General features: G+C 58.0%; 115 protein-coding genes, 1 tRNA gene and 1 other RNA gene (2 of these 117 cut by a window edge). 59 read left to right on the top strand and 58 right to left on the bottom strand.

The genetic code is table 11. The features are described from left to right. The 3 genes from GOV88_RS04565 to GOV88_RS04555 all read left to right on the top strand — a co-directional run. Positions 1-110: the 3' portion of a glutamine amidotransferase gene (locus tag GOV88_RS04565; protein ID WP_171120481.1), read on the top strand. The gene continues 625 nt to the left of window position 1, outside the view; only the last 110 of its 735 coding nucleotides appear in the window; its start codon lies off the left edge, out of view; it ends in the stop codon at positions 108-110. A gap of 72 nt (positions 111-182) precedes the next feature. Further along, positions 183-1040, top strand: a complete 858-nt coding sequence (locus tag GOV88_RS04560) for a bile acid:sodium symporter family protein (protein WP_171239666.1) — start codon at positions 183-185, stop codon at positions 1038-1040. Between the two features lie 11 nt (positions 1041-1051). Then, a complete protein-coding gene (locus GOV88_RS04555; protein WP_171239665.1) occupies positions 1052-2713 on the top strand; it encodes an FAD-binding dehydrogenase in 1662 nt (553 codons plus the stop codon). A 12-nt stretch (positions 2714-2725) separates the two neighbouring features. Here GOV88_RS04555 and GOV88_RS04550 read toward each other — a convergent pair whose 3' ends face one another. From GOV88_RS04550 to GOV88_RS04540, 3 genes are all read right to left on the bottom strand, one after another. Beyond that, positions 2726-3466 (bottom strand): YbaY family lipoprotein, encoded by a 741-nt coding sequence (locus GOV88_RS04550; protein ID WP_171239664.1) that lies wholly within the window; start codon positions 3464-3466, stop codon positions 2726-2728. Positions 3467-3563: 97 nt separating this feature from the next. Next, positions 3564-5342, bottom strand: coding sequence for an SLC13 family permease (locus GOV88_RS04545; RefSeq protein WP_171239663.1), 1779 nt, complete (start codon positions 5340-5342; stop codon positions 3564-3566). 80 nt (positions 5343-5422) lie between these two features. Further along, entirely contained in the window at positions 5423-6238 is an 816-nt protein-coding gene (locus GOV88_RS04540) for a TIGR00282 family metallophosphoesterase (RefSeq protein ID WP_171239662.1), read from the bottom strand. Between the two features lie 88 nt (positions 6239-6326). On the opposite strand from GOV88_RS04540, the gene GOV88_RS04535 reads away from it, so the two are divergent. Continuing rightward, positions 6327-6554: a DUF333 domain-containing protein gene (locus GOV88_RS04535; RefSeq protein WP_171120467.1), complete on the top strand. Its 228-nt coding sequence runs from the start codon at positions 6327-6329 to the stop codon at positions 6552-6554. A gap of 8 nt (positions 6555-6562) precedes the next feature. Here GOV88_RS04535 and GOV88_RS04530 read toward each other — a convergent pair whose 3' ends face one another. Then, the gene (locus GOV88_RS04530; RefSeq protein WP_171239661.1) at positions 6563-7126 is read right to left on the bottom strand and encodes a 5-formyltetrahydrofolate cyclo-ligase; all 564 of its coding nucleotides are present in this window, start codon (positions 7124-7126) and stop codon (positions 6563-6565) included. Next, entirely contained in the window at positions 7123-8517 is a 1395-nt protein-coding gene (gene mgtE, locus GOV88_RS04525) for a magnesium transporter (protein WP_171120463.1), read from the bottom strand. Before mgtE ends, GOV88_RS04530 begins: the two co-directional genes overlap by 4 nt. Positions 8518-8657: 140 nt before the next feature. Between mgtE and guaD the strand changes: the two genes are divergently transcribed. Beyond that, positions 8658-9947 carry a guanine deaminase gene (gene guaD / locus GOV88_RS04520; protein ID WP_171239789.1) on the top strand — a complete coding sequence of 430 codons (1290 nt, stop codon included), beginning with the start codon at positions 8658-8660 and terminating at the stop codon, positions 9945-9947. A 68-nt stretch (positions 9948-10015) separates the two neighbouring features. On the opposite strand, the gene GOV88_RS04515 is transcribed toward guaD, so the two are convergent. From GOV88_RS04515 to GOV88_RS04505, 3 genes are all read right to left on the bottom strand, one after another. Further along, the gene (locus GOV88_RS04515) at positions 10016-11350 is read right to left on the bottom strand and encodes an 8-oxoguanine deaminase (protein ID WP_171239660.1); all 1335 of its coding nucleotides are present in this window, start codon (positions 11348-11350) and stop codon (positions 10016-10018) included. 115 nt (positions 11351-11465) lie between these two features. Then, complete coding sequence (hisN, locus tag GOV88_RS04510) at positions 11466-12257, bottom strand: histidinol-phosphatase (RefSeq protein ID WP_171239659.1); 792 nt, start codon at positions 12255-12257, stop codon at positions 11466-11468. A gap of 44 nt (positions 12258-12301) precedes the next feature. Beyond that, entirely contained in the window at positions 12302-12673 is a 372-nt protein-coding gene (locus GOV88_RS04505) for a helix-turn-helix domain-containing protein (protein WP_171120458.1), read from the bottom strand. A gap of 336 nt (positions 12674-13009) precedes the next feature. Here GOV88_RS04505 and GOV88_RS04500 point away from each other — a divergent pair, with 336 nt between their 5' ends. Then, positions 13010-13966, top strand: a complete 957-nt coding sequence (locus GOV88_RS04500; protein WP_171239658.1) for an NADPH:quinone oxidoreductase family protein — start codon at positions 13010-13012, stop codon at positions 13964-13966. On the opposite strand, the gene GOV88_RS04495 is transcribed toward GOV88_RS04500, so the two are convergent. Beyond that, positions 13963-14844, bottom strand: coding sequence for a LysR family transcriptional regulator (locus tag GOV88_RS04495; RefSeq protein ID WP_171239657.1), 882 nt, complete (start codon positions 14842-14844; stop codon positions 13963-13965). The two genes, GOV88_RS04500 and GOV88_RS04495, sit on opposite strands and share 4 nt — an antisense overlap. 127 nt (positions 14845-14971) lie before the next feature. Between GOV88_RS04495 and GOV88_RS04490 the strand changes: the two genes are divergently transcribed. Both GOV88_RS04490 and GOV88_RS04485 read left to right on the top strand, forming a co-directional pair. Then, the gene (locus tag GOV88_RS04490) at positions 14972-15181 is read left to right on the top strand and encodes a DUF1127 domain-containing protein (protein ID WP_171239656.1); all 210 of its coding nucleotides are present in this window, start codon (positions 14972-14974) and stop codon (positions 15179-15181) included. 181 nt (positions 15182-15362) lie between these two features. Continuing rightward, positions 15363-16139 carry a Bax inhibitor-1/YccA family protein gene (locus tag GOV88_RS04485; RefSeq protein ID WP_171120451.1) on the top strand — a complete coding sequence of 259 codons (777 nt, stop codon included), beginning with the start codon at positions 15363-15365 and terminating at the stop codon, positions 16137-16139. A gap of 167 nt (positions 16140-16306) precedes the next feature. On the opposite strand, the gene GOV88_RS04480 is transcribed toward GOV88_RS04485, so the two are convergent. Both GOV88_RS04480 and rpmG read right to left on the bottom strand, forming a co-directional pair. Further along, on the bottom strand, positions 16307-16813 hold the full coding sequence (locus GOV88_RS04480; RefSeq protein WP_171120450.1) for a hypothetical protein: 507 nt from the start codon (positions 16811-16813) through the stop codon (positions 16307-16309). Between the two features lie 216 nt (positions 16814-17029). Continuing rightward, a complete protein-coding gene (gene rpmG, locus GOV88_RS04475) occupies positions 17030-17197 on the bottom strand; it encodes a 50S ribosomal protein L33 (protein ID WP_005630270.1) in 168 nt (55 codons plus the stop codon). A gap of 495 nt (positions 17198-17692) precedes the next feature. Here rpmG and GOV88_RS04470 point away from each other — a divergent pair, with 495 nt between their 5' ends. Continuing rightward, positions 17693-18328 (top strand): DUF1326 domain-containing protein, encoded by a 636-nt coding sequence (locus tag GOV88_RS04470; protein WP_171212273.1) that lies wholly within the window; start codon positions 17693-17695, stop codon positions 18326-18328. 12 nt (positions 18329-18340) lie between these two features. Further along, on the top strand, positions 18341-19183 hold the full coding sequence (locus GOV88_RS04465) for a DUF2182 domain-containing protein (protein WP_171239655.1): 843 nt from the start codon (positions 18341-18343) through the stop codon (positions 19181-19183). Positions 19184-19192: 9 nt separating this feature from the next. On the opposite strand, the gene rnpB is transcribed toward GOV88_RS04465, so the two are convergent. From rnpB to gatC, 5 genes are all read right to left on the bottom strand, one after another. Beyond that, an RNA gene (gene rnpB / locus GOV88_RS04460) (RNase P RNA component class A) lies at positions 19193-19590 on the bottom strand. Positions 19591-19712: 122 nt separating this feature from the next. Then, on the bottom strand, positions 19713-20396 hold the full coding sequence (locus GOV88_RS04455; RefSeq protein ID WP_371808215.1) for an N-acetylmuramoyl-L-alanine amidase: 684 nt from the start codon (positions 20394-20396) through the stop codon (positions 19713-19715). After that, a complete protein-coding gene (locus tag GOV88_RS04450; RefSeq protein ID WP_171239654.1) occupies positions 20380-21069 on the bottom strand; it encodes a hypothetical protein in 690 nt (229 codons plus the stop codon). Before GOV88_RS04450 ends, GOV88_RS04455 begins: the two co-directional genes overlap by 17 nt. Positions 21070-21109: 40 nt before the next feature. Then, entirely contained in the window at positions 21110-22597 is a 1488-nt protein-coding gene (gene gatA, locus GOV88_RS04445) for an Asp-tRNA(Asn)/Glu-tRNA(Gln) amidotransferase subunit GatA (RefSeq protein WP_171120443.1), read from the bottom strand. A 3-nt stretch (positions 22598-22600) separates the two neighbouring features. Then, complete coding sequence (gene gatC / locus GOV88_RS04440; protein WP_170325838.1) at positions 22601-22888, bottom strand: Asp-tRNA(Asn)/Glu-tRNA(Gln) amidotransferase subunit GatC; 288 nt, start codon at positions 22886-22888, stop codon at positions 22601-22603. Positions 22889-23115: 227 nt separating this feature from the next. Between gatC and GOV88_RS04435 the strand changes: the two genes are divergently transcribed. Together GOV88_RS04435 and GOV88_RS04430 are read left to right on the top strand one after the other, a co-directional pair. After that, complete coding sequence (locus GOV88_RS04435) at positions 23116-23274, top strand: hypothetical protein (RefSeq protein ID WP_171120441.1); 159 nt, start codon at positions 23116-23118, stop codon at positions 23272-23274. A 145-nt stretch (positions 23275-23419) separates the two neighbouring features. Further along, positions 23420-23983, top strand: a complete 564-nt coding sequence (locus tag GOV88_RS04430) for a DUF4202 domain-containing protein (protein ID WP_171239653.1) — start codon at positions 23420-23422, stop codon at positions 23981-23983. Here the strand turns inward: GOV88_RS04430 and GOV88_RS04425 are convergent. Then, positions 23974-24630: a ceramidase domain-containing protein gene (locus GOV88_RS04425; protein WP_171120438.1), complete on the bottom strand. Its 657-nt coding sequence runs from the start codon at positions 24628-24630 to the stop codon at positions 23974-23976. The two genes, GOV88_RS04430 and GOV88_RS04425, sit on opposite strands and share 10 nt — an antisense overlap. A gap of 59 nt (positions 24631-24689) precedes the next feature. Here GOV88_RS04425 and GOV88_RS04420 point away from each other — a divergent pair, with 59 nt between their 5' ends. After that, positions 24690-25382 (top strand): metal-dependent hydrolase, encoded by a 693-nt coding sequence (locus GOV88_RS04420; protein ID WP_171239652.1) that lies wholly within the window; start codon positions 24690-24692, stop codon positions 25380-25382. Between the two features lie 20 nt (positions 25383-25402). Here the strand turns inward: GOV88_RS04420 and GOV88_RS04415 are convergent, their stop codons facing one another. Further along, positions 25403-25864, bottom strand: a complete 462-nt coding sequence (locus tag GOV88_RS04415) for a nucleoside deaminase (protein ID WP_171120433.1) — start codon at positions 25862-25864, stop codon at positions 25403-25405. Here GOV88_RS04415 and GOV88_RS04410 point away from each other — a divergent pair. From GOV88_RS04410 to GOV88_RS04340, 15 genes are all read left to right on the top strand, one after another. Next, positions 25845-26735 carry a pseudouridine synthase gene (locus GOV88_RS04410; RefSeq protein WP_254449163.1) on the top strand — a complete coding sequence of 297 codons (891 nt, stop codon included), beginning with the start codon at positions 25845-25847 and terminating at the stop codon, positions 26733-26735. The genes GOV88_RS04415 and GOV88_RS04410 overlap by 20 nt on opposite strands. A gap of 175 nt (positions 26736-26910) precedes the next feature. After that, a complete protein-coding gene (locus GOV88_RS04405; RefSeq protein WP_171120431.1) occupies positions 26911-27825 on the top strand; it encodes a 5-bromo-4-chloroindolyl phosphate hydrolysis family protein in 915 nt (304 codons plus the stop codon). Between the two features lie 28 nt (positions 27826-27853). Beyond that, a complete protein-coding gene (locus GOV88_RS04400) occupies positions 27854-29044 on the top strand; it encodes a toxic anion resistance protein (protein WP_171120429.1) in 1191 nt (396 codons plus the stop codon). Positions 29045-29048: 4 nt separating this feature from the next. Beyond that, the gene (locus GOV88_RS04395) at positions 29049-30005 is read left to right on the top strand and encodes a DUF2927 domain-containing protein (protein WP_171120428.1); all 957 of its coding nucleotides are present in this window, start codon (positions 29049-29051) and stop codon (positions 30003-30005) included. A 22-nt stretch (positions 30006-30027) separates the two neighbouring features. Beyond that, positions 30028-31176, top strand: a complete 1149-nt coding sequence (locus GOV88_RS04390) for an SPFH domain-containing protein (protein ID WP_171120426.1) — start codon at positions 30028-30030, stop codon at positions 31174-31176. Between the two features lie 38 nt (positions 31177-31214). Then, on the top strand, positions 31215-32303 hold the full coding sequence (locus tag GOV88_RS04385; protein ID WP_171239651.1) for a TFIIB-type zinc finger domain-containing protein: 1089 nt from the start codon (positions 31215-31217) through the stop codon (positions 32301-32303). A 100-nt stretch (positions 32304-32403) separates the two neighbouring features. Beyond that, positions 32404-33072, top strand: coding sequence for a nitroreductase (locus tag GOV88_RS04380; protein WP_171120422.1), 669 nt, complete (start codon positions 32404-32406; stop codon positions 33070-33072). Positions 33073-33092: 20 nt separating this feature from the next. Further along, entirely contained in the window at positions 33093-33530 is a 438-nt protein-coding gene (dtd, locus tag GOV88_RS04375) for a D-aminoacyl-tRNA deacylase (RefSeq protein WP_171239650.1), read from the top strand. Next, complete coding sequence (locus tag GOV88_RS04370; RefSeq protein WP_171239649.1) at positions 33530-34633, top strand: DUF4147 domain-containing protein; 1104 nt, start codon at positions 33530-33532, stop codon at positions 34631-34633. Before dtd ends, GOV88_RS04370 begins: the two co-directional genes overlap by 1 nt. Before the next feature lie 51 nt (positions 34634-34684). Further along, positions 34685-36676 carry a CocE/NonD family hydrolase gene (locus tag GOV88_RS04365; RefSeq protein ID WP_171239648.1) on the top strand — a complete coding sequence of 664 codons (1992 nt, stop codon included), beginning with the start codon at positions 34685-34687 and terminating at the stop codon, positions 36674-36676. Between the two features lie 126 nt (positions 36677-36802). Then, positions 36803-38389 (top strand): ABC transporter substrate-binding protein, encoded by a 1587-nt coding sequence (locus tag GOV88_RS04360; RefSeq protein WP_171122342.1) that lies wholly within the window; start codon positions 36803-36805, stop codon positions 38387-38389. A gap of 16 nt (positions 38390-38405) precedes the next feature. Beyond that, on the top strand, positions 38406-39362 hold the full coding sequence (locus tag GOV88_RS04355) for an ABC transporter permease (RefSeq protein ID WP_171120413.1): 957 nt from the start codon (positions 38406-38408) through the stop codon (positions 39360-39362). Then, positions 39359-40174, top strand: coding sequence for an ABC transporter permease (locus tag GOV88_RS04350; protein WP_171120411.1), 816 nt, complete (start codon positions 39359-39361; stop codon positions 40172-40174). Before GOV88_RS04355 ends, GOV88_RS04350 begins: the two co-directional genes overlap by 4 nt. Next, a complete protein-coding gene (locus GOV88_RS04345; RefSeq protein WP_171120409.1) occupies positions 40171-41808 on the top strand; it encodes an ABC transporter ATP-binding protein in 1638 nt (545 codons plus the stop codon). Before GOV88_RS04350 ends, GOV88_RS04345 begins: the two co-directional genes overlap by 4 nt. 138 nt (positions 41809-41946) lie before the next feature. Continuing rightward, positions 41947-42783, top strand: a complete 837-nt coding sequence (locus GOV88_RS04340) for an alkaline phosphatase family protein (RefSeq protein WP_171120407.1) — start codon at positions 41947-41949, stop codon at positions 42781-42783. Here the strand turns inward: GOV88_RS04340 and GOV88_RS04335 are convergent, their stop codons facing one another. The 8 genes from GOV88_RS04335 to GOV88_RS04300 form a co-directional block, all read right to left on the bottom strand. Further along, positions 42784-43707: an alpha/beta hydrolase gene (locus GOV88_RS04335; protein WP_171120405.1), complete on the bottom strand. Its 924-nt coding sequence runs from the start codon at positions 43705-43707 to the stop codon at positions 42784-42786. It abuts the gene before it with no gap. Positions 43708-43720: 13 nt separating this feature from the next. Beyond that, positions 43721-45610, bottom strand: a complete 1890-nt coding sequence (locus tag GOV88_RS04330; RefSeq protein ID WP_171239647.1) for an acyl-CoA synthetase — start codon at positions 45608-45610, stop codon at positions 43721-43723. 157 nt (positions 45611-45767) lie between these two features. Further along, positions 45768-47588 (bottom strand): ABC transporter transmembrane domain-containing protein, encoded by a 1821-nt coding sequence (locus tag GOV88_RS04325; protein WP_171239646.1) that lies wholly within the window; start codon positions 47586-47588, stop codon positions 45768-45770. Between the two features lie 126 nt (positions 47589-47714). Further along, positions 47715-47789 (bottom strand) — tRNA-Gly (locus tag GOV88_RS04320). 142 nt (positions 47790-47931) lie between these two features. Next, positions 47932-49065: an N-acetylglucosamine-6-phosphate deacetylase gene (nagA, locus tag GOV88_RS04315; RefSeq protein WP_171120399.1), complete on the bottom strand. Its 1134-nt coding sequence runs from the start codon at positions 49063-49065 to the stop codon at positions 47932-47934. Continuing rightward, positions 49062-50090: an SIS domain-containing protein gene (locus tag GOV88_RS04310; protein WP_171239645.1), complete on the bottom strand. Its 1029-nt coding sequence runs from the start codon at positions 50088-50090 to the stop codon at positions 49062-49064. Before GOV88_RS04310 ends, nagA begins: the two co-directional genes overlap by 4 nt. Positions 50091-50109: 19 nt before the next feature. Beyond that, positions 50110-50859 (bottom strand): GntR family transcriptional regulator, encoded by a 750-nt coding sequence (locus GOV88_RS04305; protein WP_171239644.1) that lies wholly within the window; start codon positions 50857-50859, stop codon positions 50110-50112. Next, complete coding sequence (locus GOV88_RS04300) at positions 50846-51721, bottom strand: BadF/BadG/BcrA/BcrD ATPase family protein (protein WP_171239643.1); 876 nt, start codon at positions 51719-51721, stop codon at positions 50846-50848. The genes GOV88_RS04305 and GOV88_RS04300 overlap by 14 nt, the downstream gene beginning before the upstream one ends. 168 nt (positions 51722-51889) lie before the next feature. On the opposite strand from GOV88_RS04300, the gene GOV88_RS04295 reads away from it, so the two are divergent. The 7 genes from GOV88_RS04295 to GOV88_RS04265 all read left to right on the top strand — a co-directional run bounded on the left by GOV88_RS04295 (position 51890) and on the right by GOV88_RS04265 (position 60015). Then, positions 51890-52783, top strand: coding sequence for an N-acetylmuramic acid 6-phosphate etherase (locus tag GOV88_RS04295; protein WP_171239642.1), 894 nt, complete (start codon positions 51890-51892; stop codon positions 52781-52783). Between the two features lie 17 nt (positions 52784-52800). After that, a complete protein-coding gene (locus GOV88_RS04290; RefSeq protein ID WP_171120389.1) occupies positions 52801-54054 on the top strand; it encodes an ABC transporter substrate-binding protein in 1254 nt (417 codons plus the stop codon). A 65-nt stretch (positions 54055-54119) separates the two neighbouring features. Beyond that, a complete protein-coding gene (locus GOV88_RS04285; RefSeq protein ID WP_171120388.1) occupies positions 54120-55034 on the top strand; it encodes a carbohydrate ABC transporter permease in 915 nt (304 codons plus the stop codon). A gap of 10 nt (positions 55035-55044) precedes the next feature. Further along, complete coding sequence (locus GOV88_RS04280) at positions 55045-55884, top strand: carbohydrate ABC transporter permease (protein WP_170384640.1); 840 nt, start codon at positions 55045-55047, stop codon at positions 55882-55884. Next, positions 55881-56915, top strand: a complete 1035-nt coding sequence (locus GOV88_RS04275) for a Gfo/Idh/MocA family protein (protein WP_171239641.1) — start codon at positions 55881-55883, stop codon at positions 56913-56915. Before GOV88_RS04280 ends, GOV88_RS04275 begins: the two co-directional genes overlap by 4 nt. Next, on the top strand, positions 56912-57904 hold the full coding sequence (locus GOV88_RS04270) for an ABC transporter ATP-binding protein (protein WP_171239640.1): 993 nt from the start codon (positions 56912-56914) through the stop codon (positions 57902-57904). The genes GOV88_RS04275 and GOV88_RS04270 overlap by 4 nt, the downstream gene beginning before the upstream one ends. 221 nt (positions 57905-58125) lie before the next feature. Beyond that, positions 58126-60015: a PhoX family phosphatase gene (locus GOV88_RS04265; RefSeq protein WP_171239639.1), complete on the top strand. Its 1890-nt coding sequence runs from the start codon at positions 58126-58128 to the stop codon at positions 60013-60015. A gap of 46 nt (positions 60016-60061) precedes the next feature. On the opposite strand, the gene GOV88_RS04260 is transcribed toward GOV88_RS04265, so the two are convergent. Both GOV88_RS04260 and GOV88_RS04255 read right to left on the bottom strand, forming a co-directional pair. Next, the gene (locus GOV88_RS04260; RefSeq protein ID WP_171120376.1) at positions 60062-60628 is read right to left on the bottom strand and encodes a tetratricopeptide repeat protein; all 567 of its coding nucleotides are present in this window, start codon (positions 60626-60628) and stop codon (positions 60062-60064) included. Positions 60629-60670: 42 nt separating this feature from the next. After that, positions 60671-61147 carry an Lrp/AsnC ligand binding domain-containing protein gene (locus GOV88_RS04255; protein ID WP_170411303.1) on the bottom strand — a complete coding sequence of 159 codons (477 nt, stop codon included), beginning with the start codon at positions 61145-61147 and terminating at the stop codon, positions 60671-60673. 103 nt (positions 61148-61250) lie between these two features. On the opposite strand from GOV88_RS04255, the gene putA reads away from it, so the two are divergent. Next, the gene (gene putA / locus GOV88_RS04250) at positions 61251-64652 is read left to right on the top strand and encodes a bifunctional proline dehydrogenase/L-glutamate gamma-semialdehyde dehydrogenase PutA (RefSeq protein WP_171239638.1); all 3402 of its coding nucleotides are present in this window, start codon (positions 61251-61253) and stop codon (positions 64650-64652) included. 42 nt (positions 64653-64694) lie between these two features. Further along, a complete protein-coding gene (locus GOV88_RS04245) occupies positions 64695-65438 on the top strand; it encodes a rhomboid family intramembrane serine protease (protein WP_171239637.1) in 744 nt (247 codons plus the stop codon). On the opposite strand, the gene GOV88_RS04240 is transcribed toward GOV88_RS04245, so the two are convergent. Beyond that, positions 65409-66206, bottom strand: a complete 798-nt coding sequence (locus tag GOV88_RS04240; protein WP_171239636.1) for an IclR family transcriptional regulator — start codon at positions 66204-66206, stop codon at positions 65409-65411. The genes GOV88_RS04245 and GOV88_RS04240 overlap by 30 nt on opposite strands. Positions 66207-66435: 229 nt before the next feature. On the opposite strand from GOV88_RS04240, the gene bhcA reads away from it, so the two are divergent. The 4 genes from bhcA to bhcD are packed head-to-tail and all read left to right on the top strand — an operon-like array spanning position 66436 to position 70783. Beyond that, entirely contained in the window at positions 66436-67626 is a 1191-nt protein-coding gene (gene bhcA, locus GOV88_RS04235) for an L-aspartate--glyoxylate aminotransferase BhcA (protein WP_171239635.1), read from the top strand. Between the two features lie 11 nt (positions 67627-67637). Continuing rightward, on the top strand, positions 67638-68609 hold the full coding sequence (gene bhcB / locus GOV88_RS04230; protein ID WP_171122306.1) for a beta-hydroxyaspartate dehydratase BhcB: 972 nt from the start codon (positions 67638-67640) through the stop codon (positions 68607-68609). Positions 68610-68620: 11 nt separating this feature from the next. Next, positions 68621-69784 carry a 3-hydroxy-D-aspartate aldolase BhcC gene (gene bhcC / locus GOV88_RS04225; protein WP_171239634.1) on the top strand — a complete coding sequence of 388 codons (1164 nt, stop codon included), beginning with the start codon at positions 68621-68623 and terminating at the stop codon, positions 69782-69784. Positions 69785-69799: 15 nt separating this feature from the next. Next, entirely contained in the window at positions 69800-70783 is a 984-nt protein-coding gene (gene bhcD / locus GOV88_RS04220) for an iminosuccinate reductase BhcD (protein WP_217358910.1), read from the top strand. 55 nt (positions 70784-70838) lie between these two features. Here the strand turns inward: bhcD and GOV88_RS04215 are convergent, their stop codons facing one another. Both GOV88_RS04215 and GOV88_RS04210 read right to left on the bottom strand, forming a co-directional pair. Continuing rightward, positions 70839-71624: an inositol monophosphatase family protein gene (locus GOV88_RS04215; RefSeq protein WP_171120360.1), complete on the bottom strand. Its 786-nt coding sequence runs from the start codon at positions 71622-71624 to the stop codon at positions 70839-70841. A 96-nt stretch (positions 71625-71720) separates the two neighbouring features. Further along, positions 71721-72626 (bottom strand): LysR family transcriptional regulator, encoded by a 906-nt coding sequence (locus GOV88_RS04210; protein ID WP_171121671.1) that lies wholly within the window; start codon positions 72624-72626, stop codon positions 71721-71723. A 94-nt stretch (positions 72627-72720) separates the two neighbouring features. Here GOV88_RS04210 and metF point away from each other — a divergent pair, with 94 nt between their 5' ends. Further along, on the top strand, positions 72721-73587 hold the full coding sequence (gene metF, locus GOV88_RS04205; protein WP_171120358.1) for a methylenetetrahydrofolate reductase [NAD(P)H]: 867 nt from the start codon (positions 72721-72723) through the stop codon (positions 73585-73587). 162 nt (positions 73588-73749) lie between these two features. Next, positions 73750-74412: a J domain-containing protein gene (locus tag GOV88_RS04200; protein ID WP_171239632.1), complete on the top strand. Its 663-nt coding sequence runs from the start codon at positions 73750-73752 to the stop codon at positions 74410-74412. 57 nt (positions 74413-74469) lie between these two features. On the opposite strand, the gene GOV88_RS04195 is transcribed toward GOV88_RS04200, so the two are convergent. Continuing rightward, on the bottom strand, positions 74470-74988 hold the full coding sequence (locus GOV88_RS04195) for a YHS domain-containing (seleno)protein (protein WP_171120355.1): 519 nt from the start codon (positions 74986-74988) through the stop codon (positions 74470-74472). Between the two features lie 247 nt (positions 74989-75235). Here GOV88_RS04195 and yghU point away from each other — a divergent pair, with 247 nt between their 5' ends. Then, positions 75236-76114, top strand: a complete 879-nt coding sequence (gene yghU / locus GOV88_RS04190) for a glutathione-dependent disulfide-bond oxidoreductase (protein ID WP_171239631.1) — start codon at positions 75236-75238, stop codon at positions 76112-76114. A 41-nt stretch (positions 76115-76155) separates the two neighbouring features. Here yghU and GOV88_RS04185 read toward each other — a convergent pair whose 3' ends face one another. Both GOV88_RS04185 and GOV88_RS04180 read right to left on the bottom strand, forming a co-directional pair. Then, on the bottom strand, positions 76156-76944 hold the full coding sequence (locus GOV88_RS04185) for an SseB family protein (protein ID WP_171239630.1): 789 nt from the start codon (positions 76942-76944) through the stop codon (positions 76156-76158). After that, the gene (locus GOV88_RS04180) at positions 76937-77524 is read right to left on the bottom strand and encodes a uracil-DNA glycosylase family protein (protein ID WP_171239629.1); all 588 of its coding nucleotides are present in this window, start codon (positions 77522-77524) and stop codon (positions 76937-76939) included. The genes GOV88_RS04185 and GOV88_RS04180 overlap by 8 nt, the downstream gene beginning before the upstream one ends. Positions 77525-77753: 229 nt before the next feature. Between GOV88_RS04180 and GOV88_RS04175 the strand changes: the two genes are divergently transcribed. From GOV88_RS04175 to GOV88_RS04160, 4 genes are read left to right on the top strand one after another with little or no spacing between them, the layout of a single operon-like run. Beyond that, a complete protein-coding gene (locus tag GOV88_RS04175) occupies positions 77754-78413 on the top strand; it encodes an ABC transporter ATP-binding protein (protein WP_171212237.1) in 660 nt (219 codons plus the stop codon). Next, positions 78391-79965 (top strand): capsule biosynthesis protein, encoded by a 1575-nt coding sequence (locus GOV88_RS04170; RefSeq protein ID WP_171239628.1) that lies wholly within the window; start codon positions 78391-78393, stop codon positions 79963-79965. The genes GOV88_RS04175 and GOV88_RS04170 overlap by 23 nt, the downstream gene beginning before the upstream one ends. 5 nt (positions 79966-79970) lie before the next feature. Then, positions 79971-80804: a 3-deoxy-8-phosphooctulonate synthase gene (gene kdsA, locus GOV88_RS04165; RefSeq protein WP_171239627.1), complete on the top strand. Its 834-nt coding sequence runs from the start codon at positions 79971-79973 to the stop codon at positions 80802-80804. Between the two features lie 14 nt (positions 80805-80818). Further along, entirely contained in the window at positions 80819-82315 is a 1497-nt protein-coding gene (locus GOV88_RS04160; RefSeq protein WP_171239626.1) for a phosphomannomutase/phosphoglucomutase, read from the top strand. 40 nt (positions 82316-82355) lie between these two features. On the opposite strand, the gene GOV88_RS04155 is transcribed toward GOV88_RS04160, so the two are convergent. Next, entirely contained in the window at positions 82356-84311 is a 1956-nt protein-coding gene (locus GOV88_RS04155; RefSeq protein ID WP_171239625.1) for an AsmA family protein, read from the bottom strand. Positions 84312-84407: 96 nt separating this feature from the next. Between GOV88_RS04155 and rimO the strand changes: the two genes are divergently transcribed. Next, positions 84408-85796 carry a 30S ribosomal protein S12 methylthiotransferase RimO gene (rimO, locus tag GOV88_RS04150; RefSeq protein WP_171239624.1) on the top strand — a complete coding sequence of 463 codons (1389 nt, stop codon included), beginning with the start codon at positions 84408-84410 and terminating at the stop codon, positions 85794-85796. Positions 85797-85900: 104 nt separating this feature from the next. Beyond that, on the top strand, positions 85901-86317 hold the full coding sequence (locus GOV88_RS04145; protein WP_171120335.1) for a hypothetical protein: 417 nt from the start codon (positions 85901-85903) through the stop codon (positions 86315-86317). Between the two features lie 19 nt (positions 86318-86336). Here GOV88_RS04145 and GOV88_RS04140 read toward each other — a convergent pair whose 3' ends face one another. Both GOV88_RS04140 and GOV88_RS04135 read right to left on the bottom strand, forming a co-directional pair. Beyond that, entirely contained in the window at positions 86337-86693 is a 357-nt protein-coding gene (locus GOV88_RS04140) for a diacylglycerol kinase (RefSeq protein ID WP_171120333.1), read from the bottom strand. 127 nt (positions 86694-86820) lie between these two features. After that, positions 86821-87009, bottom strand: a complete 189-nt coding sequence (locus tag GOV88_RS04135) for a hypothetical protein (protein ID WP_171120330.1) — start codon at positions 87007-87009, stop codon at positions 86821-86823. A 215-nt stretch (positions 87010-87224) separates the two neighbouring features. On the opposite strand from GOV88_RS04135, the gene GOV88_RS04130 reads away from it, so the two are divergent. Continuing rightward, entirely contained in the window at positions 87225-87467 is a 243-nt protein-coding gene (locus tag GOV88_RS04130; RefSeq protein WP_171239623.1) for a CDGSH iron-sulfur domain-containing protein, read from the top strand. Here the strand turns inward: GOV88_RS04130 and GOV88_RS04125 are convergent, their stop codons facing one another. From GOV88_RS04125 to GOV88_RS04110, 5 genes are all read right to left on the bottom strand, one after another. Beyond that, positions 87468-87725, bottom strand: a complete 258-nt coding sequence (locus tag GOV88_RS04125) for a DUF6455 family protein (protein WP_171239622.1) — start codon at positions 87723-87725, stop codon at positions 87468-87470. A 2-nt stretch (positions 87726-87727) separates the two neighbouring features. After that, positions 87728-87997: a DUF6455 family protein gene (locus GOV88_RS20715; RefSeq protein WP_371808217.1), complete on the bottom strand. Its 270-nt coding sequence runs from the start codon at positions 87995-87997 to the stop codon at positions 87728-87730. Beyond that, positions 87997-88260: a DUF6455 family protein gene (locus GOV88_RS04120; protein ID WP_171239621.1), complete on the bottom strand. Its 264-nt coding sequence runs from the start codon at positions 88258-88260 to the stop codon at positions 87997-87999. Before GOV88_RS04120 ends, GOV88_RS20715 begins: the two co-directional genes overlap by 1 nt. A gap of 68 nt (positions 88261-88328) precedes the next feature. Further along, entirely contained in the window at positions 88329-88697 is a 369-nt protein-coding gene (locus GOV88_RS04115) for a YigZ family protein (RefSeq protein WP_171120320.1), read from the bottom strand. Then, entirely contained in the window at positions 88694-89401 is a 708-nt protein-coding gene (locus GOV88_RS04110) for a M48 family metallopeptidase (protein WP_171120319.1), read from the bottom strand. The genes GOV88_RS04115 and GOV88_RS04110 overlap by 4 nt, the downstream gene beginning before the upstream one ends. 122 nt (positions 89402-89523) lie before the next feature. On the opposite strand from GOV88_RS04110, the gene GOV88_RS04105 reads away from it, so the two are divergent. Beyond that, a complete protein-coding gene (locus tag GOV88_RS04105) occupies positions 89524-89772 on the top strand; it encodes a hypothetical protein (RefSeq protein WP_171121670.1) in 249 nt (82 codons plus the stop codon). On the opposite strand, the gene GOV88_RS04100 is transcribed toward GOV88_RS04105, so the two are convergent. After that, on the bottom strand, positions 89760-90035 hold the full coding sequence (locus GOV88_RS04100) for a DUF167 domain-containing protein (RefSeq protein ID WP_171239620.1): 276 nt from the start codon (positions 90033-90035) through the stop codon (positions 89760-89762). The two genes, GOV88_RS04105 and GOV88_RS04100, sit on opposite strands and share 13 nt — an antisense overlap. 136 nt (positions 90036-90171) lie before the next feature. On the opposite strand from GOV88_RS04100, the gene GOV88_RS04095 reads away from it, so the two are divergent. Beyond that, positions 90172-90750 (top strand): nitroreductase, encoded by a 579-nt coding sequence (locus GOV88_RS04095; RefSeq protein ID WP_171120315.1) that lies wholly within the window; start codon positions 90172-90174, stop codon positions 90748-90750. Beyond that, positions 90735-91436 (top strand): EI24 domain-containing protein, encoded by a 702-nt coding sequence (locus GOV88_RS04090; RefSeq protein ID WP_254449162.1) that lies wholly within the window; start codon positions 90735-90737, stop codon positions 91434-91436. The genes GOV88_RS04095 and GOV88_RS04090 overlap by 16 nt, the downstream gene beginning before the upstream one ends. Before the next feature lie 3 nt (positions 91437-91439). Here the strand turns inward: GOV88_RS04090 and GOV88_RS04085 are convergent, their stop codons facing one another. Next, positions 91440-91715 carry a DUF1467 family protein gene (locus GOV88_RS04085; RefSeq protein WP_171120311.1) on the bottom strand — a complete coding sequence of 92 codons (276 nt, stop codon included), beginning with the start codon at positions 91713-91715 and terminating at the stop codon, positions 91440-91442. A 16-nt stretch (positions 91716-91731) separates the two neighbouring features. Next, a complete protein-coding gene (gene mce / locus GOV88_RS04080; protein ID WP_171122272.1) occupies positions 91732-92136 on the bottom strand; it encodes a methylmalonyl-CoA epimerase in 405 nt (134 codons plus the stop codon). A gap of 135 nt (positions 92137-92271) precedes the next feature. Between mce and GOV88_RS04075 the strand changes: the two genes are divergently transcribed. Continuing rightward, positions 92272-92988, top strand: coding sequence for a response regulator (locus GOV88_RS04075; RefSeq protein ID WP_171239619.1), 717 nt, complete (start codon positions 92272-92274; stop codon positions 92986-92988). After that, complete coding sequence (locus tag GOV88_RS20595; protein WP_256368353.1) at positions 92989-93123, top strand: hypothetical protein; 135 nt, start codon at positions 92989-92991, stop codon at positions 93121-93123. It abuts the gene before it with no gap. A gap of 60 nt (positions 93124-93183) precedes the next feature. Here the strand turns inward: GOV88_RS20595 and aspS are convergent, their stop codons facing one another. The 4 genes from aspS to GOV88_RS04055 form a co-directional block, all read right to left on the bottom strand. Next, positions 93184-94959 carry an aspartate--tRNA ligase gene (aspS, locus tag GOV88_RS04070; protein ID WP_171120305.1) on the bottom strand — a complete coding sequence of 592 codons (1776 nt, stop codon included), beginning with the start codon at positions 94957-94959 and terminating at the stop codon, positions 93184-93186. Positions 94960-95038: 79 nt separating this feature from the next. Then, positions 95039-95710 (bottom strand): CPBP family intramembrane glutamic endopeptidase, encoded by a 672-nt coding sequence (locus tag GOV88_RS04065; protein WP_171239618.1) that lies wholly within the window; start codon positions 95708-95710, stop codon positions 95039-95041. A 2-nt stretch (positions 95711-95712) separates the two neighbouring features. Beyond that, positions 95713-96354, bottom strand: a complete 642-nt coding sequence (locus GOV88_RS04060) for an aminotransferase class IV family protein (RefSeq protein WP_171120288.1) — start codon at positions 96352-96354, stop codon at positions 95713-95715. Further along, positions 96309-97436: an aminodeoxychorismate synthase component I gene (locus GOV88_RS04055; protein WP_171239617.1), complete on the bottom strand. Its 1128-nt coding sequence runs from the start codon at positions 97434-97436 to the stop codon at positions 96309-96311. Before GOV88_RS04055 ends, GOV88_RS04060 begins: the two co-directional genes overlap by 46 nt. Positions 97437-97613: 177 nt before the next feature. Between GOV88_RS04055 and carB the strand changes: the two genes are divergently transcribed. Beyond that, a complete protein-coding gene (gene carB / locus GOV88_RS04050; RefSeq protein WP_171239616.1) occupies positions 97614-100958 on the top strand; it encodes a carbamoyl-phosphate synthase large subunit in 3345 nt (1114 codons plus the stop codon). Positions 100959-101018: 60 nt separating this feature from the next. On the opposite strand, the gene GOV88_RS04045 is transcribed toward carB, so the two are convergent. From GOV88_RS04045 to GOV88_RS04035, 3 genes are read right to left on the bottom strand one after another with little or no spacing between them, the layout of a single operon-like run. Next, a complete protein-coding gene (locus GOV88_RS04045) occupies positions 101019-104069 on the bottom strand; it encodes an efflux RND transporter permease subunit (protein WP_171239615.1) in 3051 nt (1016 codons plus the stop codon). A 10-nt stretch (positions 104070-104079) separates the two neighbouring features. Continuing rightward, entirely contained in the window at positions 104080-105117 is a 1038-nt protein-coding gene (locus tag GOV88_RS04040; RefSeq protein WP_171239614.1) for an efflux RND transporter periplasmic adaptor subunit, read from the bottom strand. Further along, positions 105114-105581, bottom strand: a complete 468-nt coding sequence (locus GOV88_RS04035) for a MarR family winged helix-turn-helix transcriptional regulator (RefSeq protein WP_171239613.1) — start codon at positions 105579-105581, stop codon at positions 105114-105116. Before GOV88_RS04035 ends, GOV88_RS04040 begins: the two co-directional genes overlap by 4 nt. 170 nt (positions 105582-105751) lie before the next feature. On the opposite strand from GOV88_RS04035, the gene GOV88_RS04030 reads away from it, so the two are divergent. Further along, positions 105752-106876 carry a beta-ketoacyl-ACP synthase III gene (locus tag GOV88_RS04030; protein ID WP_171239612.1) on the top strand — a complete coding sequence of 375 codons (1125 nt, stop codon included), beginning with the start codon at positions 105752-105754 and terminating at the stop codon, positions 106874-106876. A gap of 78 nt (positions 106877-106954) precedes the next feature. Here the strand turns inward: GOV88_RS04030 and GOV88_RS04025 are convergent, their stop codons facing one another. Then, entirely contained in the window at positions 106955-107416 is a 462-nt protein-coding gene (locus GOV88_RS04025) for a hypothetical protein (protein ID WP_171120274.1), read from the bottom strand. Positions 107417-107774: 358 nt separating this feature from the next. Between GOV88_RS04025 and GOV88_RS04020 the strand changes: the two genes are divergently transcribed. Then, the gene (locus GOV88_RS04020; protein WP_171239785.1) at positions 107775-108353 is read left to right on the top strand and encodes a thymidine kinase; all 579 of its coding nucleotides are present in this window, start codon (positions 107775-107777) and stop codon (positions 108351-108353) included. Here GOV88_RS04020 and GOV88_RS04015 read toward each other — a convergent pair. From GOV88_RS04015 to GOV88_RS03995, 5 genes are all read right to left on the bottom strand, one after another. Then, on the bottom strand, positions 108350-109300 hold the full coding sequence (locus tag GOV88_RS04015) for a D-glycerate dehydrogenase (protein WP_171239611.1): 951 nt from the start codon (positions 109298-109300) through the stop codon (positions 108350-108352). The two genes, GOV88_RS04020 and GOV88_RS04015, sit on opposite strands and share 4 nt — an antisense overlap. Continuing rightward, entirely contained in the window at positions 109300-109638 is a 339-nt protein-coding gene (locus GOV88_RS04010; RefSeq protein ID WP_171239610.1) for a tRNA-binding protein, read from the bottom strand. The genes GOV88_RS04015 and GOV88_RS04010 overlap by 1 nt, the downstream gene beginning before the upstream one ends. After that, positions 109631-110446: a pyrroline-5-carboxylate reductase gene (proC, locus tag GOV88_RS04005; protein ID WP_171120269.1), complete on the bottom strand. Its 816-nt coding sequence runs from the start codon at positions 110444-110446 to the stop codon at positions 109631-109633. Before proC ends, GOV88_RS04010 begins: the two co-directional genes overlap by 8 nt. Positions 110447-110486: 40 nt before the next feature. Then, positions 110487-110987, bottom strand: coding sequence for a YbjN domain-containing protein (locus GOV88_RS04000; protein ID WP_170753355.1), 501 nt, complete (start codon positions 110985-110987; stop codon positions 110487-110489). Between the two features lie 310 nt (positions 110988-111297). Then, a protein-coding gene (locus tag GOV88_RS03995; RefSeq protein WP_170384762.1) for an accessory factor UbiK family protein crosses the window boundary here: on the bottom strand, positions 111298-111438 show its 3' portion. It continues 108 nt past the right edge of the window; 141 of the gene's 249 nt are visible here — the last part of the coding sequence; its start codon lies beyond the right edge, outside the window — the gene reads right to left on this strand; its stop codon occupies positions 111298-111300.

The raw sequence follows: 111438 nt of genomic DNA, 5'->3' as shown, positions 1-111438 counted from the left end.
ACGGCTATTTCCCGCCCGAAGATGCCCAGCGCCTGATCGACATCTGCCATGCGGCGGACGTCACCCAGCCGCGCAAAATCCTTCGGCGGTTTGCACAACGGTATGGATGACCCTACGGCGCTGTTGCCTGATCGCGCGCCCCTCGCATAGGCTGCCCGGAACGGCTTTGGGAGGAGTTGTTCTTGGATCTCATAATAAATGTCGGCCTGCCCTTGTCGCTGGCCATCATCATGCTGTCATTGGGCATCGGGCTGGAAGTCGCCGATTTTCGCCGTGTCCTAAGCAGGGGCTACCCGTTCGCGATCGGCGCCATATCGCAGATTATCCTGCTGCCCGTTGCAGCCTTTGCGACCGTAAAGCTGTTTGCCTTGCCGCCGGAAATCGCGGTCGGCTTCATGCTTCTCAGCTTTTGCCCCGGCGGGGTCACAAGCAATATCCTGTCCAAACTGGCCAAGGGTGATGTCGCGCTTTCCGTCAGCCTGACGGCGGTCATCAGCCTGCTGTCCATGCTGACCGTTCCCATTCTGGCCGCTTGGTCCATTGCTCATTTCATGGGAGAGGACGCGCCCGAAGTCTCGATCACAGGGTTGGCCATCGCCCTATTCCTGATCACCACATTGCCTGTCGCCATCGGCGTCAGCATCCGACATTTCGCAACCGGGTTCGCCAATCGGGTCGACGCGCCGTTATCAAAGCTTGCCACGATCCTGTTTGTCCTGATCGTTATTGCTGCGCTTGCAGGTAACTGGCAGTTGTTCGTGGACAATCTCAGCATTATGGGCGCAGGCTTGATCACGCTTAATATCGCCTTGCTGCTGATTGGCCTTGGTTTAGCGCGCGCCGCAAATCTGTCGTGGGATGAGAGTAAGACGGTCTCAATCGAAACCGGCATTCAGAACTCGACCTTGGGAATAACACTGGCCGCCTTGATTACAGGCACGGAAAGCGGGTTCAGTCCGCTTGCACTTCCGTCCGCCGTTTACGGGATCACGATGTACGCGGTCGCACTTCCCCTGATCCTTTGGTTCCGCCGCCGCTGAGAGGAGTTTTCATGTCCAACAATACTGCTGACGCCATTGTCGTCGGGGCTGGTCTGGCTGGTCTGGTCGCCGCAGCCGAACTAGGGGATCGCGGCAAGAAAGTGATCATACTGGATCAGGAACCGCAGCACTTTCTTGGCGGGCAAGCGTTCTGGAGCCTTGGCGGACTGTTCATGGTCGACACGCCCGAACAGCGCCGGATGGGAATTCGCGACAGTCACGAACTGGCCATGAGAGATTGGCTGGGCAGCGCCCAATTCGACCGGGACGACGACGCCTGGCCGCGTAAATGGGCGGAAGCCTATGTCGAGTTCGCCGCCGGGGAAATGCGCCCCTGGCTGCATGATATGGGTCTGCGGTGGTTCCCAATCGTCGGCTGGGCAGAACGCGGCGGGTCCTATGCGGACGGTCACGGAAACTCGGTTCCCCGGTTTCACATCACATGGGGTACCGGTCCGGGGGTTCTGGAACACTTCATCCGCCGTGTGCAAGAGCATGTCGCCACCGGACTGGTCGAAATCAAGTTCCGCCATCAGGTCAGCCACATCATCATGCAAAACGGCTGCGCCAAAGGAGTCTCTGGCGAGGTGTTGGCCGATGACCCCGCCCAGCATGGGGCCAAAACCAACCGCGACGAAGTCGGAGAATTCGAGATTTACGCACCATCTGTCATCGTTAGTTCCGGCGGGATCGGTGGTAATTTCGAGATGGTCCGCAAGAACTGGCCCCGCGACCGGCTTGGGGAACCCCCAAAGGATATGGTTGCGGGCGTGCCCTTTCACGTTGATGGCCGAATGATCGCGATCAGTGAAAAGGCTGGTGGGCACGTGATCAATGGCGACCGGATGTGGCATTATACGGAAGGTGTGCGAAACTGGAATCCGATCTGGCCCTCGCACGGAATTCGTATCTTGCCCGGCCCAAGTTCGATGTGGTTTGATGCGCGTGGAAATCGGATGAAACCACCCTGCCTGCCGGGGTTTGACACGCTGGGCACACTGAAGGAAATCTTGAAAACCGGGTATGAATACAGCTGGTTCGTCCTGACCCAGAAGGTGATCAAAAAAGAATTCGCGCTTTCGGGGTCCGAGCAGAACCCAGACATGACCGATGGTGGTTGGCGCGAAGTTCTGTTGCAGCGCATTTTAACCGGCTCGAAGGCAACAGCCCCGGTTGAGGCGTTCAAGGAACACGGTGAGGATTTCATAGTCGCCAAGACGTTGACCGAGCTGGTGAGCGGCATGAATCAGATGGGCAGTGGTCTGATCGACGAAGCCCACCTTCGCGCCCAGATCGAAGCGCGGGACTCACAGATCGACAATCCGTTCACCAAAGATGCGCAGATGGCGGCGATTCTGGCGGCGCGCAATTATCGCGGGGATCGTTTGATCCGAACCGCCAAACCGCACAAGTTTCTTGATCCGGCCAATGGGCCACTGATCGCGGTTAAGCTGCACGTTCTGACCCGTAAAACTCTGGGCGGTCTGCAAACAAATCTCGACAGTCAGATGGTCGGAGCCGACGGTCAGGTCGTCCCCGGCCTGTTTGCCGCCGGAGAGGTCGCCGGGTTCGGTGGTGGCGGCTACCACGGGTACAACGCGCTCGAGGGCACGTTCCTTGGGGGCTGCATTTTCTCTGGCCGCAATGCCGGGCGGTCTCGGGCCGTCGCGTGACGGCCCCAGCTATCAACTCGCCCGTGCGAACTGGATGACGGCCTGCCCTGCGCTGTCTAGCAGCACAAGCGTGTCGCCTTTGAACGCATAAGCCGCCACGCCGGACAGGGCTTTGAAGAACTCGCGCTCGATCTCATCCAGCGGCGGCGGGCAAGCCATCAGGGTCGCGGCCATGTTGTCCGGAAAGTCAATCTGACTTCCGGTAATCTCGGCCTCGCCTGCGAACCGGTTGCAGCCGCCGCTGCCTGAAAACGCCCCACCTTCGGCAAAGGCAAGTTCTGGGCGCTTTTCTGTCTCAAGCGGTTTTCCGTTCAGCCCGGTCGCCATCCACTTTGTGTTTTCCAACGTGGCGACCCCCTGTGGTTGGGTTTGGACCAGAACCAGATCGACAGTGTTTCCTTCCCCGTTCGTCAGAACCGGATACGCCGTGTCCGTCGTGAACAGCAGCTTGTCACCTTGAAAGATCGACCCACGCACCACATACCGCATCCTGTCTCGGATCAGCGCATCGTCGTAGCTAAGCTCGAATTGGGCGGGCACTCCGGTCAATGCATAGCGCTTGGAAGACAGCGTCACCGACGGCGCATCGGCGCGCGAAACATCCTGCAACTGCACCAACAGGGTTGCATCAGGCGGCACTGCGATACGTTCGCGATAGGTGGCCGTGCCTTCAATCGTTCCGGCACTCGCAGCGCCCCCCAGAACGGCGGTCAGCGCGACAGCAGCCAGGGCAGAAGATCCGGATTTGAGCATATGTTTGCTCCTTCCTGCAAAATTATTTCCAGAAACATTGTAATAGAGGTCGATTTTACAAGGACTTCGCCGGAAAACCAGCGGTAATACGCCGATCTTACAAAGGCCAGATCAGAGGGATTAGAAGCGACGCCAGCAAGCCCACGGTCAGGTTCAGTGGGATACCCACCTTCATGAAGTCGACGAACCTGTACCCGCCCGGACCATAAACCATCATGTTGGTTTGATACCCAATCGGAGTAGCGAATGACGCCGAGGCCGCAACCATTACCGCAACGACAAGTGGGCGCGGGTCAATACCAACGGCCTGCGCCAACCCAATGGCGATGGGCGTCACAACGACAGCGACCGCATTGTTGGACACCAGTTCGGTCAGCACTGAGGTCAGCAGGTACACGGCCCAAATGATCAGGAAAGGCGGCAGCGCGCTAAGTCCCGGCGCGACAGCTTCGACGATCAGCGAGACTGCGCCCGATTTGTCCAGCGCGGCACCAATGGCGAGCATGGAAAAGATCAGCGCCAACAGGCGGCCTTCGACAAAGGAAAAAGCCTCGTCCGCGTCGATACACCGTGTCAGCAGAACCACGGCAACGGCCAGAACCGACAACAGCAGAATTGGCGCAATGCCCAGTGCGGCCAGCACGACGATGCCTGCAAGTGCGCCGATCGCAATGGGCGCTTGGCTACGGCGGAACGCGCGGGCCGAGGGCTGCGTGACATCAACCATCTCCATATCTGCCGCAAGACGCTGAATATCCTCGGGCGAACCTTCCAGCAGCAGAGTATCACCTACACGCACCACAAGTTCATCCAGTTGCCGCCCGATATTCTGGTTCCGGCGGTGTACCGCCAGCACATAGACGCCATAGCGCCGCCGCAAGCGCATTGCGCCCAGCGTACGCCCAACCATGCGGCAACCCGGAGTGATCAGTACCTCGACCGTTTTGGTCTCAACCGCTGAAACCTGATCCACACGCTTCAGTTCCTTGTTGCGCTGCAGGCTTAACAACTCGGTCATCTGGGTACGCAAAACCACGCGATCACCAAGCTGTAGCTGAACGCCTTTAAGGTTCCGACGTAGCGATTCGTCACCCCGGATGACGTCGATCAGGCGCACGCCGGGGCGTTTGAAAAGCTGAACACCGGTGACTTCGCGGCCGATCAGGTTGCTTTCCGGGGGGATAACCGCCTCGGTAAAGAACTTCATCTTGGACCTGTCGCTTAACAGCGACGCCATGCTGTCGCGCTCAGGCAGTAAACGTGGCGCGATGAATCGGAGATACACCATACCATAGATCACCAGCGCGATCCCCAGCGGCGTAACCTCGAAAATCGTGAACGGAGTCATGCCCTGCGACCGGGCGACACCGTCCACCAAAAGGTTGGTCGACGTGCCGATAAGGGTCAGCGTTCCGCCCAGAATGGCCGCATAGCTGAGTGGGATCAGCAGTTTTGAGGCCGGGACGTTAAGCGTCCGCGCAATCTGCACAAATACCGGGATCATCACGACAACGACCGGTGTGTTCGACACAACCGCCGACGCCAGAACCACGAAGGCCATCAGTAATCCGATAGCGATACGCGGGTTCACCTGCGCCTGTTTCTGGGCAGTCGAGGTGAACGCATCCAACGCTCCGGTCCGTACCAGCGCGCCCATGATGATGAACATCGCGGCAATGGTCCAAGGCGCGGGGTTTGACAGGACAGCCAAGGCACTTTGGTATGGAAGAATGCCTGTCACCAGCATCACGGCCACGCCGCCAATGGCGACGACCTCGGTCGGATAGACCTCTCGCAGGAACATGACGAACATGCCTGCGACGACCAACAGCGCCAGTATCGCGCTTCCTGTTTCTGTCAGTTGGAGGAATTGCATTCTTGGTATTCTGTCCGAACCCTGGCTTGGCATACGCGCCCGGCACGCAGTTTCCCGCATTGCGCGGGCCAGAGCAAGCCTTACTGCGGCCCCGCCTGCTGTAACCGCCCGCCAACGCGTACCATTTGAACAGATTTTGCCTGCCCGTTCTGATCGTCGGTCTCGACGAACACCCCGCTGAGGGTTGCCTCACCATTGGCCGGAGTAAATCTGGCCTTAGGCATTCCGGTGATAAAACGGCGCATGGGTTCTACCTTGTCCATGCCGATCACCGAGTCATAATCCCCGCACATACCCGCATCGGTCAAATAGGCTGTGCCGCCCGGAAGGATCTGCGCGTCCGCCGTTGGCACATGCGTATGCGTGCCCACCACAAGGCTGGCACGTTTGTCGCAATAATGGCCCATCGCCATTTTTTCCGAGGTCGCCTCACAATGCATGTCGACGATGATCGCCTGAGCTTGCCCACCACGTGGATGTGACTTCAGGATTGGTTCAACAGCCGAAAACGGGTCATCAAAGGGCCGCTTCATGAACACCTGCCCCAGCACCTGCACCACAAGCACCTTGCGTCCCCCCGGCGCGGTATACAGACGATGCCCTCGCCCCGGCGCGCCTTTGGCAAAGTTCACGGGGCGCACAATGCGCGGCTCATTTTCGATGAACTGCAGCATGTCTTTCTGGTCGAACGCGTGATCGCCCAACGTCAGGCAATCCGCGCCCGCATCCAGCAGCAGTTTGGCGTGATCCCCGCTCAGCCCCATCCCGTTCGAGGCGTTCTCACCATTGACCACAACAAAATCGAGCCGCCATTCGTCGCGCAAACGCGGCAAGTGCTGCTGAACGGCCGAGCGTCCCGCCCGGCCCATGACGTCACCCAAAAACAGAATCCTCATTTAAACCGTCCTAAGTGTGGCATCCATCAAGCACAAGTGGTTAAACTGACACCATAAACCGCAAATTCCTATTCCAAAGGAGCTCTTGATGAACCGATTCCTTTTGTTGGCTGCAATTCTGACTCCGCTTGCCGCCTGTGACCCAGTGCCTGAGCAATCAGCAGAACTGGCGAATCCCGCAGCGACATTCTGCGTTGAAAGCGGTGGAACATACGAAATCCGTGACGGTGCCGACGGGCAGACCGGAATCTGCAAACTGGCAGACGGTCAGGAAGTCGATGCCTGGGATTATTTCCGCGAGAACCACTCGGGATAATATTCCATTCACGACGGAAAGGTCAGTACACGACTTTCTGTAACGACCATGTCCAACGGTTGATCGGTTGACTCAAGAGGCAGCCGATCGGCCTGTTGCGCATCGAACGCAAAACCAATGGCAAGTGTTGGCCGCTTTGCCCGCAGCCCTTCCAGCGTGCGGTCATAAAAGCCGCCGCCATACCCCAGTCGTCCCCCTTGGGCGTCAAACGCGACCAGTGGGACGATCAGGATTTCCGGCTCGAAATAGTCATCGACCTCGGGAACTTTGGCCCCGAATGGCCCGTCCTTCAACGTGCCCTCAGGTATCCAGCGAGAGAACTTCAAGGGCTGTCCTGCGGCCTGTATGACAGGCACACCAACCGGGCCATAAGCCGATGCCTCGGCCATTGCCGGAAGTGGGTCAATTTCGGTTCGGATCGGCATATAGCCAGACAGAGGAACACCCCGGTGCCCCGCCAGAACTTCGGACAGGCGCCCGGCCGCACCGGGTAAGCGCGCATCAAACGCGGCCTTTCGACGGGCGAACGCCTCTTTCCGTGCTGCGGCCTTAATTTCGGTCAGATCGGTCACAATAGCACCACGCTGGCAAGTCCAAGGAACAGGAAGAACCCCATGACATCCGTCGTGGTTGTCACAAAGGTGCCGGACGCAAGCGCCGGGTCAGCGCCCAGACGGTCCAGCACCACCGGTACTACCGTACCAACGAAACCAGCGATGATCATGTTCACGACCAAGGCGGCCCCGATCACGACACCCAATAGCGGCGAATCGAACCACAACATCCCGACCGTTCCCAGCACGATGGCGAAGCACAGGCCGTTCAACATACCCACCAGCAACTCACGACGGATCACCCGCAGCACGTTCGACGGCGTCAGGTCGCGCGTTGCCAGTGCGCGCACGGCAACCGTCAACGACTGTGTCCCGGCATTGCCGCCCATCGACGCCACAATCGGCATCAGGATCGCCAGCGCCACCAATTGATCAATCGCCGCCTCGAATTGCGAGATAACCAGCGAAGCACAGATCGCTGTGCACAGGTTCACGGCCAGCCACGGCAGACGCCGCTTACTGGTTGCCGCCACCGAGTCGGACAGCGAGCTTTCGTCGCTCACCCCCGCCAGACGCAGGATGTCTTCCTCATGCTCTTCGTCCAGAACCACCATGGCGTCGTCGATTGTGATGACCCCGACCAGCCGACCGTCAGCATCGACAACCGGGGCCGAGATCAGGTGGTACTGGTTGAAGGCATAGGCCACGTCTTCCTCATCCTGGTCGACGGGAATTGTGTGAAATTCCTCTTCGGTGATGTCCTGCAACGGCACGTCGCGCCGCGCCGCCATAAGCTTACCCAACATGACCTGAGCCGAGGGCTTCAGGCGGGGATCAACCAGCACGACGTGATAGAACTGCTCGGGCAGACCATCATTGGCTCGCATGAAATCGATGGCTTGTCCCACTGTCCAATGCTCAGGCGCCATGACGACTTCGCGCTGCATAAGACGACCGGCTGAATTTTCGGGGTAGGACAGGGCCTGTTCCGCCGCGATCCGCTCGGAATCCTCCAGCGCGTCCAGAATGGCTTCTTGCTGCGGTTCTTCAAGGTCCTCGAGCAGGTCAACGACATCGTCGCTTTCCATGTCGCGGACGGCATCGGCCAGAACGTCCGGCTTGAGGATGCCGATGATCTCCTCACGAACGGCCTCATCGAGTTCCGACAAGATATCGCCGTCGAATTCCTTGTCATAAAGCCGGATCAGCCGGGCGCGATCATATGGGTTGATCTGCTCAAGAAGGTCCGCAATATCAGCCGGGTGCAACGGCTCCATCAACTCGATCAACTTGTCGCGGTCATCCACATCCACCGCGTAAAGGATCGAAGCCACGGTTTTGCGATCCAGCGCATAGACGTCTTCGTCGCTGTGCGTATCTATTACGGGTTCATCAAAGCCTGTGGTCATATCTGCCCCCGTTCCGTTCGGTCATTGCCCCCTAATTAGAAGAAGCAGCTACCAGAAAACAATGACAATGCGCCGATTTACCGGCAAGTTTCCCGCCCTTATGCTGTTTCGCAGTCCCATACAGGCGGAGATGAATGAAAATGGCGCAAAAAACGCTGCTGAAAGGGCGTGTTCTGAGCTTTACAGGTTCCCCCTTCGAAGGAGAGCCGACCGAGGCCGTCAAGATCAGCGAGGCCGTTCTGATCGAAGACGGCCGGATTTCGGCGGTGGCGGATGCTGACAGCCTGCGTTCCGCACATCCCGAGGCCGCCGTGGTTGACCACGGCAATCATGTCATCATGGCTGGGTTCGTGGATGCGCATGTGCACTATCCCCAGACCGCGATGATCGCCAGTTGGGGCAAACGCCTGATCGACTGGCTGAACACCTATACTTTCCCCGAGGAGATGAAGTTCGGCGATCCGGCTTATGCCTCGGAGATTGCGAACCGCTATCTCGATCTGACGGCGGCCCATGGAACGACGACGATGTGCAGCTTTTGCACCATCCACCCCGAAAGCGTCGACGCCTTTTTCACAACCGCACAGCAGCGCAATCAGCGCGTGGTCGCGGGCAAAACCTGCATGGATCGCAATGCACCCGAGGGGCTGCGGGACACGGCCCAGACGGCCTATGATCAGTCCCAAGCGTTGCTGGAGAACTGGCATGGAGTCGACCGCCTGTCTTATGCGATCACGCCCCGCTTCTCTCCTACATCCACGCCCGAACAACTTGAGGCGATGGGTGCGCTGTGGGCCGAGCACCCGCATTGCCTGATGCAAACCCATCTTAGCGAGCAGACTGACGAAATCGCATGGGTTCGCGAGCTGTTCCCCGAGGCGCGGGATTATCTGGATACATATGAGAAATTCGGCCTGCTGGGATCGTACAGCGTCTACGGCCACGTCATCCATCTGGAGGCGCGCGAACGCGATCGCCTGCGCGAAGTGGATGCGGCCCTGATCCACTGCCCGACGTCCAACACGTTCATCGGCTCAGGCTTGTTCGACATGACCGGCCTGATGCAGGACGGCCACCGCGTCGGCTTGGCAACGGATACAGGCGGCGGGTCAAGCTTTTCGATGCTGCACACCATGGCTTCGGCCTACGAGATTGGCCAACTGCGCGGCGCGCCTTTGCACGCGGCGCAACTGCTGTGGCTGGGCACCGTCGGTTCCGCCCGCTCGCTGCGGCTGGATGACAGCATCGGCAACGTCGCACCGGGGATGGAGGCGGACTTGGTCGTACTTGACCTTGCCTCAACCCCCGCGATTGCCCAGCGTGAAGCCTGCGCCGAGGATCTATGGGAAGCCATTTTCCCAACCATCATGATGGGCGACGACCGTGCCATTGCCGAGGTTTGGATCGGCGGGCGGGCCGTATCGCGCTGAAGGGAATAGGCCTACGGCCCATGCCTCCGGCGGGGATATTTTGAGCCAGATGAAGAGCGGACCCTGACCTAGCCTGCCAAAGCGCGGGCGAGGCGGTTTTGGGTTTCGATAGTTCTGGGCAGGTCGAGCGTTGTGATCTGCCCGTCACGCACGATCTGGCGGCCTTCTACAAACAGGTGCTTGACCTTCATCGGCCCCGCCAGCAGCAAGGCTGCCGGGTCCCAACTGCCGGCGCTTTCGATGCCGCGCGTATCCCAGATGGCAATATCGGCGCGTTTGCCGGGCGCTAACCGTCCGCAATCGGGGCGGTTCAGCACATCTGCGCCGCCTCGGGTGGCGATTTCCAGCGCCTCGCGCGAAGACATAGCATCGGCCCCGTTTGCGACCCGCTGCAGCAGCATGACCTGCCGTGCCTCAAGGACCAAACTTCCATTATCATTGCTGGCGGACCCATCCGCGCCGAGCCCGACGGGTACACCGCGATCTCGCATGGCGCGCACTGGTGCGATGCCGGACCCAAGGCGGCAATTCGAACAGGGGCAATGAGCCACCCCGGTTTGTGTACGTGCGAATAGGTCGATCTCAGCCCCGTCCAGCTTAACGCAGTGGGCGTGCCAGACATCTGATCCGGTCCAGCCCAGTTCTTCGGCATATTGCCCCGGTCGGCAGCCAAACTGCGCCTGCGAATAAGCGATATCCTCGTCGTTCTCAGCCAAATGTGTATGAAGCATTACACCCTTGTCGCGGGCCAGAACCGCGGAGTCCCGCATAAGGTCGCGGCTGACCGAGAAAGGTGAACAGGGTGCTAGCCCCACCCGGCACATGGCTCCGTCAGAAGGGTCGTGGAATGTATCAACCACGCGGATCATGTCCTCGAGAATGGCGGGTTCGGCCTCGACCAGAGAATCCGGCGGAAGGCCACCTTCGCTTTCACCTATGCTCATCGCGCCGCGTGTGGGATGAAACCGCATACCGACCTCAGCCGCCGCAGCAATGGTGTCGTCCAGCTTGGCGCCGTTCGGATACAGGTACAGGTGATCTGAGCTCAGGGTGCATCCCGACAGGGCAAGCTCTGCCAGTCCAATCTGTGCTGAGACAAACATCTCTTCCGGTCCGAACTGGGACCAGATTGGATAGAGCGTTTTCAACCAGCCGAACAACAGCGCATCCTGCCCCCCCTGAACAGCGCGCGTCAGGGTTTGATACAGGTGGTGATGCGTGTTCACCAGTCCGGGGGTCACAACGCAACCCGAAGCATCGTGGATATCGCCGCCCGTCTGCAACGCATGCCCGACCTGGGCAATCTGGCCGTCACGGATCAGGATATCCGCGCCCGAAAGCTCTTGGCGCGTGTCATCCATTGTCAGGATTGTGTCGGCATTTTTGATAAGGATTTCGGTCATTTCGCCCTCCTTGCACAAGCCCGTTTCATGCATGGAGTGCGAAGGCTGGCGGAAAACGGGCATAAGAACCAGCCGGGCAGAACCTACCCGACCGGCTCCGCCACGGCAACAGGTTTCAATAATTGCGCAGGATTTCCAAAGCTGCGGCATGGACATCCGCATTTGCCGCAGCCAGTGCGCGCCCACCATTATGGGCAGCGCCGCCTTGCCAGTCGGTGACAATACCGCCTGCGGCCTGGATCACCGCAATTGGGGCTTGGATGTCATAGGAGTTCAGACCCGACTCGATCACCAGGTCAACCTGACCAGCGGCCAGCAAGGCATAAGCGTAGCAATCCATGCCGTACCGGGTCAGGCGCACGTGTTGTGCGACGGCCTCGAACCCTGCACGATCCTGCAAAGATCCGACTTCGGGGAACGTCGTGAACAGAATCGCTTCATCTAAAGTGCGCGTCGACCGCGTGCTGAGCTGCATCGTCCCAGTCGGCCCGACCGCCTGAGCGATATCTGCGGAACCCAAAAACCTTTCACCGATATAGGGCTGGTCAATGACGCCCATTATCGGGCCGTCCTGACCGCTCAACGCGATCAGAACACCCCAGGTCGGCGTGCCACTGATGAACCCCCGCGTACCGTCGATCGGGTCAAGAACCCACGTGCGACCTGTGCTGCCTTGGACCTGTCCGAATTCCTCGCCGAAAATGCCGTCATCGGGCCGGTGACGGGCAAGAACTTCGCGCATGGCTTTTTCAGCCTCTCGGTCGGCAATGGTGACGGGATCGAACCCACCAGACAGTTTATTGGATGTTTCCAGGTTGGATTGCCTGAAATAAGGAAGAATGGCCTCGCGTGCTGCATCGGCCATTTCTTCAGCGACTTCCAAGTCATTCAGCGAAGTTTTTTGCATGCGCTACCCGTGCGGCCCGCACGCACCGAAGTCAACCCGGCAAATTACGCGACATCGCTTAGGACACGCGCCAGTTCGAACAAACGGCGGCGCTGATTTTCGGGGATCGCGTAATAGGACCGGACCAGGTCCAGCGCTTCTTTGTCGCCCATCAGATCGGCAGGTACAGACTTCTTGCCGGCTGTGTCTTTCTCGGTCTCTTCCAGACCTTCAAAGAAAAAACTGACGGGAACATCCAATGCTTCGGCAATATCCCACAGACGAGAGGCGCTGATCCGATTGGCGCCGGTCTCGTATTTTTGGATCTGTTGAAACTTAATACCAACCTGCTGCGCCAGCTGCTGCTGGGTCATGCCTATCAGCCAGCGGCGATGCCGGACGCGTTTGCCCACATGGACATCGACGTGATGAGTCATTGGTATTCTCCTCTCCTACACACAACCACAGGGGGCGCGCGACCGCTTTCACTGCCGCATCACTAGTGAGCTGTGCTTAACCACTCCCTAATTTGGATCATGCCCCCAAATCAGCACCATAGCGCAATATTGCTTCTTTTGGTTATTTTTTCAAGAAGGTTGAATCTTCGTCCGGTAACAAAGGTTTATGGTTGTACGGGTCCACCAAAGCCTGCACGTGCACTTATTACATATAATGTTCAATATTGAGATTTCCGCCCCAATTGTCTCGTGGGGTAAACGATTGACATTCGCAGGCCAAAACGAATCTATGCACATAAAATACGGAGCGTGATCATGCTGGCCTATAGAATTCAATCCAAAGGGGCTGAGGCCCAACTTTGCAACTTGCCCCAGCCCGAACCCGGCCCCGGCGAAATACGCATCCGGATCAAGGCCTGTGGTTTGAATTTTGCCGACCTTCTGATGCAGAAAGGCACGTATCAGGACACACCTGATGCGCCGTTCACTCAGGGCATGGAAATCGCAGGTGTCGTAGATTCACTGGGCGCAGACGTCACGCATCTGTGCCCCGGAGATCGCGTGGCGGTGTATTCTGGCCAAGGCGGACTGGCTGAGTTCGGTGTTTTCGACGCCGCTCGCGCGATTTCATTGCCCGACTCGATGAGCTTTGAAGACGCAGCAGCGATCCAGATTGCCTACGGCACAAGCCATATCGCGCTGGACCATCGCGCGCGCCTTCAGCCCGGTGAAACGCTGTTGGTCACCGGTGCGGCTGGGGGCGTGGGCCTGACGGCTGTCGAGATCGGTAAACTGATGGGGGCGACGGTCATCGCGCAGGCGCGCGGCGCCGACAAGCTTGAAGTGGCCCGGGCCGCTGGCGCTGACCATCTGATCGACGCATCGGAAGACCTGCGTGAGCGGGTTCGGGAATTGGGCGGGGCAGATGTTGTTTACGACGCGATTGGCGGAGAGGTTTTCAAAGCGGCGTTTCGCGCGACAAACCCCGAGGGCCGCCTGCTTCCGATCGGTTTCGCCGGTGGGGATGTTCCCCAAATCCCCGCAAATCACATGTTGGTCAAAAACCTGACCGTGATCGGCTTCTACATTGGCGGATACTTAAAATTCCGCCCCCAGATCGTTCAGAACAGCTTTGACACCTTGTTTCGGTGGCATACTGAAGGCCGGATCAAGCCCCACATCAGCCACACCCTGCCTTTGGCCGAGGTCGAAAAAGGGTTGCAGCTTTTGCGGGACCGCACCGCGACAGGCAAAGTCGTGATAACCCCCTAGCCCACTACTGCCTTCAACTGCGTCCCACCAACCAGACGGAAATTCTGCCGAACCAAAGAGGCCAATGCCTCAACAACCGCGCCGCGACCGGCTTCACCGCCATAGAGGTTGATCATGTGCGCCGGCAGTTCCGGCAAAACGCCCCCGTCGTCAATTTGCGCAAGATGCGCCGCTTCGGTTCCGTCCAGCATCGCATGAACGGCCAGATCCGCGCTGACCGTCGCTTCGATCGTGCGGTCGTTTTCGGTTTCGACCGACAGCTCCCACGGGATTTCTGCTTCGTCCAAGGCCGCGATCACTTGCGGGCGGAACAAACACCGACGACCAAGCGCCAAGGGTAAAGGGCGTTTGCGCCAGGCAGAGCCGCCGGGGGCCCCTATCCAACGCAGCGGAAGCTCGGCAATTGTTTCGGCCCCATCGCCGACAGACGCTTCTGTTGTCAGGATCAGGTCGCACTCTCCCTTTTTGTACATATCCTTCAGTTGCAGCGAATAGGACGACACCAACTGAACACGCACGCGCGGGAAATCGGCATTGAAGCGTTGCAGTACCCGAGGGATGGCCGGGTAGACGATGTCATGGGGCACACCCAAAACAACTTCTCCTTCAAATGCCTGATCCGTGAGCTTCGAAATCACCTCATCATTCAGGGAGATCATGCGACGGGCATAGGCCAGCAACTGTTCGCCAGACGCGGTCAACGCAATCGTTCTGCCGCTGCGGTCCAGCAATTCAAGCCCCAGCAGTTCCTCCAGACGTTTCAATTGCATGGAAACGGCGGATTGCGTCAGGTGCAAAAACCCTGCCGCCCGCGTCACACCGCCCTGATCGGCAACCGCCACGAAAGAGCGCAACGTGGTGATGTCCAGATTTCGCATGTTCACGATTCCTTATGCATCAGTTCATAAATATTCATTTTTAAAATGTGTCATATCGAGCCATATAAATCAAGGAAGTTGATAAGACCGACGCAAACCATCGAAATTCACGGAAAGGACATAATCTATGACCCAATTAACACTCGCTTCGAATTGCAATCCACGCAGCCGTTTTGCAGTAACTTCTCTTTGGGACGCGCTGTCGCTCATGCGTCAACGCCGCGCCCTTGGCCAACTGGACGACCGGGCGTTAGAGGATATTGGAATCACAAGAGAACAAGCCCAATCAGAGGCAACCCGTCATATTTGGGACGCACCGGAGTTCTGGCAAAAGTGACCATAGAATGCATCTTTTTTCGCTGAATGGCGGCCCGTGTCAGCAGGCCGCCATTTTTGTAGCGTGTTTTAGCCAGTTTCCGGTGTTAAACCCTTGAAACGTAGCTCGCACTTGCCGATATTTGCGTGGAACGCGCACTGATTTCAGGGCGCAACAAGAATAAGTAAAGGGAGACCCTTTAATGGCACAATTTGACACGATCCGGACAGCGGCCGGTGCTCGCGCTGCCGAGATTGATGAGGGCCTGCGCGCCCATATGAACAAAGTCTACGGCACAATGTCCGTTGGCATGCTGATCACCTTTGCTGCGGCTTGGGCGATTGCTGGTCTTGCAACAACAACCGATCCGTCGGCCGCCGCCGCTCAGCTAAGCGCCAACAAATACCTGACCTCGTTCGGCGCAACGCTTTTCGCGTCGCCCCTGAAGTGGGTCATCATGTTTGCACCGCTGGCCTTTGTTTTTGGCTTCAGCGCCGGAATCAATCGCCTGTCCGCATCGGGCGCTCAGTCGGTCTTTTACTTGTTCGCCGCCGTCATGGGTGTGTCTATCAGCTGGATTTTCTTGGTCTTTACCGGTCAGTCGATCATTCAGGTCTTTCTGATCACGTCGATCGCCTTTGCCGGTCTGTCGCTGTACGGATACACCACCAAGAAAGACCTGTCCGCAATGGGCACGTTCCTGATCATGGGCGTTATCGGCCTGATCGTCGCGTCCATCGTGAACATCTTCATCGCCTCTTCCGCGGTGGCCTTCGCAATTTCGGTGATTGGCGTTCTGATCTTTGCTGGTCTGACGGCCTATGACACGCAGAACATCAAAACCACCTACCTGCAGATGGCGCACTCGGGCGATCAGGAATGGTTGGGCAAAGCCGCGATCATGGGCGCGCTGAGCCTGTATCTGGACTTTATCAACATGTTCATGTTCCTGCTGCAACTCTTCGGCAACCGGGAATAACAGACGAACAAGCTTCGGCTTTTTGGGGCGGGCCGTTGGGTCCGCCCTTTTCTTTTGGCCAGTGATGCAAGATTTTCCTGTGGCGCACTGCCCCCATTACGTCAAGCAGGGCAAGAAAAAGCCCCCACCGATTGGTGGAGGCTCTGTCAGCTATATGTGATTTGCTCTTAGCTACAGTTCAAAGGAACCGCAAAGCCCGAGCTGCGCTGCGACGAACCTTTGCGGAACACGTCACCTGCTGCAAGGCATCCGGTAAACTGTTCGGCATTCTGGCCGAACGCTGCGCCAATTTGATTGTCGACCCGGGTACTGTTGTTTTCCGTGCGCAGGACGCCATAGAGCGTGCCGTTTACGCTTACAGTGCTCAGGAACATGTTCGTGGACAATCCGGTCAGAACAACCGAGTTGGTGTCGCTGCGTCCGCCATTATCAATGGCAACCCGAGCAAGTTTCTGCGGATCGGTCTCACCGGAAGTCACCCGGATCGGCGGCAACACGGCCAATTCTGCGGGTACGTTGGTTGCCCGAGGCAGGAAAGCCACGGCTCCGGGGACATCAGACAAGGTTCGTGGTTCACCATCGATACCCGTGAACCCGACCCCCTGACGGTTGTAAGGGTCTTCACAAGCCGCAAGGGCCAACACAGTGATTGTGGATAACAAGATTTTTTTCATGACGGCCAACATTTTGGAACGAGTTGTTGAAGCGTAGTGGCAAGCCATTCAAAAAAGCAACCCATGCCCCATTCGATTGATCTGACCGCTGATGCTTCGTTGCAACGCGTGCTTTTCGATCGAGGGTCCGTTTTTTGTCTACCACCCCATCATATTGCAAAGAAAAAGGGGCCTGCAGCAGCAGACCCCTGAACTTTGTCCAAGCTGGACGGCAGATTACTTAATCTTGCCTTCCTTGTACTCGACATGCTTCCGAGCGACCGGATCGTATTTACGAACGGTCATCTTCTCGGTCATGGTGCGCGCGTTCTTCTTGGTCACGTAGAAGTGGCCCGTGCCCGCGGTCGAGTTCAGGCGGATCTTGATTGTCGTCGGCTTCGCCATGGTTATCTCCTGCGTCCGAAAAGGCAGGGCCTTTCGGTTGAATTCCTATGAGCGTGCGCTTTTACGCCCTGCACCGCCCATGTCAAGCGCAATCGCACCTGATAACCAGCCTAAGCGGGATTGGCATCAGACGGACGGGTTGGCGAGCTGAAACAAGACTGAATCTGACCCGAATTAACTGCACGGAGCGCACTCCGCAGCACTTTCTGCATCAAATCCGATGATCCATGATCGGTATCCGCCCGAATCGCGCCCTGCCCTCAGGATGTCAGATTTGGCGATCCGTTTAGTCTTAGAGGTCGCGGAAAAAGCGGCATCTCAATAAAATGATTTATGGCGAAAACCCCCAAAGTTTGTGGCAATCACTTAACCGTGATAACTTCCCCTCAGTTCCAAAATCGAAGAAGCCCCCGAACGGCTCGGTTTCGAGGCACCAAAAACAGGCAAGCACCAATGACAGCGGTGTTTGTAGCTATATTTTATTGGGGGGACATCATGACGGAATGGGCGATTCAGGGCGAAGAACTGGCCAATTGCAACTGCAACTTCGGGTGCCCGTGCCAGTTCAGTGTGTTGCCGACGCACGGCAATTGCGAGGCGGTCGTCGCGTATGACATTCAATCCGGGCATTACGGGGACACCGATCTGGCTGGGCTGCGCGCGGCAGGCGTCTACTACTGGCCGGGCCCCATCCACGAAGGCAATGGCCAGATGCAATTGATCATCGACGAAAGCGCCTCGGCGGATCAAAGGGCTGCTTTGGAAGCCATCATGAAAGGCGAAGACACCGACGAGATGGCGACCTTCTGGTACGTCTACAGCGCGATGGCACCGAAAAAACACGAAACACTTTACCTTCCGATTGAGTTGGATTGGTCCCGCGAAGACCGCAAGGGTTATGCAAAGGTAAAAGGTATCTTCGATCTTGAGGTGAACCCGATCCCTCATATCGTTTCCGGGCTGCCGCATCGAGCGTCCATCCAACTGCCCAACGGTTTTGAGTATCGGCACGCTGAGTCCGCATCCGGGACAACAAAAACCACGGGTGGGGAAATCAGCCTGACCTTTGATGCGACGCACGCGCATCTGGCCCACCTCAATATCTCTGGCCACGGCGTAATCGGCGCGTGATACCCAGCCGATATGACCTCTGAGACAAATCAATCGCACGCAGGAGCAGTAGATTACGTTCTGCGGCGGGACAGCGGCGTCGTATTGCTTTGCGTCACCCTGATCGTGTTGGCGGCCGCGTGGTACACCATTGTCGGCATCGGGATGAACATGACCGCCGTCGAGATGACCCGCATGGCCGGGCCAATTGGCGAACCTATGCAGATGGGCGGACGAGTCGTCTGGTCCCTGCCCTACACCATCCTGATATTCCTCATGTGGTGGGTCATGATGATCGCGATGATGACGCCCAGCGCCGCCCCAACCGTGCTATTGTACGCCGCCATCAAGCGTATGGGGCCGGATAAGAAGCGCACGACATGGCTCAGCCTGGTTTTTCTAAGCGGCTACCTCGTCGCTTGGGCTGTGTTCAGCGCGCTTGCGACTGGTGGGCAATGGGGGCTGGAGCAGATTGGTTTGTCGGACGGTCCTATGATGACGATCCGGTCCAAGGTGTTTTCCGGGTGTGTTTTGCTGGCAGCGGGTCTGTATCAATTGTCCAGTCTGAAGTCCGCATGTCTTCGACACTGCCGCAGCCCGGCCCAGTTTCTGGCCGAGCACAACCGACCCGGCGCAACGGGTGCCTTTCGCGTGGGCGCAGTGCACGGGGCATATTGTCTGGGCTGCTGCTGGGCGTTGATGCTGCTGCTGTTCGTCGGAGGCGTGATGAACCTCTACTGGATTGTCGGTATTGCTATTTATGTGGGGCTGGAAAAGCTCCTGCCGCGTGCGCGATGGCTAGGCCCCGCAACCGGGATTGCCCTGATCGTTGCGGGTCTGTGGCTGATTGGAAGCGCAATTGCTGTGGGGACTTAAAGTAAAAATACGCGCGGAGGGCCTGTAAGCCGGATCTTGTTCCAGGGTTGCCCCCTTCGATGACCATTCCTCTAGGCCGTGCATTGCTGCGCGGCTCAAGCTGCCAACCCGGTCCCTCTCGGCCAAGACGCGCTTAGCGGCGGTATCGGCTTGCGCCGACCGGCCCGCGCGGGGACCCTATTTGGCATTGCTCCCGGTGGGGCTTGCCGTGCCGCCCCTGTTACCAGGGGCGCGGTGGGCTCTTACCCCACCGTTTCACCCTTACCTTTGACCGAAGCCGCAGGCGGTCTGATTTCTGTGGCGCTTTCCGTCGGGTTGCCCCGCCCGGGCGTTACCCGGCACCGTTGTCTTGTGGAGTCCGGACTTTCCTCTCGGGCCTAGGCCCCAGCGGCCATCCGGCCCTCCGCGCAGTGCGGTGGGTATGCTTTGGGTTGGGTGGCGTCAAGGGGTTAGGACGTGAAGGGGCCAGCCCCTTCTTGGCCTGCGGCCAATTCAACCCCGGGATATTTTTGGCCAGATGAAGAGCGGATCAGCTTGATCCGGTCTTCTCTATTAGCGGAGTGAGGTCGTCGGGTGTCAGAGGTCCCCTAGCCCAAGGTCGATATCGAAGGCGAACTGTATTTAGAAGTGTCTCATCGTCGACGTTTGCGGTGAAACCAGCCGCGCGCGCCGAGCTTATGAACTCTTGCATTTCAGCGATCTGTGGGGGCTGACCTTTACCGCGCGGCTTTGCTAGCCCCTGATGCTCGAGCCGTTGCCAGTCAAATCGGGAACCCGGGTCCAGCTTGCGGCCGGGCGCCATATCAGAATGGCCGATGACGCCCTTGGGGGGGATCTTCCATCTGTGTAAAAGAGCGGTCAGAAGACGCTCAAGAACCATCATCTGCGGCTCAGCGAACGGGTGGTCGCCGCGATTATCGAGTTCGATGCCGATTGACCGGGAGTTGATGTCGGCCTGACCATGCCATTCTCCTGCTCCGGCGTGCCAGGCGCGATCCTTTTCTCGCACCATCTGCCAAAGTTTACCGTCTGAACCGATCAGGAAATGGGCGGAAACTTCGTGTTGCGGATCGCATAGGCGCTTTAAGGCGCCCTGCGCGCTGTCCATTGCGGTGTAGTGGATAACCACCATCGACGGCTTCAAACCGCCCCGGCGTTCCCCGAAATTGGGTGACGGGTGCCAGATTGGGTTAAGGTCAGTTGTTGACGGCACTGCGGAACGCGCTTGGGTCCCAACCACATGCGTAGCCGTCCCCGTCCGGGTCCAGCCCTTTGCGATCGCGCTGGGGGCCGCCACTTGCGAGGAATTCGATCTGTGCCTGATCTGACGACGGATACCGGGCGCAATTACGTTGCGCCTTGGCCTGCAGGTTAAACCCCGCGCGGCTGTAAAGCTGTGTGCCAACCGGGTTCGATGTATTCAGAGCGTATTGCACGATATTGGGCTGACCATCCGTGCCCCGTTGCGGCACGGCGGTCGGTGCCACAACTTCGTAGGTTTGGCGATTTTGCTCGATCCGGGCCGCGTCGGATTCAATGGTACGGCGCCCGGACACGGCCTCAAAATCCTGCTCGTCCGAAATCGCGTTATTGCTTGCGAATGGCGTCGTCGCAGGAACCGAGGTGTTGGCCAGGGCCACAGCAGTTGCCGACGCGATATCCGCGTTCTCTCCGGTTGGTGGAAGCGGATCGCCGGGGGCGCCAAGCTGTTGTTCGGTCACATCAACTGGTCCCAGCAAGGGGTTACCAGTCAGCCCTTGCCCAGCCAATTCAGCCTCGCGCTGCGCCTGATATTGCGGCGTATTGAAGCTTGTGCTCTGTATCGGGGCCACCGTATTGCAGGCGGCCACCAAGCCAATGGCGGGAATCAGAAGCGTAAGGCGCATTCGGCTGCTCCGTTTTAAGTCGTCTTGCCTGAACCGAGATTTACCACCATTTGCCCGGCTTGGCTACAAAACCCGCCGCGTTTTCCAGCGCGTAAGCCGTGTTCAGCAGATCGCCTTCGTCCCATGGACGACCGATCAGTTGAAGGCCAAGCGGCAAGCCCTGCGCATCCAGACCCGCAGGTACCGAAATGCCCGGAAGACCAGCCAAGTTTACGGTCACGGTAAAGACGTCGTTAAGATACATCTGCACCGGATCGGCCTCGGTCATCTCACCAAGACCAAACGAGGCCGACGGGGTGGCCGGGGTCAGTATCGCGTCGACACCTGCGGCAAAGACGTCTTCGAAGTCTTTCTTGATCAGGGTGCGAACACGGCGGGCGCGGTTGTAATATGCGTCGTAGAAACCTGCCGACAGTACGTAGGTGCCAACCATCACGCGGCGCTGGACCTCGTGACCGAAACCTTCAGCGCGGGTTTTCTCGTACATCTCGGTGATGCCGTCGCCCTGCGCCAGCGTCGCGCGGCGGCCATAGCGGACACCGTCATAGCGCGCGAGGTTCGAGGACGCCTCGGCCGGGGCAATCACGTAGTAGGCTGGCAGCGCGTATTTGGTGTGCGGCAGCGAGATATCGACGATCTCGGCCCCCGCGTCCTTGAGCATTGCCGCGCCGTCGGACCAGAGCTTTTCGATCTCGGCAGGCATACCGTCCATGCGGTATTCTTTCGGGATACCGATTTTCTTGCCCTTGATATCGCCGGTCAGCATCGCCTCAAAGTTGGGCACGGCCAGCTCGGCGCTGGTGGAATCCTTTGGGTCGTGGCCGCACATGGTTTCCAGCATGATTGCCGCGTCGCGCACGTTCTTTGTCATCGGACCAGCCTGATCCAGCGAGGACGCAAAGGCCACGATGCCCCAGCGTGAGCAGCGCCCGTAGGTGGGCTTGATGCCGGTGATCCCGGTGAAGGCCGCAGGCTGACGGATCGAACCGCCGGTATCTGTACCGGTCGCGGCCAGACACAGATCAGCGGCCACAGCCGAGGCCGACCCACCGGACGAGCCGCCCGGTGTCAATTGCGCATCGTCATTGCCGCGTCGCCACGGGCTGACGGCATTGCCGTAGACCGAGGTTTCATTGGACGAACCCATGGCGAATTCATCCATATTCAGCTTGCCCAGCATCACAGCGCCCGCATCGGCCAATTGCTGTGAAACAGTTGATTCATACTCGGGCTTAAAGCCTTCCAGAATCTTCGACGCCGCCTGCGAAGGAACACCCTTGGTGCAGAACAGATCCTTGATGCCGATCGGCAGACCGCACATGGCAGGCGCGTCGCCTTCTTTGATTCGGGCATCCGCAGCCTTGGCGCGCTCCAGAGCAATCTCAGGTGTTTTGTGGACGAAGGCGTTCAGCGCGTCTGCGTCATCAATGGCCTTCAGGCAGGATTCGGTCAGCTCGACCGAGGTCACATCACCCTTGCGCAGCGCGTCGCGGGCCTCGGACAGACCCAGTTTATTCAGATCGCTCATGTCTTACTCCACCACTTTGGGGACTGCGAAAAAGCCCTCGCGCGCGTCGGGGGCGTTGGCCAGAACTTTGTCCTGCTGATTTCCGTCGGTGACCACATCCTCACGACGTTTCAGGCGCATCGGCTCGACCGAGACCATCGGTTCGACGCCTTCGACATCCACTTCGTTAAGCTGTTCGATAAACCCAAGGATGGTGTTGAATTCGGATGCCAGCGCAGGCAGCGCATCATCCTCGACCTTGATCCGGGCCAGTTTAGCCACCTTTGCGGCAGTGCTTTGGTCAATCGACATCGGAAAACCTCATATGCGTTAGGGGGCGTTTACCTGTCTGATGCTTCGGTCGCAAGGGCACCGCTTAGCTGATCTGAGACTACGGCGCAGAGTTTTCCAGGGTGATCATTCATTTTTGCATTTCGGGTATGTGAAGAAGTGAACCGATTAGTTCACTTTTGATCTTGAAAAAATAAACTGAACTGTTCATTTCAATAGCACAACACAGCCATCACCGGAGTAAGACGATGAAAACCCTCATGACTGCCTTTGTATTGGCAACCACGGTTCTTGCCGCGCAAGCCCATGCGTTTGGGCCAACAATGGACAGCATGTTTCCAGATCTGAGCTTCCCCGATCAGGTCTCGGAACCGGTATCACAAGATAAGGCGAAGCCTGCCAGCTAGTTTGCCCGCTTCGTCCGGGCCGGGTACTCCTCTCCCCGGCCCGAAAATTCATTTGGCTGCTGCACGCAACGCGGCAACTCGATAGGGTAGCTTTGGATATACGGCCAGACATGACCGCTGAACCGGCACAACAACGGAGCACCCAATGAGCCCCCGCAAGCAAGCAGTACTGGACGCAATAGATGCGGCCAACGCCAAGGACCCCAATCTGGAAGACGGCCAGCCCGCCGCCCTGCTCTATGGTCAGCGCATGAGTGCCGAGCTGGACAGGTTATTTCCGGACGCCTCGGATGCGCTGACAATTGCCGCGCGCGGTCAGCACGTTGAACGCTGGAAACTGGCGCGTACCGAATTCCCGGAAGGGCGTGCAGGATATTTGGCCTGGCGAAAAGCGCAGGGCGTGCATCATGCCGAGATTGTCATGGGCCTGATGGAGCTGAGCGAATATGGCGCCGAAAATACCGAAGCGGCCGGTCGGATGCTGCGCAAACAGGGACTCAAGCGCGATGACGAGGTTCAGGCACTTGAGGACGTGATCTGCTTCGTTTTCCTAAAATGGTATTTTGCCCCTTTCGCTGCCAAACACTCGGCTGAAAAAATTCAAAGCATTGTCGAAAAGACAGCCCGCAAGATGTCAGCCGAAGGCCGCTCACGTGTGCTGGAAGAATTTGACCTGCCCGCAAACCTTGCCACTGCTTTTCAAGCCTGAGACGTTCGTTTCAGGTGCCTGCGATATACTTCGATCATCCAGCCCAACATGGTCGCGTTCAAGATGTGCCACATGAAATGCGTTCCAGTTTCGAATTGAACGCAGATCGGTTCATCCAGTGCGCGGAACGTAATTGAGGCAATCAGGATCACAGCACCAAACGCCAGCCCTGCTGCCGTCTCGGGAAACCTACGGCGCAGGAAGACTGCGTAGATCAGGATCAGCAGCGGAACCGGCGCGTAAGCCGCCGACCCGCCCAGACCGGGCACCAGTTGAAAGACCGGGATTGTCGCAGTGGAATAGGGTACAAACAGCGCGGTGGCGACACCGGCATAAAGCGGACGCATTTGCCAGACGTCGCGATTGATCGCGTATATATAGACCAGAATATACAGCAGGATTGGCGCCACGTCCGCCAGTGCTGCCCAAACCTGCGCATGGGTGTGAAACAGGTAGCTGCCCAATCCGATCGCGGCCAGAATCACCACCAATGCCACTGCCAGCGGCATCCCCTGCCCGCGCACCCGCCTCCACATGATGAAAGCGGCGACGATAAATGCGGCGTTTGTCACCGCATTGATCGGCTCTGCCCAATAGTCGGGCGACAATCTCTCGCAATATCCGTCAATTTCCCGAAACCAATCCATGAAATTTTACATAGCCGATGCTAGGTTAATGCCAACAGTCTGTTTCGGAGGATTTTTTCATGAATATCATTTGGCTGGGCCACGGCAGTTTCCGCATCGAGACCGGAGGGCAAGTGCTGCTGATCGACCCTTGGCTGACCGGTAACCCCGTTCTGCCCGAGGATCAGCACGACGCGGCCCTTGACGGCGCGACGCATATCCTTCTGACACATACGCATTTCGACCACGTGGCCGATGTAGTCTCGCTGGCCAAACACCTCAAGGTTCCGGTTGTGGGTCAGTACGACCTGATGGGGTACTGGAGCGAGTCCGAGGGGATTGAGACCGTAGGCTTCAACAAAGGCGGCACTGTGAACTTGAACGGGGTGATGGTGTCGATGGTTCCGGCCTCGCATAGCTCGACCTTTTCCACACCCGACGGACTGCGTACCGGCGGCAGCGAGGTCGGGTTCATGATCGCGGGGGATGGTCACATGCTATATGTGTCAGGTGACACAGGTATCATGGCCGACATGGACTGGATGGGGGATTATTACAAACCCGACATCGGCATTCTGTCGGCAGGCGGACACTTTACCATGGACATGAAGGGCGCAGCTTACGCCGCCAAGCGCTATTTCAACTTCAAGACCGTGATCCCCTGCCACTACAAGACTTTCCCGATTCTGGAACAATCGGCGCGGCCTTTGGTCGAGGGCTTGCCCGGCGTCGATGTAATCGAGCCCGAAGTGATGCAGCCCATCAAGTTATAAAAAAACCTATAGGCCGGGCTTCAGCCCGGCACATCCCCCCGACGCGCCGCGAAGAATGCCTTTAGCAGTTCGGCAGCTTCCTGCGCTGCGATACCATCATAGACTTCGGGCACATGGTGCGCCTGCGAATGGGTGAAAACCCGCGCGCCATGGGCCACGCCACCCGATTTCGGGTCAGCCGCGCCGTAGTAGATCCGCCGGATACGCGCCGCAGCTAAAGCCGCCGCACACATCGCACAAGGCTCCAGCGTGACGTACAGGTCATGATCCGGCAAACGCTCGGACCCAACAGCGGCACAGGCTGCGCGCAAGGCAAGGATTTCGGCGTGTGCAGTCGGGTCGTTCATCTCGCGCGTGCGGTTGCCTGCTGCGGCCACGACGCGATCGCCTGCGACAATCACGGCCCCCACTGGAACCTCACCCCGGTCTGCCGCGGCGCGTGCCTCTTGCAGTGCGATATTCATGAATGATCTGAACTCCATGCCTTTGACTGCATCAGAAACGCGTCTTTCGCAAGGCAACGGGATGCGCTATGGGCTGCGGATGAGCAAAACCCCTCCTCCCGGCGACCGGATCGCCAAAGTGATTGCCCGCGCGGGCGTTGCCTCGCGCCGTGAAGCCGAACGCATGATCGAAGCCGGTCGTGTGAGCGTGAATGGCAAGACCATCACCAGCCCCGCCCTGAACGTCACCGGCAAAGACAAGATCACCGTGGACGGCAAGCCGGTGTCCGAACCCGAGCCGTCGCGCCTGTGGCTTTATCATAAACCACCGGGTCTGGTGACGACGACACGGGACGAAAAGGGCCGCGCGACGATCTTCGACAACCTGCCTGAGGACATGCCCCGCGTCATGAGTGTCGGACGGCTGGACCTGAATTCAGAAGGGTTGCTGCTGCTGACGAATGACGGCGGCATCAAGCGTAAGCTGGAGCTGCCCTCGACCGGCTGGCTGCGCAATTACCGCGTGCGGGTGAATGGTCGCCCCAAGGACGAAGACTTCGCCCCCCTGCGCAAGGGTCTGGTGATCGACGGCGAACGGTTTCTGCCGATGGATGTCTCGCTGGACCGTCAACAGGGCGCAAACGCATGGCTGACAATCGGTCTTCGTGAAGGCAAGAACCGCGAAATTCGCCGCGCGATGGAGGATATCGGCTATGCCGTGAACCGGCTGTTGCGTGTATCATATGGCCCATTCCAACTGGGCAATCTAAAGCCCGGCGAAGTCGAAGAAATCCGACGCCGCGTGATGCGCGATCAACTTGGTTTAGACGCTGATCCCGCAACTCCGGCCAAACGCCCCGCGCGGCCGCAAAGAAAACGTGCGCCCATCGGCAAGAAACCTCGCAAGTGACGCCAGTTAAACAACCTTCCCCCTAGCTTCGCAGGGTCCCTTGCCCTAGATTTTCCAGTAGGAAAGTCTTTGGGGGGCGTCATGTCCGGTACCGGAGTACAAAAACTGGCCTATGTGGTCCTACTTGTACTGCTCTTCGGTGTTTGCACCGGCGTACTTGGGGGCTTGTGAGCAGATGGCCAAACGCTATGGCGGAAAATTTAGTCCTCAGGGCGACGCTTCTCAGCCAGACCAACCCGCGCGCGGTCAATTCGACGGCGCGCGCGTAGAACCTGCGGGCGCGCGCGCAAACCTGCTTTTCCTGCCTGCCGTGCCGCTGGTGTTCCTATCGCTCAACGATGGCGCGGTTGGAATGACGATCGGATTGATCGCGGCGGGCGTTCTGACTGCGGCAGCGTTCCTTTTGCGTGAAGGCTTGCGCGCCGAAGCCGCGTATAACGCGCGCCGCGTTGCGCGAAAGCCCGCATTTCCACGAAAAATTTTCGCAAGTATTCTCACCGGCCTCGGCGCAGCGCTGGCCTCCTATCGTTCCGAATTTTTGGACGCGGCCTCTGCGTCTGAGGTCAGCTTGATCGCGCCAATCCTGTTTGGCTGTGTGGCGACGGTATTGCATTCGGTTTCCTTCGGGTTTGATCCGCTTTCAGACAAAGGGATGGAAGGCGTCGACACATTCCAGCAAGACCGCGTTGCGCGGGTTGTAGAAGATGCCGAACAGCACCTGACTGAGATGACAGACGCCATTAAGCGCGCTGGCGACCGAAGGATCGAGGCCCGCGTGGAACAGTTTCAGGACACCGCCAGAGATTTGTTTCGAACCGTCGAAGAAGACCCCCGCGATCTGGCCGGGGCGCGCAAATACATGACTGTATATTTACAGGGCGCGCGGGATGCGACGATTAAGTTTGCTGATGTGTATGCACGTACCCGCGACGCGCAGGCATTGGCTGACTATTCGGCCCTTTTGGATGATCTTGAACAGAATTTCGCGGCGCGAACCCGTAAATTGCTTTTGGATGACCGCAGCGACCTGACTGTTGAAATTGACGTGCTGCGCGAAAGGTTGCAGCGCGAAGGGGTTCGGTTGGATTGACCGGCCATTTTTTGAGAAAGGATTTCAAATGTCCAATGAGATCAAGAACAAGGCGGTAGAAGCAGAAACGCTTGTGCAGGAAGTAACGGCCGTCGCGCTGCCCGAACCTGCAGCCGAAGTGGTTTCGCTGGAAGAAGCAGATGAACCCGTCAGCGCGGAAATTCGCAAACGCATGGACGAGATTGACATGGACAACACGAATTCGATTGTCGCGTTCGGTTCATCCGCCCAGGCCGAGTTGCAGGAAATCAGCCAGGCGATGCTGGCAGACGTACGAAACAAGGACGTCGGCCCAGCCGGAGACAGCCTGCGCAATATCGTCACCACGATCCGGGGATTCTCGGTTAGTGAACTGGATGTGCGCCGTGAAAGAAGCTGGTGGGAAAAGCTGATCGGAAAAGCGGCCCCATTTGCAAAGTTCACCGCGCAATACGAAGAGGTCCAGGGCCAAATCGACAAGATCACCGACGACTTGCTGGGGCATGAACACACGTTGCTCAAGGACATCAAGTCGCTGGATTTACTGTATGAAAAGACGCTTAGTTTCTATGACGAACTTGCGCTTTACATCGCCGCTGGCGAAGAAAAGCTGACCGAGCTGGACAGCCATGACATTCCTGAAAAGGAAGCGGAAGTTAACGCCGCGCCCGAAGAAGAACAGGTGATGAAGGCGCAGGAATTGCGCGACATGCGCGCTGCCCGTGACGATCTGGAGCGCCGGGTCCACGACCTGAAGCTGACGCGGCAGGTGACGATGCAATCTCTGCCCTCGATCCGGTTGGTGCAGGAAAACGACAAGTCGCTTGTAACCAAGATCAACTCGACATTGGTAAACACCGTCCCGCTGTGGGAGACTCAACTTGCGCAGGCCGTCACCATCCAGCGCAGCGCGGAAGCAGCCTCGGCTGTGCGGGATGCGAATGATCTGACCAACGAGTTGCTGACATCCAACGCGGCCAACCTGCGGCAATCGAACAAGATGATCCGCGAGGAAATGGAACGTGGCGTATTTGATATCGAAGCGGTCAAACAGGCCAATGCCGACCTGATCGGGACGATTAACGAAAGCCTGGCAATTGCAGACGAAGGCAAAGCGCGACGCGCAGCCGCGGAACAAGAATTGCAAAAGATGGAGGCCGAGTTGCGCGATACTTTGGCCTCGGCCAAAGCACGCAAGGACGGCACTGGCGACAACGCCGGCAACGCTGTGCCGGGATAACCGAATGCGGAGACCGGGATTTCCAAAAGCTGTTCTGGGCATTGTTTCGCTGTTGGCGCTGGCCAATTGTGATGAGACACTGACGTCTTCCGTCGTCCCTGAAACGCGGCCTGCGCCCCCAGCACCTGCGGCGAATGCCTATGTCGCTCCGTCTGCCGCAAGCCAGGACCTTGCGCGATTTTATGAACGGGTTGAGCGTGATCTGCTGACACGCGGTTTGCTACGCACCGATGGCGGCGGACCGGACACCCCGTTCGATGCAGACGACTTGGCGCGGAACTTTGAAGCTATCGCTTTCTACAGCGAATATCCCGATCACGCGGTCGCAGCATCGTCCCGGCAGACAGACGGGCAACTCAGTCGCTGGTCGGGGCCTGTGAGGGTACAGACAGAGTTCGGTCCCTCGGTCTTGCCTGCCACACGCACGCAAGATGCAACCGAGGTTGAATCCTTTACCGCACGGCTGGCAAAACTGACCGGGCACCCGATCTCGGTCGTGAATCGCCGCGCAAACTTTCACGTCTTTTTCGCAGGCAAGGATGACAGCGCCTACGTCGTGACCCGTCTGAAAGAACTGATCCCGAATATCAGTCAGGCCTCGCTGGAACTGGTTGCCAATCCGCGCGCGAATATCGACTGTTTCGTCTTTGCCTCAGCCACAAGTTCTTCACCATATAAATACGTGCGTGCCGTCACCTTGATCCGAACCGAGTTGCCGGAATTGCTGCGTCGTAGCTGCATCCACGAAGAAATTGCACAAGGGTTGGGATTGTCGAACGACAGCCCTGCAGCGCGGCCTTCGATTTTCAACGATGATGATGAATTTGCGCTGTTGACCAGCCATGACGAAAAGCTTCTGACCATGCTGTATGATCCGCGCCTCGAACCCGGCGTGACGGTGGATAGCGCGCGCCCGGTGGTCCGGATTATTGCACGCGAATTAATGGGCCAGCCGCTCTGAGCCCCCTGAAAGGAGACCCCAAATGGGTATTTTCGATTTTCTGACCGGCGAATTTATTGACGTCATTCACTGGGTCGATGACACCCGCGACACAATGGTTTGGCGGTTCGAGCGTGAAGGTCATGAGATCAAATACGGGGCCAAACTGACCGTGCGCGAAGGTCAGGCCGCCGTGTTCGTGCATGAAGGACAATTGGCGGATGTGTTCACGCCGGGCCTTTATATGCTTGAGACCAACAACATGCCGATCCTGACAACCCTGCAGCATTGGGATCACGGGTTCCAGTCACCGTTCAAGTCCGAGATCTATTTCGTCAACACCACCCGGTTCAACGACCTGAAATGGGGCACCAAGAACCCTATCATGCTGCGCGACCCCGAATTCGGACCGACCCGAATTCGCGCGTTCGGAACCTATACAATCCGCGTCAAAGATCCGGCGAAATTCATGGTCGAGATTGTCGGCACTGATGGCGAATTCACGATGGATGAGATCAGCTTTCAGATCCGCAACATCATCGTGCAGGAATTCAGCCGCGTGATCGCCGGATCGGGCATTCCGGTTTTGGACATGGCCGCCAACACCGCGGATTTGGGCAAGCTGATCGCGGCCGAAGTCTCACCGGTATTGGACAGCTACGGGCTGGAGATGCCCGAGTTTTACATTGAGAATATCTCGCTTCCGCCTGCGGTCGAGGCGGCGCTGGACAAGCGCACGTCAATGGGGCTGGCGGGCGATCTGGGTAAGTTCACGCAATATTCAGCGGCCGAGGCAATGACAGCGGCTGCCAACAATCCCGGTCAGGGCGGCGGTATGGGCGCAGGTCTTGGAATGGGCATGGGAATGGCGATGGCCCAGCAGATGTCGAACATGGCAGCGGGTCAACAGAGCGGCCCGTGGGGAAGCCCCGCCCCCGCTGCCCCGCAACCGTCGGCGCACGCGGCACCACCGCCCCCGCCACCCGTCGAACATGTCTGGCATATCGCCGTGGATGGGCAGACCAGCGGACCATTCTCGAAAGCTAAGATGGGACGCATGGCCGCCGAGGGTGAAGTCACACGCGACACCCACGTTTGGACAGCAGGTCAGGATGGGTGGAAAAAGGCCGGCGATGTCCAGGAGCTTGCTCAGTTGTTCACCATCCTGCCACCACCTCCGCCGGGGACCTGATCCGGTCCGCGTTTGTTTTTGATGAACGAGGGGGCAACATGACCAAAGAGCACAGATTTCCCTGCGATCAATGCGGTGCGGACTATCGGTTCAATCCGGGCGACGGAACGCTGACGTGCGATCATTGCGGCCATTCCCAGAGCATCGCCGCCGGTCCTTGGGGCGGCGCAACCCTGAAGGAGCTGGATTTCAACGCCGCCCTGTCAGAAAACCTGCCGGAAGGTGAAATCGAAGAAACCCGCGTTCTGACGTGCCCCAATTGCGCAGCTCAAGTCGAGTTTGACCCCGACACCCATGCAGCGGAATGTCCGTTTTGCGCCACCCCAGTGGTCACAGGTACCGGCGTCAGCCGACATATCAAGCCACGCGGTGTTCTGCCCTTTGCACTGGACGAGCGTTCCGCGCACAAAGCGATGGGGGATTGGCTTGGTCGTTTGTGGTTCGCGCCCAATGGTCTCAAGGACTATGCCCGCAAAGGGCGCAAGATGCAGGGTATCTACGTACCCTACTGGACATTTGACGCGGATACGCAATCCTCTTACCGGGGCGAGCGCGGGACGGTTTATTACGAAACCCACACGGTGATGCGCGACGGAAAGCGGGTGCAGCAGCAGGTCGCCAAGATCCGCTGGTCACCAAAATCGGGACAGGTCGCGCGCTTTTTCGATGACGTTCTGGTCCTGGCTTCTCGATCCCTGCCCAAAAGCTATACCGATGCGTTGGAACCCTGGGACCTACCTGCGCTGGAACCTTATCAACCCGAGTATCTGGCGGGCTTTCGTGCTGAGGCTTACACCGTCGAACTGAACGAAGGTTATACAGAGGCTCGGGGGTATATGGCTCGTGTGATTGAACGTGACGTTCGGTTCGATATTGGTGGTGATCGCCAACGCATTCATTCGGTCGATACGGACGTTCGGGATGTGACCTTCAAGCATATTCTGCTGCCGGTCTGGATGGCCGCCTACAAGTACCGTGGCCAGACCTATCGGTTTGTTGTCAACGGACGTACCGGTCGGGTTCAAGGTGAGCGTCCATGGTCGGCGATCAAGATCACGATCGCGGTTGTTGTCGGCCTGCTGGTCGCGGCAGGGGTTGGGTATCTGCTGGCGACTGGGCAACAGTGATCGGGCGAACGGCATCAGGACCGGTTTCGCCGTTTAAGCGCTTGAACATCCTCAAACCACACGCCATCCTCGCCCCGTCGACGCCGATGGGGAGGCCAGTGTGACGTTATCGGACCTGAACACGCTATTGGCTGCGCGCCACTCCTGTCGGGCATTCCGCCCCGATCCGGTTCCACGGGAACACATCGAGCAAATCCTGATCAGCGCAGGCCGTGTGCCCAGTTGGTGCAATGCACAACCTTGGAATGTCGTGGTCACCAGCGGCACTGAAACCGAGCGTTTTCGCAATGCCCTGCGAGAGGAGGCAATGTCCGGCGCGCCAGCCCCTGACCTGCCCTTCCCCACATCCTATTCGGGCGTCTATCGGGATCGCCGCCGAGAATGCGGGTGGGCCCTTTATGAAGCCGTCGGCGTGGAACGTGGCGACCGCGCGGCTTCGGCACGACAAATGATGGAGAACTTTACTCTGTTTGATGCGCCGCACTGTGTGATCTTGTCTAGCCCGGCTGAGCTTGGGCCTTATGGGGCGATGGATTGCGGCGGGTTCGTCACCGCTTTTACGCTTGCAGCCCAAGCCCTTGGCGTGGCCACCATTCCGCAAGCGGCAGTTGCAAGTTATGGCCCGTTCCTGCACCGCTATTTTGACATCCCGGAAGACCGTCTGATCCTGTGCGCGATATCCTTTGGCTATGCCGACAAAGACCACCCGGCTAACGGTTTTCGTACGGATCGCGCCAGCCCGGACGCTTTTGTCGACTGGCTCGGCTAAGAGCATTTTGGAGAAACAGATTGCGCGCAGTATTACAACGGGTCTCTCACGCCAAGGTTTCGGTGGATGGCGACGTGATTGGTCGAACTGGCCCCGGCCTCATGGTGCTTGTTTGTGCAATGCAGGAAGATGACGAGGCGTCTGCACAGCGGCTTGCGACCAAAATCTCCAAGCTACGCATATTCAAGGATGATGCAGGCAAGATGAACCGGTCCGTTCTGGATATTAGCGGATCCGCTCTTGTGATCAGTCAGTTCACGCTGGCCGCTGACACATCGCGCGGAAATCGTCCCGGGTTCTCAGAAGCTGCCTCGCCTGAGCTTGGTAAGCATCTGTACGAGGTGTTCGCTGCAAAGTTGAGTAGTCTCGGGATTCCTACGGAAACAGGGCAGTTCGGGGCGGATATGGCAGTGGAGCTGGTCAATGATGGCCCCGTCACGATTTGGGTAGAAAGCTGATGGATCAAAAACAACGTGCAATTCGCATCTGGCAAGCCGGTGTGGATGCAGTCGGCGGGCACGCGGCGACCACAGCAGTCTTGGACAGCATTGCGGCACCCGATCAAATTCTGGCCGTTGGGAAACCCGCCGCAGCGATGGCGCGAGCCGCGCTGGAACATTTTGGGCCTAAACCGACATTGGTTGTCACCAAAGATGATCACGGACGCGATCTGCCTGACCATGCGACGATTATAGAAGCCGCACACCCCGTGCCGAATTCTCGCAGCCTTGACGGGGGCCGCGCCCTACGTGAGGCGGTAGAAGCGATGGGCCCTGCCTCGCATTTGCTGCTGTTGGTGTCAGGCGGTGCATCCTCGCTTGCCGACGATCTTGTCCCCGGCAAAACGCTTGCTGATTTGGAGCAGTTGAACCAAAAGCTGCTGTCTGAAGGGCTGGACATAACGGCCATGAACGCCGAGCGTCGCAAGCTGTCGCGCATCAAGGGCGGTGGGCTTCTCTCGCATTTTCGCGGCGACAGGGCGACTGTACTTGCGATTTCTGACGTGCCCGGCGATGACCTGAATGTCATCGGGTCGGGAATTGGTGCATTGCCCGACGCGCCAAAGTTTCAAGCCTCGACTCAGATCGTGGCCTCTAACGCCATTGCCCGGGCTGCTGCGGTTGCTGCCGCAAAGTCAGAAGGCTGCGATGTGATTGCGAATGAAGAATGCTTGCACGATGACTATCTGAGCGTCGCAAGTCAGTTGGGACAACGTCTGCGCGACATGCCGAAAGGCGTCATGGTCTTTGGCGGAGAACCAACGGTTGTTCTGCCCAAAAAACCCGGACGCGGTGGGCGCAATCAGGCGCTGGCGCTGGCCTTGGCCAAAGAGGTTTCGGGCATTCCTGGCATAACGATAGTGGTTGGTGGCACTGATGGAACGGACGGCCCGACAAACGCAGCGGGGGCCGTGATTGATGGGGCCACCTGGAATCCAACAGCGGAAGAATTTCTGAAAAACGCCGATAGCGGCAGCTATCTGGATCAGGTTGGGGCCTTGCTGGTTACGGGTCCGACCGGGACAAACGTAATGGACTTGCTTGTCGCAATCCGCACGTAGTTTGACGATTTTCAATGGACCGAGAAAATCAAAGACGCTGAGACTGAGACAATGACGCCCAATCCCAATACGCTGTACGATATTCAGGATCTGCCGGATGTCGGCATTCACATGCCGGACGGTTGCCGCCTTTCGGCGCGAATCTGGATGCCCGAAAAAGCTACCGAGACCCCCGTTCCCGCCATTCTGGAATTTTTACCGTATCGCAAACGCGACGGGACCGCGACACGCGACGCGCTGACCCATCCCTGGTTTGCCAAACGCGGTTACGCCTGTATTCGTGTCGACATGCGCGGCAATGGCGACAGCGAAGGGCTGATGGAAGATGAATATACCCAGCAGGAACTGGACGATGCAGTCGCGACGATCGAATGGTTGACGAAACAGCCTTGGTGCACGGGCAGCGTCGGCATGATGGGTATCAGTTGGGGCGGCTTCAATGCATTGCAGGTCGCGGCCATGCAGCCCGAGGCGCTGAAGGCGATCATCACGCTCTGTTCGACGGCTGATCGCTATGCGGATGACATCCATTACAAGGGCGGTTGCCTGCTGAATGAAAACCTCGGATGGGGCGCGACAATGTGGTCCTATTCTTCGCGCGCGCCCGATCCGGCCTTACGCCCGAATTGGCGTCAACTTTGGCTGGACCGGCTTGAGAATGAACCGTTCCTGCCCTCGGTTTGGCTCCGCCATCAAACGCGGGATGCGTATTGGCAGCATGGCTCGGTTTGCGAGGACTTCAGCGCGATCCAAGCTGCGACTTTGGCCGTCGGGGGCTGGGGCGACGCGTACAAAAACACGGTTCCCTTGCTGGTTGAGCAGTTGAAGTCCCCGGCCAAAGGCATCGTTGGGCCTTGGGTCCACAAGTACCCGCATTTCGCCGTGCCCGAACCCCGGATCGGGTTTCTACAAGAAGCGTTGCGCTGGTGGGACCACTGGCTGAAAGATGCAGATACCGGGGTTGAGAGCGACCCGGATTACCGCGCGTATCTGATGGACGGGGTTCGCCCGCAACGCTGGTACAACGACCGCCCCGGGCGCTGGATCGCTGAGAATGAAGGCGCCACATCCCATTTGCCGACGCAAGATTGGCACCTGACCGATTCCGGAATGGGCGCGTCGGGTCCTATGGATGTCAGGGTCCGTTCGCCTCAGACATGCGGCATGGAAAGCGGTGAGTATTGCGCCATCTGGCTTGGTCCGGACATGCCAGGTGACCAGCGTACAGACGATGCCATGTCCGCCTGTTTTGACGGCGAACCATTGGGGGCGGATCTTGATATCGTCGGTGCACCCCGCATTCGGTTGCGGATCAGCGCAGACCGACCTCAGGCGCAGGTTGCCATACGTCTGAATCACCTGCACCCGGACGGGGCCTCTACGCGCATCACATATGGCGTGTTAAATCTGTCCCATCGCGACAGCCATGCCCAACCTGCCCCCTTGTCCCCCGGCGTCGCGTATGATGTCACGCTGGATCTGGACCACATCGCCTATCGGGTTCCGAAAGGTCACCGCCTACGCATGGCTGTTTCAAGTGCCTATTGGCCCTTGATCTGGCCGTCGCCGGAGCCGGTTGAACTACATCTGACTAAGGGCGAAGTCTCGATCCCTGTTCGTCCGACAGAAACAGATGAATATGTTTTCCCGCCCCCCGAATCCGAGGCGCCGCGTGACGCCACCATCCTACGCAAGGCCCAAAACAACAGACGTGTCGAAACGGATATGAACACCGGTGAGACCCGCCTGATCATCGAAGATGACTTTGGCCTGACAAAGGACAATCACCACGGCCTGACAAATGGCGGAACCGCTTACGAATGCTGGTCGATCCACCCGGATGACCCTCTTTCAGCCAAAGGGCATTGCCTCTGGACGCAGGAATTGCAGCGGGACGGTATTGAATTGCGAACCGAAACATCCTGTCTAATGTGGTCAGATCACACTAGTTTCTTCCTCAGGGCGAAATTGACAGCCTATGAGGGGGAGGTTGAGGTGTTTTCGAAGGAACTGGAGGATACCATACCGCGCAACCAGATGTGATTTTTCGGGCTGAAAAGGTAAGACATTTATCCTTGCTCAGAAGCGCGAATTGCGCCTAACTTGACTCATGCGTCAATAAAAGCCCGCAAAGGGCCAAAAATATCCAACCAATTGGGAGATCATTGGATGAACGAACAACTCACTCACATGACCAAAGAGGTCACAGCGGGCAAGCTGACCCGCCGCGAATTCATGGGGAAAGCTGCGGCCTTGGGTGTATCGACAGCGATGGCCAGCACACTGTTCGCAGATGCTGCACGCGCGGCAGGCCCGAAAAAAGGCGGTGATCTGAAATTTGGTCTGCAAGGCGGCGAATCGACCAACTCGCTTGATCCGGCAACCTATGCAAGCTCGGTTCCGTTCCAAAACGGCAAGCAATTCGGCGACCAACTGGTCGAAGTTGCGCCTGACGGCTCGATCGAACCGCGCCTTGCTGAAAGCGTTGAAGGCAGCGCCGACGCTAAGGTCTGGACCTTCAAGCTGCGTCAGGGCGTGGAATTCCATAACGGCAAAACCATGACCAGCGAAGACGTGCTGAAGACGATGGAGCGCCATTCGAACGAAGACTCCAAGTCTGGTGCTTTGGGCATCATGAAGGGCATCGAGTCGATGAAGGCCGATGGCGACAACTTCCAGGTCACGCTGACCGAACCGAACGCCGACCTTCCTTACCTGATGGCCGATTATCACCTGATCGTTCAGCCCGATGGCGGCATGGACAACCCAGGCGCGGGTATCGGCACCGGCCCATACCAGTTGGAAGTCGATGAGCCCGGCGTGCGCCACGTGTTCAAGAAGTTCGCCAACCACTGGAACCCGGATTTCGGCAATTTCGACAGCGTCGAAGTGGTCGTCATCAACGATGCCACTGCGCGTACCGCTGCGCTGCAATCCGGTCAGGTTCACGCGATCAACCGAGTCGAGCCCAAAGTCGCAGACCTGCTGGGTCGTGCGCCCAACCTGACCGTACACTCGACGGCCGGTCGTGGGCACTATGTGTTCATCATGCATTGCGACACTGCACCGTTCGACCAGAATGAGCTGCGTCTGGCACTTAAGCACGCAATCAATCGTCAGGAACTGGTGGACAAAGTTCTGCGTGGCTATGGCACCATCGGGAACGACATGCCAATCAACGCGGCCTATCCGCTGTTCGATGGTTCGATCCCGCAGCGTGAATTCAGCCTCGAAAAAGCGGCCGAGCACTATAAGAAGTCCGGCCATGACGGCTCGCCGATCATTCTGCGTGTTGCAGACGGCGCCTTCCCCGGTGCTGTCGACGCGGCGGCGCTGTTCCAGCAGACCGCAGCGCAAGCTGGTATCCCGCTGGAAATCAAGCGCGAGCCCAATGACGGCTATTGGTCCGAAGTCTGGAACGTACAGCCTTTCTGCGCCTCGTACTGGGGTGGCCGTCCGGTGCAGGATCAGATGTACGCAACCGCGTATCTGTCGACAGCGGATTGGAACGACACGCGCTTCAAGGTCCCGGCCTTTGACGAGATGCTGTTCCAGGCCCGTGCAGAGCTGGATAACGACAAGCGTAAGGACATCTACAGCCAGATGGGTCAGATGGTCCGCGACGAAGGCGGCCTGATCTGCCCGATGTTCAACGACTTTGTCGAAGGCATCAGCAACCAGCTTGCCGGGTGGGATTCCGATCCGACCCAAGAGATGATGAACGGCAACGTTTCTCGTAAGATGTGGTTCGCCTGATACGGGTCACGGATTTATGCATCCTATATTGAAACTGGTTTCCCAGCGCCTGGCGCTGGGACTCCTTTTGCTGCTCGGCGCTTCGGCCCTGATTTTTGGCATGACCGAAGCCCTTCCCGGAGACGCCGCGCAAGCCGTCCTGGGGCAGTCCGCAACCCCAGAAGCCCTTGAAAACCTACGCGAAGAGATGGGCCTGAACCGGCCTGCGCTGACCCGCTATTTCGAATGGCTGGGGGGCCTTGTTCAAGGTGATCTGGGACAATCCCTGACCAACAAGCTCGACATTGCCGAATCCGTCGGCGGCCGTCTGAGCAATACCCTGTTTCTTGCATTCTGGGCGGCGGTTATATCCGTCCCGCTTGCTATCTTTCTGGGCCTGCTGGCCGTGCGCTACCGCAACCGCTGGCCCGACAAGCTGATCTCGGCGGTCACCTTAACCACGATCTCGATCCCCGAATTCCTGATCGGCTACGTTCTGGTCTATTTCGTGGCTGTGAAGCTGGGCATGTTCTCACCGCTTGCGATGATCAATGACAGCATGACGCTGGGCCAAAAGCTGAACTCGATCGCATTGCCTGTTATCGTTCTGACGCTGGTGGTCCTTGCGCATATGATGCGGATGACACGCGCGGCGATCCTGAACGTGATGCAGTCGGCCTATGTCGAGACTGCTGAACTGAAGGGGCTGACGAATTTCAAGATCATCTACCGCCACGCGCTGCCCAATGCGGTCGCGCCGATTGTCAACGTGGTGATGCTGAACCTGGCCTATCTGGTGGTCGGCGTCGTCGTGGTCGAGGTGGTGTTCGTCTACCCCGGCATGGGACAGTATCTGGTGGATCACGTGACCAAGCGTGACGTTCCGGTGGTTCTGGCCTGCGGCGTGATCTTTGCCGCGATCTATATCGGGTTGAACATGGTTGCCGACATCGTTGCCATTCTTGCCAACCCAAGGCTGAGGCATCCGAAATGAAGAACATCCCAATCTCTGCAATGATCGGGCTGGCCTTCACAGCCCTCTACTTCATCATCGCTCTACTTGCGCCCCTGCTGGCCCCTTATGGCATGGCCGAGGTCGTGGGCGACGTGTGGGAGCCTTCGAGTTCTCAGTTCTGGCTTGGCACCGACAATATCGGGCGCGACCTTCTCAGCCGCATGATCTATGGCGGGCGGACGACGATCTTTATCGCTACGGCTGCGACGATCCTCAGCTTTGTAACCGGCTCAATCCTTGGGTTTCTGGCCGCCGTACTGGGTGGCTGGGCCGATCAGGTCATGTCGCGGACCGTCGATCTGATCATGTCGATCCCGACGCTGATCAGCGCGCTGGTCGTTCTGGCGATGGTCCCCGTGACCATCCCAGTTCTGATCCTGGTTATGGGGCTGCTGGATTCCACCCGCGTCTATCGTCTGGCCCGTGCGGTCGCGGTAGATATCGCTGTGATGGACTATGTCGAGGCCGCAAAACTGCGCGGTGAAGGCCAATCGTGGATCATCTTCCGCGAAATCCTACCCAACGCTTTGTCACCGCTGGTTGCGGAACTAGGTCTGCGCTTTATCTTTGCGGTTCTCTTTGTGTCGACACTGTCGTTCCTTGGCTTGGGTGTTCAACCACCCTTGGCCGATTGGGGCGGGATCGTGAAGGAAAACAAGGACGGTATCGTCTATGGCATCGGCGCGGCGCTATACCCGGCTGTGGCCATCGCAACGCTGGCGATCTCGGTCAACCTGGTGGCTGACTGGGTCTTGAACCGCACCACATCGCTGAAAGGAGGCCGGGGATGAGTGATACCCTTCTCAAGGTCCGCGACCTCAAGATCGGCGCGACCGTTTATCCGCCGGGTGAAAAACCCCATGACATCGAGATCGTGCACGGGGTCAGCTTTGACCTCGAACGCGGCAAAGTGCTGGGGCTGATCGGAGAATCCGGCGCTGGTAAGTCAACCATCGGTCTGGCCTCGATGGCCTATGGCCGGGGCGGTGTGCAGATCACAGGCGGTGAGGTTTGGGTCAACGGGCGTGACATCCTGAAGACCTCATACGGCGATATCCGAAAGCTGCGCGGGGGTGAGGTTACTTACGTGTCTCAATCTGCAGCGGCGTCCTTCAACCCCGCCAAGAAGATCATGGATCAGGTGGTCGAGGCTGCGGTGGAACAGAAGAAGTTCAGCCGCAAAGAAGCCGAAAAACGCGCGCGGGAATTGTTTGCCAAGCTGGGTCTGCCCGACCCCGACAATATCGGTGAGCGTTATCCGCACCAGGTGTCAGGCGGTCAGCTACAGCGCTGTATGACTGCTTTGGCGCTATGTCCCGAACCCGATCTGGTGGTGTTTGATGAACCCACCACGGCGTTGGACGTGACCACCCAGATCGACGTTCTGATGGCCATCAAAGAAGCCATCGCGGATACCGGTGTTGCCGCGCTTTATATCACGCACGACCTTGCCGTGGTCGCGCAGGTCAGCGACGACATCATGGTTCTGCGCATGGGCAATACGGTCGAGTACGGCAATACCGACCAGATCATCAACAACCCGCAGGAAGAGTATACCAAGGCTCTGGTCTCGGTCCGCTCGATCGAACACGAAGAGAAAAAACCCACACCTGAACCGGTGCTGAGCGTTGACGGCATCACCGCGCGCTATAAGGGGCTGAATTTCGACGTGCTGCACAACGTCAATGTCGAGCTTCACCCGGGGCAGACGCTGGCGGTTGTGGGTGAATCCGGCTCGGGCAAGTCGACGCTGGCGCGGGTGATCACCGGCCTTCTGCCGCCGCGCGATGGTGAGATCACCTTTGCCGGGCGCAAGCTGTCGGCAGACCTTAAGGGTCGCACCCGCGAGGACCTGCGCGAGTTGCAGATGATCTACCAGATGGCCGACGTTGCGATGAATCCGCGTCAGACTGTCGGGACCATCATCGGTCGCCCGCTAGAGTTCTATTTCAACATGCGCGGCGCGGAAAAGCGCAAGCGGATCATCGAACTGCTGGATGAGATCGAGCTGGGCGAAAAGTTCATCGACCGTTATCCGGCGGAACTGTCGGGCGGGCAGAAACAGCGTGTCTGTATCGCCCGGTCTCTGGCGGCCAAGCCCAAGATGATCATCTGTGATGAGGTGACCTCGGCACTGGACCCGCTGGTGGCAGATGGCATCCTGAAACTGCTGCTGGACCTGCAAAAGATCGAGGATGTGGCCTATCTGTTCATCACGCACGATCTGGCGACGGTCCGCGCGATCAGCGACAGTATCGCGGTGATGTATCAGGGCCGTGTGGTCCGTTACGGCCCTAAGTCACAAGTGTTGAGCCCACCGTTCGACGACTATACCGACCTTCTGCTCAGCTCGGTCCCCGAGATGCATCTGGGCTGGTTGGAAGAGGTTGTCGCCCACCGCAAAATGGAAAGCGCGGGGAACTGATCCCGCAAAAAACACTCATGAAATCCCGGCACGTGTCACAAACAGGTGTCGGGATTTTGCTATTTGGGACGGGAATGGGCGGCTTATCCGGGGCGAATCCCCTAGGCTCACCCAAAGAACTAACGAAAAGGCCGGACCATGGACCGCAAACTCCTCCTCATCATTCTTGACGGTGTGCCGTGGCGCAATTTCCGCCGCTTGTTCGGCAATCTTGAGGGCTGGGTCGAGAGTGGTGAGGCGCGGGTCTGGAAGCTGCGTTCGGTGCTGCCATCGACCTCGGCCAGTTGCTATGCCTCGATCCACACGGGCGTCACTCCACAGGAACATGGGTGCACCGGCAACGGCAATGTCTTCCGCCTGAGTCACAAGGACGTGTTCAGTCAGGTGCGCGAGGCCGGGGGCATCACCGGGGCCGTCACCCACAGCTATTGGTCGCAATTCTTCAACCGCCACCCGTTCGATTACGTGCGCGACGTTGAATATGATGAACCGGACAGCAAGACGATCAATCATGGTCGGTTTCACACCATGACCGGCTATGGCAAGGCCAACCAGATGACGCCCTGCGACGTAGACCTATTTGCCCAGCTCACCAACATGTGCCTGCGCTTCGGGCTGGATTACGGCATCCTGCACACCTGCACGCTGGACAGCATGGGACATCGCTTTTTCCATGAAAGCGAGGAAATGGACCACGCCTGTTTTGTCATGGACGAGATGCTGGCCCCTTTCATCCCCCGTTGGCGGCAACTAGGATACGAGGTGATCGTCACGGCCGACCATGGCCAAGATGAACGTGGCCACCACGGAGGCCGCAGCCCATTGCAGCAGGAAACGGCGCTGTATTATTTCGGCGATGCAGAAGGCCCCGAGGCGGATGTGGTCATCGACCAGCTTCAACTTGCCCCTACGATCCTGACCCGGATGGGCACGCCCGTGGCCGAGACCATGAAGGCACAGCCATTCCTCAAGTAATCAGTCATAAGGCCATATCTGCTGACCCAGCGCTTCGATCGCCACGGATATCCGCTCAAAACTGTCCGCGGCACGCTTGACCGAGGTTCGCGCCCGTAGATAGCCGTGCACCAGCCCCGCTTCGTTGATGCAGTGTGCTTTGCCGCCGGCCTCGGTGATCCGGGCGCAATAGTCTGGCCCGTCATCGCGCAACGGATCGCAGTCTGCCGTTACGACCACAGTCGGCGGCAGGTTTGAGAAATCGCTATCGTGCAACGGAGCATAGGTCGGATCATCCTGCGGCGCTGGTCCGCCGCACCGCACCTTTTCATAGAAGACGATATCCTCCAGCGTCAAAAGCGGCGCATGGGCATGTTCAAGATACGACCCCTTCGACCGGTCCCCGCCCAGACCGGGATAGATCAGCACCTGCCCCAGAATCATATCCAAACGTCCGCGCGCGTGATGAGCGACAGCCGCTGCCAGATTCCCTCCGGCGCTGTCTCCGGCCAGTACCAGCGCATCCCCGAATTCCGTTGCAGCCCAATTCACTGCAGTCCAGGCGTCCTGAAATTGGGCGGGATGAACATGTTCCGGGCACAGCCGGTAATCCACTGAGACAACCCGATAACCAGTTTGCGCGCAAATCTCGGCGCAAACATCATCGTGGCTGTCCAAGCCGCCTACGACAAAGCCGCCCCCATGCAGGTAAACTACTGTTCGTGTGGGATCGCCTGCAGCATAGACGCGAACAGGCACGCCGTCGGCATGCCTGTCTTCTGTTTCTACCCCCGCGGGACGCGGTTGGCGAAAGTCCTGACACATCGCGTCATAGACGCGGCGCTGGTCGTCAATCGACAGCTCGACCGCGTCATCGGGATAGCTTTCGGCGGTACGTCTTATGAACGCCCAGGTTTCTTCGTCAATCAGGCGTTCATAATCCATGTCCCCTCCGCGATCAGACAGCCCATTCCCATGGCTGGGTGAATGAGCCCAGCACTTTGCTGACATCGTCGTCCGAGGAACCGTTCGCGTCAAGCTGTGCAACCAGCCCGCGCTTTTTGTCGTCAATCACCGATACAACGCGGGCATCGACGCCTGCTTTTTCCAGCGCGCCGTTATAGATACGTGTGATTGCCTGTTTGCGCAGTTCGGGTTTGAACACCTTGCCAACTGCGGTCTTGGGAAGCTCGTCCAGAATGGTCATGTGCTTGGGCTGCGCCGCACGTTCGTGAACATGGACGTCGCAATATTCCAACAGCTCCTTTTCGGTAACCGAGGCGCCCTCGATTAGTTCGACAAAGGCACAGGGTACCTCTCCCGCATAGGCATCGGGCTGTCCAATGGCACCGGCAAAGGCAACGGCATCATGTCCCAGCAGCGCCTCTTCGATTTCGGCGGGGTCGATATTGTGACCGCCACGGATGATCAGGTCCTTGGCGCGGCCTGTGATCCACAGATAACCGTCCTCGTCGAAACGACCCAGATCGCCGGTGCGCAGATATGTGTCAAAGTGGTAAAGATCCACGTTCTTGTCGGCTTCGGTATAGGTGTTGCCGGCATAGACACCTGGGTTCGAGATACAGATCTCACCGATCTCGTTAGGGGCGGCTTCCGCTGGCCCATCCTGTCCATCGTTCAGGATTTTGACATCCGTATAGGGGAACGGAATCCCGATCGAACCGATCTTCTTCTCTCCATCTGTCGGGTTACAGGACACCAGACAAGTCGCCTCGGTCAGGCCATAACCTTCGATGATGGTCACACCGGTCGCTTCCTCGAAGCGGCGGAACAGCTCTACCGGCAGCGGGGCCGAGCCCGAGAACGCAGTTTTCACGGTCGAGATATCGGCATCCACCGGGCGCTGCATCTTTGCGGCAATCGCGGTGGGCACGGTAATGATGAACGTGACTTTCCAACGCTCGATCAGTTTCCAGAAATTGTCGAACACGCCGTCGCCGCGATATCCGGCAGGTGTCGGGAACACCACATGCGCTCCCGAAGACACAGCGGACATCATGATCACGTGAACCGCAAACACGTGGAACATCGGCAATGGACACATCACCACGTCCTTGTCCGTAAACAGCAGCGTGCCGCCCAGCCAGCCATTGTAAATCAGGCCAGAATACTTGTGCTGCGCCACCTTCGGCATACCCGTGGTTCCGCCGGTGTGGAAATAGCAGGCGACGCGGTCTTCCTTGCTGTCCTCGAAGGTCAGGGTCGTGGGCTGCTTTGCCAGCTCTTTGTTGAAATTTTTATAGTTCGCGTGGGCCAGATGTTCCTTGTCGCCCATCTTGGGGCGCAGGAACGGAACCAGCCATGATTTGGGAGGCGTCAGATAACGGTTCAGGTCAATTTCAAGAATCGTGTTGACCTTGGGCGCATGGCGCACGGCCTCTTCGACCTTTTGCGCCACATCCGTCTTGGGAAAAGACTTCAGCGTGACAACAACCTTGGCACCGGTTTCGCGCAAAATGGCCGCGATCTGTTCGGGTTCCAACAGCGGGTTGATCGGGTTCACGATCCCTGCCACTGCACCACCCATCATGGTGATCAGCGTCTCATTACAATTGGGCAGGATATAGGCCACCACATCCTTTTCACCCACACCCAACGAACGGAACAGGTTCGCCGCCTGGTTGACCTTTCCAAGCAATTCAGACCACGTCAGCGTTTCGGCCTTGTCCGTCGGACCGGACATCAGTTGAAAACTGATCGCGTTGTTATTGGGAAACTTACCCGCAGTCCGGGACAGCAGTTGGTGGAATGTGACCGGAACGTCCCGATCCTCCCACGGCATTTCCTGCTCCAGTTTTAGCTTGTCTTCCACTCCGACAAAGGCCATGCGGCACCTCCCTGATTGCTTCCCGCGTCACGCACGAGTTTTAAGTCCACCGTAGGATGGAAGCAAAACCGTGTACGCGCAAGCAGGCGCATAGCCAAAAAATGTGCAATTTAGCAGCGTGACGCAGCGGAGTGTTCAATACTGCCCCGACGTTATTTTATTCTGCGGCGACTCCATCGGTAAACTGCAGCCGCGCCAAACGCGCGTAAAGCCCGTCCTGGGCGACCAGATCATCATGGGTACCCTGCGCCACGATCTGCCCAGCTTCCATCACAATGATCCGATCTGCCTTTTTGACCGTTGCCAAGCGGTGGGCCACGATCAACGTCGTCCGACCCGCGCGCATCTGATCGACCGCCCCCTGAACCGCACGCTCACTTTCGGCATCCAGCGCCGAGGTTGCCTCGTCCAGCAACAGAACTGGCGCATCTCGCAGGATTGCCCGCGCGATGGCAATACGCTGTTTCTGCCCCCCTGACAGCATCACACCCCGTTCGCCAACGAAACTGTCATACCCTTCCGGGAGGGCCGAGATGAAGTCATGCGCAGCGGCAGCACGGGCAGCAGATTCCACTTCGGCGTCAAAAGCGTCCAGACGCCCAAAGCGAATATTTTCGCGGGCCGACGCCGCAAAGATGATCGGGTCTTGCGGCACAAGGGCCATGTGGCTGCGAAAATCACTCCTGTCCAGATCGCGCAAGTCAACACCATCAAGGCTGACACGGCCTGAATCCGGGTCATAGAAACGCTGGATCATCTGAATGACCGTCGTCTTCCCAGCACCCGACGGCCCCACGAACGCAACAGTTTCACCTGGTTTGACCGAAAGGGACAGGTGATCCAGCGCCACGACATCGGGTCGCGCAGGATAGTGGAATGTAACCTGATCAAAGTTAATCTCGCCCCGCACAGGCGTCGGCAAGTGAGAGGCGGATATGGGATCGGTCACGGTGTCCTGCGCGTTCAGCAATTCAACCAAACGCTCGGTCGCACCAGCCGCGCGCTGCAATTCGCTCCAGATCTCGGATAGGGCGGCGACCGAACCCGCCATTATGATCGAGTAGATAACGAACTGGATCAGAACACCTTCCGTCATCACACCGTTGCGAACGTCATTCGCCCCCATCCACAACACCCCGACAATGCCGGAGAACACCAGAAAGATCACAATCACGGTCAGCACGGCGCGTGTGCGAATACGGCGCAGCGACACGATATACGAGGTCTCGGTCATCTCACCAAACTGCTGGCGACTGGCCTGTTCATGGGTGAAGGCCTGCACAGTCTGAACGGCCGTCAACGCCTCGCCTGCATTACCGGATGAGGCGGCGATCCAATCCTGATTTTCGCGGCTGATCACCCGCAGACGACGGCCCAGCACCAGAATCGGAACCACGACCAGCGGGATCAACAGCAACACCATTCCCGTCAGCTTGGCCGAGGTCAAAAGCATCAGGACCAGCCCACCGAAAAACATCAGCATGTTCCGCAGAGCGATGGAAACCGATGAACCGATTACGGACTGAATCAGCGTCGTGTCCGTCGTAATTCGGCTTAGGACTTCCCCCGTCATGATACGTTCATAGAACTCGGGGCTCATCCCGATTACCCGGTCGAAAACCGCCTTGCGAATATCCGCCACCACGCGTTCGCCCAACTTGGTAACCAGCGCATAGCGGATGCCCGTCCCGACAGCCAGAACAGCGGCAATTGCAAGCGCGGCAAGAAAATACCAGTCGAGCAACTCGCCATCTTCGATCCGAAAATTGTCAACCACGCGCCGCACCGCCAGGGGCAAGGTCAGGGTCATGCTCGCCGTCAAAACCAAGGCAAGCCCTGCCCCCGCCATGAGCAATCGGTAGGGTTTCATAAAGGGCCACAAAGACCCAAGAACGCCTATCTTCCGTGAGCGCGCACGCTCTTCGGTCGCGCTGGGGGCGGAATTTCCTGCGGGCTTGGCGGCGTCGGATCTTGCCATGTCTGGGCCTTATATCGTGTTCGCACTTGGGTGAACGCTTCTTGACCGCAGGAACAGTTGGGGTCAAGCAAAGCACCAGATTTTGGGCCTTCACAGGGCCTTTTGACGCAGAGATTTGGGCTGATTTGGAGCGGGCGGCGGGAATCGAACCCGCTTCATCAGCTTGGAAGGCTGAGGTAATAGCCAGTATACGACGCCCGCTCAGCGGAGGTCGGTTTAAGCGATGCGCAAGGTGCCGTCAAGCGCAGTTCTTGGGCTGATTTCGATTTCATCCGATATAGGTTCAATCGGGTCATCCATGCCGGGGTGGGCCCGGAAATCGGACTGTGCCGGGCGATGTTGATCAATCCCGCTGCGGCAGCCAATCACACGAATCCAGCGTGGCCGAGATACGGATCATCGACGCATACCGAAGCTGCTGCGCACCAGAATGCGCGATCAATTGCGATGGATAGGACGTCGCCGCAGCCAAAGCTTGCGGCAAGGGTACACCAACCTGCGTGACCAAAACGCGAATGGCCGTCGTCAAATCCAAGTCTGCACCGGCCAATGTGCCATCCTCAAGCGTGAGTTTCCCGTTTGTCCGCGTGATCCTGCGGCTCTCCAACTCGAACGCGGTCAGGTCGGTGCCCGCAACAGCCATCGCGTCACTGACAAGGAATATCTGCCCCGGAGACGTCTTGGCCGCCCATGCAGCCCGCATGACTTCGGGATGCACGTGAATTCCATCAGCGATCAAACCGGCGGAAAGCCCGCCATTTGCCAGCGCAGCCCCCACCAGACCGGGTTCGCGGTTTCCAAGCTGGCTCATGGCGTTGAACAAATGCGTCACGCACCGCGCACCAGCCGCCGCATAACGCTGACACGTCGCGAAATCCGCATCACTATGACCCAGAGATACCAGCACCCCAGCGTCATGGAGCACGGCGACTTGCTGCTCGGTCACGGCCTCGGGCGCAACCGTGACCATCAGACAGGGCAGCGCGTCTGCCGCGGCGATCAGCGCGGCCAAATCCGTGTCGTCCATTGGCCGGATCAGATCCGCGTCATGGGCGCCTTTGCGCGCTACCGACAAGTGAGGCCCCTCCAGATGCAGCCCGGCCACACCCGATACACCTTCGCGAACCGCCTGCACGGTCGCTTCAATTGCTGCCTGCGTTTTCTCTGCCGTATCCGTAATCAATGTGGGCAACAGCGACACAACGCCCAAACGCCGGTGAGCCGCCGCAATGCGTTGAACAGTCTGGACCGAGGGGTTGTCATTGAACATGATCCCATCGCCGCCATTGACTTGCAGGTCGCAATAGCCGGGGCTTAGAATATCGCCCTTCAGGTCGACAACTTCACCACCAACGGCATCAGACTCGGGCCGGATTTCACCTTCCTCCCCATCCCGGAAGGTGATCGCGTGGTCATACAGCAAACGGTTACCGTCGAAGATGGGACCGTTACGGAAGGTTACCGTGTTATTTGTCATACCGTCTCAGTCACTTTCTTCAGATGCCGCGGCGCATCGGGGTCAATCCCGCGGGCGCTGGCCACGGATTCAACCATACCATAGAAAGCGGTGATCGCGGTGATCGGGTCGGTGATCCAATGGCCGGTCTTGACGACCGGAAGCGGGCCGGCCTGCGTGACTTTTTCCGTAGTTGCAAAGACAGCCGCGCCCTTCCCTGCCAATGCATCGGCGGCTTCAGCCGTTGCTTGCTCGGCCGCGTCACTTGCGGCGAACACGATAGCCGGGAAGCCTTCCTCTACGATCGAGACCGGCCCATGCAGAACTTCGGCCACCGAATAGCTTTCGGCGTGAATCTGGCAAGTTTCCTTGATCTTCAACGCTGCCTCGCTGGAGATTGCAAAGGAAGGGCCCCGCCCAAGGGTAAACAATGACCTTCCGGTGATCGTGTCAGCCGCGGCAGACCAATCGCAACGAGCGGCCTTTTCAAGCAGCGGCGGCAAGGCATGTATGGCCTTCAGAAGGTCTGCATCGCGCTTGACCTCTGCCAGCAGCCAAAGCCCGGCAACCAGCGATGTCACGAAGGTTTTGGTGGCAGCTACACTTAACTCGGGGCCTGCGTGCAACGGCAGGACGGCACCGGCGACCTCGGCCAACCGAGAGCTGGTGTCGTTGGTGATCGCGACCGTAGCAGCACCTGACCGACCCAACGAGCGCGCAAGGTCCACAATATCCGGGCTTTGCCCGGACTGCGAAACGGACAGGCAGACCGCGCCTTTTGCCTGCAACTCAACCCCGTAGATCGAACTGACCGATGGCCCGACCGAAGCGACGGGAAGGTTCAGCAACAGCTCGCTGGCATATTTGATGTAGCTGCACGCGTGATCAGACGATCCGCGCGCCACCGTGATCAGAAAGCGCGGATCAGCCTCGCGGAAAACCTGAGCGGCATTCTGGATGTCCTGCGCGCCTTGGGACAGCAATCTGTCAACCGCCGCAGGGATTTCCAGAATCTCCTGGCGCATTTTCGAAGTAGTTTCTGACATGAATTTCCGGTCCTTCCGGTTACAACCGTAGCTCGGCCACAAAGTCGTAGGCGTCACCGCGATACAACGACCGGGTCAGTTCTGCGACCCGCCCGTTCTTGAGAAATGAGATGCGCTCGATATTCAAACCGGCAGCACCTTCGGGAACTTCCAGCAACTCAGCCTCGCGCGCAGCAAGGTTGAGTGCCGAGATTTTTTGAACCGCCCGCACCGGACGACGCCCCAGACCTTCGAGAACTTCGTAGAGTGAGGTTGTCACCTCAATCGGATTAGGCAGGATATCCAAAGGCAACGCCGCGCGTTCAAGCGCAAGGGGTCGACCATCGGCCTCTCGCAATCGGTAGATGCGGGCAATTTGTTCACCCTCCGACAGGTTCAGCGCACTGATTTCTTCGGCAGTCGGTGCGAAAACTCCGCGCTCAAGCCATTTGGACGCGGTTTTCATACCACGGGTCGACATATCCTCGGTGAACGATGTTAGGTGGGTCAGAGATTGTTCGACCTTTGGAACGCGTTTGCGAATAAAAGAACCCGACCCCTGTCGCTGCTCAATAACGCCTTCCTGCACAAGTTCTTGTATCGCCTTGCGCACAGTAACCCGAGACAAGTCGGTGATTTCCACCAATTCACGTTCGGACGGCAACGACGAATTGGGGGCAAGCACACCCTTGTCGATCCCTTCCTGCAACCTGCGTCGCAGTTGAACGTATCGCGGGCCGTTTTCGGGCGAAAGCCACAGGTCCGCACGCAGGAAATCAGTTATGCTCATGCTGAATCTCCTTCGCCAATTCCAATGCTCCGACCAAAGGTTCCGCCAAAGGGGCAAGCACGGCAGACTGCATCTCCGGTGGCAAGTAATCTGCGTAATGCGACGCGATCCCTCCTGTCAGGCAAAACGCCTGATCCGGACGCCAGCCCAATTTCGCTGCCATCGACGCTATGTAATCACCCCCTGCCTGCATGATCCGCTTGGCGATCGCATCGTTTTCACGCGCAGACGCAGTCACCTCGGGCGCGAGCGCGCCGAATTGGTCAGGCGTTGCAGTCCCGGCAAAGCCGACAATACCGGCCGTACCGTCGAAGCGATCCAACAGCTTGCGCGTCAAGCCGGTTTCCTCCTCGACCCCGTCCATCACATTCAATGACTCGGTCAGGGCGCGGCGACCAACCCACTGAGCCGAGGCTTCGTCACCCAAAACAGGCCCCCACCCCCCGGCAAACCGCATTTCTCCATCCATCTGCGCCGCAAGAAACGATCCCGTGCCGCAATGTGCAATCAAACCGTCCTGCGCGCCCAAGGCACCGCGTAGGGCCGCAGGTCGGTCGTCCTTAATCCGTGCCTGCGCCAATCCCAAAGACACGCGCAATCGGGACGCTATCCCGGCGTCCGTCACGCCGGCCAGCCCAACGAAGGACGGCCAGTGCAGCATGTCATCCGTTCTGCAGCCCACACTTTTGGCCAACCGTTCAAATCCGATGTTGATCTGCTTAATCGCGCCCTCAAAATCGCTCGAAACATTGGCTGGTCCGGTTTCTACTGAATGGACGGCACCCTCCATGTCACAGGCAACACGGCACCGCGTTCCACCCCCATCAACGGCCAAAACGGCACTATTTCGAGACTCAGTCATGACAATACCATTATAATACCTATTGCCGTCAGGAAAGACAAAAATAGACCAATTTGAACCAATTCTGTCTTTCCTTTGTAGATTTTCTCATTTTTCCGAGCGTGGGAAGAAAATTATAGACAAGTGGTATTAAATAGGTATTGTAAGGAAAACCAATGGGGGATTCTCTTGACGCTGCCGTCGACTGAACAACTGCATCAAGAAGCTACGCGGCTTGACCGCAGCGACCTGACGCTGTCTGCCCGCCTTTTGGCTTCGGGGCAGGTTGCTGCTGCAAACACCGCGCTTGAGGCGGTGGACGCCATAGCAGGCGGAGCGGAATCAATGGCAAATACCATTCGTTCTGGCGGCGTGATCCATTATATCGCTGCGGGCTCTTCTGGCCTGATGGCCGCTGCCGACGCGCAAGAGCTTGGGGGCACCTTCTCGATCCCTGCAAGCCAGTTGCGGATTCACATGGCGGGTGGCTTGCCGACCGGCGTGGAAATGCCCGGCGCGGCTGAAGATGAAGACGAAGGCCTCAGAAATGACCTGCAAGACCTTCAGGCCAAAGACACAGTTATCGCGGTGTCAGCCAGCGGTTCCACGCCTTACACATTAGCGGCCTGTGAAATCGCCAGGGAAAAAGGGGCCACCGTCATCGGCATCGCCAACAATGCGCAAAGTCCGCTGCTGGAAGGTGCCGACATCCCGATCCTTTTGGCTACACCGCCAGAGCTGATTTCCGGATCAACCCGCATGGGTGCTGGAACGGCGCAGAAGATCGCCTTGAACATGCTGTCTTCGCTAATGGCACTGGAACTTGGACACGTATATCGGGGCATGATGGTCAACCTGCGCGCGGATAATGACAAGCTGCGCGCACGGGCCGCTGGCATCGTTACACGGATCGCCGAAGTGGATACGGACACGGCACAATCCGCTTTGGAAACGGCTGACGGCGACGTTAAGCCCGCAATTCTGATTGCAGCGCGCGGCCTGTCTCTGGCCGAAGCAACAGAACAACTGAACGCGACAAACGGCATCCTGAGCACCGCATTGGAAATACAAAACAACTGCTAACCAACTGGGAGAATACAATGAAACGCAAAAGCCTGAAACTTGCCCTATTGGGCACAACGCTTATGGCCACTTCGGCCTTGGCCGAGGACGTGACGCTGACCATCGAAAGCTGGCGCAACGACGACCTGACGCTGTGGCAGGAAAAGATCATCCCGGCATTCGAAGCCGCCAATCCGGGCATCAAGGTGAACTTCACGCCCTCTGCCCCTGCGGAATACAACGCGGTTCTGAACGCAAAACTGGAAGCTGGCTCTGCGGGCGATCTCATTACCTGCCGCCCCTTCGACACGTCGCTTTTGCTGTTTGAAAACGGAAACCTGGCGGATCTGAGCGATCTGGGTGCGATGGACAACTTTTCGGATGTGGCGAAATCCGCATGGCAGAACGATGACGGCTCCGCCACGTTCTGCGTGCCGATGGCATCGGTGATCCACGGGTTCATCTACAACAAAGACGCTTTTGCCGAGTTGGGTGTCGACGTTCCCACGACGGAAGACGAGTTCTTTGCCGCTTTGGACAAGTTCAAGGAAGACGGCACCTATATTCCGATGGCGATGGGGACCAACGACCAGTGGGAAGCCGCCACGATGGGCTACCAGAATATCGGCCCCAACTACTGGAAGGGCGAAGAAGGCCGTCTGGCGCTGATATCGGGCGAGCAGTCCTTGACCGATCCGCAGTGGGTCGAGCCGTATGAGACCATTGCGCGCTGGAAAGACTATCTGGGCGACGGGTTTGAGGCACAGACCTACCCCGACAGCCAGAACATCTTTACCCTTGGACGCGCCGCGATTTATCCGGCCGGTTCGTGGGAGATTTCGGGCTTCAACGCACAGGCCGATTTCGAAATGGGCGCGTTCAAGCCCCCGGTCCGTAATGCGGGCGACGGATGCTACATCTCTGACCACACGGACATTGCGATGGGTCTGAACGCAGCGTCGGAGAATGCCGAAGCAGCGCGCACCTTCCTTGACTGGATGGGCACGTCGGAATTCGCCACGATCTATGCCAACGCTCTGCCGGGCTTCTTCTCACTGTCGAGCCACGACATCGCGATGGAAGATCCGCTGGCGCAGGAATTTGTAAGCTGGCGGAATGACTGCGGCTCGACAATCCGGTCTACCTATCAGATCCTGTCGCGCGGCACGCCGAACCTTGAGAACGAAACCTGGAACGCTGCGGCTCAGGTCGTCAAAGGCGCGGAAAGCCCCGCCGATGCAGGCGCACGGCTGCAAGAGGGTCTGGCCTCGTGGTACGCACCGCATCAGTAAGCTGACACATACCCGGGCGGAACTGTTCGCCCGGGTACACCCTTTACTCCTTTGAAAGCTGATCCATGAACCGCCCCCGCTTCCGCTGGCATATCGTTGTATTTCTGGCACCTGCCGTGCTGGTTTATACGGCAGTGATGATCTTCCCGCTGTTCAACACGCTGCGTCTGGCACTGTATACAGAGATTGATCAAAGCCGCGTGTTCGTTGGATTGCAGAACTTTCAAACCCTGTTTTTCGATCCGATCTGGTCCGAGCAGTTCTGGAACGCCTTAGGCAACAATTTCTGGTTCTTCCTGATCCATATGCTGGTGCAAAACCCCATCGGGATCGCATTGGCGGCGCTGCTCAGCCATCCACGCCTGCGGTTCTCGGCGCTGTACCGGTCGGCAATTTTCATCCCGACGATCCTGAGCTTTGTGATCGTTGGCTTTGCGTGGAAGCTGATCCTGTCTCCCATCTGGGGCATCGCACCTTCGATGTTGGATGCCGTGGGCCTGAAATCCCTGTTCGCACCGTGGTTGGGGAAAGAGGAATACGCCCTGACCACACTGGCGCTGATCTCGGTCTGGCAATTTGTGGGCATCCCGATGATGCTGATCTATGCTGCCCTGCTGACCATCCCCGAAGAAATCCTTGAGGCCGGAGAGATTGACGGCATCACCGGGGCCTCGGCCTTTTGGAAAATCAAGCTGCCGCTGATCCTGCCGTCGATCGGCATCATCTCGATCCTGACTTTCGTGGGGAACTTCAACGCGTTCGATCTGATCTATGCCGCGCAGGGCGCGCTGGCGGGGCCGGATTTCTCGACCGATATTCTGGGTACCTTCATGTACCGCACCTTCTTTGGCTTCCAGTTGCAACTGGGCGATCCGCATATGGGGTCGGCCATCGCCGGGGCCATGTTCGCGATCATCCTTGTGGGCGTCTGTATTTACCTCTTCGGCATCCAGACCCGGATGCGCCGATACCAGATGTGAGGGGGCTGAAATGAACAAAGCACGCCATAACCCGATCAACACCGCCGCAATGCACGGGGCGCTGATCCTCTATACGCTGATCGCCCTGTTCCCGGTCTTTGTGATCCTGATCAACAGCTTCAAATCCCGCCGCGCGATCTTTCGGGAACCACTTGCGCTGCCGAATGCCGACAGTTTTTCGATGATCGGGTATGAGACAGTGATGAAGCAGGGGGATTTCTTCCTCTATTTCCAGAATTCGATGATCGTCACCGTGGCGTCGCTGTTCTTTATTCTGCTGTTCGGCGCGATGGCGGCTTATGCGCTGTCGGAATACCAATTCAAGGGCAATTTGGTGATGGGGCTGTATCTGGCGCTGGGGATCATGATCCCGATCCGCATCGGCACCGTGGCAATCCTTGAGATGATGGTGGCGACCGGGTTGGTGAACACGTTGTGGGCGCTGATACTGGTCTACACGGCACAAGGGTTACCGCTGGCGGTGTTCATCCTGTCCGAGTTCATGCGACAGGTCAGTGATGATCTGAAAAACGCAGGGCGCATCGACGGGCTGTCGGAATACACGATCTTTTTCCGGCTGGTGCTGCCTTTGGTCCGGCCCGCGATGGCGACCGTGGCTGTGTTCAACATGATCCCGATCTGGAATGATCTGTGGTTCCCGCTGATCCTTGCCCCGGCCGAAGAGACCAAGACGCTCACACTGGGCAGTCAGGTCTTCATCGGCCAGTTCGTTACGGACTGGAACGCGGTTCTATCGGCGCTGTCCATGGCGATCCTGCCGGTACTGATCCTCTATGTCATTTTCTCGCGCCAATTGATCCGCGGCATCACTTCAGGAGCTGTCAAATGACCAAAGTTCTGATCGCTGGCCTTGGGAATATGGGCCTGAGCCACGCGCTGGCCCAACATAACCACCCCAATGCACAGATCGTCGGGCTGGTGAATCGGTCGGGCCATGTAGACCACCCCGAACTGGGCCACTACTCCGCTTATTCGGATTTCCAGACCGCGCTGGCCGAGACCAAACCCGATCTGGTGGTCGTCGCCACCTATTCCGACAGCCACGCCGATTTCGCCTGCGCCGCGATGGAGGCAGGCGCGCATGTCTTTGTAGAAAAACCGCTGGCCACCAATGTCGCCGATGCGCGGCGCGTGGTGGAAACCGCCACACGGCTGAACCGAAAGCTGGTCGTGGGCTATATCCTCCGCCATCACCCCTCGTGGATGCGCTTGATTGCCGAAGCACGCGATTTGGGCGGGCCTTACGTGTTCCGCCTGAACCTGAACCAGCAATCCTCGGGTGCGGAGTGGGAGACGCATAAGGCGCTGATGCAGACCACCTCGCCCATCGTGGATTGCGGTGTGCATTATGTGGATGTGATGTGCCAGATCACTGATGCACAGCCGGTCCGTGTGCATGGCATGGGCCTGCGCCTGTCTGATGAGATCGCCGAGGACATGTATAACTACGGCCAGTTTCAGGTGATCTTCGACGACGGATCGGTCGGCTGGTACGAGGCCGGATGGGGCCCGATGATGTCCGAGACTGCGTTTTTCGTAAAAGACATTGTCTCGCCCAACGGCTCGGTCTCGATCACCGACGGCAACAAGGGCGCTTCAGCGGATATCGACGGGCACACCAAGGTTGGTGGCCTGCTGATCCACACGCCGGGCGGCGACCGTACCGTCGACATGCCGAATGAGCCCGGCCACCAGGAACTGTGTGACGCCGAACAAGCCTTTATGCTGCGCGCCATCGCTGACGATATCGACCTGACGCGCCATATGAATGACGCCGTCCAATCCCTTGCCATTTGTCTGGCTGCCGATGAAAGCATCCGCACCGGCCAGCCCGTTTCGCTCAAGGAGCCCACGACATGACCGCTCTGACCCTGACTAATGTGAACAAGTCCTTTGGCGAGGTTCATGTCCTGAAAGACATTTCGCTTGAGGTGGAGGAAGGTGAGTTCGTCGTCTTCGTCGGCCCCTCGGGCTGCGGCAAGTCCACCCTGCTGCGCGTGATCGCAGGGTTGGAAGATGCGTCCTCGGGCGAGATCAATATCGACGGGCAAACGGTCAATCTGGTGCCGCCGTCGAAACGCGGGATCGCGATGGTTTTTCAAAGCTATGCGCTCTACCCCCATCTGAACGTGCGTGGGAACATGACGCTGGCTTTGAAACAAGAGAAGCAATCCAAAGCGGTGATTGAGGAACGTGTCGCCACGGCCAGCCGGATGCTGAACCTTGAGGAATATCTGGATCGCTACCCCTCGGAACTGTCCGGCGGTCAAAGGCAGCGCGTCGCCATCGGGCGCGCTATTGTGCGCGAGCCGAAACTGTTCCTGTTCGATGAACCGCTGTCCAATCTGGACGCCGCCCTACGGATGAACACCCGGATCGAGATCGCAAACCTGCACCGCGCGCTTGATGCTTCGATGATCTATGTCACCCACGACCAGACCGAGGCGATGACGCTGGCCGACAAGATCGTCGTGCTGCGTGACGGGCGGGTTGAGCAGATCGGCACTCCGATGGACTTGTACAACAACCCCGCCAACCAGTTCGTCGCCGGGTTCCTTGGGTCGCCGTCAATGAATTTCTTGCCCGAGGGGATGTTGGGCGAAGGTCAAAACACCATCGGCATTCGGCCTGAAGACCTATTTCTGTCGGATGACGGCCCGCTGAAAGCGCGCGTCAGCCATGTCGAAAAGCTGGGCGGCGATACAAACGTTATCGCCAAGGTCAACGACCATTCCGTCACCGCCCGCTTGTTCGGCCAGCACGCGATCAGCGAAGGCGAGGAACTGCGATTCGCTTATACCGCCGACAAAGCTTATCGGTTTGACACCAATGGGCAGCGTTTGCGTTAGGCGCGCCCATTAACACCCCAAAACCTGAAGCGCCTGAACAAGCACCAAAGCTGCAAATTGCGGCGCTTTGGTTGGAATTACGGTGTGGTGGAACATATATATCTGGCAATGTCGGCCTGACAGAAGACCGGACAGACACATTTGCAGGACCGTTATTCCACTGTCACAATGGGGCACTAAGTCCGTTTCATTGCTATCCATTTACAGCCAGGAGCCACCCCATGAAAGACGCTGATCGCATGTCTCTCTCTGCAGACGATTGGGACGAACTGCACTTTCCCCGCCCCGAGGAAAACGAATTTGACCGCGCCGTCGAAAGCGCCATTTCTCGCCGAGGGTTTCTGGGTGGCGTTCTGGCGTTCGGCTCGGGCGCGGCGGCGATGGGCGCCGGTCTAATGGGGTCGACATCGGCGCAGGCGGTCGAGGCCTCGCGCTTTGCCTTCACCCCTATTCCCGCGCAAACCGACGGGACCGTACATGTGCCCGAAGGGTATGACTGGAAGGTGCTGATGCGCTGGGGCGACCCGCTGTTTTCGGACGCGGATGGCTATGACATCGCCGACGGTGGCCCGGTTGAAAAATCCGACCGTATCTTTGGCGAAAACACAGACGGGATGGAGAGCTTTTCATATCAGGGTCACGAACTGATCGCGATCAACCATGAGTTCCCAAATAACGGCATCAACCTTCCCTCTGCGCAAGAAGGTGTTCCCGCCAACGCAGGCGACGTTCTGAAAATGCAGAACATTCAGGGCGTTACGGTGATGGAGGTCAAGGAGGCTGCTGACGGATGGTCTGTGGTAAAGGACAGCCCGTTCAATCGCCGCATCCACCACAATACGCCTATGAAAATCGTGGGTCCCGCTGCTGGTCACGACCTGTTGAAAACCAAGGCTGACCCTACTGGCACGACGTCGCTGGGCACCATGAACAATTGTGGTGCAGGCAAAACGCCTTGGGGCACCTACCTGACCTGCGAAGAGAATTTTAACGGCTATTTCGGATCGTCCGATGAAACCGCCGTTTACGATAAACCGGTCGCGGACGGATATGCGCGCTATGGCGTCAAAGCCAAAAGCTGGAACGGCTACGAACTGTTTGACCCGCGTTTCGACACGTCGAAAAACCCGAATGAACCCCACCGCGTAGGCTGGATCGTGGAAATCGACCCGACCAAACCCGACAGCACACCTGTCAAGCATACCGGTCTGGGCCGCTTCAAGCACGAAAACGCCGAGGTAACTCTGGCCGCGGATGGTCGTGTGGTCGTCTACATGGGCGACGATGAGCGGGGCGAGTACTTGTACAAGTTCGTCTCGAACGGCACCTATCAGCCGGGCGGCGAGACCGAGAGCCTGCTGAACGACGGCACCTTATACGCAGCCAAGTTCGACGACGACCTGTCGGGCGAATGGCTGCCTTTGACGCCCGAAACAACAGACATGGACGCCGCAGAGATTTCGATCTTCACGCGTCTCGCGGCCTCGAAAGTGGGTGCCACGACCATGGACCGCCCCGAATGGGTTGCCTCCAGCCCGGTTGCGGTCGAGGCATATTGCTGCCTGACCAACAACAAAAACCGAGGCATCAAGCCAAACGCAGGCGGCGACGATACCCCGGTCAATGGACCCAACCCGCGTGAGGCTAACAAATACGGCCAGATCGTGCGCTGGCGCCCAAGCAACGACGACCACGCAGCAGATACGTTCGAATGGGATCTCTACGTCATGGCCGGCAACCCAACCGTGCATACGGATGCTTATGCCGGGTCGCCCAATGTCAATGAAGGCAACCTGTTCAATTCGCCGGATGGCATGGTCATCGACACAACCGGACTGATCTGGATTCAGACAGACGGCAATGACAACAACGCCGAGGACTTTGCCGGAAACGGGAACAACCAGATGCTGGTTGGTGATCCGATCACCGGAGAGATCGCGCGCTTTATGACGGGTCCGAATGGGTGCGAAGTCACTGGGCTCGCGTGGTCAACCGACCTGCGGACAATGTTCGTCGGAATTCAACACCCCGGCAGCAATTGGCCCGATGGCGGAACGCCACGGTCTTCGATCATCGCTATCAAGCGGAATGACAACGGCTTGGTCGGCTAATACATCTTTTGGTGGTGCCCTCTTCCGAATACGGGTGAGGGCGCTGTCAGATATCCTCGCCCGGCAAAGCCAACGGCCCGCCCGGAGCCATCAGGTGACGCTCTGACAGCCATGGGTTCAACTCCAATGCCTGCTGCAGAGCTTCTCGCGCTTCGTCCGTTCGCTGAAGACCCATCAACGTCAACGCACGGCCACTTATCGCGGCGACGTGGTTCGGTGACAGCTCAATAGCCCGGTCCAGGTCGGGCAATGCCGCCTGAAAATCCTGCCTCAGATAATGGGCAAAGGCACGCTGGTTATATCCCTCGGCGTAGGACGGGCAGTACTCGATCAGCTTGTCGAAATCCTCGATCGCGCCCAACAAATCCCATGCATTCCGACGCGTCATACCCCGGTCCAGAACGGCCTGAGCCGTTTCGTCCGGTGCATCCGTCCAGAACTCCCACAATTGATTGGACAGCGCGCGGGCGGCCTGTTCGTTTTCGGCCTGTTGTATCTGCGAGATCAACCCGGTCACTCCAGCAGAATGATCCGGTGCCATGGGGCAATCATCGGCAAAGGCAGCACCCGAGGTTGCGGCAACAAAGGCAGAGGCAAGGAAAAGCTGTTTCATACAGCAATGGTGACGCTTGCACGGCTTTCGTCAACCCAGCCTTCAGAACGCGCCCGAGACGCCGGTTTCCTTCACCGCCTCCATCGCAACAAAGGTCGACGTGCTGGCCACATGGGGTAACGACGAAATTTTCTCGGCCAGAACGGCCCGATACTCGGACATCGAACCGGTGCGAATTTTCAGAAGATAGTCGAAATTCGATGCAATCATATGGGCTTGCTCAATCTCGGCCACTTTGCGCACCGCCGCATTGAACTCGGCCAATGCCTTTTCGCGAGTATCTGTCAGACGCACCTCGACAAAGGCCACGTGGTCCAGACCAAGGCGGATCGGGTCAAGCAAGGCGCGATATCCGGTGATGATGCCATCGGCCTCAAGTCTCTTCACACGTGCTTGAGTGGGCGATTTCGACAACCCAATCCGCCGCGCAAGGTCAGCGATGGGGATGCGCCCATCCTCAGACAGAATCGTCAGAATTGACTGATCGAACCGATCAAGACCGGGAAAGTCTTTTTGCACTGTATTCTCCCAAAACTTCAGTCCATTCGCCTTAGTTTGGAAAGAAATAAGGCAATCCTCCTGTGAAATCGACCCTATATTTATCAAAAGCCCCGGAGGATACATGTCACACAGCCTGCGCGCCCATATCGACGGTCAGACCTATGCCGATCAGTCAGCCATACTGGCCCACCTGATTGCACAGTCTGATCTGACCCAAGCCGATCGTCAGTCCATATGCGCCTCTGCCGCTCAGTTGGTGCGCGATATTCGTTCCAGCACGTCGCCCGGCATGATGGAGGTATTTCTGGCCGAATACGGCCTGTCCACTGACGAAGGCGTGGCCTTGATGTGCCTGGCCGAAGCACTGTTGCGTGTCCCCGATGCCGACACGATCGACGCGCTGATCGAGGATAAGATTGCGCCATCCGATTGGGGTAAACATCTGGGGCAGTCCTCGTCCTCGCTGGTCAATGCCTCAACCTGGGCCTTGATGTTGACGGGCAAGGTTCTGGATGAAGGCAAATTGTCTCCGGTCGGTGCCCTGCGCGGCGCAATCAAGCGATTGGGTGAGCCGGTGATCCGCACGGCCGTAGGCCGGGCCATGAAAGAAATGGGCCGTCAGTTCGTACTGGGCGAAACCATCCAAGCCGCAATGGACCGCGCCAAGGGGATGGAAGCCAAGGGCTATACCTATTCCTACGACATGCTGGGCGAGGCCGCCCGGACCGAGGCCGATGCTGCCCGCTATCACCTGTCCTATTCGCGCGCGATTGCGGCCATTGCCGATGCTTGCACCCATGACGACATACGCGCCAATCCGGGAATTTCGGTGAAGCTGTCGGCGCTGCACCCGCGTTATGAACTGGCGCAGGAACAGCGCGTGATGGATGAGCTTGTGCCCCGCCTGCGTGCGCTCTGCCTGCTGGCCAAGGCCGCCGGGATGGGCCTGAACGTAGATGCCGAAGAAGCCGACCGCCTGTCCCTGTCGCTGCAGGTCATAGAAGAGGTCATGTCCGAGCCCGCCCTGACCGGATGGAACGGGTTCGGGGTCGTGGTTCAGGCATATGGCCCACGCGCCGGGATCGTCTTGGACACACTTTATGACATGGCCCAACGCCACGATCGCAAGTTGATGGTCCGGTTGGTCAAAGGGGCCTATTGGGATACCGAGATCAAGCGTGCGCAGGTCGAAGGCGTCGATGGCTTCCCTGTCTTCACCCGCAAGGCGGCGACCGATATTTCCTACATCGCCAATGCGCGCAAATTGCTGGGTATGACCGACCGGATCTATCCGCAATTCGCCACCCACAACGCGCATACCGTCAGCGCGATCCTGAATATGGCCAAGGATCAACCCTATGAATTCCAGCGCCTGCACGGGATGGGCGAAACGCTGCACGGGTTGGTCAAAGATCAGAACTCTACCCGCTGCCGTATCTACGCTCCGGTCGGTGCGCATCGCGACCTGTTGGCGTATCTGGTGCGCCGACTGTTGGAGAACGGTGCGAATTCATCTTTCGTGAATCAGATTGTGGATGAGACTGTGCCGCCGGAAGAAGTCGCCGCCGACCCGTTCAACGATATCCGCGAACCGGCACGGCCACTGCCCACCGGACCTGAACTGTTTCAGCCCGAGCGCCCGAACTCGAGCGGGTTTGACTTGCAACACACGCCCACACTGGATCGGATCGACGCCGCCCGCGACTGGTTCCGAGCACATCACTGGTACGCGCGGCCACTTTTGTCCGGGGATGCCACGCCCGAGGACGACCAGCCTGTCATCAATCCGGCCCAACCTCAGGACCGGCCCGGCGCTGTCGCCCCAGCAAGCGCCGAGGACGTCGAACTGGCGCTGGCCTCTGCGGCGCCATGGCAATCGCCAGCGACCGAGCGGTCCCGCATCCTGAACGCCGCTGCCGATCTGTACGAAGACCATTACGGCGAGCTTTTTGCGCTGTTGTCCCGGGAGGCTGGGAAATCGCTTCCGGATGCAGTTGCTGAACTGCGCGAAGCCGTTGATTTCCTGCGGTACTATGCTGCGAATATTCCTGATCTTGCGCCTGCTGGAACCTTCACATGCATCAGCCCGTGGAACTTTCCGCTGGCCATTTTCACCGGTCAGATTGCGGCGGCGCTTGCCACTGGTAACGCTGTACTGGCCAAACCCGCCCCGCAAACACCCCTGATCGCGCATCGCGCCGTGCAGTTGATGCATGAAGCAGGTGTGCCACTGGATGTTCTGCAGTTGCTGCCGGGTGGCCCTACGGTGGGTGCGGCACTGACCTCGGATGCGCGGGTTTCGGGCGTGGCTTTTACAGGCTCGACCGCGACAGCGCTGAAAATCCGCGAGGCAATGGCAGAAAACCTGCGGCCCGGCACCCCGTTGATCGCGGAAACCGGCGGACTGAATGCCATGATAGTGGACAGCACTGCCCTGCCAGAACAAGCCGTGCAATCCATCATCGAAAGCGCGTTTCAATCGGCGGGTCAGCGTTGCTCGGCCCTTCGGTGCCTTTATGTGCAAGAGGACATTGCGGACGACCTGCTGACGATGCTGAAGGGCGCGATGGAGGCCCTGCAGGTTGGCGACCCATGGTTGATTTCAACCGATTGCGGCCCTGTTATCGACAACGATGCACGGCAGGTCATCACGGATCACGTTGCAACGGCCCGTCGGGACGGGCGCATCCTAAAAGAGATGCCAACGCCGCCCGACGGCACATTCGTCGCACCGACGCTTATTGAAATCCCCGGCATTGCCGCGCTCGAACGAGAAATTTTCGGCCCGGTTCTGCATGTCGTTCGGTTCAAGGCGTCCGAGATTGATCAGGTGATCGCTGACATCAATGCCACGGGGTACGGCCTGACCTTTGGCTTGCACACGCGCATTGACGACCGTGTTCAGCACATCACCGAAGCCGTTCACGCAGGCAATATCTATGTGAACCGTAACCAGATTGGAGCGATTGTCGGATCGCAACCTTTTGGTGGTGAAGGGCTTTCCGGGACTGGCCCCAAGGCCGGTGGCCCAAACTACATGACCCGTTTCCGCGCACCCGACCGCCAGAACAGCGCCGGGACGTGGGATGCAACAATGGGCGGCATGCCTGCCCCGGACGGCGAACCGGCATCAGTTCAAACCCGTTCCCTGCCCGGCCCCACCGGAGAATCCAACCGCCTCAGCGAGTTCCCCCGCCCGCCTCTATTGTGTATGGGGCCGGGTGAGGCTGCAGTTCAGGCACAAGCGGTGGCCGTGCAGGAATTGGGCGGTTCAGCAATCCGCGCCACAGGTACGATCGATCTGCATCGGCTTGAAAATGCGACAGGTATCTCCGGCGTTTTGTGGTGGGGTGATGAAGCCACGGCCCGAGACATTGAACGGCATCTGGCCCGCCGCACTGGTCCGATCCTGCCCCTGATCCCTGGCTTGCCAGACAAGGCCCGAGTACAGGCCGAGCGCCACGTCTGCGTCGACACAACCGCCGCAGGGGGTAACGCGGCGTTGCTGGGTGGCGCGGCCTAAACAGACCTTGACGCTGGGCTAAGGAAAGCCCAGCGTCGCGCCATGTTTCCGATCCGCGATCATAACCCTTCGGGGCGCACTCCGTTCGTCGTTTACCTGCTAATGGCGGCGAATATTCTGATCTTTATCAGCTATGCAGGCGCCATGGACGACGCGCGACTAATCAACCAGATTTACTATGATTACGCCGTTATTCCGGCTCGGATCACTGACGGATTTGCGTTCGATACTTTGGTGACATCAATGTTCCTGCACGGGGGCTGGATGCACCTGATCGGCAACATGCTGTTTCTGTGGATCTTTGGCGACAACCTCGAAGATGAGATGGGCCACCTACCCTTCCTTCTGTTCTATCTGGCCGCCGGGATCGGCGCTGGCCTGATTCACGTCCTGACAGCCCCCGGCTCATTGGTTCCCACAATCGGTGCATCGGGCGCGATTGCCGGAGTGATGGGCGGCTATTTGCTGCTGTTCCCCAAGGCGCAGGTCGATATCCTGTTGATCCTGATCGTTTATATTCGCGTTTTCACCATTCCGGCTTTTGTCATGCTTGGGGTCTGGCTTGGCATGCAGTTTCTGGGCAGCCTCTCCAGCAACCCGGACGAAGGGGGGATTGCATATTGGGCGCATACAGGCGGTTTCTTCGTCGGTTTGGTGCTGAGTATTCCCTTGTGGTTGCGGCGCGGTGGCATCAGATACTGGAACCGGACACACGGCCATCCACCCCACCCAGAGCAGACCTACAAGTTCTCGCAATCACGCATTCCCCGCATTCCGCGCAGGTAGACGCCCGCCGCTTAGTTCAGTGATTTCCCGGGCAGCGGCCATAACCAACCCGCCCAAGTCCGGCGCGCGGTCCGCTTTGAATCGCACAGTCGGGCCGGACACGGATATCCCGGCACAGGGCTCGGCACGGTCATTGAATATCGCCGCGCCAATGCAGGACATGCCTTCATAGCGCTCTTCCCGATCATGCGACCAGCCCCGCTTTCGCGTCAGCGCCAAGTCCGACTGCAACTTTGACCCGGGCAGCAAGGTACTCTCGGTAAAGGCAACCGTTTCCCCCAAGCCTAGCGCTTTGGTCAACCCGGCCTCGCCCAGTTCGGCCAGGATCGCCTTGCCAGTTCCCGATGCATACATCGGGGTCCGGGCCCCCGGCGGAAAAAACGCCCGGATGGGGTTCCCGGTTTCGACCTGCCCAACAAACACAACCTCGAACCCATCGGGAACCGCAAGATTGGCTGTCTCACCGCTGTCCTGCATCAAGCGCCGCAGGATGGGTCGTCCGATCTCGATCACGCTGTTTCTACGCAGGAAAGACGCGCCGGTTCTGTATGCCTCGATGCCAATCACCCACTCCTGACGCTCTTCGTCAAAGCTGACGAAGCCGTGTTTTTGCAACGTGACCAGAATACGGTGCGTAGTGGCTGTGGGGACCCCGATCTCTCTGGCCAGATCACTCAGCGCGGCCCGCTCCATGCGCGCAACCGTGGTCATAACGCCCAACGCGCGATCCAAAGACTGCATGGTCCCGGCCGAGCTTTCCTTGAACATGGATTTCGGTCGACCTCGTGGTCTTTTTTGCGGCTCTTGTCCCAATTTCCCTTCCTCCTTTGCCCGATATTTTTTGTCGCGGCTGAAATTCGCCTTCAAAATGAAAAACGGAAATCTTCACGAATTTCGTCGGTTACAAATTTTTTGACAAAAATGAAAATATTTTTCAAGAAAATTGCATGGCGCCGCATAATCCCGGAAAATGTCCTCCAAAGCGGAGGAATAGAAGATGTCCAACCAAAACCCGGTCTTCATACCAGGGCCGACAAATATCCCCGACCGGCTGCGGCTGGCCATGCAGGTTCAAACGCGAGACCACCGCGCACCGGATTTTGTCGACACGTTCGCCCCTGTTCTCGAAGAGACAAAGCGTGTCTTCAGCACTCAAACCGGTCAGATCGTGACATTCCCTGCCTCGGGCACCGGCGGGTGGGAAGCGGCGATCACCAATACCCTCAGCCCCGGAGACAAGGTTCTGGTGGCCCGTTGTGGCGTTTTCAGCCATCGCTGGATCGACCTGTGCCAACGGCACGGGTTGGACGTGCAGATTATTGATTGCCCTTGGGGGACAGGTGCACCAGCAGACCTGTTTCAAGCAGCCCTTGCCAAGGACACGTCGCACGACATCCGCGCCGTTCTGGTGACCCATAACGAAACCGCCACCGGCGTGCTTTCGGATATCGGTGCTGTGCGTCAAGCCATGGACTCCGCAAACCATCCCGCGATGCTGTTTGTGGATTGCGTAAGCTCGCTGGCCTCTGTGCCATTTCAGTTTGACACATGGGGCGTCGATATCGCCGTGTCGGGGTCGCAAAAAGGATTCATGCTGGCGACCGGGATGGCGATCCTGTGTGTCAGCGAAAAGGCGCAAGAGGCGATGGCGTCCGCCAAGCTGTCCCGCACCTTTTTTGATTTCCGCGACATGATGGCTGCGAATACATCGGGCGGGTTTCCCTATACCCCGCCGCTGCAACTGATCTACGGGATGCGCGAAAGCCTTAAGATGCTGTTTGAGGAAGGTTTGGACAACGTCTATGCCCGCCACCACCGGCTGGCCGAAGGGGTTCGCCGTGCCACCGACGCGTGGGGCTTGAAGCTGGTTGCACAGTCGCCCGACCTTTATTCCGATACGGTCAGCGCAATCTATGTCCCCGATGGGTTCGACAGCAACGCCCTGACAGATCACGCGTTCAACGCATATGGCGTGTCCTTCGGGATCGGCCTTGGGCAACTGAACGGCAAGGCGTTTCGCATCGGTCATCTGGGCAGCCTGACGGACGTGATGGTCCTGTCTGGCCTCAGCACGATCGAAATGGCGATGGCGGACCTGAATTACCCGATCTCACTGGGCAGCGGGGTCGCGGCCGCGCAGGAATTCTATCGTTCCGGCTCGTCCGGCAACGCAATGGCGGCAGCCTGAGGAGATTGATCATGCTGGATCACACCCCCGCCGCGAAGCTGACAATCGACGACATGCGAGCGGCGCATGAACGGATCAAACCATATATCCGCCGAACCCCGGTCATGGTGTCCGACTACCTGAATGACCTGACAGGCGCCGATCTGTTTTTCAAGTGCGAGAACTTTCAAGAGGCCGGCGCCTTCAAGGTTCGCGGAGCAAGCAACGCCGTGTTTGGCCTAAGCGATGAGATGTCGGCAAAGGGTGTCTGCACCCATTCCAGCGGCAACCACGCGCTTTCGCTGTCGTATGCGGCCGGGCGGCGGGGCATTCCCTGCCACGTGGTCATGCCGCGCACGGCACCACAGGCCAAGAAAGATGCGGTCCGGCGCTTTGGCGGAACGATTACCGAGTGCGAGCCGTCGACCACCTCGCGCGAAGCGACGTTTGCCGAAGTGCAGGCCAAAACGGGCGGCGAATTCGTCCACCCCTATAACGACCCCCGCGTGATCGCTGGGCAGGCGACATGTTCGGCAGAACTGCTGGAACAAACCGACGGTGTGGATGCGGTCATTGCGCCGATTGGCGGCGGCGGTATGGTGTCCGGAACCTGTTTAACAGTGTCAAACCTGGCTCCCGGTACAGCGATCTATGCCGCGGAGCCGGAACAGGCGGATGACGCTTATCGTTCGTTCAAGGCGGGTCGCATTATCGCGGACGACGCGCCCAAAACGGTTGCCGACGGTCTGCTGGTGCCGCTCAAGGAAAACACGTGGCACTTTGTGTCCAACCACGTGACCGACATCTTCACCGCCTCGGAGGATGAGATCATCGAGGCGATGAAACTAACGTGGAAATACTTGCGCGTGGTGATGGAGCCGTCCTCGGCTGTGCCTTTGGCAACCATTCTCAAAAATCCGGACGTGTTTCGCGGAAAACGCGTCGGCGTAATCATCACCGGCGGCAACGTGGATTTGGACAAGCTGCCCTGGCTCAAAGGGTAAGGAGGAATAACATGAACAAACCTGTGAAATTTGACGACCTCGAAGTCGGCTTCGACATCCCCGCCTCAATCGGTATGGACGAAAAAGACATTCAAACACCGTGCCTGATACTCGATCTGGACGCGCTGGAGCGGAATATCAGGAAGATGGGCGACTATGCCAAGGCACATGGCATGCGCCACCGCGTACACGGCAAGATGCACAAGTCCGTTGATGTCGCCAAACTTCAGGAAAAGCTGGGCGGCGCGGTGGGTGTCTGCTGTCAGAAAGTCTCGGAAGCAGAAGTTTTTGCGCGCGGCGGCATCAAGGATATCCTTGTATCAAATCAGGTGCGTGACCCGGCCAAGATCGACCGCCTGGCGCGACTGCCCAAGACCGGAGCGCGCACCATCGTCTGTGTGGACGACGTCAATAACGTCGCGGACCTGTCCGCTGCGGCAGTCAGCAACGGCACCGAATTAGAGGTTCTGGTCGAAATCGACTGCGGCGCGGGGCGGTGCGGCGTGACCACAACTCCGGCTGTAATCGAGATCGCCGAGGCGGTCGTGGCAGCCCCAAACCTGAAATTCACAGGCATTCAGGCGTATCAGGGCGCAATGCAGCATCTCGACACGTACGAGGCCCGAAAAGAGAAACTGGATGCTGCAATCGCGATGGTAGAAGACGCAGTTGACGGGTTGAAGGCCGCAGGAATCGACTGCGAGCTGGTCTCGGGCGGCGGCACCGGGTCGTATTATTTCGAAAGCAATTCAGGTGTTTACAACGAGCTACAATGCGGCTCCTACGCCTTCATGGATGCCGACTATGGCCGTATTCTGGACAAGGATGGCAAGCGGATCGACCAGGGTGAGTGGGAAAATGCGTTGTTTATCCTAACAAGCGTCATGAGCCACGCCAAAGCAGATAAGGCGATCTGTGATGCAGGTCTAAAGGCGCAGTCCGTCGATAGCGGCTTGCCGTTCATCTTTGGGCGCGATGATGTCGAATACCTCAAATGCTCGGATGAACACGGCGTGATCGGTGATCCCGGCAATGTTCTCAAGGTCAACGACAAGCTGCGTCTGGTTCCCGGTCATTGTGACCCAACCTGCAACGTCCATGACTGGTATGTGGGTGTGCGGGGCGGCAAGGTTGAAACGCTCTGGCCTGTTTCGGCCCGTGGAAAGGCGTTCTGAGCAATGAGGGATATCATGACTTCTCAAGACGGGCTGCTGATCGTAGGCGAAGATCTTTGCAAGCAACTGGTCGGCCGCCAGCAAGCCTTTGACGCGGTTCAGTCGGTCTTTGGCGCAATGGCCAACGGCGGGGCGTGGAATTTTCCTGTTGTGCGCGAGGCGCTGGGTTACGCGGACGCATTGTACGGCTTCAAGTCAGGGTTCGACAGGGAAGGACAGGTGCTGGGTGTAAAGTCGGGCGGATATTGGCCCGACAATGCCGAAAAAAATCTGACCAACCACCAATCCACCGTCTTTCTGTTCGATCCTGACACCGGGCAGCTCTCTGCGCTTGTCGGGGGCAATTACCTGACGGCGGTGCGCACGGCGGCCTCGTCAGCGGTCTCGATTGCACATCTGGCGCGGCAAGATTCGAAGGTTCTGGGGATGGTTGGTGCAGGTCATCAGTCCGCCTTTCAACTGCGTGCGGCAGCCGAACAGCGCGCGTTCGAAAAGGTCGTCGCCTGGAACCCCCACCCGGACATGCTGCCGCGTCTGGCTGCCGTGGCCGAGGAAATCGGGTTGGAATTCGAGGCCGTCAGCCAGCAGGAACTGGGCGCGCAGGCGGATGTGATCATCACGATCACCTCAGCCTTTGAACCGCTATTGATGAATGACTGGATCAAACCCGGCACGCACCTTGCCTGCATGGGCACCGACACGAAAGGCAAGCAAGAGGTCGACCCCGCGCTTTTGGTCGCAGCAACCGTCTTCACAGACGAGGTCGCCCAATCCGTTACGATCGGCGAAGCCCAGCACGCTGTAAACTCGGGGGCGCTGAAGCAGGATCAGATCACACCAATTGGTGCCGTGATCAACGGGGATCACCCCGGCCGGACCAGCGAAGACGAAATCACCCTGTTCGACGGAACCGGGGTCGGTTTGCAGGATTTGGCAGTTGCGTCGGTCGCCGCGCGATTGGCGGATGAGGCAGGCTTGGCGCAGCGCGCGGCCCTATGAAACGAAAAAGCGCGCCTCGTTCGGGGCGCGCAACTTCGATCGTGGCGATCAGGTCTTAGCCCCGGATCACCTTTGCAAACTGGTCAAAAATCGGTTCGTTCGAACAGATCACCTCGCCATCTTCCAAGACACTGCCTTCGGGGTTTAGGGCCTGCACAAAGCCACCGGCCTCTTTCACGATGATGATCCCGGCCGCCACGTCCCATGCGTGCAGGCGGCGTTCCCAGAACCCTTCGTACCGACCTGCGGCCACGTATGCCAAGTCAAGCGCAGCCGAGCCCCAGCGGCGCACACCGGCGCAGGTCGGCATCAAACGCGCCAGATCCTGCAGCGTTGCTGGCAAGTCCGAACGGCCACCAAAGGGCAGGCCCGTCGAAAAGATAGACTCGATCATACGATGACGACTTGAGACGCGAATGCGGGTGTCATTCATCCACGCACCTTCACCTTTTTCGGCAAAGAACATCTCGTCCTTGGCCGGGTCGTAGATCACGCCAGCGACGATCTTGCCCTTATGTTCCAACGCGATTGAAATCGCCCAGTGCGGCAGGCCGTGCAGGAAATTCGTTGTCCCATCCAGCGGGTCCACGATCCAGCGGCGGGTGGGATCTTCGCCGGGGATTTCGCCGCCCTCTTCGGCCAGCCAACCATAGGTCGGGCGCGCGCCCAGCAGTTCCTCTTTCAGGATCGCCTCTGCGGCGATATCCGCCTTTGAGACAAAATCGCCTGCGCCTTTCATCGACACCTGAAGGTTCTCGACTTCGCGAAAATCTTTGACCAAAGACCGCCCCGCCTTGCGCGCGGCTTTAATCATGATGTTGAGGTTTGCACTGCCAACCATTGTCCAAAGGCTCCTGTTCGGTCAAACCGCGCGTATACTGATGCAAAGCGCCCTTGCCAAGAGGAATGATACGCATAGCAGACCCGCGATTTGCGCCTATTGCTGTTGCAGCTTGCGGGCCTCGGTTCCGGCCAGTTGAATCAACTCCTGCACATAGGGCTTTTCAAGGTCTTCCGTGCGAACCGCTGCGTACAAACTGCGCGTAATCCCATCCTTGGTCAGTGGGCGTGTCACATAGTCGGAATTGTACTTTACCTCGCGCACGACCCAGTCGGGCAACACCGAAATCCCACGGTTCGAGGCAACCAAAAGCAGGATGACCGCCGTCAGTTCCACCTGCCGGATCGCGGCCGGTTCCACCCGCGCAGGGATCAGCAACTGGCTGAACACATCTAGTCGCGTGCGCTCGACAGGATAAGTGATCAAGGTCTGCCCCCGGAAATCTTCGGCTTCGATATAGTCCTTTTGCGCCAAGGGATGCACCGACGCGGCGACAAATACGGCGTCATAGTCGAAAAGCTCGATGAACTCGACACCCGGCAGGTCTTCGGGGTCGGACGACACGACAAGATCGACCTCTTCTTTTTGCAGCGCTGGCAAAGCGTCGAACGCAAGACCTGGTTTGATATCTACATCGACATCCCCCCACGACTTGCGGAAGGTTTCCAGCACGGGAAACAACCACTCGAAACAGGCGTGGCACTCGATAGCGATATGCATCCGACCGGTACGACCATCACGCAGGGACGAGAATTCGTGCTGGGTCGCTTCGACCTGCGGCAGGATTTGCTCGGCCAACCGCAACAGGCGCAGACCAGCCGCCGATAATTTCATCGGCTTGGACCGACGTAGGAAAAGTTCAACACCCGCCTGATCTTCCAGCCCCTTGATCTGATGACTCAGCGCAGACTGCGTGATGTTCAACTGGTCCGCAGCGCGGGCAAGCCCACCACATTCATGGATCGCCTTGATTGTGCGCAGGTGCCGGAATTCGATGTGCATTTCAGATTCACTCATGTTGTTCTTGAACAATATGAGTTTGTCTCACATAGCAGAAACTGGCACAAGACCCGGGACCGCAGCAAATGAGGCCAAGATGACCAAGCCAGAAATTTCGTTCGAGTTCTTCCCGCCGCAATCGCTGGAAGCCTCTTTTCGGTTGTGGGACACTGTTCAGACATTGGCCCCACTTGATCCTCGATTTGTGTCTGTCACCTACGGTGCAGGCGGAACCACGCGGGAACTGACCCGCGATGCGGTGGCAACTTTGCACAAATCTTCTGGCCTGCCTGTCGCGGCCCACCTGACCTGTGTGGATGCTACGCGCGAGGAAACATTGGCCATTGCCGACAGTTTTGCCAAGTCAGGCGTCCAGGATATCGTCGCGTTGCGCGGTGACCCACCAAAAGGTCAGGACAGTTTTGTTCCGCACCCTGACGGCTTTCAGAACTCGGTCGAACTGATTGCGGCGCTGGCTGAAACAGGCAAGTTCAACATTCGCGTCGGCGCCTACCCCGATATCCACCCCGAGGCGCAAAATGCGCGCACAGACGTAGACTGGCTCAAGGCCAAATTGGACGCCGGTGCCGACGAAGCCCTGACGCAGTTCTTCTTTGAGGCCGAAACCTTCTTCCGCTTTCGCGACGACTGCGCCAAAGCGGGGATCGACAAGCCCATCGTGCCGGGAATTCTGCCGATCGAAAACTGGAAAGGGGCGCGCAACTTTGCCCGCCGCTGTGGAACGCGCATCCCGGCATGGGTTGAACAGGCGTTTGACAAGGCCGTTCGCGACGACCGCGAAGACCTGCTGGCCACGGCCCTATGCACCGAGCTGTGTTCCGACCTGATCGAAGGCGGTGTCGACAAGCTGCATTTCTATACGCTGAACCGCCCGGAACTTACCCGTGATGTCTGTTTTGCATTGGGCATCACACCCAAAACCGAGCTTCAGAACGTCGCCTGATCCAAAGGTCCGAACACACGATATTGTCGAGCCAAACCCGGGGGACAATCCATTCGCAAACACCCCTATTGTTCCCCCTTCATATTCAATTTTTTGCCTTATTTGACAAAAATTCACCCGTCCTGACACTGGTTCTCGTAGTTGTTTAACGAGTGATTTGTTATGGAACCTGTTGATAAAATCAGGGCGCGTGCTGAGGCACTTCATGCCCTTGGATTGAACCAGCAAGCTGGTTCTGCGGACATCAGGAACGCGTGGCGACAGATCGCGTTTCACGCACATCCCGATTGTTCCTCGTCTGATGCGGCAGACTTCACACGCGCCAAGGAAGCTTACGATCTTTTGCGCGAAGAAGGGTTGGCTGGGAAAGCTGCTGATGCCGGAAAACCAAAGCGTCCCAGGTTGCGCAAACGCGTAATCACGCTGGAAGATGCGGATATCAATGCCTGTCGTTCATTGCTCGACAAAGCGCTTGCGCATGTTTCGGAAGAACAGGAAGCCAATCAGACCGAGGCGACGGTCGATTTGCGGGCCGACTCGGATCATATCCCCGAGGCTGTCGGCTGCTATGGCCGCAACCTGACGTATTTCGTGCCATCTCCGGTTTGTGAAGGTGCAAACCGTATCGCGCTTCCTACGTCGATTTTGGCTGGGACTCGCCGCACCGAGACTGAGGTCCTCAGTTTTCAGTGCAAAGAGGCCGGTGCTGGCGAGGTGGTTGTCCCCGAGACAATCCTGAACCGCAAGTTCCCCGGCGCAAAAAGCGTCCGCATCCGGTTCGAGGCGGATCAGAAAACTCAGGATGAGTTTTGGCTGGCCAGTTGACTTCGACACAAAAAAACCCGGCTGAAACAGCCGGGTTTCCATTCGAATTTCCACTTATCAGTTTGAAACCGGAGCGTCCGAGGTGAATTTCGGAATGACGGCGGTTGATGCTGCGTCGGCCTCGATCCCCGGCCAGTTCCCTTCGGCAAGGTTGATGTTGCCGGGAATGTCTTCCTCAAAGAAACCTACGACCACATCCGTGATGTTGAGATACAGCTTGTCGTCCACGATCCGCCAAAGGTTGGGATTTGCCGGAACCTTGCCGCCGCGCGAAACGCCATAAGCGCAATGGCCATCGTATTGGGGCGCATAAAAGGCGGGGTTCTCAAGGAACTTGTCGCGGTTTTCTTCGGTCGAAAACGCCCAGGTTGCACCATTGTATTCAGCGGTGATATCCGCCCGGCCGCGCACTCCTTCGGGCTGCGCCTGACCGACCGGAGACTGATCGAGGCCGCGATAGGCGACGACGTCATAACCTGAAACCGCAAAACCAGTGCCATCGACATACTGATCTCCGGCAAATGCGGGCAGCGACAGCGCAAGAGTAGCGGCTAGGGTCAGGGCAAAGCGTTTCATGTGTTCAATCCTCATGTCCGAGGAGCGGTTCATCGCTCCGGTTTCCGGGTTCGGTCTGAGGATAGGTGATTTGTGTGCTCTGCGCAGTCCCGCTCGCGCCGCTGTGACATCGCACGTGAAAACGTGAAGGTTTCGCCCCGTTTGTTACAAAAACGACCCAACTTCCGGGGTTGGACTCTGAAGTCTGCAATATTAGCTGTTGTGACGGACGGACAATTTACATGAAATCTTCTGGGAAAGACGGACAATGACCGAACAAACGACCTATACGCCCCCCAAGGTCTGGACATGGGACAGTCAGAATGGCGGCCAGTTCGCCAATATCAACCGGCCGATTGCCGGGGCCACACATGACAAGGACCTGCCGATCGGGCGTCACCCGCTGCAGTTGTACTCCTTGGCGACCCCGAACGGGGTAAAGGTAACCGTCATGCTCGAAGAGCTGTTGGCGCTGGGGCACGAAGGCGCCGAGTATAACGCATGGCTCGTCAATATTGGTGACGGTGACCAGTTTGGATCAGGTTTTGTCGAGGCCAATCCAAATTCGAAGATTCCTGCCCTTTGGGATCGCTCGGGTGAAAAGCCCGTACGTGTGTTCGAAAGCGCTTCGATCCTGTTCCATCTGGCGGAAAAGTTTGATGCCTTCCTTCCCAAATCCGGCCCAGAGCGCGTAGAGGTCATGAACTGGGTGTTCTGGCAAATGGGCAGTGCGCCTTATCTGGGCGGCGGGTTCGGACATTTTTACGCCTACGCGCCCGAAAAGTTCGAATACCCGATCAACCGGTTCGCCATGGAAACCAAACGGCAACTGGACGTGCTGGATCGTGAACTGGCCGACAAGACCTATATCGCGGGTGACGACTATTCGATCGCAGATATTGCGATCTGGCCCTGGTACGGCCAACTGGTTCTGGGGCGTCTTTACAGCGCGGCCGAATTCCTGGACGTCGACTCCTACAAGAACGTCATGCGTTGGGCCAAAGCGATTGACGAGCGCCCAGCCGTCAAACGCGGCCGAATGGTGAATCGCGCATTTGGTGAGAAACATACGCAGCTTCACGAACGTCACGAAGCCAGCGATTTCGAAACCCGCACGCAGGATAAGCTTGAGGCCGCGGCGGAATAAGACACCTAGACCTCGCGGGGAACGCTTCGCGGGGTCTTGTTCTACTTCAGGACAGGCGGTTTATCCGGGTCGCTGCCCGGCGCAACCTGCGTCATGGCCCGCGCTTCGGGCTGCGGCAGATCAAAGCGCAATCCCACACGGGCCAGAGATGCCGCGGCTGCATCTTGTGCACTGAAAAAACCGACATCCATCGCCCCGGCCTCAATCCCCGAAAACGTCAACGCCTCGGACGCGGCTTTGGCCAAGGCGGCCTCGGCACCGCCTACCGCGTCGACGAATCCCAGCATGTGCCCTGAGCCACCTTCTTTCGATCTGGTGCCCACAAGAAACGCGGCCTGAGCCAGCCCAACAGCGGTGGCCAACTTGGTGTCCAGCGCGGTCAGCAGTTCATCTGGCAATCCCGCAGGCGGTACAAACTCAGCAAAGTGCTGCTCAACTTCTTCGGGGCCATGTTGAAGGGTTGTCGCCAGCCAGCCCAACGCCTCGGACGGAATCAACATCGAAGACGGGGCCGTCTCCAAATTCAGACCCAACCCGATACCTTGCCCCGCCAGCATCGACGACAGAACGCGCCCCGACACCGCGACATAGGGAACCGGGCGGCCAGCGAACTGCGCCAGACGGTCCTCACGATCAAAGGCCAGCACGAAACTGCCATCTGCAACGTCAAAGAGTTCGGGTGAGATGTTTTCGTCCCGTGCCTCTTTGGTCAGCATCAAGAACAACTCGCTGTCCGCCAACCGTTCAAAGAACCTCAGACGCGCGGCGTCGTCCTGAGGCGCAGCGTCCATCGCGGCATGAGCCGAATCCAGCGCGGTTATCTCAGTCATTCAATACCTCTTGCACCCGCGCGCGCAGGACCGGCAACAGGTCGGACGCGAACCACGGATTTTTCTTGATCCATGCCGTATTCCGCCACGAAGGATGAGGCAAGGCAAAGACCCGCGGCGCATGGTCCCGCCAGTTGCGCACAGTGTCCGTCACCGACCCGCGCGCTTTGAGGTGATACTTGAATGCATGGCCGCCCACGAGGACAGTCAAAGGAACCTCACCGAGCGTCCGCATTACCTTGTCATGCCAGGTTTGGCCGCAAACCCGCGGCGGCGGCAGATCGGCCTTACGCACATCATACCCCGGAAAGCAAAACGCCATCGGCACAATGGATACGCAGGTGCGGTCATAAAACGTGGTTTCATCCACCCCCAGCCATTCGCGTAGCCGATCACCTGAGGGGTCTGTAAAAGGCCGCCCCGAGGCATGCACCCTTGCGCCCGGTGCCTGACCGGCTATGAGAATCGGGGCGCCTTTGCGAAACCAGACCACCGGTCTTGGTTCATGGGCCGTCTCAGTGGCCGCGAACCGATCCGCGCAAAGACGGCAGGCCGCAATTTCTTTTTCGAGTGAATTCATAAGATCGCAAGGTTTCCTGAAGCAAACTGCCCGAGAGTTACTCATAACCTAGTCACGGCGAGGTTCTTCCGAAACAGGTGGAAAAGTCACAATTAAAACAGGCCGCAACAGGATGCATTGAACATTTGTTTCATAATTCGACATAATGCAGCCAACGTGAATGGATAAAAACTCTGCTTTTCCGCCTCCCTGACCGGTAGGAATTGACAAGAAATATAGCAGGCCCAGAATGCTTGAATTCGAAAATGTCAGTAAGTCCTTTTGGACCGGGACACGCCGCAAAGTGATCCTGGACAGGGTTTCGTTCAGGGTCGAGCTGGGCAGATCCGTTGGCATTCTCGCACCAAACGGAACCGGAAAAACCACACTGATCAACATGATGGCCGGGTTAGAGAAACCCGACGACGGGGTCATTCGCAAATCTTGCCGGGTGTCGTTTCCCATGGGCTTCACCGGCGGCGTGTCCAACAAGTTGTCAGCTTTGGAAAACGCACGCTACATCGCCAAGATCTATGGCATGGACCCGGACTATGTCGAAGCTTATTGCAGTTGGCTTTGTGGTTTGGGCGAGTATTTTGATCAACCGCTCGCCACCTATTCGTCAGGCATGAAAGCGCGCTTTACGTTTGCGCTCATGTTGGCGCTGGACTTTGACATGTACCTCATAGATGAGGGGATGCCAGCCACGACAGATGTGGAATTCAACAAAAAAGCGGGCGACATCCTGCGGGAAAGACTGCGCACCACCACTTTGGTGATCGTGTCGCACAGTCCGCAAGTTCTGGAGAAATTCGCGCGCCAAGCGGCTGTTCTGGTGGACGGCCAGCTATACATGTTCGACACCTTGGAAGAGGCAAAACAGCTATATGACTACCAAACCCAAGGCTAGAATCTATAACTGGCGGCGCAAGCGCAGCGGATCGGGCACGGCCGAGGCCCGCGCCGACGCAATGTCGCGTATCCGAGAGGCAACCAGCGCACCCGAGGCGGCCAACGAACCGCAGCCGGGCACGGTTATTGACGATATCAAACGTGAAGGTCTGACAGGACGCCAACTCAGGATCGCCCGCCGTCTGGCCCATAAACACGGTTTGGCGGCAACGTCGGATTACGATGCGGTTCGGCTGTTGCGAAAGAAAGGCATAGATCCGTTTGAACGCGCCAGCCTGCTGGACCTTGCAGCGGAAAAGAAGCGGGCCGAGGACGAGACAACAGACAAGGTCAAAATCCAACTGCCGCAGACTTTTTCCGAAGGCCCTCAGACCCTACCCGGCCCTGAACTGAACCCTGCACAGCGCCGGGAATTCGAGATCGGCGAAATACAAAAGGACATCGCCCGCCGCCGCCGTCGCAAACTGTTTGCCCTGTTTGCGCGACTGGCTGTGTTTGTGCTGCTGCCGACAGTGGCCGTCGGCATGTATTTCTACCGCTACGCGACACCGATGTATGCCAGCGACTCGGCCTATTCGATATTGCAGGCCGATGGCGGCGGTGCAGCGTTTGGCGGTTTTCTGGCCGGAACACAGTACGCCACCGCGCAGGATTCGGTCGCAACACAGGAATTTTTGGAATCCAAGGACGCTCTGATCAGGTTGGAGCGGGACATGGGCTTTTCGGACATCTTCAAACAAGAATGGATTGATCCGATCCAGCGCCTTGCCCCGGACGCAAGCCTCGAAGAAACCTACAAGCTCTACAAGCGAATGGTCACGATTGGATATGATCCAAGCGATGGCATTATCCGCATGGAAGTTGCGGCCCCGGACCCTGATATCGCGGTGGGCTTGTCCGAAAAACTGCTGTCCTACGCGGAAGAAACGATCAACGGCCTGTCCGAATTGAAGCGAGAAGACCAGATGCGGGATGCACTGGAAAGCTTTGAACTCGCACAGGAAGATCGCAGGCAGGCGCAGGAAGCACTTATCGAGCTGCAATTGCAGGGCGCGATTCTGGACCCCGAAAATGTCATTGTCGGCTTACGCACGCGCATTAACACACTTGAAACCCAACTTCAGGAGAAAGAGCTGCAATTGGCGGCGCTATTGGACAACTTGCGTCCGAACAAGGCCAAGGTGGACGGCGCGCGCGCTGATATCGCCCGGTTGGAAGCCGTTCTTGAGGAACTGAATGCCGAAATGCTGGACGTTTCTGGCGGCGAAAACTCTCTGGCCCGGCTAAGCGTGCGGATTCAGATGGCGCAGGCAGATCTTGCCGCACGCGACATGATGCTGCAAACGGCCATGCAACAGATGGAAACCACCCGAACCGAAGCAAACCGCAAGGTCCGTTACTTGTCGGTATCGGTGAATCCGGTTCCCAGCCAGGATCCGACTTATCCGCGCAAATTCGAAAATACGATTTTGGCTTTCCTGTTGTTTGCTGGTATCTACCTGATGATCTCGCTAACAGCGTCGGTCCTTCGTGAACAGGTATCCTCGTAAGACATATGAAACATGTAAAAATCTCCGACCTCACGGTCGGCAATGATCTGCCTCTGACGATCATCGCCGGCCCCTGCCAACTTGAAACGGCCGATCACGCCCAGATGATCGCCGGCAAAATGAAAGAAGCCTGCGACGCTGCAGGCGCGCAATATATTTTCAAGGCCTCGTATGACAAAGCGAACCGGACCTCATTGTCCGGGAAACGGGGTATGGGGATAGAATCCGGGCTGAAGGTTCTTGGCGACATCCGCAAGACCATGGGTATTCCGGTTCTGACCGATGTCCACACCGAAGCCCAATGCGCCGTTGCGGCCGAATCTGTGGATGTCCTGCAAATCCCGGCGTTTCTATGCCGGCAGACGGACATGTTGCTGGCTGCGGGTAACACCGGCAAGGCCGTGAACGTCAAAAAGGGTCAGTTCCTTGCCCCGTGGGAAATGACCAATATTGTCGACAAGGTCGAAAGCACAGGAAACCAGAACATCCTTTTGACCGAGCGTGGAACCTCGTTTGGGTACAACACGCTGGTCGCTGATATGCGGGCGCTGCCTCAGATGGCTCAGACCGGGTACCCCGTTGTTATGGATGCGACCCACTCGGTTCAGCAACCCGGTGGCAAAGGCGGATCATCCGGCGGACAGCGTGAATTTGCGCCAGTCATGGCCCGGGCTGCTGTCTCTTTAGGCGTTGGGGCGGTTTTCATTGAAACCCATCAAGACCCGGACTCGGCACCTTCTGATGGTCCGAATATGATCCCCTTGGATCAAATGCCTCAATTAATTGACACATTGATGCGCTTTGATGCGCTGGCGAAAGCCAACCCAATTCAAATTTGAGCACGAGCTATAGAATGAACAAACCCATCCCCGAGGTGACCCCAAACACCTGGAGCTTTCTGCGCGACGCGATGATCAAACCCACCGGGTTTCGCGAATATGACGCCCGTTGGAAATATCCCGAAGAGATCAACCTGCCCGGCATGACCGCGCTGGGTCTGGGTCTGGGCACCCAAATGCGCAAACGCGGGATCGAACCTGTGATCGCGGTGGGCAACGACTATCGTGATTATTCGCTGGCCATCAAAAACGCGTTGATTCTGGGCCTGATGCAGGCGGGGATTCAGGTCAAGGATATCGGCCCTGCACTTAGCCCGATGGCTTATTTCGCACAGTTCCATCTGGACGTACCTGCGGTCGCGATGGTCACTGCCAGCCACAACCCGAACGGCTGGACTGGAGTGAAGATGGGCTTTGACCGTCCCCTGACCCACGGCCCGGACGAGATGTCAGAACTGCGCGATATCGTCCTGAACGGCGACGGTGTGGCGCATGAAGGTGGCTCGTATGAATTCGTTGATGGTGTGAAAGAAGCGTATATCGACGATCTGGTCGGTGATTTCAAAATGTCACGCCCGCTGAAAGTGGTCTGTGCGACCGGGAACGGCACCGCCTCGGCCTTTGCGCCCGAGATATTTGAGCGGATGGGCGTCGAAGTGGTCCCCAGCCACAATCGTCTGGATTACACCTTCCCCAACTATAACCCCAACCCCGAAGCCATGGAGATGTTGCATGACATGGCCGATACCGTGAAATCCAGCGGCGCGGATATGGCTCTGGGGTTTGACGGTGATGGCGACCGGTGTGGCGTTGTCGATGATGAGGGTGAAGAGATCTTCGCCGATAAGGTCGGTGTCATCATGGCGCGCGATCTGGCGAAGCTTTACCCCAACTCAACTTTTGTGGCCGATGTGAAGTCGACCGGCCTATTCGCCAGCGATCCAGAGTTGCAGGCTCTTGGGGTTAAGGCAGATTACTGGAAAACCGGCCACAGCCACATGAAGCGCCGGGTCAAGGAAATCAACGCGTTGGCCGGGTTCGAGAAGTCGGGTCATTACTTCTTGGCCGAGCCCATCGGGCGCGGATATGACTGCGGAATGCGCGTGGCGGTCGAGATTTGCAAGCTGATGGACCGCAACCCAAATCAAAGCATGTCGGATCTGCGAAAGGCCCTGCCGAAGACCTGGTCAACGCCGACCATGTCCCCCTATGCGGCGGATACCGAGAAATATGACATTCTCAAGCGGTTGGTCGAAAAGCTGGTCGCCAAGTCCGAAGCGGGCGAGACATTTGCTGGCCGCGCAATCAAAGAAGTCGTGACCGTCAACGGTGCGCGGGTCATTCTGGACAATGGCAGTTGGGGTCTGGTGCGCGCATCGTCAAACACACCTAATCTGGTTGTCGTTTGCGAAAGCAGCGAAAGCGAAGACGAAATGCGCGCAATCTTCGCTGATATTGACGCCGTTATTCGCACCGAACCCGGCGTTGGCGACTACGATCAAACTATCTGATTTTATCGTAGGGCTGGGGCGTAGATAACGCCCCAGCCCATCAATCTGCACCCAGCAGTTTCAAAAGCCCTTTCTTGGCTTCCTCTTCCAGCTTCTTCTTTACCGCCTTTTCAAGGCTTTCGCTGTCCGTGACGGCGGTACCCAATTCATCCTCGAGCTTATCAAGGACTTGCTGTTTGGCGTCGCCTTCCGATTCCTTGATCTTACCCTCTGCAGCGGCCTCGATCACTTTGCTCAGGTCCGGTTGAATCGAGGGGTTGCTCCACGGTCCCATGATTCTGACTGGTACCGACAACCCTTGCCCCGAGTTGGCCCTCAAGGCAGTCGGCGTGAAAAGATAGTCGATATTGCGGGCGCCTATACCAACCGTGCCCTTGCCGTCTGCCCTGAAGTTGTCCAGCGACATCAGCAGGTCCTCATTCCTGAGAACCCCTTGATAAATGGTGAAGCTGGCCGTCAGACTGTTGAACACCGTCGCACCGCCACTGCCGTCTCCGCGCCCCATTATCCGATCCAGATCAATGCCCGAGATTACGCCCCTGCCGACATCAAGCCGACCCTTGCCACTGAGGGAGCGCATGATCTGATCTTCGGTCTGACCCACCCCCAGAAACTCGAACGATCCAGAGCCGGTACCAGATAGTCGTGTGACATCCGCCAAAGTGGACAAAGCGGATTGGAGGTCGATGCCCTCAGCCTGAAGATTACCGCCAACCGACAAACCGTTTCTGTTATTTGCCACGACCTGACCGGTCAGTTTTCCGGAAAACAGCGTGGCGGGATTCATTTGAAGCACCGCTCTTGAACGATCGAGGTTCAGCGTCAGGTCACTTGGCCCCAGAGTTAGCTCAGGCACAGCGATCGAATTGGCCGTCAGCCGGATTTTTCCATTGGCCAAAGCAAGGGCAGAGGCGTCAATTGGTGTGGTCGACCACCCTTCTGCGGCCGTAACCGCCGCCGATCCGCCGCCGTCACCTCCTTCGCCTGAAGGCGCGTTAAAACGTGAAAGATCAAGATCCCCGCCGTTCAGCCGTGCCGTAATCTGCGGAGGGTCCGAGATCACGATATCCGCTTCTCCGGTCAGCCGGTTGTCGTCCAGTTGCGCCACTATTTCTCGCAGCGAGATACGTCCCTCGCTGGTATAGGTCATATGGCCCGCGACTTCGGCTTTCCGCCCCAGACCAAGCGGTACGCCAACGCCAGCCTGCCCAAAAGCGGCCAGCATCCTTTCGGTGTCTTGCGCTTTGACATGCAGCTTGCCGTCCATCTCTCCGGCAAGGTTCACCAGGCCATCGAAATCCACTTCTCCGCCCGGTGCGCGCAAGAGCAGTTCCAGCGGCGCCGCGACGCCTGTGGCGTAGGCAGGCAAGTCCGGAATTTTCAGTTCAACCTCGACCTTGCCGCCGGGGACAACCATCTTGGCCTCGACAAATAGCGGGGCAGTCACGTCAGGCCAGTTCGCGGAAAGATCCACATTGGCAAAGTCGAACTTCACCGCGTTGTTTTCTACATAAACAAGACGTGCGTTGGTCAGTTCCAGAAAGTCCAGTGTTACCGTACCCGTCGTACTTTGAGATGGGGCACTGACAGCGTTGCCAGAGGATACAGGTGCGGCCCGGTCAAATTGCCAGTTGCCGCGCCCTTCGGACAGTTCAAGCCGCAGCGTCGGGTTTTCCGCGATGATCCGACGTATCCTCAGATCCCCCGAGATCAACGCCGCAGCATCCACGCCAACCGCCATGCTGTCGGCGCTCAGCATGGGCTCTGGTCCGGCCCAAGACGCGTTACTGAATGTCACGGGGCCAGTTTCCATGCCCAAGACCGGCCAGAACGACAGGTTTACATCGCCGGACAGTTTCAAATTCCGCCCCGTCTGGCCGCGCACCTGCTCGGTCAGGATGGCCGCAAGCTTGTCACCGGGCATCATCAGCAATGCTCCGATCACCAGCCCGATAACGACCACAAGAAGGAAGACGATGCGCAACAGCCACTTCATTTTTCTGCTCTCCGCTTATCTGGCATGCGTTGAAAATATCATTCAAAGCCCAGCGGCCATTTGCAAGGGGAAGCGTTCCCCACTATATGGCGCGCCATGACAACGAACCCGCCGAACCTCCGCCCCGACCTGGCGCCTGCCGCCCGGATCACCGATACGCCCCGTTCAAACCAGCCAACAATCGGCATGGTCTCTTTGGGCTGCCCCAAGGCCTTGGTGGATAGTGAACGCATCTTGACCCGCTTGCGGGCCGAGGGGTACGGGATTTCGCCCGATTATTCAGGGGCGGATGCCGTGATCGTGAACACCTGCGGGTTTCTGGACAGTGCCAAGGCGGAATCGTTGGACGCCATCGGTGAAGCGCTGGTTGAGAATGGCAAGGTCATCGTCACGGGATGCCTGGGGGCCGAGCCGGATTACATCCGTAAACATCACCCCCGCATCATGGCCGTCACTGGCCCGCATCAATATGAACAGGTGCTGGATGCCGTGCATCAGGCGGTGCCGCCCGACCCCGACCCGTTCGTTGATCTGCTGCCTGCGGCAAGCGTGCAACTGACCCCGCGCCATTACAGCTATTTGAAAATCTCGGAAGGCTGTAACCACAAGTGCAAGTTCTGCATCATCCCCGATATGCGCGGCAAGCTGGCCAGCCGCCCGGCTCATGCTGTCCTGCGCGAGGCGGAAAAGCTGGTCGACAACGGCGTGCGAGAGCTGTTGGTGGTCTCGCAGGACACCTCGGCCTATGGGCTGGATCGCAAATATGACATGAACCCGTGGAAAGACCGCGAGGTACGCAGCCACATCACCGATCTGGCACGTGAGTTGGGGCAGTTCGATGCGTGGGTGCGCTTGCACTACGTCTATCCCTACCCGCATGTGCGCGAGTTGATTCCGCTGATGGCTGATGCGGGCTGCAGCGTGCTACCTTATTTGGACATTCCGTTCCAGCACGCCCACCCCGACGTTCTGAAACGCATGGCACGCCCGGCAGCAGCCGCCAAGACGCTAGACGAGATCGCCGCATGGCGCGCCACCTGCCCCGATATCACCCTGCGCTCGACCTTTATCGTCGGTTATCCAGGCGAAACCGAGGTCGAGTTCCAAACCCTTCTGGATTGGATGGACGAGGCACAGTTGGATCGCGTTGGCTGCTTTCAATACGAAAACGTTGATGGCGCACGGTCGAACGATTTGCCGGATCACGTTCCAGCCGACGTCAAACAGGACCGCTGGGAACGCTTCATGGAAAAGGCGCAGGCGATATCCGAGGCAAAGCTGGCCGCCAAAGTGGGTCAGACACTCGACGTGATCGTGGACGAGGTGGATGACGAGGCTGCCACCTGCCGTACAAAAGCCGATGCACCGGAAATCGACGGCAACCTATTCATCGACGAGGCCTTCGAAAGCCTGAAACCCGGCGATATCGTTTCCGTCGAAGTGGACGAGGCTGGCGAATACGACCTATGGGGCAAGCTGGTCTGATCTGCTCACCCCAAGTCGTTGGTGCGTGAAACAAGTTTATTGGCGTTTTGCGCGCATATGGTGGATCATGACAGGGCAACCTGCTTTGTCGCCAGGAGGGTCCCTTGTCCAGTTTTAACGGCTTTGCCCCGAAGGTGTTCGCGCTTACCTTCATCGCCCAGCTTTGCGCCATGCCCGTTGTCGCAGATAGCAAAGGAACAGGCGGATTCATTTTCATCGGGTCCGACTCGGTCAGTCTGCACCTTCGCAGTAAGCATCAGGTCCATAGGCACTATGCCGCCCCGAAGGTGTATCAACGCAAGAACAAGCCTTCGGTGCATGGTCACAAATCCAGTGCGACAGGGATTGAATACACGGGAAAACCCAAGGCGCATTACCACAAAGGCCATCGCTACAAAGCCAAGTCAAAACGGTATTACCACAAACCAGCAAAGCGGTATCACTACTCGGTCCACAGCCCCTTCAACCGTTTGTCTTCACCCTATTACATTCCGCAAAACTATGGCATTCGGCGTCGGTAACCGTGGCCGAAATCTGACTTCAGAACAGGCTGACAAGCCCGATAATCCACGCCACGCCTGCGGCAAGAGCCGTCAGCGCAACAGCGGCACTTGCCGCGTCTTTCGCCTGTCCCGCCAATACATTGTGATCCGTTGAAGTATGGTCCACTGCGCGTTCAACCGCCGTATTGAACAGCTCTGCCACCATCACCAAGACGCCCAACACAATAATAAGCGCACGCAGACCGTCGGACAGGGGCAAGAAAAGGGCCAGCACGATAGAAACGAGGTTGGACCATGCCCAAGCGCGAAACGAATACTCTTCCTTCCACGTCGCGGCCAAACCCTGCCAGCTCCAACGCGTGCGGTCTTTCAGACGAACAAAGAAATTTTTCATGGGCCCTCTGCTTTCAGACAGAGCCGACAGAAACCTGATGGAAGGCGACTAGGCAAGAAAAAACCGCCCGGAAAGGCGGTTGAACGTCGGGTGCAGGTGGCCCGAACATGGGCCACCTGCAAAATTCTTATTGTGCGACAGGGTTACAAACGGTCTGTCCGGCTTCGGTTGTTGCCAGTTCAGTACCTGCCGGGCAGCTCGGCGTGCCGAACTTGTCATACTCAGGTGTGATGTAGACTGGTGTAGGCTCTTCTTGCTGCGAGCATGCAGCCAGAATCAGGGCAATTGCGCTAACGGCAGCGAATTTAATTTTCATGTCCGTCGTTCCTCTATCAATTTTCTAGTATTGCCCTGAAATTCGGGGCTGTCCTAAAACTACGCCCTTCAAGGGTTTTTTGCAACAAAATCAATCACGAAAATGTGAAAGCGGCAAAACCATGCTGTCTGGTCGGCATAGATGGTCACCCCTACAGTTTTGCCAAAAGCGCCCTACAGTTGGGAAACGCCTTTCGCAAACCACGGAGTAGCCATATGTCAGAAGCGCCAATTATCGCACAAAAAGCCCCATATCCTGTCGAGGTAACCGAGGGTAAAACCTATTTCTGGTGTGCGTGCGGCCAATCCAAGCGGCAGCCGTTTTGCGATGGCTCACACAAGGATACAGGCGTCGAGCCAGTGAAATTCAACGCGGACGCAAGCAAGAAAGTGTTTTTCTGCGGCTGCAAACACAGCGCAAATCCGCCGCTGTGCGACGGTTCACATTCCAAGCTCTGACTACTTTTTCAGGGAGTTGAGGATATCAGCGTTGGCGCAGAACTTCGGCGCCGACTTTGCTGTGGTCTGACGTTCTGCCAGCCACGCCATGCACCGCTCAGTGCACGGAGATGCGCGGCAGCGGGTGACCATTTCGGCGTACAAAGTGGGGGAGATCTGTTTGTCTGCGATCGCCTCGGTCAGTGAGACGTCAAGACTTCTGGCAACGGACCGGGTCAGCCAGAAGTGCTTTTCAATGTCGCCCAGAACATCCTGCATCGTCAGCTACCCTTCGACTGCTGCGCCTTTAGTACCTCAAATCGCTTGTGATTGGGACATGTATTGGGGGGCTGTACTACACCGTCAGTTTTATCCAGCCAATCGGGACACTTGGCGGCCCACGTGCACCCCTGACAAGAGCGCACCATCTTGGCCCAGTCCCGCTGGGACAGCCGCCCCTGCCGGTGTGCGGCAACGACATCCGTACCGGTTGCCTGTCCCATGCGCAGAACAAGACGCAGATGAGTCATAATGTGACCCAACCGTTGCATCACTTGTTCGCTTCTGGGATCAACTTGGCGAATAAGTCAGAGTTCCGACAATATTCTGGCGTCTTTTCCAGCCCCTCGGACCGCTGCATCAGGCTTTCGCAATGATCCGGGTTTGGGCACCCACTGCATCGAAGAACAGATTCCGAAATCTGGTCGATCGAGATTTCGCCGCCAAGCGCGGCTGCTTCCAGGTCAACACCGATTTTCGTCGCCATGTTGTCCACCAGACCGGCGTGCCGCCTAAGCGTTTCTCGGCTGCGCATTCGACATCCTTTCCCTGACGCGTTTAGGTCAGGATAGCCGAGGCCGAACCGCAGACCTTTGACTCAGGTCAAGAGGGCGACGCGATATGATCGAGATAGGCGCGCGTGGCGTCCTGCACGCGACGAAAGCGGTCTCCGCCCAGTTTCTTGCCGCCATACCAGCGCGTGACGATGATCACATGACCTTCCAGTTCGGCACGCTCCATCATCCGCAGAATCACCATACCCGCACCACTTTCGCCATCGTCGGCCTTTAGTGCGCCGGTGGGCAGAACTGCGGCCCAAGTGTTGTGGGTGGCCTTGGCATAGCTCTTGTCAGATTTCAGCTCTTGCAGGACGGCGTCCACATCATCGCGCGTAGCCACAGGCGCGCCGGACACAGCGTATTTCGATCCGCGATCCGTCAGGATCACGCCCATGCATTCAATTGCGGTCATTGCGAAAGCCCAAGCTGTCTTGCGGTTTCCACAACGATCTGAACACGTTGCTCGTTGGGTGGATGTGTTCCCAGAAAACTGTCATCCGGGTCAGGCAAGCGGTCAAAATACTTGGCACCGATCAAAGGGTTGTACCCGGCCTTATACGTTATGACCGTGCCCAATTGATCTGCTTCCAGCTCGAAATCCTTGATGTAAACCTGTGCACCGACCTGAGCTCCCAATTTCTGAGCCTTTTCAACTCCGGCCCCGTCTGCCCCACCTAATCTAGCCAGTTCGCCAAAAATCTCGGCACTTTCCCGGGCGTTTACGGTTTGGCGCGGAATATGTCTTAGGATGTGATGCGCGGCCTCATGCCCCATGACAAAAGCCAATTCATCAGCGTTTTGCGCAGATTCGATCATGGAACGGGTAAAGATGATGACCGGTTGATTGTCTTCGTCCAGCGTCTGAAAAGCATTGGCCGGGGCCCGCGGGTTCAGATCAACCACAATCGTGAAATCGCAATTGGAGACATTCCCACGCCTGAGGCATTCTGATCTGGCCTGTTGCCCAATCTGTCGGCTGATCTCCTGAAAGGTCGCAGCCTCAACCTGAAAATCGTCCCTGTCCTGTTGCCACTCTTCCGCTGGCTGAACACGCAAAGTGTCGGCAACGCAGGCCGTCAGCATCAGGGGAAGCAACAGTAAAGTCAGACGGCGCATGGATCATCCTTTGAAACGGTCATGCCGTTTTTCGGACCATAGCGCGGGACGTGAGGGACCGCCACAGCCTGAATGCGATTGAACGGGTTGCAATGCGGTTCGCCGCCCTTCACTGTTGGATCATGTTTTCGATTGAGCATGAATTCGACTCGACGGTGATCACTCTGGTGGACGAAGGCGCAAAGCCTCTGCAAGAGGATGTGGTCATCAATAATTTCGCTGAATGCGTGACGCTAGAGCAATTGGACCCGCGCACGGACAAGGTACAGAAGATTACTTTGTCCCCAGAACAGGTCCGGGATCTGGCGGCGGCGTTGGACTTACCCGAAGGGGTCTATCAAATCCACGAAACGCCAGGTCAGGGTTCGTAGACAAATACCTTGTCCCGCGCCGCATGTCCGCGCGCCAGCAAAAATTGGGACGGCGCAACCCCCAACGCAGACGCATGAATGCGGCTCACCGCCTGATTTGCTTTGCCATTCTCAGGAAAAGCTGTGACGTGAATGCGGATGGACCCATTTTCAAACGTCATTCGGTCCGACGTGGATTTGGGGATGACTTTAGCCTCAAACCTAGCACCCGGCTTGGCCAGTCGGGTTAAGTCCGGCAAGTCGCGCGGTTTTGGTCTAGCCATTCCATCCTCCAATTCGCGAACATTCTTGCACGGCCGGCAATTGAATGAAATTGATCTGGGAAACCAAGCCGGTTCCACTTGAAACCCGCCAGGTGTTCGACCAGATAGACACTGCCCATGTAAAGGAAGTTAACATATGTCCTTGAAAAATCCGGCCGCCTTGGAGTTTCTACAATCGCGCCGGTCCCGGCCTGCCAAAACTCTGATCGCCCCTGCCCCGACCCGTGAACAATTGCAGCCGCTTTTGACCGCCGCCGCGCGCTGCCCGGATCACGGCAAGCTGGAGCCATGGCGATTCATCGTGATCGAGAAGGGAGCAATGCCGCGATTGTCCAAGCTGACGCACGACCGGGGCGTGGCCTTGGGCAAGTCACCCGAGGACATCATTAAGGCGCGCAGCCAGTTCGAATTGGGCCATCTGGCGGTTGCCGTGATCGAGGTACAGAAGCCTTCAGAAAAAATTCCGGCGATTGAACAAACCTATTCGGCGGGTGCCGTGTGTCTGGGGCTTTTGAACGCCGCACTTGCGTCGGGCTGGGGGGCAAACTGGCTGTCGGGCTGGCAAACTCATGATCCGGATTTTTGCCGCGCCGCATTTGGGCTTGCAGATAATGAGCGCGTGGCGGGCCTGGTCCATATCGCAACCGAAGGTGTTGCCCCGCCTGAACGCCCCCGCCCTGATATTGAGGCGCTGACAGAATGGGTTTCAGAATGATGATCCTGAACTCTTTTTTTGCGGCATTGGGTCAGATCGGAGACCCCAAGTTTCGCTCGGTCCTGTTTCGCGGTGTTGGTCTGACGATCGTCCTGTTGATTGCGGCCTGCGCGGCGGCGATCTGGCTGATCAACTGGTTGGCCCGTGGTGAGATTTCGTTGCCATGGATCGGGGCCGTCCCGTGGTTAAACGACGTGCTAAACTATTCGGGTATTTTTGTGGTTCTGGTTCTTCCGGTTTTCCTGATGATGCCGGTCGCCTCGGCCATTATCTCAATGTTTCTGGAAGAGGTCGCGCAGGCGGTCGAAGATAAACACTATCCGGCCCTGCCCTCTGTTCCCGGCATTCCGTTCAGCGAAGGGCTGCGCGATGCGATCAGCTTTATGGGCGTGCTGATTGTTGCCAACCTTCTGGCGCTGGTCCTTTACGCCATCTTCACGCCGTTGGCCCCGTTTATCTTTTGGGCCATGAACGGGTTCTTGTTGGGGCGTGAATACTTCACTCTGGCCGCCATGCGCCGGATTGGGCGCGACGGCGCGCGCAAATTGCGCGCAAAACACTCGGCTACGATTTGGATGGCGGGGACGCTGATGGCGATCCCCTTGTCAGTACCGCTGGTGAACCTGGTGATCCCGATTATCGGAGCCGCCACATTCACCCATATCTATCACAAGCTGTCTACCTGAGGATCAGTTGCGCGGCTCCAACTGGTTCAACCAATCAAAGTCGCGCACCGAGATTACGCCTGAGATGATGATCCCCGCGATGATCGCCCAGAGCACCACCGAGACACCGGTGGTGATCCACAGCTTTTTCTTCATGTGATGCACTTCTGGGGCACCCGCGTGTGTGCCCGGAACGATCTCACCGAGATCGCCCTGCGTCTTGATGCGGACCGGCAGCACGACCAACAGCGTCATGAACCAGATAACGGCGAACAGAACCAGTGCAGCAGTGATCGTCATGACAGCCTCGCTTGGGTTAGACCTGTTCTAGTTCGACCAGACAGCCGTTAAAGTCCTTGGGGTGCAGAAACAGCACCGGCTTGCCATGCGCACCAATCTTGGGCTCACCCGAGCCCAGTACCCGCGCGCCGGTTTCCTTCAGGTGGTCGCGCGCGGCGATGATATCTTCGACCTCATAGCAGACATGGTGGATGCCGCCTGCGGGGTTCTTTTCCAGAAACCCATTGATCGGGCTGTCTTCGCCCAATGGGTAAAGAAGTTCGATCTTGGTGTTTGGCAGCTCGATGAACACGACCGTTACACCGTGATCGGGTTCGTCCTGCGGTGCGCCAACTTTGGCCCCCAGTGCGGCGCGATACTGTTCGGACGCGGCCTCAAGGTCCGGTACGGCAATGGCAACGTGGTTCAGGCGACCAATCATGGAACTCTCCTATGTTCTGCGTTGCAGCGGTTTATGAGGGCAGTTCGGCCAAAGAACAAGTGCGCCAAATTGCCGTTAACGTGGTGTTAGCCAGAAGTTCCTAGCGTGAGGCATCTGCTGATTAGGAGTTCTGCCATGGACGATTCGAGCCACCTTGCCTCTCCCGCGCAGCCGACCGCCACGCGGCCTCTGCTGGGTCAAACAATCCTGGTTGTCGAGGACAGCCGTTACGCCTGCGACGCTATCCGGCTGATGTGCCTGCATTCCGGCGCGCGTATTCGTCGGGCGGATTGTCTGAAGTCGGCCAGACGGCACCTGCAAATCTACCGGCCGTCCGTCATCCTTGTGGACATGGGGCTACCCGACGGGTCCGGGGCCGAGTTGATTGCCGAACTGGTAGAAGCGACCCCGCGCATCGGTGCCATTCTGGGAATGTCGGGGGATGATCGCACCCAAAGCACAGCATTGGAAGCGGGCGCTGACGGCTTTTTGGCAAAGCCGCTAAAGTCGCTAGCTTATTTCCAAACCTCGATTTTGGAACGCTTACCGCGAGACCGCCGCCCAAACAGTCTCCACGCCGTTCGGGATGAGGTGATCATCCCGGACCCGATGGCCTATCAGGATGACATGGCCCATATCGCCGATGTCCTTGCTGGCCCGAACGATCACCGCACGCTGGATTATGCGGCCCAGTTCCTGCGCGGTGTCGCTCAGGACGCGGATGACGCGGTGCTTGCCGACGCAGCCCGGAAACTTGCCACATCCCGGGCCGAAGGAACCCCAGTCACCGCGTTGGCTGCGCAGGTGGCCGGGATCGTACAGTCCCGGCTTGAACAGCGTGAGGCGATCTGAATGGCCGTTGCCTATTTCGTGACAGCCACCGTCTTGTGTCTTTGGATGTACCTGCAAACACGCGCAGCAGCACGAAAGATAAGGCTGGCACGCGACCAGTTGACCGACCCGGTCAAAAGGACCGGGCGGCTGTAGCAACAGTTCTATGGTAAGTTCGGACGTCAACCCGCCACACGGTCGGCGACGGGCTGCTTCTTACTCCTGAGGGATGATCCGCAGACCCAGTTCCATCAACTGATCCGACGTAGGGTCAGAGGGCGCGTCCATCATCAGGTCTTCGGCGCGCTGGTTCATCGGGAACATCATAACCTCGCGGATGTTGGCCTCATCTGCCAGCAGCATCACGATCCGGTCGATGCCCGCAGCACAACCACCGTGCGGCGGCGCGCCATAGTGGAACGCATTGAACAGCGCACCAAAGCGGGATTTCACTTCATCCGCGCCATAGCCAGCCAGTTCAAAGGCTTTCAGCATGATCTCGGGCTTGTGATTCCGGATCGCGCCCGAGACCAGCTCGTACCCGTTACAGGCCAGATCGTATTGATACCCGCGCACGTCCAGAGGGTTGCCGTTCAACGCTTCCATCCCGCCCTGCGGCATCGAGAACGGGTTGTGTTCAAAGTCTATCACGCCGGTTTCTTCGTCCTGCTCATAGATCGGGAAATCGACGATCCAGGCAAAGGCAAAGCGGTCCTTTTCGGTGAGGCCAAGTTCGTCGCCAATCACATCACGGGCCTTGCCTGCAACCTTTTCAAAGGCTTTCGGCTTGCCGCCGAGGAAGAATGCTGCATCGCCGACGCCCAGACCCAGTTGCTGACGGATCGCTTCGGTGCGTTCGGGGCCGATGTTCTTGGCCAGAGGGCCAGCGGCCTCCATCCCTTCGCCCTGATCGCGCCAGAAGATGTAACCCATCCCCGGCAAGCCCTCTTTCTGGGCAAAGGCGTTCATACGGTCACAGAACTTGCGGCTACCGCCAGTCGGCGCTGGGATGGCGCGAATTTCGGTGCCCTCCTGCTCCAACAGCTTTGCGAAAATCGCAAAGCCAGACCCGCGGAAGTGGTCGGAGACCACTTGCATTTTAATCGGGTTCCGCAGGTCGGGCTTATCGCTGCCATACCACAGCGCCGCGTCCTTGTAGGAGATCTGCGCCCACTCCTGATCGACCTTGCGGCCACCGCCGAATTCCTCGAACACGCCTGTCAGCACGGGCTGGATTGTATCGAACACGTCCTGCTGCTCGACAAACGACATCTCAAGGTCAAGCTGGTAGAAATCGGTGGGCGACCGGTCGGCGCGCGGGTCTTCATCGCGGAAACAGGGCGCGATCTGGAAATATTTGTCGAAGCCCGACACCATGATCAGCTGTTTGAATTGCTGCGGTGCCTGCGGCAGCGCATAGAACTTGCCCGGATGCAGGCGCGAGGGTACCAAAAAGTCACGCGCGCCTTCGGGCGACGAGGCAGTGATGATCGGCGTCTGATATTCACGGAAACCCTGATCCCACATGCGGCGGCGCATCGAGGCCACAACGTCCGAGCGCAGGGTCATGTTCTGCTGCATCGCCTCGCGGCGCAGGTCCAGATAGCGATAGCGCAGGCGGGTTTCCTCGGGGTATTCCTGATCGCCGAACACCATCAGCGGCAGTTCGTCGGCAGCACCCAGCACTTCCAACTCGCGCACGTAAACCTCGATCTCACCCGTGGGCAGTTTCGGGTTCACCAGATCGGCGTCGCGCGCTTTGACAGTGCCGTCGATGCGGATACACCATTCCGAGCGGACCTTTTCCAACTCGGCAAAAGCAGCGCTGTCACCATCGCATAGAACCTGCGTTACGCCGAAATGGTCGCGCAGGTCGATAAACAGCACGCCGCCATGATCTCGGACACGATGCACCCAACCGGATAGGCGGACAGTTTCACCGACATTGGCGGCGGTCAGAGCGGCGCAGGTGTGGCTGCGATAGGCGTGCATGGATCATATCCCTTCGGGCGCAGAATTCGTCGCGCCGATACACCCTGTCAGGCTTGGAAAGTCAAGGCAGGTCAGCCCGTCAAAACGGCCTTTGCACGTTGCCCGAGTAGAAATAGATGCCCAGACCCGCCGCAAAGATGATGTTCCCCGCAATCGCGTGCAACAGCACCGCGTAGAAAAACGAGCCGCGCTTGCGATAGGCCCATGTGAACAGCAGCCCGCCGCCAAAGGTCATGATGGCAACGATCCAGCTCCAATACATAAGGTGAGCCAGTGAAAACAGGGACGCATTCAGCAGGTAAAAGGCACGGCCATTCGGCAGGATCGCGTGGTAACGGCGGCAAAACAGAACGCGAAACAGCAATTCCTGTGGCAATGCCGAGACCACTGGATAGAAGGTCCAGATGACGATCAGAAACTCGGGCCGGTTGCGTAGCAGAAAGAATGCGGCGTCGGGCCTTGTGGCCATTACAAGGGCGGTGCAAAACAGCGTCATCGCGACGGCAAAAACTGCCACTTCGCCCCAGGACCAGTTGCGCCAGTTATACCGCAGCTCAGCCCAGGCGAAGCCCGGCGTGAAATGCAGCAATACGATGCCTAGCCCCGTAAAGCCAAACAGGGACGGGAACATCCAGTTGGGCGGGAAAAACACCGCGATCAACACCGGTACAGCAATGAAGAATAGCCCAAATTCCAATCGCAACCGCATGTGCGGTGCCGCGCTGTTGGCCCAATCAATTTGTTTGCTCACGGTTATGCCAACTCCGCCCGGATCAGACCACGCAACGAATTGCCCATATAGAACTTTGTTGCGCTTTTCAGTTCGGTCAAGGTCAGGGTGGCTTCGGTAACCTGTTTATTACCCAGCAATTCTTCGCGCAGGATGCCCGGCAGCACGCCACTGGACAGTGCGGGCGTCAGGCGACGGCCGTCGGGCATATCGACAAACAGGTTGGTGATGGTGCCTTCACACAGCTCGTCACGTTCGTTCAGGAAGAGCAGTTCATCGACCCCGATGGGCAAGGCCGCGCGGGCGGCGTCGTAAACCACGCGCTGTGTGGTTTTGTGCTGCAACCAGATATCGGACGCGCACAAACGAGGCTCGGCAACAGCTACCTCCCAAACAGGTGGATTGTCGGCCAGTGCACCGGTGGTCACCTCCAACTGCCCGTCTGCGGCCAGAGTTAACCGGCAGCGCAGCGGTGACTCGCCAACGACCTTATCAAGCATTTCAACTGCATACACACCGTCGAATGGAATACCAAAAGCGGCGGCCGATCGCGCCATACGGGCCAAATGGCGATCCCGTCGCACAAACCCTTGTCCCGGCCGGAAGGCCAGCGTTTCGATTAAACGGAAGTCAGGGTCATCTGGCGGGCGAAGCGGGCTTTCCATAGCGCCTCCTCATATTCTGACGGAGCGGTGCTGTCCCAAACGACGCCTCCCCCTACGTTTAAGGTCGCTTTGCCACCCTCAACCATCAACGTGCGGATTGCCACGTTGAATTCCGACCGCCCATCCGGCGCGGCCCAGCCAATCGCGCCGCAATAGATGTCGCGCGGCCAAGGCTCGAGGTCAGACAGAATCTCCATCGCGCGGATTTTGGGCGCGCCGGTGATCGAGCCGCAGGGGAACAGGGCCATCAAAATATCCGACAACTCGGCCCCGAGATGCAGTTGCGCCTGCACGAGTGAGATCATCTGATGCACGGTCGCGTAAGTCTCGACCTTGAACAATTCGGGCACCTTGACCGAGCCGGGCATCGCCACGCGGCTGATATCGTTGCGCAGCAAGTCGACGATCATCAGGTTTTCGGCACGGTTCTTGTCGTCACGCGACAGAAAATCACGGCGTCGGGCGTCTTCTGCCAAATCCTCGCTGCGCGGCTGGGTGCCTTTCATCGGCCGGGTCTCGATCATCCGATCGGCATCCGTGCGAAAGAACAACTCGGGTGAGCGGCTAAGCAAGTCGGGCAAGCCGTCCTGCTGCACAAGCGCGCCATGGCCCACAGACTGCCCCTCGGTAAGCGCAGCATATACGTCGGCGCTGTCGCCCTCGACCGTCAAATCAATCGGAAAGGTCAGGTTTGCCTGATAGATGTCGCCTGCGCCGATAGCATCGTGCACCTGTTGGAACGCGCGCGTGTATCGTGCCTCGTCCCAGCGTGGTTCAAACCCTGTCATTCCGCCCCGATTGGCGGGCAGATCGGTAGAGCGCGGTGTGTCATACACCCCGAAACACAGCAGCGGCAAACGTCGACCTTGGGGCATCCGGTCCGCAAGGCGCGGCTCTAGCGCATAGCCCAGTTCGTAACTGGCATAGCCTGCCAGCCACGCCCCACCCATGCGCGCGCCATCCAGCGCCGCCAAAGCCTGGGGCACCTCGTCCGCAGTATCAGCGCGGATCACGTCTGTTGGCCGGTCGAACGTTGTCCCCTGCCCGGCCGGGCCCTGATCAAAACGAATACGCAAGTGCATCCTCATTTGCCGTGCTGCGCGGTATAGAGAATACGGCGCTAAGGGAAAGAGGGGAAAGCGGCAATTTTGCCCCCGTTTCCGATACCCCTTGAACCTTTTCGCGCGGTCCCTATAACGCAGGACAATTTGGGCGCTCGGGGGGTGCCCTGACTCGCGAACAATCGAAGGAGCATGGCCATGCCCAAAAGAACCGACATCCAGTCGATCATGATCATCGGGGCCGGCCCCATTGTTATTGGTCAGGCCTGCGAATTCGACTATTCCGGTGCGCAAGCGTGTAAAGCGCTGCGGGAAGAAGGGTACCGGGTTATTCTGGTGAACTCAAACCCGGCCACGATCATGACCGATCCCGGGCTAGCGGATGCCACTTACATTGAGCCGATCACCCCCGAAGTTGTCGCCAAGATCATCGAGAAAGAGCGCCCTGACGCGCTGCTGCCTACCATGGGCGGGCAGACTGGGCTGAACACCTCGCTTGCCTTGGAAGAGATGGGCGTGCTGGACAAGTTCGGCGTCGAGATGATCGGCGCCAAGCGCGACGCCATCGAGATGGCCGAAGACCGCGCCCTGTTCCGCGAGGCGATGGACCGGCTGGGCATCGAAAACCCCAAGGCCGAGATTGTCACCGCCCCCAAAGATGCGGATGGCAAGAAAGACCTTGAGGCTGGTGTTGCGCTGGCACTGGAAACGCTGGAAACGGTTGGTCTGCCCGCCATCATTCGACCCGCCTTTACACTGGGCGGCACTGGCGGCGGCGTGGCTTATAACCGCGAGGATTACATTCATATCTGCCGTACAGGCATGGATGCATCTCCCGTGGGTCAGATCCTGATCGACGAAAGCCTGCTGGGTTGGAAAGAATACGAGATGGAGGTGGTGCGCGACACTGCCGACAACGCCATCATCGTGTGTTCCATCGAAAACGTCGACCCAATGGGTGTGCATACGGGTGACTCGATCACCGTGGCCCCGGCGCTGACGCTGACTGACAAAGAATACCAGATCATGCGCAACCACTCGATTGCCGTGCTGCGCGAGATCGGGGTTGAGACCGGCGGATCGAACGTGCAATGGGCGATCAACCCCGTCGATGGCCGCATGGTTGTGATCGAGATGAACCCCCGTGTGTCTCGCTCGTCCGCGCTGGCCTCCAAGGCAACCGGCTTCCCGATTGCCAAGATCGCGGCCAAGCTGGCCGTGGGCTATACTCTGGATGAGTTGGACAACGACATCACCAAGGTCACGCCCGCCTCGTTCGAGCCGACCATTGACTATGTCGTCACCAAGATTCCGAAATTCGCGTTCGAGAAATTTCCCGGCTCGGAACCCTACCTGACCACCGCAATGAAATCGGTGGGTGAGGCGATGTCCATCGGCCGCACGATCCACGAATCGATGCAAAAGGCGCTGGCCTCGATGGAATCGGGCCTGACCGGGTTTGATGAAATTGAAATCCCCGGCCTGAACGTGGGTCTGTGGGACGAAGCGGACGACAAGGCCGCCGTCATCAAGGCTATCAGCCAGCAGACACCCGACCGCCTGCGCACCATCGCGCAGGCGATGCGTCATGGTTTGACCGATGATGAAATCTTCGGTGTCACCAAGTTTGACCCGTGGTTCCTGGCCCGCATCCGCGAGATCATCGACGCCGAGCGTCAGGTCCGCGCGGATGGCCTACCGGTGACCGAAGATGGCATCCGCAAGCTGAAAATGCTGGGCTTCACCGACGCGCGTTTGGGCAACCTGACTGGTCGGGATGAGGATAACGTCCGCCGCGCCCGCCGTAATCTGGGCGTCAACGCTGTGTTCAAACGCATCGACACCTGTGCCGCCGAGTTCGAGGCGCAAACGCCTTATATGTACTCGACCTACGAGGCCCCGATGATGGGCGAGGTCGAATGTGAGGCACGCCCGAGTGACCGAAAAAAGGTTGTCATTCTGGGCGGCGGCCCCAACCGGATCGGTCAGGGGATCGAGTTCGATTATTGCTGCTGCCACGCCTGTTTCGCACTGACCGAACAGGGGTATGAGACCATCATGGTCAACTGCAACCCCGAGACCGTCAGCACCGACTATGACACCTCGGACCGCCTGTATTTCGAGCCGCTGACCTTTGAACACGTCATGGAAATCCTGACGAAAGAGCAGGAAAACGGCACGCTGCACGGCGTCATCGTTCAGTTCGGCGGACAGACCCCGCTGAAACTGGCCAACGCGCTGGAGGCCGAAGGCATTCCGATCCTCGGCACCACGCCGGATGCGATTGACCTCGCTGAAGACCGCGAACGGTTCCAGTCGCTGGTCAACGATCTGGGTCTGAAACAGCCCAAGAACGGCATTGCCTCGACCGACGAACAGGCGTTGGAGATCGCGGACGAAATCGGTTTCCCGCTGGTGATCCGCCCCTCATACGTTCTGGGTGGTCGCGCGATGGAAATCGTGCGCGATATGGAGCAGCTTAAGCGCTATATCAACGAGGCCGTTGTGGTCTCGGGCGACAGCCCCGTTCTGCTGGACAGCTATCTGGCGGGTGCGGTTGAGCTGGACGTCGATGCGCTGTGTGATGGCACCGACGTGCACGTTGCGGGCATCATGCAGCATATCGAGGAAGCGGGCGTGCATTCGGGCGACTCGGCCTGTTCGCTGCCGCCCTACTCGCTGTCCAAGGATATCCTCGACCAGATCAAGGATCAGGCGTTCAAACTGGCCAAGGCGCTGAACGTCGTCGGCCTGATGAACGTGCAGTTCGCGATCAAGGACGGCGAGATCTACCTGATCGAAGTGAACCCTCGCGCCTCGCGCACCGTGCCATTCGTCGCCAAAGCCACCGACAGCGCGATTGCGTCTATCGCCGCGCGCATCATGGCTGGTGAAAAACTGGCAAGCTTCCCGATGCGCCCGGCGTACAAAGAGGGTCAGGACACCAAGATTGCGGACCAGATGACACTGGCCGACCCAGACATGCCGTGGTTCTCGGTGAAAGAGGCAGTGCTGCCCTTCGCCCGCTTCCCCGGCGTCGATACGATCCTTGGCCCCGAAATGCGATCGACTGGTGAGGTTATGGGCTGGGACCGCGACTTCCCGCGCGCCTTCCTCAAGGCGCAGATGGGGGCCGGTATGGTGCTGCCGTCCGAGGGCCGGGCATTTATCTCGATCAAGGATGCCGACAAGACGCCCGCAATGCTTGAGGCAGCGCAGGTACTGACCGAACAGGGCTTCTCGCTGGTCGCAACCCGCGGCACGCAGTCATGGCTGGCAGAACAGGGCGTGGCCTGCGACGTGGTCAATAAGGTCTATGAAGGTCGCCCCGACGTGGCGGACATGCTGAAAGACGGTCAGGTGCAGTTGCTGATGAACACCACCGAAGGCGCGCAGGCGGTCGAAGACAGCAAGTCTATCCGCTCCATCGCGCTCTATGACAAGATCCCCTATTTCACCACAGCGGCCGCCAGCCATGCAGCAGCTTTGGCAATCAAGGCGCAGGCCGAAGGCGATGTCGAGGTCAAATCGCTGCAAGGCTGACCCCGCCACCCCGCACCAGAATAAAGAAAAACCCCCGGTCAGTGACCGGGGGTTTTTCGTTCAAACAACAGGCTGCGGCGCTGATTTCCGCCGGTACTCAGGCAGGAAGAACACCATATAGAACACCGGAGCCGCCACCATGGTCAGGATCGTGGCAAAGGCCAGCCCCCCCATGATCGTCACCGCCATCGACTTGAAGAACGCATCCGTCAACAGCGGCGCCATCCCCAGAATGGTAGTAATCGCCGCCAGCATCACCGGCCGCAGACGCGAGACCGAAGCTTCGATGATCGACTCGCGCAGCCCCTTGCCGGTTTCGCGCACAAGGTCGATTTCCTCGACCAGAACGATCCCGTTCTTGATCAACATACCCGACAGGCTGAGCAGCCCCAGAAGGGCGGTAAAGGTGAAGGGCAGACCGGTTCCCAACAGGCCGATGACAACACCGTTGACCGACATGGGCACAAGCAACCAGATTATGATCGGCTGACGAATGGCGTTGAATATCAGAACCGAGATCAAAATCATGATCAGCAGGCTCAAAGGCAACTGACGGCCAAGGCTTTCATTCGCGTCACCCGCATTCTCAAACTCACCGCCCCATTCCATGCGATATCCTGGCGGAAGGTCCATGGATTCTATGGCGCTTCGCACTTCCGAATGCACTTGTGCCGCCGTCAGGTCAGACGGAATATCCGCCCCTACCGTGATGGTCAGCACCCTGTCGCGTCTATGCACCAGTGTGTTCAGGGCTTTGTATTCAAACCCATCAACCATTTGCTCGATGGGAACGAACTTTTCGGACTGATCCGAGAATACGACCTGATCAACGATTGAATAATCCCCGTCGGCTGGTCGCCGCAGAATAATCGGGATCAGGCGATCGCGTTCGCGCAACATGCCGCCAGATATCCCATCCGTCGAGAATTGCAGCGTGGCGGCAATATCCTCTCGCGTGACCCCTGCTGTCTGCGCCCGTTCGGTTGCATAGATCGGCTGCACCGCCAGTTCTTTCTCGCGCCAGTCGTGGTGCACATTCAGGACGTTGTCCGACGCTTCTCGCATCAGCAAGACGGCCTCATCCGCAAGCTGCCGCAATACGGCCGGATCACTGCCCGAGAAGCGCGCCTGAATGGGATCTCCTCCACCGGGACCGAATACCAGACGCCGGGTCCGGAATTCACCCTCGGGGAACTGGGCCGTTCCGAAGGTTTCGAGTTCCGCCTGCAGCGGCGGAATGTCGTCCAGCGTTTTTGTACGGATGATCAGATGACCGTAGCTGGGATTAGGCTTTTCCGCTGAATAGGTCAGCAGGAATCGGGTCGCGCCCTGCCCGACAAAAGTCGTGACCGAGACCACGTCTTCCCGTTCGGCCAGCCAGTCTTCGAAGACAGCCATGTCCTGCGCAGTGCGCGAGATTGGCGTGCCCTGAGGCAATTTGTAATGAACGAAGAATAGTGGCGTGTTCGAGTCGGGAAAGAACTGCTGTTTGACCAGACCGAAGCCCGCATAACAGGCAACGGTCACCCCGATCAATCCAGCGATCACCAGCCAGCGGAACCGCAGCGCCCAGCGCAGGATAGCGCCGTAGAAACGGAACATGATCCCGCCATAAGCATCCACCGCACCCTCTTTGCCCTGCTTGAAAAAGTAGTGGCCCAGCAGCGGCGTTACGGTCAGCGCCAACACCCAGCTCAGCAGTAGCGAGATGCCGATCACGGCAAACAGCGAGAACAGGAATTCGCCCGTCGCATCAGGGCTGAGACCGATACCGGCAAAGGCCATGATACCAATGATCGTCGCGCCCAACAGCGGGATCTGTGTCTTAGAGGCAGCCTCGTCCGCAGCATCGCGTGAGTTCTTACCCCGCAACATCGCGATCTGCATACCCTCGGCGACCACGATGGCATTGTCCACCAACATCCCCATGGCAATGATCAGTGCGCCAAGCGAAATCCTCTCCATCTCGATCGAAAAAATCGACATGAACAAAAGCGTCCCGACAACCGTCAGCAATAAGGTCGAACCGACGACAATCGCCGCACGCCAACCCATAAACAGTGCCAGCACTGCAACCACGATGGTCACAGAAAGCGCAAGGTTCACGAGAAAGTCGTTCGAGGCTTGTTCAACCACGACATGCTGCTGATAGATCGGCTGGATTTCGACGCCGAAGGGTACCTGAGAATCCAGCTCGGCGAACTTGGCGTCGGCCCGCTTGCCGACCTCGACAATATTCTCCGACGACAGGCCAGCAATGCCCAGCGTAAAGGCCTCGGCTCCGTCAAAGCGGATGATGACATCAGGATCAGTTTGACGTCCACGATATACGTCGGACATGTCGAACAGATTGATCACCTGCCCCTGTGACCCCACCGACAGCCCGGCGATGGCCGAAACGCTGTCAGACCCTTCTGCTGTCAGAATAGTCGTGCGCTCGTCCTCTGACCGCACGGACCCCGATGCGTTGACGGAATCCGCGTTGGCGATTGCTTCGTTGACCGCCTGAATAGGAACATTCTGGTTCACCGTGATCGCCAGATCGGGTTCGACGAAAATAGCCTCTTCCGGCAGCCCCATCACCTCAACATCGGCCACGCCTTCTACTGTTAGCAATTCGCGCCGTAAAAATGTTGACAGCTCGTGCTTTTCCGCGTCTGAGAATCCATCCGCAGTCACGGCATAGAACAAACCGAACACATCTCCAAAACCGTCGTTGACCAACGGTTGCCCAACACCCGGGGGAAGATGGCGGGCGGCATCGCGCATTTTTGCACGCAGTTTGGTCCAGACCTCGGGCAATTCGGTGCCGTCATAGGTGGATTTGATCTCAACCTCGATCAGCGAAAATCCGGGCTGGTTGATCGAGGTGATAGTGTCGACCTCGCCCATCTGCTGAATGGCGGATTCCAACGGCTCAGATACTTCCAGCGCCACCTTTTCAGCCGTGGCACCGGGATATTGCGTCGAGATGACCGCGTTCTTGATTGTAAATGCAGGATCTTCAAGCCGACCAAGCGACAAGAATCCCCAAATACCTCCAAACAAGGCGATCAAGATGATCAGCCATGTGTAGATCGGGCGGTCGATGGAAGCGCGTGCGATGTTCATCCCTTGCCCCTCAGTTCGCAAATCCGACAAAGCGGCGCACCGCCTGCCCGTCGGTTAGGGCGCCGCCTCCGGCAACCACGATCTCATCGCCATTGTTCAGGCCCGTCAGAACACGAACATCACCTGATTCAGTGGGTTCGATCGTGACCGCAACCCGACGAACAGTGCCTTCATCTGCCCCGGCAGGTGAAAACACCATGATGCCCAGTTCCCCTTCCGCATCAGCGACAATGGCCGTCGACGGGACAATGATGCCAGTGCGCTGATCTTGCACCTGCACGTTTACCGTCACCGAAGAGCCGGGCAGAATCTGCAATCCTTCCGGCGGGGTAAGACCGAACTGGATGCGGAAAGTCTGCCCCACACTTGACGATTCCGCGTCAAACTCGCGAATCTGCAACGGGAAGACCTCGTCACTGACGGGGAACTTGGCGGTGATTTCGATGTCATCCTGCTGCCCAGAGCGCTGGAACAGAATTTCAGGCACATCGACTTCGATCCGTAATTCGGACATGTCGTGAATGCGCACAATCGGAGTGCCCGCCGATACGGTGGTAAAGGACTCGACCGCCCGACTTGATACCAAAGCATCAAACGGCGCGGTCAAAGTGGCCTGTTCCAGATCGTACTGCGCATCGCGTACTGCAATTTCGGCAAGCTGCGCGGCGGTTTCCGCGTCATCCACCGCCACCTGACTAGCTGCTGTCCCCCGCAAGCGCGACAAACGAGCCAAAGTGCGATCTGCCTGATCCTTTTGCAGCACCGCGCGGTCATACCGACGCTGGAACGGTTCCTGATCCAATTGGGCGATCAACCCATCCTTCGGGATAACGAAGCCCTGCGTCACGGGAAGCTCGACGATCTGCCCGGCCACCTGAAACGCCAGATCAACCGTCTGGCGCGCTGCCACCCGCCCGAAAAACTGACGCGAAAACCCCGGGCTTGTTTCCTTTGCAACCATGAGCTTAACCGGCTTTACAGCTTCCTGTGCCGCCAAGGGGGCTGCCAGAACGCTCAGAGCAAGGCTTAGAACAGAGAAAAGCTTCATTTCGTCATTCCCTCGGGTATTCCCGTTTTTAAGATGTTTTCCCGGATTTTCCGGGCCAGCCGCGCAAACTCGGCGGTTTCGGCATCGTTCAATCCAGAGGCCCGGTTAAACAAAGCACCGGCCTCGGCTAAAATTTCCTGGCGCATTTCCAGACCCTTGTCCGACAAAACCAACAGCCACGCGCGGCGATCCTCGGGGTCGCGCTGACGCGTCAGATATCCCGCCGCCTCAAGTGCGTCAGCCGTTGAGGTGATGGTTGAAGGAACCGTCAGCATATCCGCCGCCAAGATGCCCATACGTTTAGGTTGATCCAGCTTGATCAGCATGTGGCATTCCTGCTGGCTTACCTCTACGTCGATGAGATCCAGGCTTTCCCGCAACTTCCAGTAGAGAGCATAGACCCCCATCATTGCCTGCATTTCAGGGCTAAGGCGCTTTACCAGCTCACTGTCGTCTAAGGTCATTGGTCGAATCCATTTCAGATTTCGTCTTCGCCGTATACTTCGAAAAATGAAATATTCAACAAGTGAAGCTGATTAAATCCCCAACTTTGATATTCCCTTAGGTCAATCTACCTTGAACTAACCCCAAGTTGACTGCATTTTGGGCAAATTCGAGATATCCAGGGATGATCATGTACACGCCAGCTATCACCGGCACCGGTGTTTTCACGCCAGAGAATGTCATCACGAACGCCGAACTTGTCACCGCGTTCAATGCCTATGCCGACAAGATGAACGCCAAGAACGCAGACGCGATTGCCGCAGGCGAGATGGAGCCTATGCAACATTCGTCGGAAGAGTTCATCCTGAAAGCCTCTGGTATCGAAAACCGCTACGTGATGGACAAAAGCGGCGTTCTGGACCCTGACGTCATGCACCCCCTTATGCGTCAGCGCAGCGATGACGAGCCGGGCATCATGACCGAGATGGCTGTAGACGCCTGCAAGAAAGCATTGGCACAGGCCGGGCGCACCGCAGAAGATGTAGATCTGGTCATCTGCGCAGCTTCGAACCACGAGCGCGCCTATCCCGCGATCGCGATCGAGATACAGCAAGCACTGGGCATAAACGGTTTTGGGTTTGACATGAACGTCGCCTGTTCTTCGGCGACGTTCGGCATTCAGGCCGCCGCCGACATGGTTCGGTCGGGTTCAGTCAAAAGCGCGCTGGTGGTGAACCCCGAGATTTGCACGGGGCATTTGGAATGGCGAGACCGTGATTGTCATTTTATCTTTGGCGACGTCGCAACAGCGACCTTGATCGAAAGGATCGATGACGCGGATGGCCCGCATTTCGAAATACTCTCGACACGTTGCGCAACCGAGTTTTCCAATAACATCCGAAACAACAACGGATTTCTGCGCCGCACCCGACCTGCCGGACTTGAGGATCGCCGTGACATGCAGTTCATGCAGAACGGCCGGAAGGTGTTCAAAGAGGTCTTGCCGATGGTCAGCAAACACATCGCAGACCACATGGAATCCGAGGGCGTCAGCAGCGAAGACCTAAAGCGCCTGTGGTTGCATCAGGCGAACAAGACCATGAACGATTTCATCGGTAAGAAAGTGATGGGACGGCAACCGGCACCCGAGGAACAGCCCAACATTTTGCAGGACTACGCCAACACGTCTTCGGCTGGGTCGATCATCGCGTTTTCAAAATACTCCGATGATTTTGCAGAAGGCGAAGTCGGCCTGATCTGCTCATTCGGGGCGGGGTATTCAGTTGGGTCGGTGATTGTGAAGCGCCACGGATAAGGCACTCATCCTGGCAAACCGGACTCCCTGACTGAAAGCTTTGGATTGGCCCCGGCCCGACAGGGGCCGGTGGTGGCGTCAGCTCACGCTTTCTTCTTCTAGGTGCAGCTTCATTTCGATCAGAACCTGTTGCAGCAGGCTGGTTTCTTTCAGCAGCCGTTTTGCTTCGTTGACCGTAATGATGCCATCTTCAATCGCGGCTTGATACTCGGTCATCAGCATCGCAAAGCGCTGGCTCAACGCAATCACGTCAGAATTCACCCCGCCCGTGCGCGGTGTTTCACTGTTTCGTCCATCATAGGACAGCGTGATATTTTTCAGATCCGCCAAGGCCGAGGTGACGTGCGGAAAATTGGCAACTCCCTCCAGACGGGCAACGGCGTCGACGGGCATAAAGCGGTCGGCATGTTCAGCGTTGTCAGAATAATAACGCCCAAGCGTCGCCTTGGATTTTCCGGTAATCTCGCACGCTGCTTCGATTCCGACATCCTTAACCAACGCTTCGGTATGCTTTTTCAGATAAGCCCCAATATCCGCCATGCTCCACCCTCTGCTGCCTGCCTCCCCAGTGTATTCTTCGTTGCGGGGGAAAGGGAAAAGAAATTTCCCATAACCGAGTCATAATTCAAATGGCATATATTGGCTATCCCTCAGATATGCGGGGGTTTTGTGAGTGAGTGGCGGCAGTTCTTGCCGAGTACGAGTGATTGTGGGGTAATTTTTGAATGCCCTGCTTTGTTTAGGCCGCATGTTGGCCGACGACGTCGCTGTTGTTGTCGTTCGGGTATCCATCCCCATTGAGCCTATGCTCGGCCCTGACAGCAACAACGGCGGCGTCGCTTCTACTGCGACATATGATGGCTTGTCCGCACCGTTCAGGCGTTTTAGACCCGGGACCATGGCAAAGCTGTACTTCAATTATTCTACAATGAACGCAGGCAAATCGACCGTCCTGTTGCAAGCCTCGCACAACTATCGCGAGCGGGGCATGGATACCTATTTGATGACCGCCGCGTTGGACGGACGTGCAGGTGTGGGCAAGATTGCATCCCGAATCGGAATATCGTCGGACGCCGACACGTTCACGGCTCAAGACGATGTTTTCGCAATGATCGAAGGGCGATTGGCCAAAGATAAAGTCGCCTGCGTGTTTGTCGACGAAGCCCAATTTCTGACCGAAGATCAAGTTTGGCAACTGGCGCGCGCCGTAGACGACCTGAAAGTGCCAGTGCTTGCTTACGGGCTGCGCGTGGATTTTCAGGGCCGTCTATTTCCAGGCTCGGCTGCGTTGTTGGCATTGGCTGACGAAATGCGTGAGGTCCGCACCATATGCGAATGCGGGCGCAAGGCGACGATGGTGATTCGTCAGGACGAAAACGGAAACACCATCACCGAAGGCGCGCAGGTGCAGATTGGCGGGAACGAAACTTACGTCTCGCTATGCCGCAAACACTGGCGTGAGGCTGTGGGCACTTAGACCGGGTTCGGCAGTGGGCGTCCGTCGATAAATGCGGCCACATTGTCCAGGGCCATATTCCCCATATCGCTGCGCACTTCTTCGGTCGCGGTGCCCAGATGGGGCAACAGTGTCACGTTCTCCATGTCGAGTAGGGCTTGCGGGACCGCGGGCTCAAACTCATAGACGTCCAATCCCGCTCCGGCGATCTGGCCGGCACGCAGCGCGGCAATCAATGCAGATTCGTCCACGACTTCTCCGCGCGCGATATTGATCAGAAGGGCCGACGGGTTCATAGCTTCTAGTATCTGCGCGTTGATCAGGTGACGGGTTTCCGCACCGCCAGGGACTGCCAGGATCAGGAAATCGACCCGAGCACCCAGCTCTTTCAGGTCAGGAACATATTCCGCCGGAAAGTCGATCTCTTTCTTGCTGCGGGATTGATAAAAGACCTGCATTCCAAACCCGAAATGACACCGACGGGCGATAGCTTGACCGATGCGCCCCATACCAACGATCCCAACACGTTTGCCCGTCACGTGGTGGCCCAGCATCTGCGTCGGATGCCATCCCTGCCAAGTGCCAGCCCGGACCTGCCGTTCCCCTTCCCCCGCACGCCGGGCTGTAGAAAGCAGCAAGGTCATCGCTATGTCAGCGGTTGCATCCGTGACGGCGCCCGGTGTGTTCGTCACGGCAACGCCTGCGGCCCGCGCCGCATCCACGTCGATGTGATTATACCCAACTCCGAAATTTGCCAGCAATTTGCATCGGGGGTTGGGCACCAGTGCGAATACCTGTTCCGAAAAAAGATCGCCCAAAGTCGGGACCACCACATCGAATTCGGTCAACGCACGCAGCATCTCATCCCGCGTCATCGGTAATGTATCTTCGCGAAACTCGACATCAAACTCTGCCCGCGCGCGGGCTGTGACTGCTGCTGTCATAGGGCGGGCAACAAGTAGTCTCATCAGTGCATCCGCCCGCCAACAGGAACGTCACCATCAGGGCCGATCAGAACAATCTCGCCACTTTCATCAGGAAGACCCAACACAAGCACTTCGGACACAAAGCGACCTATTTGGCGCGGAGGGAAGTTCACCACAGCCATCACCTGTTTACCCACCAGCGTGGCCGGGTCGTAATGCGCGGTGATCTGGGCCGATGTCTTACGCTCACCAATTTCATCGCCGAAGTCGATCCACATCTTGATCGCAGGCTTGCGCGCCTCGGGGTACGATTCGGCACGAACGACTTTGCCGACGCGGATGTCGACCTTGAGGAAATCGTCAAATGAAATCTCATTCACGAGAAAGCTCCTTGGATCGGTCGGTAGCGGCTTTCACGGCACGGTGCAGCAGATCGGGGAAGCCTTCTTCTTCGTGCATCAACACCTCAAGCGCGGCCTGGGTCGTACCGTTGGGAGAGGTCACGTTGATCCGCAATTGCGAGGGGTCGTCATCGGCGGCCATCGCCAGCGCACCAGCCCCGGCCACAGTCGACTTAGCCAGTTTCATTGCCAGATCGTGCGGCAAGCCCTGCGCCTGACCCGCAGCGGCCAGCGTTTCAATCAAGTGAAAGACATAGGCCGGGCCTGAACCGCTAAGGCCCGTTACTGCGTCCATCTGAGATTCGTCATCCAATCGGACGGTCTCGCCAATGGCTGACAACAGGTCTTCGGCCAGTGCGACATCGTCATTCGATGCGACAAAATTCCCGATCAAAGCTGTGATCCCCTGTCGGATCGCTGCGGGTGTGTTTGGCATCGCGCGCACGATCGGCGTGTCCGTGCCCAAAACGGCTTCGAAGGTGGCAATCGACGTCCCCGCCGCGACCGAGATAAACAGGCTGCCGCCGCCGCCCAGCGCCTTGATCGCAGGCAGGGCCTCGCCCATCATCTGCGGTTTGACAGCCACCAGCACCACAGCGGGGGCTTCGGGCAGCGGTGTATTGATATTGACGCCCTGCGCCTTCAACCAGTCCGATGGATACGGGTCCACAACCCAGACCGATGACGCAGGAAGGCCATGCTCCAACCATCCAGCGAGCATGGCCGATCCCATCTTGCCGCAACCCAGAAGCACCAGCCCCTGTTCGGCGACGCGTGACATATCCATGATTGCCCCTCCCCCTTACTTGTCGGTTCGGGGCAAAGCTTTACGCGCGCCCGTAGGCCTCTGCAATGGCGACCTGCATCGCGTCTTCGGGATCGCGGTTGCCCCATGTGACCAACTGGATCGCGGGGTAATACCGCTCGGCGCTCAGGACGGCTGCAGTGATCATCGTGTCGATTTGCTCGGGACTGGCCATCTGTCCGCCAGCAAGAACAAGACCGTAGCGATAAACCATCAGTTTCTGGTTGGCCCAATAGGTAAAGGCACCCGCCCAGCACTGATCATTCATCTTGTTCAGCAATTCGTACAACTCGGACTCACGCTCGGACGGCGGGTCCATTTCAAACGAACACACCATGCGCAGGGTTTCGTCATAGTTCGACCAGGCCAGCGTGATTGAGTAGGTACGCCACTGCCCTTCGACAGCCATGGCGATCTGGTCATCCCCGATCCGGTCAAAGTCCCAGTCGTGGTGCTCAGCCAGGTGTTCAACAATATCTATTGGATGAAGATCTTCTTCGAGAAACTGCTCGGAAAGGGCCATAATGCCACCTCACTAATCTCTAGCATTTTGGGGCTGGCAGCGCCCCAGCGCTAGTTGCCTGCTCTACAAGCCGGGCTTCCCCCGTGGGCCTGTACTAAATATGGTGCGCTGCCAGTACGCGTCTGGCAACCCTATTTATTGGGGATAACAGCAATAAGTTGTGGACGAACGGTCACGGCGATCAAAATATTGGCGTCGCGTGCAGCTTTGTCTTGATTAAATTCTGCAAGGCGGCAAGATGCACAACACCGCACAATCCCTACCCGGATCGCGCGGCGTTTCTCTTGCATCGAAAATTTGGATTCGGACGTTACTTGTCCAGTTTCGCCTCAAGCGCTGCGATGCGTTCTTCCAGCGCGGCATTCTCTTCGCGCGCTTTTTGGGCCATCGCACGGACCGCGTCGAATTCCTCGCGCGTCACGAAATCCCGATCCGCCAGCCAGCGGTCGAT

This window comes from Ruegeria sp. HKCCA5491 (assembly GCF_013034565.1).
GTDB lineage: Bacteria > Pseudomonadota > Alphaproteobacteria > Rhodobacterales > Rhodobacteraceae > Ruegeria.
This window is presented reverse-complemented; position numbering and strand designations above follow the sequence as displayed.

What these genes read in the sequence shown, in the direction of transcription:
- hisN (WP_171239659.1), bottom strand. Translation starts at nt 12,257, where the DNA reads ATGCAAAAAACTTCGCTGAATGACTTGGAAGTCGCTGAAGAAATGGCC.
- GOV88_RS04110 (WP_171120319.1), bottom strand. Translation starts at nt 89,401, where the DNA reads ATGCGCCGTCTGACTTTACTGTTGCTTCCCCTGATGCTGACGGCCTGC.
- bhcD (WP_217358910.1), top strand. Translation starts at nt 69,800, where the DNA reads ATGACTTCTCAAGACGGGCTGCTGATCGTAGGCGAAGATCTTTGCAAG.
- GOV88_RS04465 (WP_171239655.1), top strand. Translation starts at nt 18,341, where the DNA reads ATGACCTCTGAGACAAATCAATCGCACGCAGGAGCAGTAGATTACGTT.
- GOV88_RS04535 (WP_171120467.1), top strand. Translation starts at nt 6,327, where the DNA reads ATGAACCGATTCCTTTTGTTGGCTGCAATTCTGACTCCGCTTGCCGCC.
- GOV88_RS04285 (WP_171120388.1), top strand. Translation starts at nt 54,120, where the DNA reads ATGAACCGCCCCCGCTTCCGCTGGCATATCGTTGTATTTCTGGCACCT.
- GOV88_RS04260 (WP_171120376.1), bottom strand. Translation starts at nt 60,628, where the DNA reads ATGAAACAGCTTTTCCTTGCCTCTGCCTTTGTTGCCGCAACCTCGGGT.
- GOV88_RS04370 (WP_171239649.1), top strand. Translation starts at nt 33,530, where the DNA reads ATGGATCAAAAACAACGTGCAATTCGCATCTGGCAAGCCGGTGTGGAT.
- GOV88_RS04245 (WP_171239637.1), top strand. Translation starts at nt 64,695, where the DNA reads ATGTTTCCGATCCGCGATCATAACCCTTCGGGGCGCACTCCGTTCGTC.
- GOV88_RS04430 (WP_171239653.1), top strand. Translation starts at nt 23,420, where the DNA reads ATGAGCCCCCGCAAGCAAGCAGTACTGGACGCAATAGATGCGGCCAAC.
- GOV88_RS04435 (WP_171120441.1), top strand. Translation starts at nt 23,116, where the DNA reads ATGAAAACCCTCATGACTGCCTTTGTATTGGCAACCACGGTTCTTGCC.
- GOV88_RS04340 (WP_171120407.1), top strand. Translation starts at nt 41,947, where the DNA reads ATGGACCGCAAACTCCTCCTCATCATTCTTGACGGTGTGCCGTGGCGC.
- GOV88_RS04505 (WP_171120458.1), bottom strand. Translation starts at nt 12,673, where the DNA reads ATGACTCATCACGTCGATGTCCATGTGGGCAAACGCGTCCGGCATCGC.
- GOV88_RS04125 (WP_171239622.1), bottom strand. Translation starts at nt 87,725, where the DNA reads ATGCAGGATGTTCTGGGCGACATTGAAAAGCACTTCTGGCTGACCCGG.
- GOV88_RS04040 (WP_171239614.1), bottom strand. Translation starts at nt 105,117, where the DNA reads ATGAAGCTTTTCTCTGTTCTAAGCCTTGCTCTGAGCGTTCTGGCAGCC.
- GOV88_RS04215 (WP_171120360.1), bottom strand. Translation starts at nt 71,624, where the DNA reads ATGGTTGGCAGTGCAAACCTCAACATCATGATTAAAGCCGCGCGCAAG.
- GOV88_RS04305 (WP_171239644.1), bottom strand. Translation starts at nt 50,859, where the DNA reads ATGAGCATAACTGATTTCCTGCGTGCGGACCTGTGGCTTTCGCCCGAA.
- GOV88_RS04400 (WP_171120429.1), top strand. Translation starts at nt 27,854, where the DNA reads ATGTCCAATGAGATCAAGAACAAGGCGGTAGAAGCAGAAACGCTTGTG.
- GOV88_RS04450 (WP_171239654.1), bottom strand. Translation starts at nt 21,069, where the DNA reads ATGCGCCTTACGCTTCTGATTCCCGCCATTGGCTTGGTGGCCGCCTGC.
- GOV88_RS04105 (WP_171121670.1), top strand. Translation starts at nt 89,524, where the DNA reads ATGTTTTCGATTGAGCATGAATTCGACTCGACGGTGATCACTCTGGTG.
- GOV88_RS04545 (WP_171239663.1), bottom strand. Translation starts at nt 5,342, where the DNA reads ATGCAATTCCTCCAACTGACAGAAACAGGAAGCGCGATACTGGCGCTG.
- bhcB (WP_171122306.1), top strand. Translation starts at nt 67,638, where the DNA reads ATGCTGGATCACACCCCCGCCGCGAAGCTGACAATCGACGACATGCGA.
- GOV88_RS04175 (WP_171212237.1), top strand. Translation starts at nt 77,754, where the DNA reads ATGCTTGAATTCGAAAATGTCAGTAAGTCCTTTTGGACCGGGACACGC.
- GOV88_RS04140 (WP_171120333.1), bottom strand. Translation starts at nt 86,693, where the DNA reads ATGAAAAATTTCTTTGTTCGTCTGAAAGACCGCACGCGTTGGAGCTGG.
- GOV88_RS20595 (WP_256368353.1), top strand. Translation starts at nt 92,989, where the DNA reads ATGGCCGTTGCCTATTTCGTGACAGCCACCGTCTTGTGTCTTTGGATG.
- yghU (WP_171239631.1), top strand. Translation starts at nt 75,236, where the DNA reads ATGACCGAACAAACGACCTATACGCCCCCCAAGGTCTGGACATGGGAC.
- GOV88_RS04495 (WP_171239657.1), bottom strand. Translation starts at nt 14,844, where the DNA reads ATGCGAAATCTGGACATCACCACGTTGCGCTCTTTCGTGGCGGTTGCC.
- GOV88_RS04485 (WP_171120451.1), top strand. Translation starts at nt 15,363, where the DNA reads ATGGCACAATTTGACACGATCCGGACAGCGGCCGGTGCTCGCGCTGCC.
- GOV88_RS04185 (WP_171239630.1), bottom strand. Translation starts at nt 76,944, where the DNA reads ATGACTGAGATAACCGCGCTGGATTCGGCTCATGCCGCGATGGACGCT.
- GOV88_RS04015 (WP_171239611.1), bottom strand. Translation starts at nt 109,300, where the DNA reads ATGAGACTACTTGTTGCCCGCCCTATGACAGCAGCAGTCACAGCCCGC.
- GOV88_RS04350 (WP_171120411.1), top strand. Translation starts at nt 39,359, where the DNA reads ATGAAGAACATCCCAATCTCTGCAATGATCGGGCTGGCCTTCACAGCC.
- kdsA (WP_171239627.1), top strand. Translation starts at nt 79,971, where the DNA reads ATGAAACATGTAAAAATCTCCGACCTCACGGTCGGCAATGATCTGCCT.
- GOV88_RS04330 (WP_171239647.1), bottom strand. Translation starts at nt 45,610, where the DNA reads ATGGCCTTTGTCGGAGTGGAAGACAAGCTAAAACTGGAGCAGGAAATG.
- GOV88_RS04170 (WP_171239628.1), top strand. Translation starts at nt 78,391, where the DNA reads ATGACTACCAAACCCAAGGCTAGAATCTATAACTGGCGGCGCAAGCGC.
- GOV88_RS04420 (WP_171239652.1), top strand. Translation starts at nt 24,690, where the DNA reads ATGAATATCATTTGGCTGGGCCACGGCAGTTTCCGCATCGAGACCGGA.
- GOV88_RS04390 (WP_171120426.1), top strand. Translation starts at nt 30,028, where the DNA reads ATGGGTATTTTCGATTTTCTGACCGGCGAATTTATTGACGTCATTCAC.
- GOV88_RS04280 (WP_170384640.1), top strand. Translation starts at nt 55,045, where the DNA reads ATGAACAAAGCACGCCATAACCCGATCAACACCGCCGCAATGCACGGG.
- GOV88_RS04135 (WP_171120330.1), bottom strand. Translation starts at nt 87,009, where the DNA reads ATGAAAATTAAATTCGCTGCCGTTAGCGCAATTGCCCTGATTCTGGCT.
- proC (WP_171120269.1), bottom strand. Translation starts at nt 110,446, where the DNA reads ATGGATATGTCACGCGTCGCCGAACAGGGGCTGGTGCTTCTGGGTTGC.
- GOV88_RS04130 (WP_171239623.1), top strand. Translation starts at nt 87,225, where the DNA reads ATGTCAGAAGCGCCAATTATCGCACAAAAAGCCCCATATCCTGTCGAG.
- GOV88_RS04540 (WP_171239662.1), bottom strand. Translation starts at nt 6,238, where the DNA reads ATGAGGATTCTGTTTTTGGGTGACGTCATGGGCCGGGCGGGACGCTCG.
- guaD (WP_171239789.1), top strand. Translation starts at nt 8,658, where the DNA reads ATGGCGCAAAAAACGCTGCTGAAAGGGCGTGTTCTGAGCTTTACAGGT.
- GOV88_RS04515 (WP_171239660.1), bottom strand. Translation starts at nt 11,350, where the DNA reads ATGACCGAAATCCTTATCAAAAATGCCGACACAATCCTGACAATGGAT.
- GOV88_RS04325 (WP_171239646.1), bottom strand. Translation starts at nt 47,588, where the DNA reads ATGGCAAGATCCGACGCCGCCAAGCCCGCAGGAAATTCCGCCCCCAGC.
- GOV88_RS04025 (WP_171120274.1), bottom strand. Translation starts at nt 107,416, where the DNA reads ATGGCGGATATTGGGGCTTATCTGAAAAAGCATACCGAAGCGTTGGTT.
- GOV88_RS04300 (WP_171239643.1), bottom strand. Translation starts at nt 51,721, where the DNA reads ATGACTGAGTCTCGAAATAGTGCCGTTTTGGCCGTTGATGGGGGTGGA.
- rimO (WP_171239624.1), top strand. Translation starts at nt 84,408, where the DNA reads ATGACAACGAACCCGCCGAACCTCCGCCCCGACCTGGCGCCTGCCGCC.
- GOV88_RS04210 (WP_171121671.1), bottom strand. Translation starts at nt 72,626, where the DNA reads ATGCACATCGAATTCCGGCACCTGCGCACAATCAAGGCGATCCATGAA.
- GOV88_RS04020 (WP_171239785.1), top strand. Translation starts at nt 107,775, where the DNA reads ATGGCAAAGCTGTACTTCAATTATTCTACAATGAACGCAGGCAAATCG.
- metF (WP_171120358.1), top strand. Translation starts at nt 72,721, where the DNA reads ATGACCAAGCCAGAAATTTCGTTCGAGTTCTTCCCGCCGCAATCGCTG.
- rpmG (WP_005630270.1), bottom strand. Translation starts at nt 17,197, where the DNA reads ATGGCGAAGCCGACGACAATCAAGATCCGCCTGAACTCGACCGCGGGC.
- gatC (WP_170325838.1), bottom strand. Translation starts at nt 22,888, where the DNA reads ATGTCGATTGACCAAAGCACTGCCGCAAAGGTGGCTAAACTGGCCCGG.
- GOV88_RS04180 (WP_171239629.1), bottom strand. Translation starts at nt 77,524, where the DNA reads ATGAATTCACTCGAAAAAGAAATTGCGGCCTGCCGTCTTTGCGCGGAT.
- GOV88_RS04355 (WP_171120413.1), top strand. Translation starts at nt 38,406, where the DNA reads ATGCATCCTATATTGAAACTGGTTTCCCAGCGCCTGGCGCTGGGACTC.
- GOV88_RS04500 (WP_171239658.1), top strand. Translation starts at nt 13,010, where the DNA reads ATGCTGGCCTATAGAATTCAATCCAAAGGGGCTGAGGCCCAACTTTGC.
- GOV88_RS04120 (WP_171239621.1), bottom strand. Translation starts at nt 88,260, where the DNA reads ATGCGCAGCCGAGAAACGCTTAGGCGGCACGCCGGTCTGGTGGACAAC.
- GOV88_RS04290 (WP_171120389.1), top strand. Translation starts at nt 52,801, where the DNA reads ATGAAACGCAAAAGCCTGAAACTTGCCCTATTGGGCACAACGCTTATG.
- GOV88_RS04240 (WP_171239636.1), bottom strand. Translation starts at nt 66,206, where the DNA reads ATGTTCAAGGAAAGCTCGGCCGGGACCATGCAGTCTTTGGATCGCGCG.
- carB (WP_171239616.1), top strand. Translation starts at nt 97,614, where the DNA reads ATGCCCAAAAGAACCGACATCCAGTCGATCATGATCATCGGGGCCGGC.
- GOV88_RS04095 (WP_171120315.1), top strand. Translation starts at nt 90,172, where the DNA reads ATGTCCTTGAAAAATCCGGCCGCCTTGGAGTTTCTACAATCGCGCCGG.
- GOV88_RS04360 (WP_171122342.1), top strand. Translation starts at nt 36,803, where the DNA reads ATGAACGAACAACTCACTCACATGACCAAAGAGGTCACAGCGGGCAAG.
- GOV88_RS04395 (WP_171120428.1), top strand. Translation starts at nt 29,049, where the DNA reads ATGCGGAGACCGGGATTTCCAAAAGCTGTTCTGGGCATTGTTTCGCTG.
- GOV88_RS04060 (WP_171120288.1), bottom strand. Translation starts at nt 96,354, where the DNA reads ATGGAAAGCCCGCTTCGCCCGCCAGATGACCCTGACTTCCGTTTAATC.
- GOV88_RS04480 (WP_171120450.1), bottom strand. Translation starts at nt 16,813, where the DNA reads ATGAAAAAAATCTTGTTATCCACAATCACTGTGTTGGCCCTTGCGGCT.
- nagA (WP_171120399.1), bottom strand. Translation starts at nt 49,065, where the DNA reads ATGACAAATAACACGGTAACCTTCCGTAACGGTCCCATCTTCGACGGT.
- GOV88_RS20715 (WP_371808217.1), bottom strand. Translation starts at nt 87,997, where the DNA reads ATGCAACGGTTGGGTCACATTATGACTCATCTGCGTCTTGTTCTGCGC.
- GOV88_RS04335 (WP_171120405.1), bottom strand. Translation starts at nt 43,707, where the DNA reads ATGGATTATGAACGCCTGATTGACGAAGAAACCTGGGCGTTCATAAGA.
- bhcC (WP_171239634.1), top strand. Translation starts at nt 68,621, where the DNA reads ATGAACAAACCTGTGAAATTTGACGACCTCGAAGTCGGCTTCGACATC.
- GOV88_RS04270 (WP_171239640.1), top strand. Translation starts at nt 56,912, where the DNA reads ATGACCGCTCTGACCCTGACTAATGTGAACAAGTCCTTTGGCGAGGTT.
- GOV88_RS04090 (WP_254449162.1), top strand. Translation starts at nt 90,735, where the DNA reads ATGGGTTTCAGAATGATGATCCTGAACTCTTTTTTTGCGGCATTGGGT.
- GOV88_RS04490 (WP_171239656.1), top strand. Translation starts at nt 14,972, where the DNA reads ATGACCCAATTAACACTCGCTTCGAATTGCAATCCACGCAGCCGTTTT.
- GOV88_RS04310 (WP_171239645.1), bottom strand. Translation starts at nt 50,090, where the DNA reads ATGTCAGAAACTACTTCGAAAATGCGCCAGGAGATTCTGGAAATCCCT.
- GOV88_RS04200 (WP_171239632.1), top strand. Translation starts at nt 73,750, where the DNA reads ATGGAACCTGTTGATAAAATCAGGGCGCGTGCTGAGGCACTTCATGCC.
- putA (WP_171239638.1), top strand. Translation starts at nt 61,251, where the DNA reads ATGTCACACAGCCTGCGCGCCCATATCGACGGTCAGACCTATGCCGAT.
- GOV88_RS04155 (WP_171239625.1), bottom strand. Translation starts at nt 84,311, where the DNA reads ATGAAGTGGCTGTTGCGCATCGTCTTCCTTCTTGTGGTCGTTATCGGG.
- GOV88_RS04085 (WP_171120311.1), bottom strand. Translation starts at nt 91,715, where the DNA reads ATGACGATCACTGCTGCACTGGTTCTGTTCGCCGTTATCTGGTTCATG.
- mce (WP_171122272.1), bottom strand. Translation starts at nt 92,136, where the DNA reads ATGATTGGTCGCCTGAACCACGTTGCCATTGCCGTACCGGACCTTGAG.
- GOV88_RS04075 (WP_171239619.1), top strand. Translation starts at nt 92,272, where the DNA reads ATGGACGATTCGAGCCACCTTGCCTCTCCCGCGCAGCCGACCGCCACG.
- GOV88_RS04195 (WP_171120355.1), bottom strand. Translation starts at nt 74,988, where the DNA reads ATGAAACGCTTTGCCCTGACCCTAGCCGCTACTCTTGCGCTGTCGCTG.
- bhcA (WP_171239635.1), top strand. Translation starts at nt 66,436, where the DNA reads ATGTCCAACCAAAACCCGGTCTTCATACCAGGGCCGACAAATATCCCC.
- GOV88_RS04030 (WP_171239612.1), top strand. Translation starts at nt 105,752, where the DNA reads ATGTACACGCCAGCTATCACCGGCACCGGTGTTTTCACGCCAGAGAAT.
- GOV88_RS04160 (WP_171239626.1), top strand. Translation starts at nt 80,819, where the DNA reads ATGAACAAACCCATCCCCGAGGTGACCCCAAACACCTGGAGCTTTCTG.
- GOV88_RS04470 (WP_171212273.1), top strand. Translation starts at nt 17,693, where the DNA reads ATGACGGAATGGGCGATTCAGGGCGAAGAACTGGCCAATTGCAACTGC.
- GOV88_RS04035 (WP_171239613.1), bottom strand. Translation starts at nt 105,581, where the DNA reads ATGACCTTAGACGACAGTGAGCTGGTAAAGCGCCTTAGCCCTGAAATG.
- aspS (WP_171120305.1), bottom strand. Translation starts at nt 94,959, where the DNA reads ATGCACGCCTATCGCAGCCACACCTGCGCCGCTCTGACCGCCGCCAAT.
- GOV88_RS04045 (WP_171239615.1), bottom strand. Translation starts at nt 104,069, where the DNA reads ATGAACATCGCACGCGCTTCCATCGACCGCCCGATCTACACATGGCTG.
- GOV88_RS04415 (WP_171120433.1), bottom strand. Translation starts at nt 25,864, where the DNA reads ATGGAGTTCAGATCATTCATGAATATCGCACTGCAAGAGGCACGCGCC.
- GOV88_RS04405 (WP_171120431.1), top strand. Translation starts at nt 26,911, where the DNA reads ATGGCCAAACGCTATGGCGGAAAATTTAGTCCTCAGGGCGACGCTTCT.
- GOV88_RS04555 (WP_171239665.1), top strand. Translation starts at nt 1,052, where the DNA reads ATGTCCAACAATACTGCTGACGCCATTGTCGTCGGGGCTGGTCTGGCT.
- GOV88_RS04385 (WP_171239651.1), top strand. Translation starts at nt 31,215, where the DNA reads ATGACCAAAGAGCACAGATTTCCCTGCGATCAATGCGGTGCGGACTAT.
- GOV88_RS04550 (WP_171239664.1), bottom strand. Translation starts at nt 3,466, where the DNA reads ATGCTCAAATCCGGATCTTCTGCCCTGGCTGCTGTCGCGCTGACCGCC.
- GOV88_RS04115 (WP_171120320.1), bottom strand. Translation starts at nt 88,697, where the DNA reads ATGACCGCAATTGAATGCATGGGCGTGATCCTGACGGATCGCGGATCG.
- mgtE (WP_171120463.1), bottom strand. Translation starts at nt 8,517, where the DNA reads ATGACCACAGGCTTTGATGAACCCGTAATAGATACGCACAGCGACGAA.
- GOV88_RS04345 (WP_171120409.1), top strand. Translation starts at nt 40,171, where the DNA reads ATGAGTGATACCCTTCTCAAGGTCCGCGACCTCAAGATCGGCGCGACC.
- GOV88_RS04265 (WP_171239639.1), top strand. Translation starts at nt 58,126, where the DNA reads ATGAAAGACGCTGATCGCATGTCTCTCTCTGCAGACGATTGGGACGAA.
- GOV88_RS04275 (WP_171239641.1), top strand. Translation starts at nt 55,881, where the DNA reads ATGACCAAAGTTCTGATCGCTGGCCTTGGGAATATGGGCCTGAGCCAC.
- GOV88_RS04100 (WP_171239620.1), bottom strand. Translation starts at nt 90,035, where the DNA reads ATGGCTAGACCAAAACCGCGCGACTTGCCGGACTTAACCCGACTGGCC.
- GOV88_RS04410 (WP_254449163.1), top strand. Translation starts at nt 25,845, where the DNA reads ATGAATGATCTGAACTCCATGCCTTTGACTGCATCAGAAACGCGTCTT.
- gatA (WP_171120443.1), bottom strand. Translation starts at nt 22,597, where the DNA reads ATGAGCGATCTGAATAAACTGGGTCTGTCCGAGGCCCGCGACGCGCTG.
- GOV88_RS04000 (WP_170753355.1), bottom strand. Translation starts at nt 110,987, where the DNA reads ATGGCCCTTTCCGAGCAGTTTCTCGAAGAAGATCTTCATCCAATAGAT.
- GOV88_RS04055 (WP_171239617.1), bottom strand. Translation starts at nt 97,436, where the DNA reads ATGCACTTGCGTATTCGTTTTGATCAGGGCCCGGCCGGGCAGGGGACA.
- GOV88_RS04365 (WP_171239648.1), top strand. Translation starts at nt 34,685, where the DNA reads ATGACGCCCAATCCCAATACGCTGTACGATATTCAGGATCTGCCGGAT.
- GOV88_RS04425 (WP_171120438.1), bottom strand. Translation starts at nt 24,630, where the DNA reads ATGGATTGGTTTCGGGAAATTGACGGATATTGCGAGAGATTGTCGCCC.